Origin of the sequence: Bradyrhizobium sp. cir1 (genome assembly GCF_014198245.1) — a bacterium.
In the GTDB taxonomy this organism is placed as follows: domain Bacteria; phylum Pseudomonadota; class Alphaproteobacteria; order Rhizobiales; family Xanthobacteraceae; genus Bradyrhizobium.
Map to the genome: position 1 here is coordinate 1 of NZ_JACIHE010000021.1, position 112,646 is coordinate 112,646.

107 protein-coding genes, 2 tRNA genes and 1 pseudogene (1 of these 110 running past the window's edge) are annotated in these 112,646 nt (G+C 64.9%); 40 read left to right on the forward strand and 70 right to left on the reverse strand.

The features are described from left to right. Positions 1–228: 228 nt before the first annotated feature. The 3 genes from GGD63_RS31110 to clpX all read right to left on the reverse strand — a co-directional run bounded on the left by GGD63_RS31110 (position 229) and on the right by clpX (position 4,711). Entirely contained in the window at positions 229–633 is a 405-nt protein-coding gene (locus tag GGD63_RS31110) for a GFA family protein (protein WP_183247722.1), read from the reverse strand. A 59-nt stretch (positions 634–692) separates the two neighbouring features. Then, entirely contained in the window at positions 693–3,116 is a 2,424-nt protein-coding gene (gene lon, locus GGD63_RS31115) for an endopeptidase La (protein ID WP_183247723.1), read from the reverse strand. Positions 3,117–3,439: 323 nt separating this feature from the next. Continuing rightward, positions 3,440–4,711, reverse strand: a complete 1,272-nt coding sequence (gene clpX, locus GGD63_RS31120) for an ATP-dependent Clp protease ATP-binding subunit ClpX (RefSeq protein WP_018642420.1) — start codon at positions 4,709–4,711, stop codon at positions 3,440–3,442. Between the two features lie 181 nt (positions 4,712–4,892). On the opposite strand from clpX, the gene GGD63_RS31125 reads away from it, so the two are divergent. Continuing rightward, positions 4,893–5,096 carry a hypothetical protein gene (locus tag GGD63_RS31125; RefSeq protein WP_183247725.1) on the forward strand — a complete coding sequence of 68 codons (204 nt, stop codon included), beginning with the start codon at positions 4,893–4,895 and terminating at the stop codon, positions 5,094–5,096. Between the two features lie 62 nt (positions 5,097–5,158). On the opposite strand, the gene GGD63_RS31130 is transcribed toward GGD63_RS31125, so the two are convergent. The 3 genes from GGD63_RS31130 to GGD63_RS31140 form a co-directional block, all read right to left on the reverse strand. After that, positions 5,159–5,794, reverse strand: a complete 636-nt coding sequence (locus tag GGD63_RS31130) for an ATP-dependent Clp protease proteolytic subunit (RefSeq protein ID WP_027559514.1) — start codon at positions 5,792–5,794, stop codon at positions 5,159–5,161. Positions 5,795–6,161: 367 nt separating this feature from the next. Continuing rightward, on the reverse strand, positions 6,162–7,523 hold the full coding sequence (gene tig, locus GGD63_RS31135) for a trigger factor (RefSeq protein ID WP_183247727.1): 1,362 nt from the start codon (positions 7,521–7,523) through the stop codon (positions 6,162–6,164). 172 nt (positions 7,524–7,695) lie between these two features. Further along, positions 7,696–7,780: transfer RNA gene (locus GGD63_RS31140), tRNA-Leu, on the reverse strand. Between the two features lie 154 nt (positions 7,781–7,934). Here GGD63_RS31140 and GGD63_RS31145 point away from each other — a divergent pair. Next, a complete protein-coding gene (locus GGD63_RS31145) occupies positions 7,935–9,239 on the forward strand; it encodes a multicopper oxidase family protein (protein ID WP_183247730.1) in 1,305 nt (434 codons plus the stop codon). 4 nt (positions 9,240–9,243) lie between these two features. Here GGD63_RS31145 and GGD63_RS31150 read toward each other — a convergent pair. Next, positions 9,244–9,681, reverse strand: a pseudogene (locus tag GGD63_RS31150) (GNAT family N-acetyltransferase). After that, positions 9,681–11,180: an NAD(P)H-hydrate dehydratase gene (locus GGD63_RS31155; protein WP_183247732.1), complete on the reverse strand. Its 1,500-nt coding sequence runs from the start codon at positions 11,178–11,180 to the stop codon at positions 9,681–9,683. The pseudogene GGD63_RS31150 and the gene GGD63_RS31155 overlap by 1 nt, the downstream one beginning before the upstream one ends. Before the next feature lie 382 nt (positions 11,181–11,562). Between GGD63_RS31155 and GGD63_RS31160 the strand changes: the two genes are divergently transcribed. Next, positions 11,563–11,901 carry a P-II family nitrogen regulator gene (locus GGD63_RS31160; RefSeq protein WP_007603495.1) on the forward strand — a complete coding sequence of 113 codons (339 nt, stop codon included), beginning with the start codon at positions 11,563–11,565 and terminating at the stop codon, positions 11,899–11,901. A 152-nt stretch (positions 11,902–12,053) separates the two neighbouring features. After that, complete coding sequence (gene glnA / locus GGD63_RS31165) at positions 12,054–13,463, forward strand: type I glutamate--ammonia ligase (RefSeq protein ID WP_183247734.1); 1,410 nt, start codon at positions 12,054–12,056, stop codon at positions 13,461–13,463. Between the two features lie 382 nt (positions 13,464–13,845). Here glnA and GGD63_RS31170 read toward each other — a convergent pair whose 3' ends face one another. The 3 genes from GGD63_RS31170 to GGD63_RS31180 form a co-directional block, all read right to left on the reverse strand. Then, entirely contained in the window at positions 13,846–14,607 is a 762-nt protein-coding gene (locus GGD63_RS31170) for a slipin family protein (protein ID WP_018642427.1), read from the reverse strand. After that, positions 14,604–16,001, reverse strand: coding sequence for a nodulation protein NfeD (locus GGD63_RS31175; protein ID WP_183247736.1), 1,398 nt, complete (start codon positions 15,999–16,001; stop codon positions 14,604–14,606). The genes GGD63_RS31170 and GGD63_RS31175 overlap by 4 nt, the downstream gene beginning before the upstream one ends. Before the next feature lie 182 nt (positions 16,002–16,183). Next, a complete protein-coding gene (locus GGD63_RS31180; RefSeq protein ID WP_183247738.1) occupies positions 16,184–16,438 on the reverse strand; it encodes a tautomerase family protein in 255 nt (84 codons plus the stop codon). Positions 16,439–16,589: 151 nt separating this feature from the next. On the opposite strand from GGD63_RS31180, the gene GGD63_RS31185 reads away from it, so the two are divergent. Continuing rightward, positions 16,590–17,567 (forward strand): GlxA family transcriptional regulator, encoded by a 978-nt coding sequence (locus GGD63_RS31185; RefSeq protein ID WP_183247739.1) that lies wholly within the window; start codon positions 16,590–16,592, stop codon positions 17,565–17,567. Positions 17,568–17,591: 24 nt separating this feature from the next. Here GGD63_RS31185 and GGD63_RS31190 read toward each other — a convergent pair whose 3' ends face one another. After that, positions 17,592–18,554 carry an AraC family transcriptional regulator gene (locus GGD63_RS31190; protein ID WP_183247741.1) on the reverse strand — a complete coding sequence of 321 codons (963 nt, stop codon included), beginning with the start codon at positions 18,552–18,554 and terminating at the stop codon, positions 17,592–17,594. A gap of 309 nt (positions 18,555–18,863) precedes the next feature. Between GGD63_RS31190 and GGD63_RS31195 the strand changes: the two genes are divergently transcribed. Further along, complete coding sequence (locus GGD63_RS31195; protein WP_183247743.1) at positions 18,864–20,381, forward strand: outer membrane protein; 1,518 nt, start codon at positions 18,864–18,866, stop codon at positions 20,379–20,381. A gap of 48 nt (positions 20,382–20,429) precedes the next feature. Here GGD63_RS31195 and GGD63_RS31200 read toward each other — a convergent pair whose 3' ends face one another. Then, the gene (locus GGD63_RS31200; protein WP_183247745.1) at positions 20,430–21,203 is read right to left on the reverse strand and encodes a gamma-glutamyl-gamma-aminobutyrate hydrolase family protein; all 774 of its coding nucleotides are present in this window, start codon (positions 21,201–21,203) and stop codon (positions 20,430–20,432) included. A gap of 270 nt (positions 21,204–21,473) precedes the next feature. On the opposite strand from GGD63_RS31200, the gene GGD63_RS31205 reads away from it, so the two are divergent. Then, entirely contained in the window at positions 21,474–22,613 is a 1,140-nt protein-coding gene (locus tag GGD63_RS31205) for an AI-2E family transporter (RefSeq protein WP_183247747.1), read from the forward strand. Positions 22,614–22,620: 7 nt separating this feature from the next. Here the strand turns inward: GGD63_RS31205 and GGD63_RS31210 are convergent, their stop codons facing one another. The 6 genes from GGD63_RS31210 to GGD63_RS31235 all read right to left on the reverse strand — a co-directional run bounded on the left by GGD63_RS31210 (position 22,621) and on the right by GGD63_RS31235 (position 26,300). Continuing rightward, on the reverse strand, positions 22,621–22,917 hold the full coding sequence (locus tag GGD63_RS31210) for an antibiotic biosynthesis monooxygenase (protein WP_025036647.1): 297 nt from the start codon (positions 22,915–22,917) through the stop codon (positions 22,621–22,623). A gap of 101 nt (positions 22,918–23,018) precedes the next feature. Then, complete coding sequence (locus GGD63_RS31215; RefSeq protein ID WP_183247749.1) at positions 23,019–23,255, reverse strand: hypothetical protein; 237 nt, start codon at positions 23,253–23,255, stop codon at positions 23,019–23,021. A 60-nt stretch (positions 23,256–23,315) separates the two neighbouring features. After that, on the reverse strand, positions 23,316–24,536 hold the full coding sequence (locus tag GGD63_RS31220; RefSeq protein WP_183247751.1) for a diguanylate cyclase: 1,221 nt from the start codon (positions 24,534–24,536) through the stop codon (positions 23,316–23,318). Between the two features lie 231 nt (positions 24,537–24,767). Continuing rightward, the gene (gene rpsI, locus GGD63_RS31225; RefSeq protein ID WP_018642439.1) at positions 24,768–25,247 is read right to left on the reverse strand and encodes a 30S ribosomal protein S9; all 480 of its coding nucleotides are present in this window, start codon (positions 25,245–25,247) and stop codon (positions 24,768–24,770) included. Between the two features lies 1 nt (position 25,248). After that, positions 25,249–25,713, reverse strand: a complete 465-nt coding sequence (gene rplM, locus GGD63_RS31230) for a 50S ribosomal protein L13 (protein ID WP_011087726.1) — start codon at positions 25,711–25,713, stop codon at positions 25,249–25,251. 158 nt (positions 25,714–25,871) lie between these two features. Beyond that, on the reverse strand, positions 25,872–26,300 hold the full coding sequence (locus GGD63_RS31235; RefSeq protein WP_025036650.1) for a PaaI family thioesterase: 429 nt from the start codon (positions 26,298–26,300) through the stop codon (positions 25,872–25,874). Between the two features lie 86 nt (positions 26,301–26,386). On the opposite strand from GGD63_RS31235, the gene GGD63_RS31240 reads away from it, so the two are divergent. The 4 genes from GGD63_RS31240 to GGD63_RS31255 all read left to right on the forward strand — a co-directional run bounded on the left by GGD63_RS31240 (position 26,387) and on the right by GGD63_RS31255 (position 29,865). Then, a complete protein-coding gene (locus GGD63_RS31240) occupies positions 26,387–27,211 on the forward strand; it encodes an enoyl-CoA hydratase (protein ID WP_183247753.1) in 825 nt (274 codons plus the stop codon). 100 nt (positions 27,212–27,311) lie between these two features. Further along, a complete protein-coding gene (locus tag GGD63_RS31245) occupies positions 27,312–27,896 on the forward strand; it encodes a CoA-binding protein (protein ID WP_183247755.1) in 585 nt (194 codons plus the stop codon). Between the two features lie 143 nt (positions 27,897–28,039). After that, the gene (locus tag GGD63_RS31250; protein WP_183247757.1) at positions 28,040–29,320 is read left to right on the forward strand and encodes an O-acetylhomoserine aminocarboxypropyltransferase; all 1,281 of its coding nucleotides are present in this window, start codon (positions 28,040–28,042) and stop codon (positions 29,318–29,320) included. 200 nt (positions 29,321–29,520) lie between these two features. Beyond that, positions 29,521–29,865 carry a hypothetical protein gene (locus GGD63_RS31255; RefSeq protein ID WP_183247759.1) on the forward strand — a complete coding sequence of 115 codons (345 nt, stop codon included), beginning with the start codon at positions 29,521–29,523 and terminating at the stop codon, positions 29,863–29,865. Between the two features lie 5 nt (positions 29,866–29,870). On the opposite strand, the gene GGD63_RS31260 is transcribed toward GGD63_RS31255, so the two are convergent. Further along, the gene (locus GGD63_RS31260) at positions 29,871–30,953 is read right to left on the reverse strand and encodes a COX15/CtaA family protein (RefSeq protein WP_183247761.1); all 1,083 of its coding nucleotides are present in this window, start codon (positions 30,951–30,953) and stop codon (positions 29,871–29,873) included. Between the two features lie 109 nt (positions 30,954–31,062). On the opposite strand from GGD63_RS31260, the gene GGD63_RS31265 reads away from it, so the two are divergent. Next, positions 31,063–31,284, forward strand: coding sequence for a DUF2842 domain-containing protein (locus tag GGD63_RS31265; RefSeq protein ID WP_183247763.1), 222 nt, complete (start codon positions 31,063–31,065; stop codon positions 31,282–31,284). On the opposite strand, the gene GGD63_RS31270 is transcribed toward GGD63_RS31265, so the two are convergent. Next, complete coding sequence (locus tag GGD63_RS31270) at positions 31,268–32,317, reverse strand: polysaccharide deacetylase family protein (RefSeq protein ID WP_183247765.1); 1,050 nt, start codon at positions 32,315–32,317, stop codon at positions 31,268–31,270. The genes GGD63_RS31265 and GGD63_RS31270 overlap by 17 nt on opposite strands. A 142-nt stretch (positions 32,318–32,459) precedes the next feature. Between GGD63_RS31270 and GGD63_RS31275 the strand changes: the two genes are divergently transcribed. Beyond that, positions 32,460–33,641 (forward strand): GNAT family N-acetyltransferase, encoded by a 1,182-nt coding sequence (locus GGD63_RS31275; protein ID WP_183247767.1) that lies wholly within the window; start codon positions 32,460–32,462, stop codon positions 33,639–33,641. A 155-nt stretch (positions 33,642–33,796) separates the two neighbouring features. Here GGD63_RS31275 and GGD63_RS31280 read toward each other — a convergent pair whose 3' ends face one another. Then, the gene (locus GGD63_RS31280) at positions 33,797–36,085 is read right to left on the reverse strand and encodes an exopolysaccharide transport family protein (protein WP_183247769.1); all 2,289 of its coding nucleotides are present in this window, start codon (positions 36,083–36,085) and stop codon (positions 33,797–33,799) included. A 202-nt stretch (positions 36,086–36,287) separates the two neighbouring features. Between GGD63_RS31280 and GGD63_RS31285 the strand changes: the two genes are divergently transcribed. From GGD63_RS31285 to GGD63_RS31295, 3 genes are all read left to right on the forward strand, one after another. Further along, positions 36,288–37,421: a glycosyltransferase family 4 protein gene (locus tag GGD63_RS31285; protein WP_183247771.1), complete on the forward strand. Its 1,134-nt coding sequence runs from the start codon at positions 36,288–36,290 to the stop codon at positions 37,419–37,421. A 120-nt stretch (positions 37,422–37,541) separates the two neighbouring features. Then, positions 37,542–39,092, forward strand: a complete 1,551-nt coding sequence (locus GGD63_RS31290; RefSeq protein ID WP_183247773.1) for an undecaprenyl-phosphate glucose phosphotransferase — start codon at positions 37,542–37,544, stop codon at positions 39,090–39,092. A gap of 169 nt (positions 39,093–39,261) precedes the next feature. Further along, entirely contained in the window at positions 39,262–40,518 is a 1,257-nt protein-coding gene (locus GGD63_RS31295) for an O-antigen ligase (protein WP_183247775.1), read from the forward strand. Here the strand turns inward: GGD63_RS31295 and GGD63_RS31300 are convergent. Next, the gene (locus GGD63_RS31300) at positions 40,487–40,963 is read right to left on the reverse strand and encodes a MarR family transcriptional regulator (protein WP_183247887.1); all 477 of its coding nucleotides are present in this window, start codon (positions 40,961–40,963) and stop codon (positions 40,487–40,489) included. The two genes, GGD63_RS31295 and GGD63_RS31300, sit on opposite strands and share 32 nt — an antisense overlap. Before the next feature lie 147 nt (positions 40,964–41,110). Here GGD63_RS31300 and GGD63_RS31305 point away from each other — a divergent pair, with 147 nt between their 5' ends. Beyond that, on the forward strand, positions 41,111–42,307 hold the full coding sequence (locus GGD63_RS31305) for an FAD-dependent monooxygenase (protein WP_183247777.1): 1,197 nt from the start codon (positions 41,111–41,113) through the stop codon (positions 42,305–42,307). A 160-nt stretch (positions 42,308–42,467) separates the two neighbouring features. On the opposite strand, the gene GGD63_RS31310 is transcribed toward GGD63_RS31305, so the two are convergent. The 3 genes from GGD63_RS31310 to GGD63_RS31320 are packed head-to-tail and all read right to left on the reverse strand — an operon-like array spanning position 42,468 to position 45,264. Beyond that, complete coding sequence (locus tag GGD63_RS31310) at positions 42,468–43,646, reverse strand: trans-acting enoyl reductase family protein (RefSeq protein WP_183247779.1); 1,179 nt, start codon at positions 43,644–43,646, stop codon at positions 42,468–42,470. A gap of 9 nt (positions 43,647–43,655) precedes the next feature. Next, positions 43,656–44,438: a DUF169 domain-containing protein gene (locus tag GGD63_RS31315; RefSeq protein ID WP_183247781.1), complete on the reverse strand. Its 783-nt coding sequence runs from the start codon at positions 44,436–44,438 to the stop codon at positions 43,656–43,658. Positions 44,439–44,496: 58 nt separating this feature from the next. Further along, complete coding sequence (locus GGD63_RS31320) at positions 44,497–45,264, reverse strand: YdcF family protein (protein ID WP_183247888.1); 768 nt, start codon at positions 45,262–45,264, stop codon at positions 44,497–44,499. Between the two features lie 169 nt (positions 45,265–45,433). Here GGD63_RS31320 and GGD63_RS31325 point away from each other — a divergent pair, with 169 nt between their 5' ends. The 3 genes from GGD63_RS31325 to GGD63_RS31335 all read left to right on the forward strand — a co-directional run bounded on the left by GGD63_RS31325 (position 45,434) and on the right by GGD63_RS31335 (position 47,339). Then, complete coding sequence (locus GGD63_RS31325; RefSeq protein WP_183247783.1) at positions 45,434–46,375, forward strand: acetamidase/formamidase family protein; 942 nt, start codon at positions 45,434–45,436, stop codon at positions 46,373–46,375. A 200-nt stretch (positions 46,376–46,575) separates the two neighbouring features. Then, a complete protein-coding gene (locus tag GGD63_RS31330) occupies positions 46,576–46,773 on the forward strand; it encodes a hypothetical protein (RefSeq protein ID WP_007603456.1) in 198 nt (65 codons plus the stop codon). Positions 46,774–46,847: 74 nt separating this feature from the next. Continuing rightward, positions 46,848–47,339 (forward strand): GcrA family cell cycle regulator, encoded by a 492-nt coding sequence (locus GGD63_RS31335; protein ID WP_183247786.1) that lies wholly within the window; start codon positions 46,848–46,850, stop codon positions 47,337–47,339. A gap of 269 nt (positions 47,340–47,608) precedes the next feature. Here GGD63_RS31335 and GGD63_RS31340 read toward each other — a convergent pair whose 3' ends face one another. After that, on the reverse strand, positions 47,609–49,165 hold the full coding sequence (locus GGD63_RS31340; protein ID WP_183247788.1) for a porin: 1,557 nt from the start codon (positions 49,163–49,165) through the stop codon (positions 47,609–47,611). 408 nt (positions 49,166–49,573) lie between these two features. Here GGD63_RS31340 and GGD63_RS31345 point away from each other — a divergent pair, with 408 nt between their 5' ends. Beyond that, positions 49,574–50,080 (forward strand): MarR family winged helix-turn-helix transcriptional regulator, encoded by a 507-nt coding sequence (locus tag GGD63_RS31345; RefSeq protein WP_026311904.1) that lies wholly within the window; start codon positions 49,574–49,576, stop codon positions 50,078–50,080. 12 nt (positions 50,081–50,092) lie between these two features. On the opposite strand, the gene GGD63_RS31350 is transcribed toward GGD63_RS31345, so the two are convergent. Then, positions 50,093–51,205, reverse strand: a complete 1,113-nt coding sequence (locus GGD63_RS31350; protein ID WP_183247789.1) for a S9 family peptidase — start codon at positions 51,203–51,205, stop codon at positions 50,093–50,095. A gap of 273 nt (positions 51,206–51,478) precedes the next feature. Then, entirely contained in the window at positions 51,479–52,450 is a 972-nt protein-coding gene (locus GGD63_RS31355) for an SDR family oxidoreductase (RefSeq protein WP_183247791.1), read from the reverse strand. A 624-nt stretch (positions 52,451–53,074) separates the two neighbouring features. Here GGD63_RS31355 and GGD63_RS31360 point away from each other — a divergent pair. Further along, positions 53,075–53,314: a hypothetical protein gene (locus tag GGD63_RS31360; protein WP_027547402.1), complete on the forward strand. Its 240-nt coding sequence runs from the start codon at positions 53,075–53,077 to the stop codon at positions 53,312–53,314. A 156-nt stretch (positions 53,315–53,470) separates the two neighbouring features. Here GGD63_RS31360 and GGD63_RS31365 read toward each other — a convergent pair whose 3' ends face one another. Next, a complete protein-coding gene (locus GGD63_RS31365; protein WP_183247793.1) occupies positions 53,471–54,445 on the reverse strand; it encodes an alpha/beta fold hydrolase in 975 nt (324 codons plus the stop codon). Between GGD63_RS31365 and GGD63_RS31370 the strand changes: the two genes are divergently transcribed. Next, positions 54,444–55,190 (forward strand): TetR/AcrR family transcriptional regulator, encoded by a 747-nt coding sequence (locus tag GGD63_RS31370; RefSeq protein WP_246785733.1) that lies wholly within the window; start codon positions 54,444–54,446, stop codon positions 55,188–55,190. The genes GGD63_RS31365 and GGD63_RS31370 overlap by 2 nt on opposite strands. A gap of 39 nt (positions 55,191–55,229) precedes the next feature. Here the strand turns inward: GGD63_RS31370 and GGD63_RS31375 are convergent, their stop codons facing one another. Next, positions 55,230–55,919, reverse strand: coding sequence for a GntR family transcriptional regulator (locus GGD63_RS31375; protein ID WP_183247795.1), 690 nt, complete (start codon positions 55,917–55,919; stop codon positions 55,230–55,232). Positions 55,920–56,107: 188 nt separating this feature from the next. Here GGD63_RS31375 and GGD63_RS31380 point away from each other — a divergent pair, with 188 nt between their 5' ends. The 4 genes from GGD63_RS31380 to GGD63_RS31395 all read left to right on the forward strand — a co-directional run bounded on the left by GGD63_RS31380 (position 56,108) and on the right by GGD63_RS31395 (position 59,592). Further along, entirely contained in the window at positions 56,108–57,496 is a 1,389-nt protein-coding gene (locus GGD63_RS31380; protein WP_183247798.1) for an MFS transporter, read from the forward strand. Then, on the forward strand, positions 57,493–58,602 hold the full coding sequence (locus tag GGD63_RS31385) for an NAD(P)/FAD-dependent oxidoreductase (RefSeq protein WP_183247799.1): 1,110 nt from the start codon (positions 57,493–57,495) through the stop codon (positions 58,600–58,602). The genes GGD63_RS31380 and GGD63_RS31385 overlap by 4 nt, the downstream gene beginning before the upstream one ends. Beyond that, a complete protein-coding gene (locus tag GGD63_RS31390) occupies positions 58,599–59,126 on the forward strand; it encodes a hypothetical protein (RefSeq protein WP_183247801.1) in 528 nt (175 codons plus the stop codon). The genes GGD63_RS31385 and GGD63_RS31390 overlap by 4 nt, the downstream gene beginning before the upstream one ends. A 388-nt stretch (positions 59,127–59,514) precedes the next feature. After that, positions 59,515–59,592: transfer RNA gene (locus tag GGD63_RS31395), tRNA-Pro, on the forward strand. A 64-nt stretch (positions 59,593–59,656) separates the two neighbouring features. On the opposite strand, the gene GGD63_RS31400 is transcribed toward GGD63_RS31395, so the two are convergent. The 6 genes from GGD63_RS31400 to GGD63_RS31425 all read right to left on the reverse strand — a co-directional run bounded on the left by GGD63_RS31400 (position 59,657) and on the right by GGD63_RS31425 (position 64,192). Beyond that, positions 59,657–60,235 carry a MerR family transcriptional regulator gene (locus tag GGD63_RS31400; RefSeq protein WP_183247803.1) on the reverse strand — a complete coding sequence of 193 codons (579 nt, stop codon included), beginning with the start codon at positions 60,233–60,235 and terminating at the stop codon, positions 59,657–59,659. A 24-nt stretch (positions 60,236–60,259) separates the two neighbouring features. Continuing rightward, positions 60,260–60,601: an integration host factor subunit alpha gene (locus GGD63_RS31405; RefSeq protein WP_026311906.1), complete on the reverse strand. Its 342-nt coding sequence runs from the start codon at positions 60,599–60,601 to the stop codon at positions 60,260–60,262. A 134-nt stretch (positions 60,602–60,735) separates the two neighbouring features. Then, positions 60,736–61,716 (reverse strand): beta-ketoacyl-ACP synthase III, encoded by a 981-nt coding sequence (locus tag GGD63_RS31410; RefSeq protein ID WP_183247806.1) that lies wholly within the window; start codon positions 61,714–61,716, stop codon positions 60,736–60,738. Next, positions 61,713–62,774, reverse strand: a complete 1,062-nt coding sequence (gene plsX, locus GGD63_RS31415) for a phosphate acyltransferase PlsX (protein WP_183247808.1) — start codon at positions 62,772–62,774, stop codon at positions 61,713–61,715. Before plsX ends, GGD63_RS31410 begins: the two co-directional genes overlap by 4 nt. A gap of 300 nt (positions 62,775–63,074) precedes the next feature. After that, positions 63,075–63,644 (reverse strand): DUF177 domain-containing protein, encoded by a 570-nt coding sequence (locus tag GGD63_RS31420; protein ID WP_183247809.1) that lies wholly within the window; start codon positions 63,642–63,644, stop codon positions 63,075–63,077. Further along, the gene (locus GGD63_RS31425) at positions 63,641–64,192 is read right to left on the reverse strand and encodes a ubiquinol-cytochrome C chaperone family protein (RefSeq protein WP_183247811.1); all 552 of its coding nucleotides are present in this window, start codon (positions 64,190–64,192) and stop codon (positions 63,641–63,643) included. The genes GGD63_RS31420 and GGD63_RS31425 overlap by 4 nt, the downstream gene beginning before the upstream one ends. Positions 64,193–64,290: 98 nt before the next feature. Here GGD63_RS31425 and GGD63_RS31430 point away from each other — a divergent pair, with 98 nt between their 5' ends. Both GGD63_RS31430 and GGD63_RS31435 read left to right on the forward strand, forming a co-directional pair. Beyond that, positions 64,291–64,776 (forward strand): outer membrane protein assembly factor BamE, encoded by a 486-nt coding sequence (locus tag GGD63_RS31430; RefSeq protein WP_183247812.1) that lies wholly within the window; start codon positions 64,291–64,293, stop codon positions 64,774–64,776. 96 nt (positions 64,777–64,872) lie between these two features. Continuing rightward, positions 64,873–65,886, forward strand: coding sequence for a tripartite tricarboxylate transporter substrate binding protein (locus GGD63_RS31435; RefSeq protein ID WP_312013449.1), 1,014 nt, complete (start codon positions 64,873–64,875; stop codon positions 65,884–65,886). A 192-nt stretch (positions 65,887–66,078) separates the two neighbouring features. Here GGD63_RS31435 and GGD63_RS31440 read toward each other — a convergent pair whose 3' ends face one another. The 12 genes from GGD63_RS31440 to GGD63_RS31495 all read right to left on the reverse strand — a co-directional run bounded on the left by GGD63_RS31440 (position 66,079) and on the right by GGD63_RS31495 (position 76,971). Then, a complete protein-coding gene (locus GGD63_RS31440) occupies positions 66,079–68,193 on the reverse strand; it encodes a sodium-translocating pyrophosphatase (protein ID WP_183247814.1) in 2,115 nt (704 codons plus the stop codon). A gap of 333 nt (positions 68,194–68,526) precedes the next feature. Then, positions 68,527–69,525 (reverse strand): thiamine-phosphate kinase, encoded by a 999-nt coding sequence (thiL, locus tag GGD63_RS31445; protein ID WP_183247816.1) that lies wholly within the window; start codon positions 69,523–69,525, stop codon positions 68,527–68,529. A gap of 176 nt (positions 69,526–69,701) precedes the next feature. After that, on the reverse strand, positions 69,702–70,199 hold the full coding sequence (nusB, locus tag GGD63_RS31450) for a transcription antitermination factor NusB (RefSeq protein ID WP_080136999.1): 498 nt from the start codon (positions 70,197–70,199) through the stop codon (positions 69,702–69,704). Positions 70,200–70,203: 4 nt separating this feature from the next. Continuing rightward, positions 70,204–70,695, reverse strand: a complete 492-nt coding sequence (gene ribH, locus GGD63_RS31455; RefSeq protein WP_183247817.1) for a 6,7-dimethyl-8-ribityllumazine synthase — start codon at positions 70,693–70,695, stop codon at positions 70,204–70,206. 182 nt (positions 70,696–70,877) lie between these two features. After that, on the reverse strand, positions 70,878–71,486 hold the full coding sequence (locus GGD63_RS31460; RefSeq protein ID WP_183247820.1) for a riboflavin synthase: 609 nt from the start codon (positions 71,484–71,486) through the stop codon (positions 70,878–70,880). A 1-nt stretch (position 71,487) separates the two neighbouring features. Beyond that, entirely contained in the window at positions 71,488–72,636 is a 1,149-nt protein-coding gene (ribD, locus tag GGD63_RS31465; RefSeq protein WP_183247822.1) for a bifunctional diaminohydroxyphosphoribosylaminopyrimidine deaminase/5-amino-6-(5-phosphoribosylamino)uracil reductase RibD, read from the reverse strand. Continuing rightward, positions 72,633–73,115, reverse strand: coding sequence for a transcriptional regulator NrdR (gene nrdR / locus GGD63_RS31470; RefSeq protein WP_011087793.1), 483 nt, complete (start codon positions 73,113–73,115; stop codon positions 72,633–72,635). Before nrdR ends, ribD begins: the two co-directional genes overlap by 4 nt. A 15-nt stretch (positions 73,116–73,130) precedes the next feature. After that, positions 73,131–74,429 carry a serine hydroxymethyltransferase gene (gene glyA, locus GGD63_RS31475; protein ID WP_183247824.1) on the reverse strand — a complete coding sequence of 433 codons (1,299 nt, stop codon included), beginning with the start codon at positions 74,427–74,429 and terminating at the stop codon, positions 73,131–73,133. A gap of 269 nt (positions 74,430–74,698) precedes the next feature. Further along, positions 74,699–74,920, reverse strand: a complete 222-nt coding sequence (locus GGD63_RS31480; protein WP_183247825.1) for a hypothetical protein — start codon at positions 74,918–74,920, stop codon at positions 74,699–74,701. 37 nt (positions 74,921–74,957) lie between these two features. Continuing rightward, positions 74,958–75,194 (reverse strand): hypothetical protein, encoded by a 237-nt coding sequence (locus GGD63_RS31485; RefSeq protein WP_183247827.1) that lies wholly within the window; start codon positions 75,192–75,194, stop codon positions 74,958–74,960. A 198-nt stretch (positions 75,195–75,392) separates the two neighbouring features. Further along, positions 75,393–75,911, reverse strand: a complete 519-nt coding sequence (gene ldtR, locus GGD63_RS31490; protein ID WP_018320040.1) for a transcriptional regulator LdtR — start codon at positions 75,909–75,911, stop codon at positions 75,393–75,395. Between the two features lie 556 nt (positions 75,912–76,467). Further along, complete coding sequence (locus tag GGD63_RS31495) at positions 76,468–76,971, reverse strand: DUF6163 family protein (RefSeq protein ID WP_183247829.1); 504 nt, start codon at positions 76,969–76,971, stop codon at positions 76,468–76,470. A gap of 123 nt (positions 76,972–77,094) precedes the next feature. On the opposite strand from GGD63_RS31495, the gene hemB reads away from it, so the two are divergent. The 3 genes from hemB to GGD63_RS31510 all read left to right on the forward strand — a co-directional run bounded on the left by hemB (position 77,095) and on the right by GGD63_RS31510 (position 79,905). Next, on the forward strand, positions 77,095–78,156 hold the full coding sequence (gene hemB / locus GGD63_RS31500) for a porphobilinogen synthase (RefSeq protein ID WP_183247894.1): 1,062 nt from the start codon (positions 77,095–77,097) through the stop codon (positions 78,154–78,156). Positions 78,157–78,455: 299 nt separating this feature from the next. After that, positions 78,456–78,998 carry an RDD family protein gene (locus tag GGD63_RS31505; protein ID WP_026312241.1) on the forward strand — a complete coding sequence of 181 codons (543 nt, stop codon included), beginning with the start codon at positions 78,456–78,458 and terminating at the stop codon, positions 78,996–78,998. Between the two features lie 130 nt (positions 78,999–79,128). Continuing rightward, positions 79,129–79,905 carry an arginyltransferase gene (locus tag GGD63_RS31510; protein WP_183247830.1) on the forward strand — a complete coding sequence of 259 codons (777 nt, stop codon included), beginning with the start codon at positions 79,129–79,131 and terminating at the stop codon, positions 79,903–79,905. Between the two features lie 116 nt (positions 79,906–80,021). On the opposite strand, the gene GGD63_RS31515 is transcribed toward GGD63_RS31510, so the two are convergent. Further along, positions 80,022–81,374: an Nramp family divalent metal transporter gene (locus tag GGD63_RS31515; protein WP_183247831.1), complete on the reverse strand. Its 1,353-nt coding sequence runs from the start codon at positions 81,372–81,374 to the stop codon at positions 80,022–80,024. Between the two features lie 169 nt (positions 81,375–81,543). Here GGD63_RS31515 and GGD63_RS31520 point away from each other — a divergent pair, with 169 nt between their 5' ends. Then, positions 81,544–82,788, forward strand: a complete 1,245-nt coding sequence (locus GGD63_RS31520; RefSeq protein WP_183247832.1) for an MFS transporter — start codon at positions 81,544–81,546, stop codon at positions 82,786–82,788. A 114-nt stretch (positions 82,789–82,902) separates the two neighbouring features. Here the strand turns inward: GGD63_RS31520 and GGD63_RS31525 are convergent, their stop codons facing one another. Beyond that, entirely contained in the window at positions 82,903–84,162 is a 1,260-nt protein-coding gene (locus GGD63_RS31525) for an adenylate/guanylate cyclase domain-containing protein (RefSeq protein WP_183247833.1), read from the reverse strand. 178 nt (positions 84,163–84,340) lie between these two features. Here GGD63_RS31525 and GGD63_RS31530 point away from each other — a divergent pair, with 178 nt between their 5' ends. Both GGD63_RS31530 and GGD63_RS31535 read left to right on the forward strand, forming a co-directional pair. Next, positions 84,341–85,498, forward strand: coding sequence for an MFS transporter (locus GGD63_RS31530; RefSeq protein ID WP_183247834.1), 1,158 nt, complete (start codon positions 84,341–84,343; stop codon positions 85,496–85,498). Positions 85,499–85,529: 31 nt separating this feature from the next. After that, positions 85,530–85,721 (forward strand): hypothetical protein, encoded by a 192-nt coding sequence (locus GGD63_RS31535; RefSeq protein ID WP_183247835.1) that lies wholly within the window; start codon positions 85,530–85,532, stop codon positions 85,719–85,721. Between the two features lie 8 nt (positions 85,722–85,729). Here the strand turns inward: GGD63_RS31535 and GGD63_RS31540 are convergent, their stop codons facing one another. Together GGD63_RS31540 and dmeF are read right to left on the reverse strand one after the other, a co-directional pair. After that, positions 85,730–86,554, reverse strand: coding sequence for an N-acyl homoserine lactonase family protein (locus tag GGD63_RS31540; RefSeq protein WP_183247836.1), 825 nt, complete (start codon positions 86,552–86,554; stop codon positions 85,730–85,732). An 88-nt stretch (positions 86,555–86,642) separates the two neighbouring features. Then, positions 86,643–87,617 (reverse strand): CDF family Co(II)/Ni(II) efflux transporter DmeF, encoded by a 975-nt coding sequence (gene dmeF / locus GGD63_RS31545; RefSeq protein ID WP_183247838.1) that lies wholly within the window; start codon positions 87,615–87,617, stop codon positions 86,643–86,645. A 202-nt stretch (positions 87,618–87,819) separates the two neighbouring features. On the opposite strand from dmeF, the gene GGD63_RS31550 reads away from it, so the two are divergent. Continuing rightward, a complete protein-coding gene (locus GGD63_RS31550; protein WP_183247840.1) occupies positions 87,820–88,638 on the forward strand; it encodes a chromate resistance protein ChrB domain-containing protein in 819 nt (272 codons plus the stop codon). Further along, positions 88,638–90,023, forward strand: coding sequence for a chromate efflux transporter (gene chrA, locus GGD63_RS31555; protein WP_183247842.1), 1,386 nt, complete (start codon positions 88,638–88,640; stop codon positions 90,021–90,023). The genes GGD63_RS31550 and chrA overlap by 1 nt, the downstream gene beginning before the upstream one ends. 120 nt (positions 90,024–90,143) lie before the next feature. On the opposite strand, the gene GGD63_RS31560 is transcribed toward chrA, so the two are convergent. From GGD63_RS31560 to GGD63_RS31585, 6 genes are all read right to left on the reverse strand, one after another. Continuing rightward, positions 90,144–91,124, reverse strand: coding sequence for an ABC transporter substrate-binding protein (locus GGD63_RS31560; RefSeq protein ID WP_183247844.1), 981 nt, complete (start codon positions 91,122–91,124; stop codon positions 90,144–90,146). Positions 91,125–91,401: 277 nt separating this feature from the next. After that, complete coding sequence (locus GGD63_RS31565; protein ID WP_183247846.1) at positions 91,402–92,265, reverse strand: GNAT family N-acetyltransferase; 864 nt, start codon at positions 92,263–92,265, stop codon at positions 91,402–91,404. Positions 92,266–93,430: 1,165 nt separating this feature from the next. Next, on the reverse strand, positions 93,431–94,975 hold the full coding sequence (locus GGD63_RS31570; protein WP_183247848.1) for a GMC family oxidoreductase: 1,545 nt from the start codon (positions 94,973–94,975) through the stop codon (positions 93,431–93,433). Between the two features lie 4 nt (positions 94,976–94,979). Then, entirely contained in the window at positions 94,980–96,530 is a 1,551-nt protein-coding gene (locus GGD63_RS31575; protein WP_183247850.1) for an ABC transporter substrate-binding protein, read from the reverse strand. 281 nt (positions 96,531–96,811) lie between these two features. Beyond that, on the reverse strand, positions 96,812–99,070 hold the full coding sequence (gene parC / locus GGD63_RS31580; RefSeq protein ID WP_183247852.1) for a DNA topoisomerase IV subunit A: 2,259 nt from the start codon (positions 99,068–99,070) through the stop codon (positions 96,812–96,814). A 196-nt stretch (positions 99,071–99,266) separates the two neighbouring features. Beyond that, on the reverse strand, positions 99,267–100,277 hold the full coding sequence (locus GGD63_RS31585; RefSeq protein WP_183247855.1) for a formylglycine-generating enzyme family protein: 1,011 nt from the start codon (positions 100,275–100,277) through the stop codon (positions 99,267–99,269). A gap of 498 nt (positions 100,278–100,775) precedes the next feature. Here GGD63_RS31585 and GGD63_RS31590 point away from each other — a divergent pair, with 498 nt between their 5' ends. Then, entirely contained in the window at positions 100,776–101,783 is a 1,008-nt protein-coding gene (locus tag GGD63_RS31590; protein ID WP_183247856.1) for a helix-turn-helix domain-containing protein, read from the forward strand. A 73-nt stretch (positions 101,784–101,856) separates the two neighbouring features. On the opposite strand, the gene GGD63_RS31595 is transcribed toward GGD63_RS31590, so the two are convergent. From GGD63_RS31595 to rpoZ, 10 genes are all read right to left on the reverse strand, one after another. Further along, complete coding sequence (locus GGD63_RS31595; protein ID WP_183247859.1) at positions 101,857–102,126, reverse strand: hypothetical protein; 270 nt, start codon at positions 102,124–102,126, stop codon at positions 101,857–101,859. A 101-nt stretch (positions 102,127–102,227) separates the two neighbouring features. After that, positions 102,228–102,980 carry a DNA repair protein RecO gene (gene recO, locus GGD63_RS31600; RefSeq protein WP_183247860.1) on the reverse strand — a complete coding sequence of 251 codons (753 nt, stop codon included), beginning with the start codon at positions 102,978–102,980 and terminating at the stop codon, positions 102,228–102,230. Between the two features lie 147 nt (positions 102,981–103,127). Beyond that, positions 103,128–103,508 carry a hypothetical protein gene (locus GGD63_RS31605; protein WP_183247862.1) on the reverse strand — a complete coding sequence of 127 codons (381 nt, stop codon included), beginning with the start codon at positions 103,506–103,508 and terminating at the stop codon, positions 103,128–103,130. A 21-nt stretch (positions 103,509–103,529) separates the two neighbouring features. Further along, positions 103,530–104,456 carry a GTPase Era gene (gene era, locus GGD63_RS31610; RefSeq protein ID WP_183247865.1) on the reverse strand — a complete coding sequence of 309 codons (927 nt, stop codon included), beginning with the start codon at positions 104,454–104,456 and terminating at the stop codon, positions 103,530–103,532. After that, positions 104,446–105,327 (reverse strand): ribonuclease III, encoded by an 882-nt coding sequence (rnc, locus tag GGD63_RS31615; protein WP_183247867.1) that lies wholly within the window; start codon positions 105,325–105,327, stop codon positions 104,446–104,448. The genes era and rnc overlap by 11 nt, the downstream gene beginning before the upstream one ends. Beyond that, positions 105,324–106,088 carry a signal peptidase I gene (gene lepB, locus GGD63_RS31620; protein ID WP_183247869.1) on the reverse strand — a complete coding sequence of 255 codons (765 nt, stop codon included), beginning with the start codon at positions 106,086–106,088 and terminating at the stop codon, positions 105,324–105,326. Before lepB ends, rnc begins: the two co-directional genes overlap by 4 nt. A 249-nt stretch (positions 106,089–106,337) precedes the next feature. Further along, a complete protein-coding gene (gene acpS / locus GGD63_RS31625) occupies positions 106,338–106,757 on the reverse strand; it encodes a holo-ACP synthase (RefSeq protein ID WP_183247871.1) in 420 nt (139 codons plus the stop codon). Further along, positions 106,754–107,506: a pyridoxine 5'-phosphate synthase gene (locus GGD63_RS31630; RefSeq protein WP_183247873.1), complete on the reverse strand. Its 753-nt coding sequence runs from the start codon at positions 107,504–107,506 to the stop codon at positions 106,754–106,756. Before GGD63_RS31630 ends, acpS begins: the two co-directional genes overlap by 4 nt. Positions 107,507–107,551: 45 nt before the next feature. Next, positions 107,552–109,837, reverse strand: a complete 2,286-nt coding sequence (locus tag GGD63_RS31635) for a bifunctional (p)ppGpp synthetase/guanosine-3',5'-bis(diphosphate) 3'-pyrophosphohydrolase (RefSeq protein ID WP_183247875.1) — start codon at positions 109,835–109,837, stop codon at positions 107,552–107,554. A 207-nt stretch (positions 109,838–110,044) separates the two neighbouring features. Next, positions 110,045–110,437 (reverse strand): DNA-directed RNA polymerase subunit omega, encoded by a 393-nt coding sequence (rpoZ, locus tag GGD63_RS31640; protein WP_008133017.1) that lies wholly within the window; start codon positions 110,435–110,437, stop codon positions 110,045–110,047. 330 nt (positions 110,438–110,767) lie between these two features. On the opposite strand from rpoZ, the gene GGD63_RS31645 reads away from it, so the two are divergent. Together GGD63_RS31645 and GGD63_RS31650 are read left to right on the forward strand one after the other, a co-directional pair. Continuing rightward, a complete protein-coding gene (locus GGD63_RS31645; RefSeq protein WP_018644573.1) occupies positions 110,768–111,415 on the forward strand; it encodes an NYN domain-containing protein in 648 nt (215 codons plus the stop codon). After that, the gene (locus tag GGD63_RS31650) at positions 111,396–112,070 is read left to right on the forward strand and encodes a uracil-DNA glycosylase (RefSeq protein WP_183247877.1); all 675 of its coding nucleotides are present in this window, start codon (positions 111,396–111,398) and stop codon (positions 112,068–112,070) included. The genes GGD63_RS31645 and GGD63_RS31650 overlap by 20 nt, the downstream gene beginning before the upstream one ends. 9 nt (positions 112,071–112,079) lie before the next feature. Here the strand turns inward: GGD63_RS31650 and GGD63_RS31655 are convergent, their stop codons facing one another. Next, positions 112,080–112,646, reverse strand: the 3' portion of a protein-coding gene (locus tag GGD63_RS31655; protein WP_183247879.1) for a peroxiredoxin. The gene runs 15 nt beyond the window's last position; the window shows 567 of its 582 coding nt (coding positions 16–582); its start codon lies beyond the right edge, outside the window; its stop codon occupies positions 112,080–112,082.

Genomic DNA, 112,646 nt, shown 5'->3' on the forward strand with positions numbered 1-112,646 from the left:
CGCTTTCCACGGCATCCACACCTCCCGCAGAACAAAAGCGGAAAGTGTAACCCATGTGTTCGGTACGTTCTGTCACCTATGTCTCGGGCCGCTCACTCGCTTCGCGAGCTACGGCTAGGCAAGCCAGCACAGCAGGTCATGAGCGCGAAGCGAGCGAAGGCTGCCGCGCCGAAGCCCATCGGGCGAAGGCGGGCCTCAGATGCGAGCTACGGAGAGGCAAGCCCCACCTCAATCCCCCGGCCTCCCCGGCAGCAGCGGCACCGCGTCGATCCACACCGCCGCCGACTGGCACCAGATCTGCCTGGAGGGCCGCAACTTGTCGCGCTGGCGGATGCTGCCCCAGCGGATGCCCCAATCGTCGGCCTGGTCGCCCTCGCCGCTGGTGAACAGCGGGGAACCGCAGTCGGCACAGAAATGCTGGAAGCGCATCCGGCCGTTGTCGCCACGCTTGCCGTAGACCTTGGGCGTGCCGCCGGTCAGCCTGACGTCGGCGCTGGTGCAGATCGCCGTCACCCGGAACGGCGAGCCGGTCAGCGTCTGGCAGTCGGTGCAGTGGCACACCGAGAGCGCCTCAGGGTCGATCTCGGCCTCAAAGGTGATCTTGCCGCAATGGCATTGCCCGTCGACCTGCATGACCAACCTCAAACAAGAACGGCGCCCGAAGGCGCCGTTTTATCATCTTTCGCTCGATCTCAGTGAGCGGTCAGGCCGCCGGCGGCTTCATCGCCGTCCGGCTTCACCGTCACTTTGGTGTCCTCTTCCCAGACGATCGGCACCGGCTTCTTCACCAGCGCCTTGGCGACGACGTCGTCGAGGCGCGAGACCGGGATGATCTCCATGCCGCCCTTGATCGCATCGGAAATCTCCGTGAGATCCTTGGCGTTGTCCTCGGGGATCAGCACCGTCTTGATGCCGCCGCGGGCCGCAGCCAGCAGCTTCTCCTTGAGGCCGCCGATCGGCAGCACACGGCCGCGCAGCGTGATCTCGCCGGTCATCGCGACATCGTGGCGGACCGGGATGCCGGTCATGACCGAGATGATCGCGGTGGCCATCGCGACGCCCGCCGACGGACCATCCTTGGGCGTCGCGCCTTCCGGCACGTGCACGTGGATGTCGCGCCGGTCGAACATCGGCGGCTCGATGCCGTAATTGATCGCCCGCGAGCGGACGTAGGACGCCGCCGCCGAGATCGATTCCTTCATCACGTCACGCAGATTGCCCGTGACCGTCATCTTGCCCTTGCCGGGCATCATGACGCCTTCGATCGTCAGCAGCTCGCCGCCGACATCGGTCCAGGCAAGGCCGGTGACGATGCCGACCTGCGGCTCGCTCTCGATCTCGCCGAAGCGGTACTTCGGCACGCCGAGCAGCTCTTCCAGAGTCTTCTCGGTGACCTTGACCGCCTTCTTCTTGGAGATCATCAGCTCCTTCACCGCCTTGCGGGCGAGTGTGGAGAGCTCACGCTCCAAATTACGCACGCCCGCTTCGCGGGTGTAGCGGCGGATCAACAGCAGCAGCGCGTCGTCGTCGATCGAGAACTCCTTGGAGTCCAGGCCGTGCTTGGACACCGCGTTCGGGATCAGGTGCTTGCGCGCGATCTCGACCTTCTCGTTCTCGGTGTAGCCCGCGATCCGGATGATCTCCATGCGGTCCATCAGCGGCCCGGGAATATTGAGCGTATTCGCGGTGGTGATGAACATCACGTTGGACAGATCGTAGTCGACCTCGAGATAGTGGTCGTTGAACGTCCCGTTCTGCTCGGGGTCGAGGACCTCGAGCAACGCCGAGGACGGATCGCCGCGGAAATCGGCGCCCATCTTGTCGATCTCGTCGAGCAGGAACAGCGGATTGGACGACTTCGCCTTTCGCATCGACTGGATGATCTTGCCGGGCATCGAGCCGATATAGGTGCGGCGGTGACCGCGGATCTCGGCCTCGTCGCGCACGCCGCCGAGCGAGACGCGCACGAATTCGCGCCCCGTCGCCTTCGCGATCGACTTGCCGAGCGAGGTCTTGCCGACGCCGGGAGGCCCGACGAGGCACAGGATCGGTCCGGTCAGCTTGTTGGCACGCGACTGCACCGCGAGATACTCGACGATGCGCTCCTTGACCTTCTCGAGTCCGTAGTGATCGGAGTCCAGGATGGCCTGCGCGGCCTCCAGGTCCTTCTTCACCTTGGACTTCTTGTTCCACGGAATCGACAGCAGCCAATCCAGATAGTTGCGCACGACGGTCGCTTCCGCGGACATCGGCGACATCTGGCGCAGCTTCTTCAATTCATGCTGCGCCTTCTCGCGCGCTTCCTTGGAGAGCTTGGTCTTGGCGATCTTCTCTTCGAGATCGGCGAGCTCGTCGCGACCGTCGTCGTCGCCGAGTTCCTTCTGGATCGCCTTCATCTGCTCGTTGAGATAGTACTCGCGCTGGGTCTTCTCCATCTGGCGCTTGACCCGCGAGCGGATGCGCTTCTCGACCTGCAGCACCGAGATCTCGCTCTCCATCAGGCCCAGCACCTTCTCCAGGCGCGTGGTGACGGACAGCGTCTCCAGGATGCCCTGGCGGTCGGCGATCTTGACCGCGAGATGCGAGGCAACGGTGTCGGCGAGCTTGGCGAAATCGGTGATCGCCTGCACGACGCCGACGACCTCGGCCGAGATCTTCTTGTTGAGCTTCACGTAGCTCTCGAAGTCGGACACGACCGAGCGCGCCAGCGCTTCCGCCTCGACCGATTTCGCATCGGTGTCGGCGAGCGCCACGGCGGTGGCTTCATAGTAGTCGGCGCGATCGGTGTACTTCTGCACGCGCGCACGCTCGAGCCCTTCGACCAGCACCTTCACGGTGCCGTCGGGAAGCTTCAAGAGCTGGAGCAGGCTGGCGAGCGTACCGGTCTCGTAAATGGCGTCGGCCGCCGGATCGTCGTCGGACGCGTTCTTCTGCGTCGCGAGCATGATCAGCGCGTCGTTCTTCATCACCTCTTCAAGCGCGCGGATCGACTTCTCGCGGCCGACGAAGAGCGGAACGATCATGTGCGGGAAGACGACGATGTCGCGCAGCGGCAGCACGGGATAAGCGTGCGCTTCGCCGTGGACGATGGTTGGCCGGGGTTTTGGATTAGTCATGGCCTTTTCCTTTTGCTTTGCCCCCTTGCACGCAGCCCGCCATGCTCATGCGCAACCGCCACAAGGTGCCGAGGTGATCCACAAGACCGGTCGGTCCTCTTGAAAAGTTGGACCGGCTCGCCGGATCGGAACTGAGGCGAATCTTGAAGAGAATTCTCGCCCACCGACATTAGGTGGCTATCGACCCGGGGGGTGTCAAGTCATTGAAAAACGCGCGCCATCAGGCGCTTACGCACGCGGATAAGCGACGCAACACCGGCTGCGGAAATACATTTCCGCAGCCCAACTCGATGAGACGATTGGAGCGTTCCAGCGCCGGGAAATCAGGCGCTGGCGTTCTCGACGGCACGATCGGTCCGATCGGCGTAGATGTAGAGCGGACGCGCCGTGCCTTCCACGACTTCGCGGGAAATCACGACTTCTTCCACACCTTCCAGGCCCGGCAGGTCGAACATGGTCTCGAGCAGGATCGCTTCGAGGATCGAACGCAGCCCGCGCGCGCCGGTCTTGCGCTCGATCGCCTTGCGGGCAACCGCGCCAAGCGCCTCGTCGGCGAAGGTCAGCTCGATGTTCTCCATCTCGAACAGCCGCTGGTACTGTTTCACCAGCGCGTTCTTCGGCTCGGTGAGGATCTTCTTCAGCGAGGTCTCGTCGAGGTCCTCGAGCGTCGCCACGACCGGCAGACGGCCGACGAATTCGGGGATGAGGCCGTACTTCAGGAGGTCCTCAGGCTCTACGTGACGGAAGATCTCGCCGGTCCGGCGGTCTTCCGGCGCCATCACCTGGGCCGCGAAACCGATCGACGTCGACCGGCCGCGCGCCGAGATGATCTTCTCGAGGCCGGCGAACGCACCGCCGCAGATGAACAGGATGTTGGTGGTATCCACCTGCAGGAACTCCTGCTGCGGATGCTTGCGGCCGCCCTGCGGCGGGACCGAAGCCACCGTGCCTTCCATGATCTTCAGCAGAGCCTGCTGCACGCCCTCACCCGACACGTCGCGCGTGATCGAGGGATTGTCGGACTTGCGGCTGATCTTGTCGATTTCGTCGATGTAGACGATGCCGCGCTGGGCGCGCTCGACATTGTAGTCGGCGGCCTGGAGCAGCTTCAGGATGATGTTCTCGACGTCCTCGCCGACATAGCCGGCTTCGGTCAGCGTCGTCGCATCGGCCATCGTGAAGGGCACGTCCAGGATGCGGGCGAGCGTCTGCGCGAGCAGCGTCTTGCCCGAGCCGGTCGGACCGATCAGCAGGATGTTCGACTTCGCGAGCTCGACGTCGTTGTGCTTGGTCTGGTGATTGAGGCGCTTGTAGTGGTTATGCACCGCGACCGACAGGACCTTCTTCGCATGGCTCTGGCCGATCACGTAATCGTCCAGCACCTTGCAGATTTCCTTCGGCGTCGGAATACCGTCGCGCGACTTGACCAGCGAGGATTTGTTCTCCTCGCGGATGATGTCCATGCAGAGCTCGACGCACTCGTCGCAGATGAAGACCGTGGGACCCGCGATCAGTTTGCGGACTTCGTGCTGGCTCTTGCCGCAGAACGAGCAATATAGCGTGTTCTTGGAGTCGCTCGTGCCGACCTTACTCATTCATGTCTCCGTCCGCGGTTCGATCCCGTTCCGCTCGATCGCTCCATTCCGACACGATGGTCGGGATGAAGTTCAAATAGAGCAAATTCCGTACCAAAAAAGACCTACGCGTTACTACATCCCGTGCGAATCACGGTCACTCGATTCTCCCGCGATCATAGCCGATCAATCGTAGCCAACCATGCTGTCACCCGACTATCAAGAATTCGCTAATCGGGGGTCGCCGGCTACCCGTGACAATACCGTGATTTCCGGTCTTGGCACGGGCGAAGTGACCGAAATCACCCCGGCGTTGCTGGATTACCACGAAAAACAAGCACGAAAGCGGAACTTTCTGCCTGTCGCAGGGCGCAAAACCGATGTTTTGCAATGCGCACGCATCTAGCGTGAACGCCGCCCTGATGGGACCCCGGCGATCCCGGGGATCGTCGTTACGGTCCAGTAGTGCTACGGGGCCTTCGCCGGCGCCGGTTCCTCGGCGCGCTTGTCGATGACCTTGTCGACCAGGCCGAACTCCTTGGCGTCGTTGGCGGTCAGGAACTTGTCGCGTTCCAACGCATCCTCGATCGACTTGTAGGTCTGGCCGGTGTGCTTCACGTAGATCTCGTTGAGCCGCTTCTTCAGGTTCAGGATTTCCTGGGCGTGCAGCATGATATCGGTGGCCTGGCCCTGGAAGCCGCCGGAGGGCTGGTGCACCATGATGCGCGCGTTCGGCAGCGAGAAGCGCATGTCCTTCTCGCCGGCGGCGAGCAGCAGCGAGCCCATCGAGGCGGCCTGGCCGGTGCAGAGGGTCGAGACCGGCGGGCGGATGAACTGCATGGTGTCGTAGATCGCAAGGCCCGACGTCACCACGCCGCCCGGCGAGTTGATGTACATCGAGATTTCCTTCTTCGGATTTTCCGCCTCGAGGAACAACAGCTGCGCGACGATCAGCGTCGACATGCCGTCCTCGACCGGACCGGTCACGAAGATGATGCGCTCCTTCAACAGGCGCGAGAAAATGTCGTAGGCGCGCTCGCCACGGTTGGTCTGCTCGACCACCATGGGCACGAGGTTCATGTAGGTTTCAACCGGATCGCGCATGAGTCACCTAGGGTTTTAAGAGGCGCACATCGCCAGTCTTGGCTGCCAGTTGGGGCTGGATGCGCCGGAAGGCCGATGGACGTCCCGTGATGCAGGACTTGTAGGATGTAGCGACAGATATAGCCCAATTCGCGCCTGACAAGTGCGGAGCGCATTAAGGCTTAATCCGCCGGGCAGTTGAAGCTGATTCGTACAAAGAGGCCCAGCCGGCCATCTGGCTAGCTGGGCCCCTTCGCTGATCATCCTTAATAGAAAACTGTCCTGGAGCCCCGTTCCGACGGAATCGGAAATGGGCTCCAGCTTCTATTTTTGACGCGATTTCTTCACGCGAACCGGATCCACTTCGCTCGAAAACGCTCTAGAGCCTTCAGGCGGCGGTCTTTTCCGCCTCGTCGTCCTTGTAGAGATCCTCGCGCGAGACCTTCTTCTCGGTCACGTTGGCGAGTTCGAGGATGAAGTCGACGACCTTGTCCTCATAGATCGGTGCACGAAGCTGGGCCAGCGCCTGGGCGTTGCTGCGGTAATAGTCCCAGACCTCCTTCTCGCGGCCGGGCATCTGCCGGGCGCGCTCGATCACGGCGCGGCCGACCTCGTCATCGGTCACGGTGATCTTGTTCTTCTCGCCGATCTCGGAGAGCACGAGGCCGAGCCGCACGCGGCGATCGGCGATCTTGCGGTACTCTTCCTTCGCCTTGTCCTCAGTGGTGTCCTCGTCGGCAAAGGTCTTGCCGGCAGAGTCCATCTCGGCCTTGACCGAGTTCCACATCAGATTGAACTCCTCGTCGACCAGCGACGGCGGCGCCTCGAAGCGATGCGCTTCGTCGAGACGGTCCAGCAGCGCGCGCTTGACGCGCTGGCGCGTCGCGGTCGCGAACTCGGCAACCAGGCGCTCGCGCGCGGCTTCCTTCAGCTTGTCCAGCGATTCCAGGCCGAGCGTCTTGGCGAACTCATCGTCGATCGCAACGTCCTGCGGCGCCTCGATCGTCGTCGCGGTGGTTTCGAACTCGGCCGGCTGGCCGGCGAGCTTCTCGCTCATGTAGTTCTTGGGGAACGTCACCTTCAGCGTGCGCGTCTCGTTCGCGCCAATGCCGATGAGCTGCTCCTCGAAGCCCGGGATGAAGGTGTTGGAGCCGATCACGACCTGGATGCCCTCGCCGGCACCGCCCTCGAAGGCTTCGCCGTTGATGGTGCCCTTGAAGTTGATGGTGACGCGGTCGCCGGAGGCGGCCTTTTCGCCCTCGCCCTTGGCGGCATAACCACGGTTGCTGTCCGCGATGCGCTTGATCGCCTCGTCAACGTCGGCGTCGGAGACCTCGGCGACGGGCTTCTCGACCTGGAAGGTCTTGAAGTCGGCGAGCGCGATCGCCGGCACCACCTCGATCGCGACCGTATAGGTCAGATCGGTCTTGCCATTCAGCAGCTCCTCGACCTCGGCCTGCTCGGTCGGCATCGTGATCTTCGGCTCGGTCGCGAGACGGAAGCCGCGCTCGGAGAACAACTGCGTGTTGGTGTCGCGGATGGTCTGGTCGATGGTCTCGGCCATCACCGAGCGGCCATAGACCTTCTTCAGGTGCGTCACCGGCACCTTGCCGGGACGGAAGCCGTTGATGCGGACCTTGTCCTTGAGATCGACGAGCTTGGCACCGGCCTTGGCGTCGAGATCAGACGCGGGAACGCTGATCTTGAACTCGTGCTTCAAACCTTCCGAGAGGGTCTCTGTGACCTGCATGGCGTCCAATCTTCTTTTCGTTCGGCCCCGGCGCGCATGCGTCGGAACGCTGTCATTAATCGATCCGGCGCGAGGCGGACGCCTCAACGCCGGTGGTTCATCGGACCGGCTTCAGGCGGACAACATCCGCGAGGAGCAGGCCCTCGTAATCCGTGCAAACGCTGAAAGCGCTTGGTGCGGGCGGAGGGACTCGAACCCCCACAACTTTCGTCACTGGAACCTAAATCCAGCGCGTCTACCAGTTCCGCCACGCCCGCGTGAATTTGCATCAAGACCGGCCGCGATGCCGCGGGCGGCCGGGCTTATAACATGTGCCTGACTGTTCGCAGCAAAAAAATGGCCCGATGCAGACAGGCTTCAAGTAGGCACGACGGCTGGACTTATCCAGCGCGGCGTGGTCCGGATCGCGCCATGACAACGCGGATATTTGCCCCTGATCGGCGCGAGGTTCTGGCTGGCCTCGGAGCCTCGGCAGCCGGGCTGATCGCCGGCGGCGCCGGCCCATCCGTGACGGCCCAGCTCGCGCTCCAGGCAAGGCCGGCAACGCTGGCTCTGAGATCGGGCCAGCCGGCTACACCGGTCTGGGAGCTGGCCGCCGTAAGCCATCTCAGGGACGTCCGTCTCAAGCGTTTTGACCGCTGCGAGGTGGTCTTCCGCAACGACCTGCCTGTGCCACTTGCACCAGTCTGGTACGGCCTCAATGCGTCGGCCACGGCTGATCCGCTCCGGGGACGCGCGCCGGCAGCGCCGGATACGACCGAAACATCAATTATTTCAATACCTAACGCAGGGACCCTGCTGGCCGACTTCCGGCTCTTCGAGGACGGCGAGAAGCAACCCGCCCGTCCGCTTGCGATCATCGCGCAGGAGACAAGCCGGGTCGCCGTCGATCGCGACGAGATCCTGCTGATCGAGGAATGGCGCCTGCGGCCGGACGGAACCGCGCTTCCCCCGGGCCAGGACCCGAAGGACACGACGCCGCTCTATACGATCAACGGGCAGCCTTCATTCGAACTCTCAGCCGCGGCCAATGAGCGGCTGCGGCTGCGCTTTATCAATGGCTCGCAACGTACTGTTCTGGCGATCAAATTGGAAAGCCATGAGGTCCGTGTGATGGCCCTGGATGGACAGCCCGCCGAGCCGTTCCCGGCCCGCAACGGCGCCTTGGTGCTGGCCCCGGGCGGACGCGCCGACGCCTTTGTGGATACGGCCACATCGGCCGCATTCCTGCTGCATGACGGCAAGGAGGCGCGCCAGGTGGGCAGCCTCAAGGTATCGGGCCAACTGGAGCTGCGCGCGCCGCTGTTGCCGGCGCAGCCACTGCCGTCGAACGATCTCCCCGAGAAGCTCGATCTGAAAGGCGCCCTGCGGTTCGATGTCGCGCTCGGCACGGCCGATTCCAGCTGGGCACGGCCCGCAAACTTTTCCACGGCCTCCGCCCCCGCCTTCCGCGCCAAGGCCGGCCGCACCGTCGTGCTGGCCCTCAAGAACCCCGCCCCCATCACCACCGTCTTCCATCTGCACGGTCACCCCTTCCGCCTGCTCGACAAGCTCGACGACGGCTGGAAGCCCTACTGGCTCGACACGCTCGCGATCGAGCCCGGCCAGACCCAGCGCATCGCCTTCGCGGCGACCTCCCCCGGACGATGGCTACTCGAGTCGGTTGTAACGGACTGGGCCGCCCCGCGGCTGGTGCGCTGGTATGGGGTGGAGTGAGGGCCTACTGGCGCGTCCAGAGGTAGCGGACGTCGGGCTCCTTCTCCTCATTCCTCGCCCCGTCGGTCTGCTCGACCAGCGCGAACCCGCGCGTCTCATAGAAGCGTCGCGCCAGCGCGTTGCGCTGGAAGGTCCAGAGCTCCAGCCGATCGCAAGCGCGTTTGGCGATGTCGAGGAGTTCGGTGCCGACGCCGCGGCCCTGCGCGACCGGAAGCACATAGAGCTGTTCGACCCAGCCGTCGCGGAAGGCGATGATCCCGCTCAGGACATCATCAGCGAATCATCCCCATACGCGGCACGTCGGAAAGATATGTTCGCGATAGAACCAGCGGTCCTCCTCCGGCGTGTGCAGCCCGATCAGCCACGGCATCGCCTGGTCAAACGCCGTCCGATGGACCTGCGCGGCTGCGCCCATGTTGCTGAGCGCAAGCTGCCTCAGCACTAGTACTCCACTCCCAGCGCATCATAGATGCGCCGGTGCACGGCGGGCAGCGTCTCGGTCAGATCCTCCGCGATCAGGCCCGGCCCCGCTTCACTTGCCGCCTCGCCATGCATCCAGACGCCGATGCTGGCGGCTTCGAAGGCGGGCACGCCCTGCGCGAGGAGACCGGCGATGATGCCGGAGAGCACGTCGCCGGCGCCGGCGGTGGCGAGCCAGGGCGGCGCGTTCGCGGCGATGGTGGCGCGGCCGTCGGGCGCGGCGATGGTGGTATCGGGCCCTTTCAGCAGCACCACCGCGCCGGAGCGCTCGGCGGCGGCGCGCACGCGCTCGAGCTTGGAGCGGCCCGGATGCTTGTTGCTGAGATCGGAGAACAGGCGCGGAAACTCGCCCTCGTGCGGCGTCAGCACCACCGCATTGTCCTGCGAGGACCTGATCGATTCAAACAGGTGCTCGGGGGTTGCGGCAAAGCTCGTCAGCGCGTCCGCGTCCAGCACCAGATGTCGTTGTGCGGCAAGCGCGGTGTGGACCATGTCGCAGGTGCGTTCGCCGATTCCGGCGCCGGGACCGATGATGCAGGTGTTGTAGCGCTTGTCGCCGAGCAGCTCGCCGAACTCGACCGCGGTATCGACGGGGCGCACCATCACCGCGGTGAGCGCGGCAGCATTGATCGCGAGCGCATCACGCGGTGTCGCGAGCGTCACCAGCCCGGCGCCGGCGCGTAACGCCCCGCGCGCGGCGAGCCGCGCTGCGCCGGTCGCAGCTGCGTCGCCCGATACCGCGAGCACGTGCCCTCGCGCATATTTGTGGCCGTCTATGCGCGGCACCGGAAACGCCGCGCCCCAGAAATCCGGATCGTTCTCGAAAATCTGCGGCCCGATCTCGTCCAGCACCTGTGCGTCGATACCGATGTCGGCAACCCGCACCCGGCCGCAATGCATCCGTCCCGGCAGCAGCAGGTGCGCCGGTTTCTTGCGGAAGAAGGTGACGGTCTCGGTGGCATTGACCGCTGTGCCCAGCACGGCGGCGCTGGTGCCGTTGATACCGCTCGGCAGGTCGACCGCCAGCACTGGCGCGCCGTTGGCGTTGATCGCCTCGATCATCTCCCGCGCCTCGCCCTCGACGGATCGGCTGAGGCCCGCGCCGAACAGCGCGTCGATGATCAGTGCGGGCTTTCCGATCGCCTGCGGATTGAACGGCAGCACGGGATGCTTCCAGCCGCGCGCGGCGGAGGCCGCATCGCCCTGGAGCTGATCGCGCTCGCACATCAGGATCACCGAGACCTCGCGCCCTTGCGCGGCGAGCTCGGCGGCTGCGACGAAACCGTCACCGCCATTGTTGCCAGGGCCGGCCACGATCAGGATCGGCCCCGCCTCCACCAGCGCATTGGCGGCCTCGGCGACCGCCTGGCCCGCGCTCAGCATCAGCTTGAAGCCGGGTGTGCCGGCCGCGATCGCGAGCTGGTCGGCGCGCTGCATTTCGGCGTTGGTCAGAACTTCCATGCCACTTCCCTGGTACAAACGCCTCTTCAACAGGCACTTTTTGTGCCGATCCGTCGCCGGGAACACCGATCTGCACACATACTGTACTGATTGCCTATTTCGTAGTCTTAGGTATTTTGGCCCGGTCGGCTCCACCTATCAGAGATGCTCGTTAAAAGGCTGATAACGCTCCAATAATCAGGGTATTTGCAACTTGGCATAGACCCTGCTTTCGAGGAAGCCGCTTCGGTTCGTCGTGCTCACTGACATCTCACAGAGTGTGGCCGGCCGTTGTTGCCGGACTGGTCAGGGATCCCGGCATAGCGAAGACAAGATCGTGCGTGAATAAAAGCGCATCCTGACGAAGACGTTGCTATTTGATCGAAAGGCCGGGAGGCGCGCAGTGAAGAAAATCGAAGCCATCATCAAGCCGTTCAAGCTCGACGAGGTGAAGGAAGCGCTTCAGGAAGTCGGCCTTCAGGGCATCACCGTCACCGAAGCCAAGGGCTTTGGCCGGCAGAAGGGTCACGCCGAGCTTTACCGCGGCGCAGAATACATCGTCGACTTCCTGCCCAAGGTGAAGATCGAGATCGTGATCGGCGACGACCTGGTCGAGCGCGCCATCGACGCGATCCGCCGTGCTGCGCAAACCGGGCGCATCGGCGACGGCAAAATCTTCGTCTCCAACATCGAAGAGGCGATCCGCATCCGGACCGGCGAATCCGGGCTGGACGCTATCTGAGCCGGGTGCTATCCCGCATTTTGCGACACTCTGACAAGAAATAAGGCTGCTTCGGCGGCCTGATTTCGTTTGTGCGGTCGCGCAAAACTCGCCCAAAGCGAGAATAATTTTGCTCATCTGGAAACCGACCCGCAGAGCCAAAAGGGGTATGCATGAAGACCGCCAAAGACGTCCTGAAATCGATCAAGGACAACGACGTCAAATACGTCGACCTGCGCTTCACCGATCCGCGCGGCAAGTGGCAGCACGTGACGTTCGACGTCAGCATGATCGATGAGGACATTTTCGCCGAAGGAACGATGTTCGACGGCTCCTCGATCGCCGGCTGGAAGGCGATCAACGAGTCCGACATGTGCCTGATGCCAGATCCGGTGACCGCGACGATCGATCCGTTCTTCGCCGAGACCACGATGGTCATCACCTGCGACGTGCTCGAGCCGACCACCGGCGAGCCCTACAACCGCGACCCCCGCGGCATCGCCAAGAAGGCGGAAGCCATGGTGAAGTCGATGGGCGTGGGCGACAGCGTGTTCGTCGGCCCCGAGGCCGAGTTCTTCGTGTTCGACGACGTACGCTTCTCCTCCACCCCCTACAACACCGGTTTCCGGCTCGACTCCTCAGAGCTGCCGACCAACACCGACACGGAATATGAGGGCGGCAACCTCGGCCACCGCATCCGCACCAAGGCAGGCTACTTCCCCGTCCCGCCGCAGGACTCCGTGCAGGACATGCGCTCCGAGATGCTCGGTGCCATGGCCAAGATGGGCGTCAAGGTCGAGAAGCATCACCACGAGGTCGCTTCCGCCCAGCACGAGCTGGGCATGAAGTTCGACACGCTGACGCTGATGGCCGACCACCTGCAGATCTACAAATACTGCATCCATCAGGTCGCGCATATCTACGGCAAGACCGCCACCTTCATGCCGAAGCCGGTCTACGGCGACAACGGCTCGGGCATGCACGTGCACCAGTCGATCTGGAAGGAGGGCAAGCCGGTGTTCGCCGGCAACAAGTATGCCGACCTCTCGGAGACCTGCCTCCACTACATCGGCGGCATCATCAGGCACGCCAAGGCGATCAACGCCTTCACCAACCCGTCGACCAACTCCTACAAGCGTCTGGTCCCGGGCTACGAGGCCCCCGTGCTGCTCGCCTACTCCGCCCGCAACCGCTCGGCCTCATGCCGCATCCCCTACACCGCTTCGCCGAAGGCCAAGCGTGTCGAGGTGCGCTTCCCCGATCCGCTTGCCAATCCCTATCTCGGCTTCGCCGCGATGCTGATGGCCGGCCTCGACGGCATCAAGAACAAGATCGATCCGGGTCCGGCGATGGACAAGGACCTCTACGACCTGCCGAAGGAAGAGCTGAAGCAGATCCCGACCGTCTGCGGCTCGCTCCGCGAGGCGCTGGAAAACCTCGACAAGGACCGCGGCTTCCTCAAGAACGGCGGCGTGTTCGACGACGACTTCATCGACGCTTACATCGAGCTGAAGATGACCGAAGTCGAGCGCTTCGAAATGACCCCGCACCCGATCGAGTTCGACATGTACTATTCGGGCTAAACGGCCCGAACTCTGTGCGACAAGCAAAAGGCGCTCCGAAAGGAGCGCCTTTTCGTTTTGGAAGTCGCAGGTCCGTAGGGTCTGTAGGGTCTGTAGAGTGGGTAGCTTGCGGATGCGCGAAGCGCAGTCCGCCGGCGTAACCCACCACGCTTCTGCAAATGCGGAACGAAGTTGGTGGGTTATGCTTGGCGGCTTGCGCTTTTGCGCAATCCGCTACGCCAACCCACCCTGCAAGATGCGAGCCGGCCGATCACCACCGGCTTGTCGCCGCGCACCACGTTGTCGAGGAAGAACGCGGTCTCCTCCAGCGTAACCGTTTAAGTAGGGATCGACATTCGATACGCCCATTGAGGCCGAAGATGGGTCAGCCTGTTGCTTGTCGCTATGGGTTGTCCCGCCGCGGCATAAAGTGGTCGAGCAGACCCGTCGGGAGCGGAAAGACGACGGTCGACGACCGTTCGCCCGCGATGTCGTGCAGGGCCGCGAAATAACGCAGCTGCATCGCCTGAGGCTCCTGCGCGAGAATCCGGCCGGCTTCGACCAGCTTTTCCGCGGCCTGCTGCTCGCCCATCGCATTGATCACCTTGGCCCGCCGCAAGCGCTCCGCCTCCGCCTGTTTGGCAATCGCGCGAACCATGGTTTCGTTGAGATCGACATCCTTGATCTCTATGCCGGTGACCTTGATGCCCCAGACGTCGGTCTGCTTGTCGAGGATCTCCTGAATGTCGGCGTTCAACCTGTCGCGCTCGGCAAGCATCTCGTCGAGCTCGTGCTTGCCGAGGACCGAGCGCAGCGTGGTCTGGGCGAGCTGGCTGGTGGCGGCCATGTAGTCGCCGACCTTGATAATCGCCCGTTCGGGGTCGACGATGCGGAAGTACAGAACGGCGTTGACCTTGACGGACACGTTGTCCCGCGAAATCACGTCCTGCGGCGGCACGACCTGCACCATCACCCGCAGATCGACCTTGACCAGTTGCTGCACGACCGGAATGAGGAGGATGAGGCCCGGGCCCTTCACGCCGGTGAAGCGGCCGAGCGTAAAGACGACGCCACGCTCGTATTCTCGCAGGATTCGAATAGCCTGGGATAGAAACATGACGACAAGCAGCGCAAGCGCCGCATAAGTCAGATATTCCAGCATCATGATGGACCTCCCTCGCCGGTTCGGGCTGGTGCGCGCCGTATCAGCAGCGTCAGGTCGACGACGTTGGCGACTTCGGCCATCTCTCCGGGCTTGAACGTTTCGGCACCGCGCGCCCGCCAGCGCTCACCGTGGGCGAACACATGACCTTCGTTCCCGTCCCAGTCGAGAACCTCCGCGGGCAAGCCTCGCATGGCCTTCGCGCCGACCAGTGCAGGGGCCATGCGGACGCGCCGAAGTGAACCAAGCACGACGAGCGCAAAGCCGGCGAACACCGCCGTAGTGATGCCGATCACCCACCACGACAATTGGTAGCCAGGCGCCTCGCCCCTGAAAAGCATCAAGGCTCCCAGCACGAAAGCGATGATCCCCCCGAGACCGATCACCACGGTCGGGTTGAAGGCCTCGATTGTCAGAAGCACGAGTCCAACCAGCATCAGGGCGAAGCCGGCATAATTGACCGGCAGCAAATTGAGTGCATAGAGGCCGATCAGCAGGCAGATCGCGCCGACGACCCCTGGGGCGACGGCACCGGGAGACATGAATTCGAAGATCAGGCCGTAGATGCCGACCATCAGGAGAATGAATGCCACGTTCGGATCGGTGATGACCGCCAGGAAGCGGGATATCCGTCCGGGGTCGACGGCCTCAACGGCGGCATCCCTTGTCACGAGGCGTTGCGTCTTGCCGCCTGCAACCTCCACCACACGACCGTCGAGCTGCCGCAGCAACTCAGCCTGATCGCGCGCGACGAGATCGATGGCATGGGCTTCCAGCGCGGCGTTGGCAGAGAGTGTGGCAGCCTCCCGGACCGCCTTCTCCGCCCAGTCCACATTGCGGCCGCGCAGCTCCGCAAGGCTGCGGATGAAAGCGACCGCATCATTGGTCGCCTTTGCCGTCATGGCATCTTTCGGCTCGCTCTCCCGGTCACCGTCCTTCTTGTCCTTGCCGCCCTTGTCCGGCGTACCGCCCGGCAGACCCGGCAGCGGCCCGCCAATCTGCACCGGCGTCGCGGCACCGATATTGGTGCCTGGCGCCATCGCCGCGATGTGGGTCGCATAAAGGATATAGGTGCCCGCGCTCGCCGCATGGGCGCCGGAAGGAGCGACGTAACCAACGACAGGAATGGGCGAGGCGAGCACATCCGCGATGATCTCGCGCATGCTGGAATTCAGACCGCCGGGCGTGTTCATCCTCAGAAGCACGACCTCGGCGCGCCGTTCGCTCGCCTTGGCCAAAGCTTCCTTCACGTAGCTGGCCGACGCAGGGCCAATCGCCCCGTCGATCGAAACAATCAGTGCAACACGGCCGCTCTCCTCCGCTGAACTGGGAAGGAGGTAGCAGGTCAAAGCCGCGACGGTGATCGCCGCAACGAGGGCCGCCTTCATGGTCTGCACGGCAAGGGCTCCCTTGCAGAGCATATGGTGTTGCTCTCGAGAACCTCAATGCTGCGCGTGGAGACCAACGTTGCGATTGTGCAACGCAATGGGAAATGGCCATGCAGGATGGCGCTGTGATCGGTTGAGCAGAGGCAGTGGCGGACCATGCCTGCGGCTGATCCGCCTTGCGCCAGGCACCGCTACCGTGCCACCCTCACGCCATCGGCTCCGATCGCACCGAAGGTGCTCGCGATCATCTCGCTCGTCGGCTGCATGCCGCCGAGCGACCAGTGCGATGGCTCCTGCTCCTCGATCCTGACCCAGACGTTGCGGCGGAAATCCGCACTGCCCTGCCCTTCGACCTCGACCATCAGGTCGGTGATCCGTTCGAGCAGCGTCTTCTTCTGCGCAGCATCGAGGATGCCGCGGACGGTCGAAATGGTGATGTAAGGCATGTCTCTCTCCAATCATGTCGTGTGGCGACGCGGCGAATTTGGACCCGGCATCTCCGGCAAGGCAGTGGCGGATAAGCCAGAGTTCGGGCAATTTCCGCCACTCGCCCGCGCGACAATCGGCTAGGATCGCCGCATCCTGCCTGGAGGTCCCATGAAGCTCGCAATTCTGGCACTGGAAGGTTGCATGCACTCGGCGATCGCCGGAATCGCCGACGTCCTGTCGCTCGCCAATCACGTGATGCAGCAGAGCGGCACAGCGCCCCGCTTCAGCTGGCAGACGCTGTCGCTCGACGGCCGGGACGTGCGCGCGGGCGGCGGCCGGATGGTCGCGGTCGACGGCGGCATCGGCAAACGCGCCCGCTTCGACGCGATCCTCGTCCCCGGCAATCTCGTCGATCACGTCACCGCCGAGCGTCTAAAGCCACAATATGCCCGTGCCGGCGCCTGGCTGCGGCAGCAGCACGCGAACGGCCGGCTGATCGGCGCCTTTTGCAGCGGCGTGTTCCTGCTGGCAGGCAGCGGCCTGCTCGACAACCGCCGCGCCACCATCACGTGGTGGCTGCAAGGCGAGCTGCGGCAGCGTCATCCCACGATCGACCTCGCGGCCGACGCCGTCATCACGGTTGCGGACCGCGTCGTCTGCGCGGCCGGACCGATGTCGTGGGTCGACCTGCTGCTCAGGCTGATCGAGATCGTCGACGGCAAGGAGGTCGCAAAACTATGCGCGGACTACGTCGTCATCGACACCGCGCAGCGCACCCAGTCGATCTTCATGCCGGTCGGCTATCTGCTCTCGCAGGACCCGCTGCTGACCAAAGCCGATCTCCTGGTTCGCCGCACCGGCAAGCACCCGATGACGGTCAAGCGCCTCGCGGGCGCGCTCGGCCTCAGCGAGCGCACGCTGAACCGAAAGTTTCAGGAGCTCACGCACGAGCCGCCGCAAGCCTTCATCATGCGCCGCCGCGTCGAGCATGCGCGCACGCTCCTGGAGACAACGACGCAGCCGGTCAAGACCATCGCCCGCGCCGCCGGCTATGAGGACGAAAGCAGTTTTCGCAAGGCGTTCCGCAAGCTGACCTTGATGTCGCCGCAGGCGTATCGCGCGCGGCGGATGGAGCGGACGGCTTGACAGCACCTCACCGCCGTCCGCAGCTCATTTGCGGACGCGGATCTCCGATGGGGACGCGCCGTAGACACGGCGAAACGTTCGATTGAAGTACGAGATGTCGTTGAAGCCGGACTGGTGCGCGATTTCGCTGATCGAGCGGCCTGCGAGGCTCACTTCGGTCAGCATCTTGTAGGCCAAGGCCAACCGCTGATTGAGGACGAACTCGGTAAAGCTCATGCCTTCGAGCTCGAACAGCCTGCGGACATAGGATTTTGAAATGCCCTGCTTGGCAGCCACAGAGTCCAGGCTCAGCCCGGGATTGCCGGACTGCGCGCGAATGTGGGCCTTGATGCTCCGCATTCTGGCGGCTGCAACACCGCGCATGTTCGCCATCTCGGCGGCATCCGGAGTGGCGCCCAGCAACAGGGCGCCGAGATCGAGCATGTGGTTCACGACGGCCCGCCGCATTGCCGCGTTCGCGAGCGTCTGTCTCTCGTTGACGATGCCGAGATAATCCAGAAAGAGCGAAAGCGCCGGGTTCTGCCTGTCGAGCGGTTTGCCGATGGCGTCGTCGAAATTGCTGACCAGGGGCCCAATCAGCGCGCGGCTGATCCGCCAGGTGACCACGCGCCTCGTCGTGTAATTGGTCGCGGTCCCCGGCAAACCATTCGTGGTCAGGATCGCGTCGCCGGGACCCAGATGCGTCTCGTGACCATTTTGATTGTGTGTCGCCGCGCCATCGCGGTTGAGCACGATCACCGGATCGTCGTTGTCGATCATCGCTTCGGTGTGGCGACAGAAAATCGGAGAAACGGTCGCGGCCGCCACGGACATTCCGGGCAGCGCACGCAACTTCATATCGATCTGAAGCGCCGTGTCGGGCAACGGCTCGATCTCCAGCTTGAGGATTTCGCGGCCGTAGATCTGGTGAAAGGCTTCCGTCCTGTCGCGCTCGGCAAATGCGGAGCTGGACAGCTCCAATGCGATCAATTCGTCGCCAGTATCCAACGCACCGCTCCATCAGAGTGAGATTGCCCGGCGTTCATTTTGTCGCAGGAAATCTCGCGGCGTTCAAAGGTCTTTCATTGCCAGGTCCAGTCCGGAGCGCGCGTCGCATCAAGCGCGGCCTGATGCGACGTCGGCGCCGGACCGACGCGCCCGCCGATGTGGCAACGCGATCACACTGTAGGGCAATCGTCAGATTTGTGGTGATCAGTCCAAGTCGGTGTAGCGCGTGCCCCAAGCCGAAGCAGCCGCGCTCCCGGTATAGCTCCCTGACGTCGCTCGACATTGCGCGCGCCGGTTGCAGAGGGCTCAATGGCAATCACGGGAAAAATCGTTTCGGCCGCTACACTCGGCCTGGCATTGACGCAGGCGGCGTCCGCCGCAGACCTTCCCGTCAAGGCACCTGCGCTTCCGGCTGCCGCTGTCGACTGGAGCGGCGTCTATGTCGGCGTGCATGCCGGCTACGGCGGCGGCATGAAGGATTGGACCAACCAGCAACTCAACTTTCCCGCGCAGGGCTTTTTGGGCGGCGCGCAAATCGGCATCAACAAGCAGATCGCGAGCCTCGTGTTCGGCGTCGAGTTGGAAGGAGCCTGGGCCGACATCAGCGGCTCGCAAACGCTTACGACCGGCAGCATGGGACCGTTCTTCCTGGGCACGCTCACGGCTTCCGGGAATTCCAGGATCGAGGGGATGGCCAGCGTCACCGGGCGGGCCGGCCTCGCCGCTGACCGCTGGTTTGTCTTTGCCAAGGGAGGGCTGACCGGGGCCTGGGAGAAGCATTCGTACAACCTGGCGCTCAACGATGCCTTCGGCGGAACGATTGTCGAGCATCTGGAGGCTCGCGAATTTCGCTGGGCCCCCACGATCGGCTTTGGCGCCGAATACGCCCTTGATGGCCGTTGGTCGGTCAAGGCGGAGTATGACTACGTGGCCTTCGGCACGCGGACTGCGCCCCTCACCGGTCCGGCCACGTTCAACGGCGTAACCCTGCCCTCCTTCAGGGTCAATGAGCCGATCACGCAGGATGCGATCCATCTGCTCAAGATCGGAGCGAACTACCGGCTCGGCACAGTGGCCGTCGATCCGACCTATCCACGCGTCAAACCGGCGCCGGGCACCGACTGGACCGGCGCTTTTCTGGGTGTGCAGGGAGGTTATGGATTCGGCGACATGCAACGTTCGACGCTGGTTGATCCGGCCAATCCCGGAAGCGGCGCTTACGACATGAAGGGCTGGCTTGGCGGCGTCAACGGAGGCGTCAACGCACAGTCCGGTGTGTTCGTCTTCGGCATCGAAGGCGAGTGGATGTGGACGGGCATGCGGGGCGGCCAGACTCTTACTGGTCCCGATCCGTTCTTCGGCGGCACCGCAGTCACCAAGCTTGACAGCTCGATTGACTGGCTCGCCATCGCGAGCGCCAGGGCAGGTTTTGTCGCCGGCGACCGGCTGATGATCTATGGCAAGGGCGGCATCGCGATTGCCAGCGAGAGACACTCGGCCAGTACCGTCGAGCCCCTTCCTGCTGTCGGCGGCCTCTTCACATCATCCATCAGCGGAAGGGCCACACATTCCGGCATCGCCGTTGGCGTCGGCGCCGAGTATGCGCTGGGCGGCAACTGGTCGATCAAGGGCGAGTACGATTACATCAAGATGATCGCGCAGCAGCATACCGACACCGGCATTATGACGCTCAATGCAGGCCCTGGAACGGACCAGGGCACTATCGCCCCGGGAGTCGACAAGGTCGGACAGACCCTGAACCTGTTCAAGCTCGGCGTGAACTATCACTTCAATCCGATGCCCGGAGCCGTCACCGCACGCTACTGATCGCCATCGCGTATCAGAGACTGCAGCGGTCCCGAATACGAGCGTGAGCTACGCCGCCGCCTTCTGCCGCGTCACCAGCGCCTCGCCGAAAGCCTCGAACAGCCTGCGGTTGATGGGATTATGCTGCGGGTCGTATTCGGCATGCCATTGCACGCCGAGCGCAAAAGTCGGGGCTTCCGCGATGCGGATCGCCTCGATGGTGCCGTCCTCGGCGATGCCCTCGATCAGCACCCGCTTGCCGGGATCGAGGATGCCCTGGCCGTGCAGCGAATTGACCCTGATCTTCTCGCAGCCGAGAATTTTTGCGAAGGCGCCTCCCGGCGTCAGGTCGACGTCGTGACGATCGGCAAAGACGACGGTCGGATCGGGGTGGATCTCGCCGTTCTCGAGTCGCGGCATGCGGTGGTTCATGCGGCCGGGGATCTCGCGGATCTCCGGATGCAGCGAGCCGCCGAAGGCCACGTTCATCTCCTGGAGACCGCGGCAGATGCCGAACAGCGGCACGCCGCGCGCGACGCACGCGACTGACAGCGCCAGCGCCACCTCGTCGCGATGGATGTCGTAGGGCTCGTGCTTCTCGCAAGGATCGACGTTGAAACGGGTCGGATGCACGTTGGCCCGGGCACCAGTGAGGATGATGCCGTCGACGGTATCGAGCAGCGCCCCGATGTCGGTGATGTCAGGGGAGCCCGCGAACATCAACGGCAAGCCGCCGGACACCTCGGCCACGGCGCGTAAGTTGCGCTCGCCGACCATCTGGACCTGAAATCGATTCTCGACGCGATGGGAATTCCCGATCACGCCGACGACCGGCTTTCTCATCTGTCGTTCCGACCTCCCGCGCTAAGAAGATTCTTCAAACATGCCCCTGGGATGGAACAAATTCAACAGAAGGGATCGCGGGACGGCAATGCTATTTTCGCGCAAATGGCGGGCCAGCGCGCGGAATGGCCCCTTTTGCGCCCGCCGCGTTAGGCCTTTTCAGGCCGGACGCGTCAAATCGGCACCAACCCGGGCACTTGGGCCCCGGCTTGATCCCCGCTGGAATTTCGCGAAAGAGTGGCCGCCTGCAGCGTTCCGAAAGGACCCGATTTGACCATTTCCAGAGATGAACGGCCCCAGACCCGCACCGACCTGGCCCGGGATCAGGCCTGGGCCATCTCGGTCGGCGGCATTGGCGTCGTGCTGTTCACGGCAATGCTCGCCTTCACCTGGCATTTTGCGGCCACCCTGCTCCTGATCTTCACCGGCATGCTGCTCGGCGTCGGCCTCAACGCGCTGACCAATGCGCTCGGACGGCGCGTTCACCTGCCACACACAGTGCGGCTCGCGATCGTCTGCCTCGTCCTTGCGGTGCTGCTCGCAGGCGTTGCCTATCTCGGCGGCGCCACCATCGCCGAGCAGGCCTCGCTGCTCAGCAAGACCATCAAGTCGCAGATCACCAACGTCCGCTCGTTCCTGGAGAACCACGGCATCGACACCAGCGTGTTCGATCTCGGCAATGCCGCGGCCTCGACCGACGCGGCGCCGGCGCCCGCCCCCAGCCCGGGCGCGCACGGCGGCCTGCCGGGCGCAGGCGCGCTCGCCTCCAGCGGCGGGGCGATCGTGAGCCAGACCTTCAAGCTGCTGTTCGGCGCGATCAGCGCCGTCGGCAACATCTTCATCGTGCTGTTTCTGGGGCTCGCCTTCGCCGCCCAGCCCGCCGTCTATCACGACGGCCTGCTGTTCCTCGCGCCTGCGAAGCATCGCACCCGCGTCACGCTCATCATCGACCGCATCAGCGAGACGCTGGAGCGTTGGCTGGTCGCACAGATCGTCGTGATGATTGCGGTGGGCGTCGTGACCTGGATCGGGCTCGCCATCATCGGCATTCCCGGCTCGTTCATCCTGGGGATTCAGGCCGGCCTGCTCGCCTTCATCCCGACCGTCGGCGCCATCATCGCCGGCGTCGTCGTGGTGCTGGCGAGCCTCGCCTCGGGCTGGATCCCGGCGCTGTCGGCCCTTCTGCTCTTCATGGGCGTCCACGCCATGGAGAGTTACGTGCTGACACCGCTCCTGCAGCGGCAGGCGCTCAACATCCCGCCGGCCACGCTGTTCGCGTTCCAGATCCTGCTCGGCGTCGTGTTCGGAATCTGGGGCCTCGCGCTGGCGCTCCCGCTGGTCGCCATCACCAAGGTCATGATCGACCATTTCAAGACGTATGAAGCGCCACCCCTCGCTGAGGCGGCCTGACAACAGCTCAGGTCGTCAGCACGGTCTCGGTGTGCTCGACCTCCGGGGGCGCAGCAAAATACTGGCCGACGAGGCCACGCCATTCGGTGAAATTCTCGGAGCCGCGGAAATCGACGGTGTGGTTCTCCAGCGTCGCCCACTTCACCATCAGCCGGTAGCGCTGCGGCTTCTCGATCGACTTGTGCAGCTCGAAGCCGTGAAAGCCCTTGGAGCGGCCGAAAGCGGCCTTGGCCTTGGCGACAGCGGCCTCGAAGTCCTTCTCGCTGCCCGGCTTGACGTCGATTTGCGCGATCTCGGTGATCATCGGTTTCCACCCTTTTTGTTCGATGGGCGTGTCTACCGCACCCCGCCGAAAAGAAAAAGGCGCCGAAACGGCGCCCTGGTGGAGCAAAAATGCGGGCGCCCTCAGGCGAACAGCAGAACCGTGCCCGCCACGATCAGCGCACAACCGACGAACAGCGCGAGCGGCCAATAGCTGCGGCCCTGCGCGTAGCGTCCCTGCGCACGGCGCTCGGTGATCAGCGCCGTCTCGAATTCGTCCGCGGTCGAGAACAGGCAGGCGAAGCCGCCGCGTGCCGAGGCTGCGTGAGCTTCGAGCGACATCAGGGCGGCCTGCGGGTTCTGTCGGCGGATCGATTCCATGACCACGATGGTAGGGATCGAATGGTAAACAGCGAATTACCGCAGGGCCGCCCCTCGAGTTCACGCCGTGACCGGACTCGCCTGCGGCGCACCGGCCCGCGCCGCGCTCTGGCGGCGCCAGTTCTCCAGCGACAGCGGCAGTTCCTCCGCCGCCTCGACACGGTTACGGCCGCCACGCTTGGCCTGATAGAGCGCGGTGTCGGCGGAGGCCAAGAGCACCTCGAGCTCGGTGCCGGCCGGACCGCCGGCGACGCCGATGCTGACGGTGGTGTCGACCGGACCTTCGTCGACGACGACGCCGGAGGTCTCGAACGCCTCGCGCACGCGCTCGGCCACCAGCACGCCCTCCTCCAGCGCACACGGCAGGAGCGCTGCGAACTCCTCGCCGCCGATGCGGCCCGAGAGGTCGGAGATGCGCAGATTACTGACGACGACGGTCGAGAACAGTCTCAGCATCTCGTCGCCGGCGGGATGGCCGAAGCGGTCGTTGATCGACTTGAAGTGGTCGATGTCGAAGATCATCACGGTCACGGGCCGCCCGGCCTTGGCCTCGCGATCGATCACGCGGCCGCAGGCTTCCGAGAAGCCGCGGCGGTTGAGCATGCCGGTGAGCGGATCGGTCGACGCCGCGGTCCGGTGCGCGGTGACGGTGCGCTCGGACACCAGCATGAAGATCACGAAGACAGTGCCAACGGCGTAGAGCACCAGCTCGACAGCGAACACGGTGACCCAGATGCTCGAGGAGAAGCCGGCATCGTGCGGCCGCAGGAAGCTGCCGATCAGGATCGGCAGCATCAAGACGCAGCCGTGCATCACCGGCACGACGAAGGCCGGCCAGCGCCGCTGCACGCTCTTGCGCCGCTCGACCCAGAGCTCGCTCGCCGTCACCGCCGCGTACACCGAGACGATGCCGGCGCCGATGATCATGCGCAGCATGGACGCAGTGGGATCGAGCAGCGTCACGGCGGCGACCCAGGCGAGCGCGCCGAGCACGAGGCCGGGCCAGTTCGGCTTGCGGCCGTGGAAGACGCGCGCCGCATTCCACACCATGCCGCAGGCAACGAAGCCGACGGCATTTAACGCCAGATAGAGATGCGGCCCCAGCCTCTCGCCGGCGGCCGTCCACAGTGCGACGGAGGCGGCACCGAGCAGATAGGCGGTGCCCCACCATTTCAGCGCAGGACTGTTCTCCTGCCTGCCAAAGAACACCATCATGGCGCCGAGCAGTGCGGCAACCATGGTGGCAACCAAATAGAGCGTGATGCTATCGAGCGACATCATGTCGGCCCCCTTGAAAACATAGCAGTTACGCGATCGGCACATCCGATTTGCGCGCCCTTCCGAAGGCGACGCTAGGTTCCCGCGGGTTCCATTCAGGTTTTCACGCGTCGGCAAGTTTTCCGGAAACTCGTCGTCAATTTGCATACAAACGAACAATAAAAAGGGCGCTGAAAATCAGCGCCCTTTTGCATCTCATTGAAGCCGCTTTCGCGGCGAATGCGACCGAAGCGATTAACGCTTCGAGAACTGGAAGGACCGGCGGGCCTTGGCCTTGCCGTACTTCTTGCGCTCGACCACGCGCGAGTCGCGGGTGAGGAAGCCGCCCTTCTTGAGCACGCTGCGCAGCTCCGGCTCGAAATAAGTGAGCGCCTTGGAGATGCCGTGACGGACAGCGCCGGCCTGGCCGGACAGACCGCCGCCGGCGACGGTGCAGATCACGTCGTACTGGCCCGAACGCTGGGCCACCGAGAACGGCTGCTCGATCATCATGCGCAGCACGGGACGGGCGAAATAGACCTCGACCTCGCGCGAGTTGACGGTGACCTTGCCGGCGCCCGGCTTGATCCACACGCGGGCGACCGCGTCCTTGCGCTTGCCGGTGGCATAGGCGCGGTTGAACTTGTCGACCTTCTTCTCGTGCTTGGGCGCCTCGGGCGCCGCCGCCGTCTTGAGCTGCGAGAGCTGGTCGAGCGACTGGATGGATTCGGCCATGTTATGCGGCCCTCGTGTTCTTGCGGTTCAACTTGGCGATGTCGATCTTCTCGGGCTGCTGCGCCTCGTGCGGATGATCGGCGCCGCCGTAGACACGGAGGTTGCCCATCTGCACGCGACCGAGCGGACCACGCGGGATCATGCGCTCGACGGCCTTCTCGAGCACGCGCTCGGGATGCTTGCCCTCGAGGATCTGGCGCGCGGTGCGCTCCTTGACGTGGCCGACATAGCCGGTGTGCTTGTAGTAGGTCTTCTGCTCGCGCTTGCGACCGGTGAGGACCGCATGCTGCGCGTTGATGATGATGACGTTGTCGCCGCAATCAACGTGCGGGGTGTAGGTCGGGAGGTGCTTGCCGCGCAGGCGCATGGCGACGATGGTGGCGAGACGGCCGACGACCAGACCCTTGGCGTCGATCAGCACCCACTTCTTCGTCACCTCAGCCGGCTTTGCCGAAAAGGTTTTCATGTCAGAGTTTCCGTGGACGGGGAGCATCGGCGCGAACACCGCGCCGGACTGCGCGGGTTTCTAGAGAAGAGACGCGCAACGGTCAATGCCCTAAGGCGGAAATTAGGGACACAAAATCAATGGCTTAGAAATATGGTGCTATATTACCTGCAAAAAGCTCAAACATTTGGAATGGAATAGGTCGAGGTGACATGGGCGATCGGGTCGGGTGAGGTGCCGGACAAGAGGTTCACCTCTCCGACCGCCAGGCGCTTGCCGAGCTTGAGCAGCCGCGCCTCGGCCAGCACATCCTGCCCGGGCTGGCCCTTGCGCAGGAAGTTGATGTTGAGATTGGTGGTGACGGCGAGCCCAATCGGCCCGATCGCGGACAGCAGCACCACGTACATCGCGAAATCGGCAAGCGCCATCAGCGTCGGGCCTGACACGGTTCCGCCCGGCCGCAGCATCCTTTCGCTATAGCGCTGGCGCAAAAGGCTGGTCTGGCCGTCCGCGCTCTCGATCGTGATGTCGTCGCCGCTGAAGGCCTGGGGAAACTCGTCGCGGAGAAACTGCTCGAGCTCCGCCACGCTCATTTTCGCTAACGCCATGCCGTTCCCCACCCTCGCTTCGCTTGCCCTGGTATATTAAGTTAATGGTGTCATCCAATTGCAATCATTCCACGGAAGTCGCGTCAATGTCCGTCCAGGCCGCCCGTGTCCCCTCCCCGCAACCGCCGATCCTGCTGCGGGAGATTGTCGGCAGCGTCGCGGTGCTCACGCTGAACCGCCCTGCCGCACGCAACAGCCTGTCGGAGGCGATGATTGGCCAGCTGCATGCGAGCTTCAACGCGATCGCAGAGGACAAGCGCATCCGCGCTGCCGTCATCGCCGCCAACGGCCCGGCCTTTTCCGCCGGCCACGACTTGAAGGAATTGACCGCGCGCCGCACCGACCCGGACCGTGGCCGCGCCTATTTCGCCGGGATCATGAACGCCTGTAGCGCGATGATGCAGGCGATCGTGCATCTGCCGAAGCCCGTGGTCGCGGCCGTCCAGGGCATCGCGACGGCCGCCGGATGCCAGCTCGTCGCGAGCTGCGACCTCGCAATCGCCTCGGAAGGCGCAAGCTTTGCGACGCCCGGCGTCGACATCGGCCTGTTCTGCTCGACGCCCATGGTGGCGCTGTCGCGCAACGTGCCGCGCAAGCAGGCGATGGAGATGCTGCTGACGGGCGAGCCTGTCACAGCCGACCGCGCCCGCGAGATCGGCCTCATCAATCGCGTCGTGCCTGCCGGCACCGAACTCGGCGCAGCGATCGAGCTCGCACAACAGGTCGCGCTGAAATCCGCCTACACAGTCAAGCTCGGCAAGGAGGCCTTCTATCGCCAGGCCGAGATGAGCCTTGCGGATGCCTATCGCTATGCCGCAGAGGTGATGACCGAAAACATGATGGCGCGCGACGCCGAGGAAGGCATCGGCGCGTTCATCGAGAAGCGCACGCCGACATGGCGGGATGAATGACCCCGTCATTGCGAGCGCAGCGAAGCAATCCAGAATCTTTCCGCGGTGACAGTCTGGATTGCTTCGCTGCGCTCGCAATGACGACAAGAAAAGATAAGTGATGAACCACGACGCCTATCCCGACAATTACATCCGCGGCATCCTCAACAGCGTGAAGTCGATCGCGATGGTCGGCGCCTCGCCGGTCAATGTACGGCCGAGCTATTTCGCGTTCAAATATCTGGCACAGCGCGGCTATGACATGATCCCGGTCAATCCCGGCCATGTCGGCAAGGAGCTGCTCGGAAAGCCCTTCGTCGCCTCGCTGTCGGACATCGGCCGTCCGATCGACATGATCGACATCTTTCGCAACTCCAGCCACATCATGCCTGTCGTCGAAGAGGCGCTCAGGCTCGATCCGCTGCCGAAGGTGATCTGGATGCAGCTTGGCGCGCGCGACGATGCCGCGGCGGCGAAAGCGGAATCGGTCGGGATCAAGGTGGTCATGAACCGCTGCCCGAAGATCGAATATGGCCGCCTGTCGTCCGAAATATCCTGGATGGGCGTGAATTCGCGCACGCTCAGTTCCAAGCGCGCGCCGGTACCGACACAGGGCATGCGGCTATCCCTCAATCGGATGAGCGTCGGCGGCGGCGATACCGCAGCGTCGGATCGCGCAGCAAAAAACAAGACCGAGCAAAGCTGACGCAATTGCGAAGGGTTCGCGAACGCGACAATGCGTAGCAGGATCATTCCCAAATCATTCTTGTGAAGCATCGCCTTGACGGCGGGCGCCCTGCCCATCAGCATGCCGCGCGATTTCAGACCAAGAGAACAGGACGCCTTACTATGAGCGATCGCCTTCCGGGATTTTCAACCCTCGCCGTGCATGCCGGTGCACAGCCCGACCCCACCACCGGCGCGCGCGCGACTCCGATTTATCAAACGACGTCTTTCGTCTTCAATGACGCCGACCACGCCGCCTCGCTGTTCGGCCTGCAGGCGTTCGGCAACATCTACACCCGCATCGGCAATCCGACCAATGCCGTGCTGGAAGAGCGCGTCGCCGCGCTCGAAGGCGGCACCGCTGCGCTCGCGGTGGCCTCGGGCCACGCCGCGCAGGTCGTGGTGCTGCAGCAATTGCTACAGCCCGGCGACGAATTCATCGCTGCGCGAAAGCTCTATGGCGGCTCGATCAACCAGTTCACGCATGCGTTCAAGAGTTTTGGCTGGAACGTGGTGTGGGCCGATCCCGATGACATCTCGAGCTTCGAGCGCGCGGTGACGCCGCGCACGAAGGCGATCTTCATCGAGTCCATCGCCAACCCTGCCGGCAGCATCACCGACATCGAGGCGATCTCGACGGTGGCGCGCAAGGCGGGCGTGCCGCTGATCGTCGACAACACACTGGCCTCGCCCTACCTGATCCGCCCAATCGATCACGGCGCCGACATCGTCGTGCACTCGCTGACGAAATTTTTGGGCGGGCACGGCAATTCGCTCGGCGGCATCATCGTCGATGCCGGCACCTTCGACTGGTCCACGGAGGGCAAATACCCGATGCTGTCGGAGCCACGGCCGGAATATCACGGCATCCGCCTCCAGGAGACCTTTGGCAATTTCGCCTTCGCGATCGCCTGCCGCGTGCTGGGCTTGCGCGATCTCGGCCCGGCGCTGTCGCCGTTCAACGCCTTCATGATCCTCACCGGCATCGAGACGCTACCGCTGCGCATGCAGAAGCACTGCGACAACGCCAAGGCTGTCGCCGAATTCCTCGCCGGCCATCCGGCGGTGGCTTCAGTGAGCTATGCGGGCCTGCCGAGCGACAAGTACAACCAGCTCGCGCGCAAATACGCGCCGAAGGGCGCCGGCGCGGTGTTCACCTTCAGCCTGAAGGGCGGCTATGACGCCGGCGTCAGCCTGGTGTCGAAGCTGCAGCTGTTCTCGCACCTCGCCAATGTCGGCGATACCCGCTCGCTGGTGATCCACCCGGCCTCGACCACGCACAGCCAGCTCGACGACGCCGCCAAGGTGAAGTCCGGCGCCGGCCCCGACGTGGTGCGACTCTCGGTCGGCATCGAAGACAAGGAAGATCTGATCGCGGATCTGGAGCAGGCGCTGGGGGCTTAACCGCCACCGTCGTTCCGGGGCGGTGCGAAGCACCGACCTCGGAACCTCGACGTCATTTGCTCATCTCTGGATTCCGGGTTCGGTCCTGGCGGACCGCCCCGGAATGGCGGCGGCCGTTTTGGCCGCCGTCAGTTAACAGTCATTAACCATATCTGCCGCATACATCGTCCTTGGATCGCCCCTTTGATTCGGAGCCGACGATGCTACGCTGGATGGTGCCTGCCCTTGCGGCGATGCTGACGGTTTCAGGCGCGCTGGCCGCTGATCTGCCGGCGACGGCGAAGCGGCGCGCTGCCGTGCCGCCGCAGGACCCGCCACAAGTCTATGTCGAGACCGATCCGGATGCGCTGATCTCGCCGGCCTATGGCATCGGCAGCTATGTCCGCAACCTGCCGGGCACGCCGCTCCTGCCCGGCTCCAGCACCTTGCCGGGCTATTACGGCCGGCCCTGGAGCTACGATTATCAGGGCCCGTATTACGGCGGGAAGCACGTCGATTACTTCTGGCGCCTGCCCTACGCGTGCGGCGTCTATGGCTATTGCTGACCTGATCAGCCGGCCTGACTGACCGGAACCGCGCGCGGCTGCGCTTGCGCGGATTGTCGCGAGGCCAGTCGTTCCACCTGCATCACCGCCAGCGTCAGTACCAAGATCGCGACCGCCTGGTGCGCGAGCGCGAGTCCGATCGGCACCTGGTTGAGCAGCGTGAGAATGCCCAGTACCGCCTGCAGGCTGACCGCAGCGAACAGCCAAAGCGCGCCGCCGACCGCGGCACCCGCGCGTGAACGCACCGCGTCGAACGCATGCAGCGCCGCCAGCACGAACAGCGCATAGGCGGTCATGCGGTGCTCGAACTGCACGGTCAGCACATTGTCGAACATGTTGCGCCACCATGGCGTCTCGAACCACAGCCGCTCGGGCGACGGAATGAACGCGCCGTCGATCTCAGGCCAGGTGTTGTAAGCCCGCCCGGCGCGCAGGCCCGCGACCAGCGCACCGAAATAGATCTGCACGAAGGTCATGACGAGCAGCAGCGCGCTGGTGAGCCGCAGCCGCGCGGGCGCGGCGATCTGCGGCCGCTCCTTGAGCCGCCGCACCGTCCAGACGATGCCGGCGAAGATCATCAGCGCCAGCACCAGATGCGTCGCCAGCCGATATTGCGACACCTCGACCCGCTCCGACAGGCCCGAGGCCACCATCCACCAGCCGACCGCGCCCTGGAGACCGCCGAGCGCGAACAGCAGCCACAACCTGCGCTTCAACTCACTCGACAGGCCGCCGCGCCAGAGGAAGAACAGGAACGGCAGCAGATAGGCAACGCCGATGAAGCGGCCGAGCAGCCGGTGGCTCCACTCCCACCAGAAGATCTCCTTGAACTCGGACAGGCTCATGCCTGAATTGAGCTCGCGATATTGCGGGATCTTCTTGTAGGCCTCGAACGCCTCGGTCCATTGCGTCTCCGACAGCGGCGGAATGCTGCCCGTGACCGGCTTCCATTCGACGATCGACAGGCCGGATTCCGTCAGCCGCGTCGCCCCGCCGACCAGCACCATCAGCGCGATCAGCGCGGCCACGGAGACCAGCCACCAGCGCACGGCGCGGTGCGGCTCGGACGGGGTGGAAATCATCGTCATTTCAAGGACAAAACCAAGCCTGTGCCTAAGAGACTTGAACCGGACTGCGTGCCCCTTATAGTCCCCCGCTCCCGCAGCGCAAGTTACGCGAAAGCCGCAACAATCCGCCATGACGATCCGCACCCGCAAGTTCCTCGGCGCCATCCTGCTCCTGGTGCTGGCCACCGTCTGGTCCCTGCTCGGCATGGCGGCGGCGCAGATGCCGTGGATCGCCGAGTCCGGCTGGCGGCAGGCGATCTACTACGTCGTCGTCGGCATGGGCTGGGTGCTGCCGGCGATGCCGATCGTCAGCTGGATGCAGCGGCCTGATCGCGTCAAGTCTGGCCCGTAGCGCTGCCTGTCGGTCTCACCGGCGCAAAGGCGACACCTGACACCAGCACGCGCAGCATCCGCAGCGAGCGCACGCGCCCGTCCCATGAAATCCGCGGCAGCGCGCGCAGATTGGTGCGCCCCTCCGCCTCCACGATGCCCGGGATCGTCGACACCGCGCTGGCAAAGCCGGCCTCCTCCGCCATCACAACGTGGCTGCGCCGGAACGAGGTGCGGTCGCCAAAGGGAAAGGCGAGATGCCGGATCTCGCGGCGAAAGGCGGCTTCCGCGACCGCCTTGCCCATCGTCATCTCGCGCAGCGCGGCGGCGTCCTTCATGTTGGCGAGCACGGGATAGTTCACGGTCGCGCTGCCGATCGTGACCAGCGGATCGTCAGCCAGCCTCGCCAGATCCTCCCAGTCCATCGACGCTTCGCGCGAGAGCGCGGCGAGGTCGATCCGGTAGCGCGTGCAGAGATCGGCGATCGCAGCCGACCGCTCCGCCGGCGACAGCGAGCGCAACCAGCTCTCGAGATACGAGAACAGCGCCTGCTTCTCGGCGTTGCCTGTGACGGTGAAACGCTGCTCCTTGTCGCCCATCATCAGGCTGATGCGGCTCTGGCGCGCGATCACCTGCTCGAGCCCGAGCCACCAGGCTTCACCGACGCCATCGGGAAACGCGGTGGGCACATAGATCGTGAAAGGCACGGCGTGGCGCGCCAGCACCGGATAGGCGAAGGTGATGAGATCCTTGGGCGCGCCGTCGAAGGTGAGCGCCACGAAGCGCCGCCTCTCCGGCAGCGTCACGGCGCGCCGGCAGACCCCGTCCATGCCGAGAAAATCATACTTCCACCGCTTCAGCGCGCGAATGGCGCGATCGAGGAATTGCGGCGTGATCTCGTGCTCCCGCAGCGGCTGAAACCCGCCACGCCGCTGTGGCCGCACATGCGCAAAGCGCAGGATGGCGCCGGCCCCACGACTGCGTAGCAGCGCCCGGCCGGTGAGCCAGGTCAGCTCAAGGCGCAGCCGTTGCAGCCATCTGTCGTCGGATGCCAATATCCCACCTTCGCGCTCGCCGGCGGCCCGTCCGCTTGCTCAGGTCCTTGCCCATTGTCATTACCCTTTGTTGACCTTTCTTTGCAAAGGTCGGCCACAGGCCGAACTACGCATTTTTTCGTTTTCTCGACAGGTTTCGCGAATGACCATGGCTGCGGCGATGCAAAGCCGGACGGCAGAAGCGCCAGCGCGGTCGAAAGCGAACCGTATCGCGCATGTCGATATCCTCAGTGATCTCGGCGAGGCCGAGGCGGTCTGGCGTGCCTTCGAGGAGCCCGGTCACCTCTTCACGCCCTATCAGCGCTTTGACCTGCTCGGCCCCTGGCAGCGACTGGTCGGCGCTCAAGAAGGCGCCCGCCCCTTCATCGTCATTGCCCGCGACGCCGATCGCCAGCCGCTTCTGCTGCTGCCGCTCTCGCTGCGCCAGGGCCACGGCGTGCGCACGGCCTGCTTCATGGGCGGCAAGCACACGAGCTTCAACATGGGCCTGTGGAATGCCGAATTCGCGGCAGAGGCCAGCGCCGCCGATCTCGACGCGCTGCTTGCGCCGCTCGGCGCGCATGTCGACGTGCTCGCGCTGACACAGCAGCCGCTGCGCTGGAACGACCAGCAGAACCCGTTTGCAGCCCTGCCACGACAGAGCGCGATCAACGGCTGTCCGCTGCTGACGATGGAGCCGGGCGGCCCGCCCGCATCGCGGATCAGCAATTCTTTCCGCCGCCGTCTCAAGAGCAAGGAGAAGAAGCTCCAGTCGCTTGCCGGCTACCGCTATCACCTCGCCACGACGGACGCGGACGTCACCCGCCTGCTCGACTGGTTCTTTCGCATCAAACCGGCGCGGATGGCCGAGCAGAAGCTGCCGAACGTCTTCGCCGAGCCGGGCGTCGAGCAGTTCGTCCGCAGCGCGTGCCTCGCGCCGCGCGGCGAAGGACGCGTCATCGACATCCACGCGCTCGAATGCAACGACGAGGTGATCGCGATCTTCGCCGGCGTCGCCGACGGCCAGCGCTTCTCGATGATGTTCAACACCTACACGATGTCGGAGCACGCCCGCTACAGCCCGGGCCTGATCCTGATGCGCTACATCATCGACCGCTACGGCGAACGCGGCTACCGCGCGCTCGACCTCGGCATCGGTTCGGACGAGTACAAGCGGATGTTCTGCAAGGACGACGAGGACATCTTCGACAGTTTTATTCCGCTGACCTCGCGCGGAAAACTCGCGGCGATGGCGATGTCATCGCTGAGCCACGGCAAGCGGCTGGTGAAGCAGAACCAGGTGCTGTTCGATCTGGCCAGACGCTTGCGGCAGGCGTTCGGGTAGTTCTCGTCCCTTCTCCCCTTGCGGGAGAAGGTGGCGCGAAGCGCCGGATGAGGGGTTCTCTCCATTCGCTCGACTATTCGTGAGGATAGAGACCCCTCACCCGGCTTCGCTTTCGCGAAGCCACCCTCTCCCACAAGGGGAGAGGGTCAGAGCGATCACGCCGCCACCACGCGCAGCGTCTCTGCCGCATCCGACGGCTGCACGGGCTTGCTCAGCATCGTTACCTCGCTGAAGCCGACGGCCTTCAGCTGCTCGCACATCTGCGTGCGCGCATCCGACGTCATCGAGGCATCGGGCACCACGACGGCGCGGGCGCTGGCCGTCAGCAGCTCCGCCGGAAGGTCGGAAGCACCGCCGGCATCGAGCAGCACATGGTCGTAGGCGCGCAGCAGCGCGTCGATCGCAAGGCTCACGCGCGGCGATTGCAGCAGGCTGCGGTCGAAGCCGGGACGGCCGGCCATGACCAGATGCAGCCGCGAGAGCTTGTCGCGGGTGATGACCTCTGCGAACGAAGCCTCGCCCTGCATCAGCTCGGCAAGGCCCGCCGCGGAGGCGTCGACCGACACGGCGGCAATAGTCGGCGAGGATGCGGCGAGATCGACCACGACGACGCGCGCCGCGCGCGCCAGATGGCGGGCTAGCGTCAAGGCCGACAGCGTGACGGCTTCACCCGGCGCGGTGCCGAGCACCGTGACCTTCTTCGCCGCCGGGCCGGCGGCACGTAGACTGTCGGCGAGCTGCTCGATCTCGGCGAACTCGGCAACACCGGCACCGGCGGTCATCTCCGGCTGAAGCGGCGCCGGCTCTTCAATGACCGGCTCGACGAAGGGCTCGACCACCGGTTCGACCAATGGTTCCTGGCGGACCGCCGCCTGCGGTTGCACCGGCGCCGGCGCAAACACAGCCGCCGCGCGCGGCGCGGTCTGACGCAGCAGCTCGCCGGTGACGACGACGCCCGACGAGAGCAGCAGCGTCGCGATCGTCGCGATCAGCACGATCGGCAGCTTCTTCGGATAGGCCGGCGTGTTGGAGACGATGGCGCGCGAGATGATGCGGCCTTCGGTCGGCGCCGTGTCGATGGTCTCGCGGGTGTTGGCCTCGCGATATTTGGCGAGATATGTCTCGAGCAGATCGCGCTGCGCTTTGGCCTCGCGCTCGAGCGCGCGAAGCTGGACGTCCTGGCCGTTGGTCGAGGTCGCCTGCTTCTTAAGTTGCTCGAGGCTCGCGGTCAGGCCGTCGACCCGGCCACTGGCAATGCGCGCATCGTTTTCGAGCGAGCGGGAGATCTTGGCCGCCTCGTCCCGGATCTGGTTGTCGAGGTCGCCGAGCTGCGCCTTCAGCTCCTTGATGCGCGGGTGATTGCCGAGCAGCGTGGACGACTGTTCGGCGAGCTGCGCCCGCAATGTGACCCGCTGCTCCGACAATCGCCGCATCAGCTCGGAGTTCACCACTTCGGATGCCTCGATCGGCTTGCCGCTCTGGAGCATCTCCTTGATCAGCCGCGCCTTGGATTCCGCATCCGCCTTCATCGAGCGCGCGTTGTTGAGCTGGGTGTTGACCTCGCCCATCTGCTGGTTCGACAGGGTGGTGTTGTTGGTGCCGACGAACAGGCTCGACTTGGAGCGGAAATCCTCGACCCTGGCCTCGGCGTCGGAAACCTTCTTGCGCAGATTCTCGATCTCGCCCGCAAGCCATTGGCTCGCATTGCGCGCCTGGTCCTGCCGCGCATTCTGCTGGAGCACGAGATAGCCGTCGGCGATCGAGTTGGCGACGCGTACGGCGAGATCCGGATCGGCGGACTGGAATTCGACCACGATGACGCGCGACTTGTCGACGGCGTAGGCCTGGAGCCGCTCGTAATAGGCATCGAGCACGCGCTCTTCCGGCGTCATCGAGAACGGATCGCGGCCGATGCCGACGAGGGCCGCGAGCGACTTCAGCGGCGAAATGCCTTGCAGCACCGGATCGAATTCGGGTCGCTCGGCCAGCTTGTTCTTCTTGATGATCTCGCGCGCGAGATCGCGCGACAGCACGAGCTGCACCTGGCTGGTGACGGCCTCGGCGTCGAGCGCCTGCCGCTCCTCGGCGCGGTCGCTGTTCGGGCGCAGGAACACGTTCTCGCGGCCGTCGATCAGGATGCGGGATTCCGACTTGTAGCGCGGCGTGACCAGATTGACGGCGGCGATGGATGCGACGAGCGCCAGCACCGTGGGCACGATGATCCAGCCGCGCTTGCGCGCCAACGCCGCGCCGAGCGCGTGCAGATCGATGTCACCGGATTCGACTGCTGCCTGCTTCGCGATGACCGGCGCCGGCTTTGCTTCAACCTTGGCGGCTTCGACCTTGGCAGATTCGGCTTTGTGCGCGGCTTCGGCCTTGGATTTCGAAACAGCCCGCTCGACCACCGCCCTGTCCTTGCCGGCACGCCAGAACGCTAAACGCATCGAACACTCCCGCAGGGGCAACGCCACCAAGCTACCTCAACCAGGGCGATTACACTCCATTAAGGTTGCCGCTGGGTTAATCGCGACGTCCCGCGCCTCGCGCCCACGCACCCGTCACCGTTTGTTAACCACGAAGGCTCTTAATCCATCTCGATATTTCCTGGAATTGTTCGGTATTCGCCGTCGAGCGCTGGTTTTGATCATGCCCCCCTCACCCGACCAGCCGCTTCGCATCCTGCACGCCGTGCGCGCTCCGGTCGGCGGCATCTTCCGCCACATCCTCGACGTCGCCAACGGCCAGGTCGACCGCGGCCATTATGTCGGGATCCTCGCCGACAGCCTCACCGGCGGCGAACGTGCCGACAAGGCGCTGGCCGAGCTCGCGCCGCGGCTGAAGCTCGGCGTGCACCGCATGGCGATCCGCCGCGAGCCGTCGCCCGATGATGTCATGGTGTGGCTGCGGATGCGGCGCCTGATCGCGAAGCTCAAGCCTGACGTCATGCACGGCCACGGCGCCAAGGCCGGCGCCTTCATTCGCATGCGGCGGCGCACCGACGACACCATCCGCATCTACACCCCGCATGGCGGCTCGCTGCACTATCCTCTCAACACCTTCAAGGGCGAGTTCTACGCCCGGCTCGAACGCTCGCTGATGGGCGCGACCGACCTGTTCCTGTTCGAGAGCGCGTTTGCCCGCGACACCTATCAGCGCATCGTCGGCACGCCCAAGGGCGTGGTGCATTGCGTCTTCAACGGCGTGACGCCGGAAGAATTCGAACCTGTCGTCACCGCCGAGGATGCGACCGACCTCTGCTATGTCGGCGAGTTCAGGCACATCAAGGGCGCGGACCTGCTGGTCGATGCCGTGGCGCGCCTGCGCGAAGGCGGCAAGAACGTCACGCTCACCCTCGGCGGCGACGGCGAGGAGACGGCGGCGCTGAAGGCGCAGGTCGAGCAGCTCGGCCTCGCGAGCGCCATCCGCTTCATCGGCCACGTCAAGGCGCGCTACGGCTTCTCCAAGGGGCGGCTGCTGGTCGTCCCCTCGCGCGGCGATTCCATGCCCTATGTGGTGATCGAGGCGGGCGCGGCCGGCATTCCGATGATCGCCTCGAAGATCGGCGGCATCCCCGAAATCTTCGGCACCGGCAGCCCCGCCTTGTTCGCGCCGAGCAATCCCGAGGCCATGGCCGAGGCGATCGCTGCCGCGCTGGACGATCCGCAAGCGACCGCGCAACGCGCGACGTCCTTACGCGAGCGGATCTCCGCGCATTTCTCCCAGCAGGCCATGGTCGACGGCGTGCTCGCGGGCTATCGCGACGCATTTGCCAATCATTAACCATCCTTAAGCCCGCTTTAGAAAATCTTCCGATTTGTTCGATAATCGAGGTGCCAGGGGATGCTTGCCCGGGGCCGCAACGTCGCGACCCGCGGGGTCTTGGAATGGACGTGGACGCCCGTGGAACCGCTCAACGCACGCTCGATGTTCGATGCCGCGACCAGCGCCGCGGCAAGGCCCGCTGACCAGCCCTTTGTGGAGCGCCGCCGCCGGCTCTCGCCCGCCGCGCTCGAGGTCGTCAACCAGAAGGTCGCCCGCGCCTATTCGCCGATCGTGATCGCCGGCTTCGTCCGCCTCATTGATTTCGCGCTGCTGAGCCTCGTCGGCCTCGCAGTCTATGTCGGCTACGTCATGCCGCTCGCCGGCGGCTTCAGCTGGATCTATCCTGCGGAGATCGTCGCCGTCGCGATCGCCGCCGTGGTCTGTTTCCAGGCCGCCGACATCTACCAGGTGCAGCTGTTCCGCGGTCAGCTCCGGCAGATGACGCGGATGATCTCGTCCTGGTCGTTCGTCTTCCTGCTGTTCATCGGTGTCTCCTTCTTTGCCAAGTTCGGCAGCGAAATGTCGCGGCTGTGGCTCGCCGCCTTCTACTTCCTCGGACTCGCCGCGCTGATCGCCGAGCGTCTGGTGCTGCGCTCGCTGGTGCGCGCCTGGGCGCGGCAGGGCCGGCTCGACCGCCGCACCATCATCGTCGGCTCCGACCGCAACGGCGAGGAGCTGATCGAGGCCCTGAATGCGCAGGAGGATTCCGACATCCACGTGCTCGGCGTGTTCGACGACCGCAACGACAGCCGCGCGCTCGACACCTGCGCCGGCGCGCGCAAGCTCGGCAAGGTCGACGACATCGTCGAGTTTGCCCGCCGCACCCGCGTCGATCTCGTGCTGTTCGCGCTGCCGATCTCCGCGGAGACGCGCATCCTGGAGATGCTGAAGAAGCTCTGGGTGCTGCCGGTCGACATTCGCCTCTCCGCGCACACCAACAAGCTGCGCTTCCGTCCCCGCTCCTATTCCTATCTCGGCGAGGTGCCGACGCTCGACGTGTTCGAGGCGCCGATCACCGACTGGGATCTGGTGATGAAATGGCTGTTCGATCGCATCGTCGGCAGCCTCGCCCTGCTTGTGGCGCTGCCGGTGATGGGACTGGTGGCATTGGCCGTGAAGCTCGACAGCCCGGGTCCGGTGCTGTTCCGCCAGAAGCGCTTCGGCTTCAACAATGAGCGCATCGACGTCTACAAGTTTCGCTCGATGTACCACCACCAGGCCGACCCGACGGCCTCGAAGGTGGTGACCAAGAACGATCCGCGCGTCACCCGCGTCGGCCGCTTCATCCGCAAGACCAGCCTCGACGAGCTGCCGCAGCTCTTCAACGTGGTGTTCTCCGGCAACCTCTCGCTGGTCGGCCCGCGCCCGCATGCGGTGCAGGGCAAGCTCCAGAGCCGCCTGTTCGACGAAGCCGTCGACGGCTATTTCGCCCGCCATCGCGTCAAGCCCGGCATCAGCGGCTGGGCCCAGATCAACGGCTGGCGCGGCGAGATCGACAATGAAGAGAAGATCCAGAAGCGCGTCGAGTTCGACCTCTACTACATCGAGAACTGGTCGGTGCTGTTCGACCTCGTCATTCTCCTGAAGACGCCGGTCTCGCTGCTGACCAAGAACGAGAACGCATATTGAGTTGATTGTGTCATGCCCCGCCTTGTGCGCACTTGCGCACTGGGGCGGGGCATCCAGTACTCCGCAGCGCCAGCCATTTTCCACGATAGGCGCCGCAGAGTACTGGATCGCCCGGTCAAGCCGGGCGATGACAGCCGTGTTTGTGGCGTACGAGTAGCGTGAGCGTGTGATGGCGTATGCGGCGACAGCCGGTGGAGTGAAGTTGGCCGCACCGGCTGCGCCCGGCGTGCTGGCACTCCAGCGCGCGCTGGTGTGGCTGGTCGGCGCCTCCGGCGCGATCGTCTTCATCGAGCCCAGCCCCTATGAGATCGCGACGCTGCTCGCGACCGTCGCCTTCTTTGCCACCGGCCTGCGCCTGCGGCTCGTGCTGATGCCGCTGGTGCTGATGCTGGTCCTGCTCAATGTCGGCTACACCATCAGCGCGATCCCGCTGTTCGAGCAGCCCGAGGTGGTGAGCTGGATCGCGACCTCCTGGTACATGGCGGTGACGGTGGTGTTCTTCGCGATTGTCACCTCCGAGGATACGGCTGCCCGGCTCGACATGCTCCGCCGAGGGCTCGTGGTCGGTGCGATGGTCGCTTCGCTGCTGGCGGTCGCCGGCTACTTCCACCTGATTCCAGGCGGCGACGACCTCCTCACGCTCTACGGCCGCGCGCGCGGCACGTTCAAGGACCCGAACGTGCTCGGCGCCTTCCTGATCCTGCCGGCGCTGTTCGCGCTCCAGAGCGTGGTCTCGGACAAGCTGGCCAAGGCCTTCCGCAACGTCATCGCCTTCGGCATCATGTCGCTGGCGATCCTGCTCGCGTTCTCGCGCGCCGCCTGGGGCGGCCTCGTTCTGACCTCCGCCTTCATGCTGGCGCTGACGGTGCTGACCAGCCGCACCAACGCGCAGCGCTCGCGCATCATCGTCATGGCGATCGTCGCCGCGGTGCTGGGCATCGCGCTGATTGCGGTGCTGCTGTCGTTCGATTCCACCGCCGAGATGTTCAAGCAGCGCGCGAGCTTCGACCAGAGCTATGACGAGGGCCGCTTCGGCCGGTTCGGCCGGCACATCCTGGGTGCGGAGATGGCGCTCGAGCTGCCGTTCGGCATCGGCCCGCTGCAATTCCACCGCTACTTCCCCGAGGACACCCACAACTCCTACCTCAACGCCTTCATGTCCGGCGGCTGGCTCTCCGGCGTCTGCTATCCCGCGCTGGTCTTCACCACGGTCATCATGGGCTTCAGGCACATCTTCGTGCGCGTGCCCTGGCAGCGCGCTTATCTTGCGATCTTCTCCGCCTTCGTCGGCACCGTCGGCGAAAGCTTCGTGATCGACACCGACCACTGGCGCCACTTCTGGATGATGCTGGGCGCGATGTGGGGCATGATCGCCGCCGCGCAGATCTACAAGGTCAAGATTTCGGACGAAGCTTCTTCAGCTTGAGCTCGGGACGCTTCTCCGGCGGCGTGTCGAGCAGGCCCTTCAGCGCCTCCGTCGCCGCAAGCACGCCCTTGTAGCCCTCGTTGGCGAAGCGCAGCAGCAGCCGCAGCTCCTCGTCCGAATAGGCGCCGAACACCTTCTCCATCGCCTGCTGCATCGGCACGTAGAGCTGGCCGATCTTCATGGCCGTCTCCGGCACGACGGAAATGAAGACCTTGCGGCGGTCCTTCTCGTCCCGCTCGCGGCGCACGAGGCCAGCCTTCTCGAGCCGGTCGATCACGCCGGTGATTGCGCCCGTCGTCAGGCCCGTGACCTCGGCGAGCCGGCCCGCGGTGACGCGGCCCTCGAGATAGAGGATGTCCATGCATTCGAGGTCGGAGTTGGCGATTCCGGCAACGTTCGCAACGGTCTGGCCATAGAGCACGCCCTGCGCGGAGGACCTGCGCATCGCTGCCTCGAGCTCCTGCAACAGCGCAGTGCGCGCCTTCGTCCTTGACAAGGTCGGCCTCTTATCTTACTCGATATATATCTTAGCCACTAAGAGATTTAGCGACCGTAATTTCTCCTAGCACCACGGAAACGTCGGGAGCAAGCCATGTCCAGCCGTCCCCGCAAGGCCCTCATCATCGGCGCCGGCATCGCCGGGCCCGTCGCCGCGATCCTGCTGCGCCGCGCCGGCATCGCGTCCGCCATCTACGAGGCCTGGCCCTATTCGAAGGGCATCGGCGGCGGCCTGCAGATCGCACCCAACGGCATGCATGTGATGGACGAGATCGGCCTTTCGAACGAGCTGATCAGCCGCGGTTCGGTCGCGGAAGCGTTCGACTTCTATTCGCAGGGCGGCGAGAGGCTCGGCTCGATCAACCGCGACATGGCGCGGCGCTTCGGCCAGCCGGCCGTCAACATTTCCCGCGCCGCGCTGAACGAGATCCTGATCGACAAGGCCTGGTGCGCCTGCGTCTCGCTCTATTTCGAGAAGCGCCTGATCAAGGTCGAGGATCGCGGCGACCAGCCGGTCATCGCCTACTTCTCCGACGGCACCACCGCCGAAGGCGACTTCCTGATCGGCGCCGACGGCGTGCACTCGGTCGTACGCCGCCAGGTCGTGCCCGACGGACCGCAGCCGTTCGACACCGGCCTGATCGGCTTCGGCGGCTTCGTGCCGCACGCCGTGCTCGACGGTAGATCAATCGGCCGGCATGTCGAGACCACGTTCGGCCAGAGCGGATTCTTCGGCTACGGCTATTGCAGCCCGGACCCGAACGACGGCGTGATGTGGTGGAGCACCCAGCCCGCGCGCGGCTTGGACGCGGCGATGTTCCGCGCGCTCGACCACGCGACCCTGAAGCAGCATCTGCGCGGCTTCCACCGCGGCTGGCACGATCCGATCCCTGATATCATCGAAGCGGCCGAGAACATCGTGGTCACCGACACGCTCGACGTCGCGACCCTGCCGACCTGGTCGCGCAAGCGCTCGCTGCTGATCGGCGATGCCGCGCATGCGACCAGTCCCCACGCGGGCCAGGGGGCCTCGCTGGCGCTTGAGGACGCGATGCGGCTCGCGCGCTTGATGCAGGAGGGTCAGGATCTCGGCGCCACCTTCCAGGCCTTCGAGGCCGAGCGCCGCCCGCGCACCGAGAAGATCGTCGCGATGGCCCGCCGCAACGGCAACAGCAAGCGCGAGTTCAGCGCCACCGGCGCATGGGTGCGCAATCAGATGCTGAAATGGCTATTGCCGCTGGGCTCGAAGAGCATGGAGTTCATGTACGCGTACGACGCGCGAGCGGTGTAGATTTCTTCTCTCCCTCTCCCCGTTCTTACGGGGAGAGGGTTGGGGTGAGGGGCTCTCTCCGCGAAAACGGTGAGTGCGGGACTCGCGGTGAGCCCCCTCACCCGCCGCGCGTTCCGCGCGTCGGCCTCTCCCCGCAAGCGGGGCGAGGCGAAGGAAGCGCCTAGCCCTCCACCCTGAACGTCAGCCCAGCGTTCTCGACCAGCCGCTTGATCAGCTTGTGCTGCATCGCTGCGCCCGGCGTCCAGAAGCCGCCCGGAACATCGCTCGCGTCACGCAGCAGGCAGATCGCGCATTCGGAGATCATCTTCGAGGTCGAGCCGTAGCCGGGATCGCGGTCACCGGTGACGCCGGCGCGGACCATGCGGCCGTCGGGCGCGATGGCGACATAGAGCAGGTTGAAGAGACCGTTCTCGCGCTCCTCCTTCGACGGCCCCTCGCCCGGCTTTGGCGCGTTCGGGCCGGTCTTCTCGGCGTTGGCCGCCATCACGCGCTTGGCGTTGGCCTCACCCTTCTCGCCGGGGCCGGTCAGGACCATCTCGTCGTAGACGAAGTCCTGGCCGTAGGGAAAGCCCATCAGCATGTTGGAGCGATGGACGTTGCGCGTGTTGATCAGCGCCATCATGAACGGCGCGGCCCAGGATTGCAGGTCCTCTTCGTAAGCGGCCCTGTTGCCCTTCGGCTGCTTCGGACCGGTGAAGCCGGGCGTGAGCGCGAAGTGATCGTTGAGGATGGCGACGAGGCTGAGATCCTTGGCGACGGCGTCGAAGGTCGCTTTCGCACTCGCCGCGGTGCCGCCTGACAGCGTGCCGCGCATGTCGCGCACGCGGCCCTTCACGCGGGCAACCGGCGCGCCGAACACGCGCTTTGCTTCCTCCTGCACGAAGAACGTCCCGAGCTCGAACGGCACGGAATCATAACCGCAGGAGAACACGATGCGCGCGCCGCTTGCCTTGGCCGCCGCACCGTACTTGTCGATCATCTGCCGCATCCAGACCGGCTCGCCGCAGAGATCGAAATAATCCGCACCCGCAGCAACGCAGGCCGCGAGCAGGTCCTCGCCATAGAATTGATACGGACCGACCGTCGTGATCACCGACTTGGTCTGCGCCACCATCGCCTTCAGCGAGGCAGCGTCCGACGCGTCCGCCACGATCAGCGGCGTGTCGGCGGGCGCGCCGATGGCGTCACGCACCGATTTCAGCTTGTCGAGGCTGCGGCCCGCCATCGCCCATTTGAGCGCCTTGTCGTCCTTGTAATGCGCCGCCAGATATTCGGCGACGAGCTGGCCGGTGAAACCGGTCGCGCCGTAAACGACGATGTCGAATTTCGCAGAGCTCATGATTGGCCTTTACTTCTTCGCGTAGCTCACGCCCATGCCGGCACGGACGTCGCTTTGAATACCATAGGGCGGGATCGGATAGCGCAGGCCGTTCTTCGCCAGCGCCTTCATGCCCTCGATTGCCTTGGCGAGATGCGCTGGCTTCAGCGCCATCAGCATCTCCTCGTCCGGCACGCCGCCATAGCGCCGTTCGGCATAGCATGGCAAGGACAGGCTGGGCTCCCCGGTCTTGAGCGCCCGGCCCCAGGAATCCGCGCAGGCGGTCTCGCCGACCACGCCCCACTCGAATTTCCTGTAGCCGGTATATTGCAGCCCGTTGATCAGGATGATCATTTGCCCCGGTGTCGCGTAGACGAGGCAGATGTCGGGCGGATCGAGCCGTCCGCTTGCGAGCGGGCTGACCGCGAGCGCCTGATAGTGCCCGAACGGAACCACGTCGAGCGCCTCCTGGCGCTTGCGTGCGTCCTCCGCGGTGCCGTGCCAGACCCCGACATAGTTTTCGCCGGCGAGCCATTTGTCGTCCTGCGGCGCAAGCCCGATCACCGCGCGGCACTGCGCGCCGACAAGGTCGTCGGCGGTGATGCCGACGGTCCAGCCGAGCCGCGAGGCCATGCTGACGATCTGGTCGGTGGTATGGATCGCATTCGGCCGCCGTATTTTCGGGATCGCTTCCATGTCGGCGGCGTGCGCGAACAGCTTCATGCCGATCACATTGGTCTTCAGCCGCAACAGGCTGTTGAGGTCGGCGACGAGCCCGGCAAGGTCGATGGTCTCTGCACTCTGCTGCTGCATCGCATCCTCCCGACCGGCGGTGGCGCCGGTGCTGTGTTCTTGTTTTGCGACCCTCGTTCTAGTCCCTGGCCGGCCCCGGTAGCAACTCGCCGGTCCGGCCCATGATCCGGTACGCCAGAAGACCGATCCATTCGCGCATGGCGACGTCGGTCCTGCCGAGACCTTCCTTGCCGATATGCGTGAACGCGAAGAGATCGTCGCGCCCGCCCATTCGCCAGTCGACCGGATAGGCCTCGACGCCAAATCCGGCCTTGTGGAAGATCCCCATCGCGCGCGGCATGTGGAAGGCCGACGTTACCAGCAGCCAGCGCTCGCCCGGCTTCGGCGACACCAATTGCCTGGTGAAGACCGCATTCTCCCAGGTGTTGCGCGAGTCCCGTTCGATGATCAGGCGTTCCTTCGGGATACCGAGGCTTTCCAGGATCGGCGCGGAATAGTCGGCTTCCCTCGCATCGGTGGAGACCAGGTTCGCCGAGCCCCCGGTGAAGACGATGCGCGCATTCGGATAACGGCGCGCGAGCTCGGCCGGTGCCAGCATGCGATCGGCTGCGGCCGAGACCACCGGCGTGCGATGCGCCGCCGACAGATCGGTGTCGACGGAGCCGCCGAGCACGATGATGCCGTCGGGCGCGCCCCGCGACGGGTCCCACTTCGGAAAGCGCGACTCCAGCGGATAAAGCAGGACATTGCCGAGCGGCGAGAACGCAGCCAGCGCCAGCAGGACCAGCGTGGTCACCGCAAGCTTGCGACCGAGCGCGGCAAAGCGCGTCAGCATCAGCACCAGCGACAGGATGCCGAGCTCGACCAGGAGATTGATCGGCAGCAGCGCCGTGCCGAGGGTCTTGGACAGGACGAAATACAGGGGAGCCTCACTCGAATGACCGTGCCACGCGCGGGCTTGACCGACCCGTCCATGATCGGAAATCTTCATGAAAGAGGATCGCTCGCCGGGTCAAGCCCGGGCATGACAAGCAGAACCGATCGGACGGCCGCAAATGACCCATCACCACCTGCATTCCAGCCCCGAGACCTGTCATTGGGGCTTCTTCGAAGCCGCGCTCAAGCCGGTGCTGACGATCAAAAGCGGCGACGAGGTGACGGTCGACACCATCAGCGGCGGCCCCGACATGCTGCCCGACCGCAACAAGTTTCACATCCCCCCGGAGCTGCTCGAGGTTCATGCCAGGAGTGAGCGCATGCTACCCGGCCACATCCTCACCGGACCGATCGCGGTCGAGGGCGCGGAGCCCGGCGACGTGCTCGCGGTCGAGATTCTCGACGTCCAGCTCCGGCAGGACTGGGGCTACAACCTCATCAGGCCGCTGGCCGGCACCCTGCCCGACGATTTTCACGAGACGCGAGTCCTCAATATCCCGCTGGACCGGACGCGGATGGTCGGCCGCCTGCCCTGGGGCCTCGATCTGCCGCTGAAACCGTTCTTCGGCGTGATGGGCGTTTCGCCGCCACCTAGCTGGGGCCGCATCTCCTCGCTGGTCCCGCGCGCCATGGGCGGCAATCTCGACAACAAGGAGCTCGGTCCCGGCGCGACGCTCTATCTGCCGGTGTTCGTTCCGGGCGCGCTGTTCTCCTGCGGCGACGGCCATGGCGTGCAGGGCGACGGCGAGGTCTGCGTCACCGCGATCGAGACCGCGCTGCAGGGCCGCTTCCGCCTGACGCTGCGCAAGGATCTCAAGCTCGACTATCCCCGCGCCGAGACGGCGACGCACTACATGACCATGGCGATGGACCCCGACCTCGACCAGTGCGTGGTGCGCGCGCTGCGCGACATGATCGCCCTGCTCGGAGAGAGGCGAAACCTGTCGCGCGAGGACGCCTACACCTTGTGCAGCCTGGCGGCCGATCTGCGGGTGACCCAGACCGTCAACGGCTCCAAGGGCATCCATTGCATGATCGAAAAGACCATCGTGCACGGCTGAGCCGGCCCGCATCTGCTGACCTGTCAACGCAACGCCGCCGCGCAGGCTTCCGCGCGGCGCGCCGGCGCGTGCCCGATTTCTCAAGTGATTCCAATGCGCTGAGCCGCGGCCTGTGACCACATTTGACTTCCACCCCCGAACCTAAATAGAGTCTTAATCGTTACTTTTATGTACCCGAGTAAGAGGCTAGCGTTCGGGCCATGGCCACCGAAAAAGCCGAGACTGACCGCATCCCCGTAACCTTGGCGCTCTCGACCATCACCTATCTGGAGAAACTGGTGAGACAGGGCACCCACGGCACCAGCGTTCCCGGCGTCGCACGAACCTTGATCGAGGAAGGCATCCGTCTCGCCATCAAGGACGGGCTTCTGTCGATTCGCGACAACGGCAGGACGTGAGCGCGCGCCGGACGTGAGGCGGACGGATCTCGACAAGGCGGATGGCCGGCATCTGCAACCTGGGACCGTTACCAATGCCTGTTCTCTCACCGACTTCTTCACCGACTTGGACCGACGAACGAATTGAACTTCTGAAGCAGCACTTCGAGGCCGGCCTCTCCTGCCGCGAGATCGCCGCCGACATCGGCGTCAGCCGCAACGCGGTCATCGGCAAGCTGTCCCGGCTCAATCTGACGCGCAGCCGCGCGGTCGAGGACCGCCGGCTCGAGCGAAGCCTCGCGCCGCCGGCGCGCGCGACACGTGCCGTACCGCGGCTGCAATACGAGATGCTCGCGACAATCTATGGCGAGACCGACGCGCCGGTCGTCGCAGGTCCCATCGACGACGCCAATCGCTGCTCGCTGCTGGAATTGTCCGAGAACCGCTGCCGCTGGCCGATCTCGAGCCCGGGCGAAGACGATTTCTGTTTCTGCGGCAATAGCGCGCCCGACGGCCAGCCCTATTGCACCGGTCACAGCCGCCTCGCCTACCGGCCGAACTCGCGCGCCCGCGTGATGCGCGGTTGAGCCCTGTTCTCCAAAAAAGAAAAACCTCCGGCGGGGCATCACCGGAGGTTCCTGGAGGCTTAGCGTGAAGCTAAGAGCCGCAACTTTCGTATTTGGCTGAGAGCTATATAGCTGATTAACTCAGGTAAGTAAATAAGTTTGAAGCGATCGAATCGCATAGCTCGTCTTCGTCCCCGGCAAAGGATATACGGACTTTCCGAATGCCCCTCCTGCGAAAAAAAGCCCCGGCGGTTTCCCGCCGGGGCTTCATCAAGTCCGATAGAACGGCCTTACCAGTTGCGCTGGGCGCGCAGCAGCAGGCTGTAGGTGTCCTGGTCCTTCAGCTCGTAGGTGGCCGCCGGCTTGGCGACGCCCGTCAGTGCACCGGTCGTGATCACGCCCGAATACTTCTGGTCGAGGTGGCTGTAGGTGAAGTCAGCCGAGAAGGTCAGGTTCTTCACCGGCGTCCAGCGGGTGATGACACCCACCTGGCCGATGTTGAAGTCCGGGTTGCAGGTGCCGGTCAGGGTGGCGAACGCGGCGCTGCCGCAGATCAGGCTCTTCGCCGTGCCGCTGTAGTTGACCGCGGCCCACGCGCCATAGAGCGCCGTGTTCCAGTACGGGCTCCAGTTGTGGGTGTAGGCACCACGGAAGCCGTAGGTCTTGGTCAGCTCGAGGCCGCCGCCGGGGGCGAACACCGCGTCAGACACGCCGGCGAAGCCGATGCTCTGATAGGCGCCGCTGGAGCTGCCGAACATCGAGTAGCTGGTCGCGGCCAGCTCCTGGAAGTTGTAGCGGCTCGCGCCCTCGGTGTAGACGCCCGAGATGTTGATCACGTCGCCGGCGCCGGTCGGAATGTTCTTGATCGACAGAGCGAGCTGGACGGCCCAGCCCCACTTGTCTTCCGGATGACCAGTGACTTCGGTCGCGCCGTAGTAGCCGACATGGTTGTCGTGCGCGGCGACCGACGCCTGGAACAGACCCCACGCCTGGTCGACGCGGACGTTGCCGATGATGTCGGGCGCCCGCGTGCCGCCGAAATTGTTCGAGCCGTAGGCGCCGCCGAGCACGCCCGTGGTCGACATGCCCGCCGTGTTCCAGAGGTTGGTCTGGGAGACCTGCGTCTGGTCCTGCGCCGAGATGGTCGCCGTCACGCCCTGACCGAAATCGGCGGTGTAGGTGACCTGCGGAACGCCGTTGGTGGTGCCGCTGCCGCCGACCAGCTGGTCGAAGTTGTTGCCGGGATAGTTGATCCAGGGCGCGTCGAACTGCGACACCGACTTACCCAGGGTGAAGCCGGCGAACTGGATGAACGCGTAGTAGACGCCGAGCGAGCCGCCCGAGAGATTGCCGTCGGTGCCGTTGACGTTGCCGCCGCCCGAGCCCGTAAGGCCGGTACCCGCGGCATTGAGGCCGATCGTGCCGCTGTACTGGGTGCCGCCAGTGGCCGAACCGGTGCCGCCATAGTTGCCGGTCGTCCAGGTGAAAACCGCATCGAAATAGGTGCGGACCACGCCGTACTCGGTCGCGGTGCGCGTGTCGATGTTGAGATCTTCACGAGCGCGCATCGAGTAGTAGTTGGTCAGGCGGTTGTTGGCTGCGAACACGCCGTTGTACTGGGCGCTGTAGTGGCCGCCGGCATTGAGCGCCACTTCGGCACGCAGATAGCCGCCGAGCTTGATGCAGGTGTCGCTGCCCGGGATGTAGTAGAAACCCGCGCCGTACAGCGTGCAGATCTTCACGTATTCGACCGCCTTGGCCTTGACCGGAAGATCGGCCGCCTGAGCTCCGCCGACGGCGATCAGACCCGCCGCAGTGCCGAGCAAAAGGCTCTTCACCATTTTCATTTAAAACCTCCAAGTTGCTCATTTTACGGAGACTGGACCGTGAGGCCCCCCAGATCCCCGTCTCTTCAAATCCGCTCGGCCGCTTCGCGCTTTCGGACACACCCGCTTTCGACGCGAGGGACGTGAGCGAACCACCTGCAACGGGACGATCGAGTACCCCCCACCGTCACCGACCAATATGCCTGCGCCGTTCCGCTAATCAAAATAGTTTATTTGGTCAGCTTTCTGGTTTCGCTAAACCTGTGCCCCGCGCGCAACACCCGGGCCGGGCCAATAGGCTGAGCGGCTCATCTTTGTAGTTTTAGTGACAAAATTACCCTGCTCTGCACTTGCGTCAGGGCAGGCTTGCGTGGACTATGCCCACCGCACGAACACCGGCCTGAAGAATCATTTCACGGGAGTGATGCTGTGTCCGCGACGAGGAAAGAAGGAGCGCGTCTGCGCTCCATCGGCAATCTGGATATCATCAGGCGCTTCACCTGGGAGATATCCTCGATCAACATGTATCTGGAGGAGCTGCGTCAGTTCTGGGCGAGGACGCTCGGCATCAGCGGCCCGCAATGGTTGATCCTGATGGCGATCTCCGACCTCGACAAGGACGACGGCGTGCCGGTCAACGTGGTCTCCAAGCTGCTCCACGTCGATCCTTCGTTCGTCACCACCCAATCCAAGCTGCTTGAAAAGAAGGGCCTGCTGCGCCGGCGGCCCTCGCCGACCGACGCCAGGGTCGTGCGGCTGTCCCTGGTCGACAAGACCCAGAAGCACATTGCGAGCCTCAACGAGCAGTACAAGACGATTCGTGAATTCGTCTTCCAGGAGTTCGACGAGAACGAGCTGACGGAATTCACCACCAAGCTCGCCACGCTGAAGACTCGCCTCGAAAAGGCCTGCGTCAGGATCTCGCTCGATTTCTGAGCGAGCCCGCGCTCAGGCGTCGCGCCCGGCGCCGAGGCGGGTTTCCAGCCAGTCGAAGATGTATTCGTTGGCAAGGCTCGGATTGTCCGCATGGGCTTGCGCTGCGCCGGTCTCCGCCGCGGTGAACACCTTCAGCGCGATGTCGGAGCTGCCGAGCCGGGATTTCTGGACGATCTGACGCGCCCGGTCGGCCTTGAGCCAGCCATCCTCGCCGAGCGTGATCAGCACCGGACAATCGGCACTGGAGGCCATCAGCGGCGCATGCGGCACCGGGACGATGCTGAGGTCGCTCATCGCAAAGCGGCTGGCGAAGAAGGATCGTTCGTGCAGATCCCACAGGCCGCCGTCGCAGACCGCCGCAGCCAGCCGCGGCTCCTGCAACACCGCGCGCGCCACGAACGAAGAGCCCCACCCGTCCGCCACGATGGCGACGCGGTCGAAATCGACGTCGCCGCGCGTTTCCAGATAATCCATGACGCTCGCAATCGCGCTCTCGAGGTCCCGGCGCTGCAGAAGCGCATCGGTGTAGTCGTCGCGCTGGTCGCCGAGCAGGTCCAGCGCCAGCATCGACAATCCGCGCTCGCGCGCATGCGGCGCGAGCTTGAACAGGAATTCCTCCTTGCGGTGTCCGGGCTCGCCGATGCAGATCACGGTCGGCGCCCGGCCTCGTGCCGACGGCGCGGGCAGGAAGTAGCCCTGCAACGCGTGATCCTCGACCCAGGGTATAGTCACGACCTCGCCGGCCGGCGCACGCGCCGTGAGATAGCGGCGGGCACATTCCTGCATCGCCAGCACCGCAACCCAGCGGCGCTCGTCGGCCGGATCGAGCGGCATCGCCGCTGCACCGTAGTAATTGAGCGCCCGCAGCCAGTTGCGCTGCGCGGTCGCCATGTGGCCTTCGGCGAATGCAGCTTCGGCACGGTGGCGATTGGTCCGCGCGAGCTTCTTCCACTCGCGATGCCAGGATTGCTCGTCGCCCCGCTTGAGCTGCCGCGCGATCATCAGGCATTCCGCGATCGTGGCGCCGCCCTCCTGGGCCGCGGTGAGGAGCCGCGTGAATTCAGCGGAGATGTCCTCTCTCTCCGGGCAAAGGGTCCAGTCGTCGGAGAGGCATGCGGGCATCATCGGGAGCTACGCTCTGTCATCGCGTTACCCCTGATTGACTAGACTATTTTGGGTCACCAACCAAGCTGCCGCGCGCGCCATTACAGGTGTTTGAGATCACCATCGCTTGAACAATGCTTGAACGATCGGCCGCGCCGCATGCGTGACATTCCAATTCGTCATAAGGCTGTGAACAATGGCAGGAGGTGGCACGTCAAATTGACTGCGCACCTCTTGCCATGACGATCATCATACCCATATGCGCGCGTCGCCGGTCGCAACCGCGAAGCAGACTCAACCGAGTCGCCAGCCGACCTCCTGCGTGAAGCTTTCGTAGAAGGCGCGGTCGTAGGCCTGCTCCGGCGTCGCGCGCACGCGTTCGTCGAGGCGCTTGGCGTCCTCGCCCACGAGGATGCGCCAGCGCTCCGCCTTGACCCCGTCGAGGATGATCTTCGCGGCCTGCGCTGCCGTCGTCGGCGCGTCCTCCAGGAAGCTGCGGGCCCGCTCGGCAAACGCCGCCTGGATGTCCTCGTCCGACATCTTGTCGGCATCGGGCACGCCGGCGGCGACCAGGCGCTTGCGGGTCAGCGCGACCTCGTCGGCATTGAGCCGCTCCGAGCCGTCCGCGCTCTGCACCTTGCGCGAATTGGAGACGATCGAGGTGCCGATATGGCCGGGCATCACCACCGAGCATTTGACGTGCGGGGCGTGCAGGCGCAGGTCGTTGATCAGCGCTTCGGTAAATCCCTTCACCGCGAACTTGGCCGAGCTGTAGGCGGTGTGCGCCTGGTTCATGCCGATCGAGGCCCAGAAGCCGTTGACGCTGGCGGTGTTGACGATGTGGGCCTCGTCGGCCGCGACCAGCATCGGCAGGAAGGTGCGCACGCCGAGATAGACCCCGCCCCAGCAGATGTTGAAGGTGCGCTCCCATTGCTCGCGCGTGTTGGTGAACAGGCTGCCGCCGCCACCGATGCCGGCATTGTTGAACAGCAGATGGACTCTGTCGGTCTTCTGCTGCTCGGCGAGCTCGTCGCGAAAGCGCTTGAGATGATCCTCGATCGCGACATCGGCGACATGCGTCGTGACGCGCAGGCCCTGCGGCAGCTTCTCGACCTCGCACAGCCGCCTGGTCTCGGCCATCGCGGCCTCGGAGACGTCGCACATCGCGACATTGCAGCCCTCGGCAACGAGCTGCCGCGCGAGTTCGCGCCCCATTCCCGTGCCGCCGCCGGTGATGACCGCGATCTTTCCAGCAAAATCCTTCATGGGACTTTCGGCCCCTCCCTTGTCGGTATGTTTCTTCATCGCTGCGCGCTGACGCGCGCGCAAAATGTAGCAGCGCCGCATCCGCAGGTAAAAGCGGATCGGCACTGCAATGATCGACTTGTAATTTCGGCGCGCGGACTATTCTGCCGCGCGAGCTGCGGCGCGCTCAACGGCGAGCGCCAGCAGCGGAGCAAGCTCTGCGCGCCCACCGGCTGCGGCAGCGCTACCGCATACGACATTTTTGCGCGATCTGAACGCACGCCTCGTCCTTCGAGACGGCCGCTCCGCGGCCCCTCAGGATGAGGCTAGGCCGCATCGGTGCTCGCTCAAATGACGGCCGCGCCCTCAGTCCTCATCCTGAGGGCCCGCCCACGGCGGGCGTCTCGAAGGATGGCAACCGAGAAATCGCTTCCTTGTGGGACTGCCCTCCGGGCTGCGGTGCCCACCCCGGTTCCCCGTATTTGTCCGGCTTCGGGTTAATGGCAATTTTTTTACAATCCGAATCACCAAATGGGGATGGACGCTGGGTCGAGTCGTCCAGGCCAGCGTGTTGTTTGGGTCACAGGCTCTGGCACTCCGCTTGCATCCTCTTCGTGGTCTGAAACTTTCGATGAGGTGACAGGAATGTTCGTGACCGTCGTTGCCGTGCTCTGCCGGCTAGGTGCATCTGCCTCGGGCGCTTGCGTCGAGGAAATTGTGACCGACAGCAACATGACGCCCGAAATGTCGATGATGCAGTGTGCGATCGGTGCACAGGCACCGCTGGCGAAATGGATGGGCGAGCATCCGATCTATCACGCCAACTGGCGCCTCGAGCGCTACAAATGCGTGCCGGGTCACTACGAGATCAAGGGCCACGCCTGAAGGCCCCGCAAAATTACTGGTACCGGGTCGACGGATACCAGGACGACTGATCCAGGAGGAAACGCCCCGGGGGCCGCCTTGTCCCCTCCATGCGGGCACCGCCAGCGCCGGACCGTTCGCGGCAGCGCGCTCTGTGACGATGATCACGTCACACCCTTAAGCCACCTCACGCAGGATGATCGCACGTGCCCGCCGTCCCTCCGGTGTCGGCATCAGCGCATAATTGTGCGGCTGGTCACGCAACAGATGCAGCTCGACCGACACGCCCACCGCCCTCGCCCGCTCCGCGAGATCGACGCTGTCGGGGTAGAGCAGATCGCGCGTCCCTGCGAAGATCGTCATCGGCGCCAGCGCGCGAAACGCACCGTTGAGCGGACTGACGAAGGGATGGCCGACATCGAGCTCGCCGGCATAAAGCCGTCCCGCCTCGATGATCCCCGGAATGTCCTGGATCGGATCGCGTGCCGCGAGCGCAACCTGCTCCGGACGGCTGACCGACGCATCGGCCGCTGGCGAGATCAGCACCAGCCGGCTCGGCTGCCGATGGCCGCGATCGCGCAGCCACTGGCAGGCCGCGAGCGCGAGCCCCGCGCCGGCCGAATTGCCGACCACCGTGACCTTTGCGGACCCTGCGTCTTCCAGCAGCATGCGCAGCAGCTCGGCCGTCGCCGGCACGACATCCTTCGCGGTCGCGCGCGGCGCCAGCGGATAGATCGGCACGACGCAAACGACACGCGCCTTGCGCGTCATCTCGCCGACGAAGCGCCAATGCGCCGGCACGATCTCGTTGATGAAGCCGCCGCCATGCAGGAACATGACGTAGTTGCAGCCCTCATGGCCCGATGACGGCGCGGTGTAGTAGACCGGCCATCCGCCCATCTTCGTCAGCGTGGCCTCGACGCCGCGGCCAAGTCCCGTCGGCTCGAACGTTACAGGCTCCAATGCGAGCTTCTGCACGTGCGCCTGCACGACTTCGGCTGACGCCAGTTGCTTCTTGAACGGAAGAAGACGCAGCAGCAGGTTGAAGGCGCGGCTTTGCAGGCTTGGCGCGGGATCGCGCCGGGCCGGTGGACTGAACACGCAACCGCCCGGGCACCACTGCAAGGCCGACACGATTCTTGCAACGCTCATGGCCACATCCCCCTCTGGCTCTTTCGACACGGCGACAAAGAGGCTTGCCGACCCGCCGCCACTTGCCGCTATAATGCGAGCATTCACTCGCTTTTCCTACTCGCATTCAGATCACAAGGCCGTGGCCCGCAAATCGCCCACAAAACCCCGGAAAAACGCCTCGCAGGAGCGATCCCGCGCCACCGTCGACGCGCTGGTCGAGGCAACTGCTCGCATTCTGGTCAAGGAAGGCTTTGAGAAAGCCAGCACCAACCGCATCGCCGAAGTGGCCGGCGTCAGCGTCGGCTCGCTCTATCAATACTTCCCGAGCAAGGAAGCGCTCGTCGCCGCCGTGATCGAGCGTCACAACGAGGAGATCATGGCCATCGTCCGCACGGCGCTCCTTGAAGTCGCCGACCTGCCGATCGACAAGGCCGTGCGAAAACTCGTCACCGTCGCGATCGAAGCCCACCGCATCAACCCGAAACTCCACCGCGTCCTCGCCGAGCAGATCCCCCGCACCGGCCAGCTCAGGGATGTCGAGGCCTTCAACCGCGAAGTCCACACCTTAGTGCGCACCTATCTCGAAAGCCGCCGCAAGGAGATGCGCAAGATGGACGTTGATGTCGCAACCTTCATCTGCGTCAGCGCGATCGAATCCGTCGCGCACAACACGGTGCTGAACCACGCCGAGATGCTGACGGAGAAGACGGTGCGGACGCTGGTGGACGAGACGACGCGGATGGTGGTGGGGTATTTGAGGTAGGCGCAATGGCCGAAGGATTGCTGGCCGGCGGCCACACCATCATTGCCTCAGCATCGCAATCGGATAATCGAGTGCGATATCCAGCGAATTGCTCACCCCTCTCGTCAGCACATCCTGAATGCGTTGCCGGCCGAGATCGGCGTGCGAACGCCCCAGGGCATCCGCCTTGTCGGCGTCCCGGTCCCTGATGGCAGCGACCATGGCGATGTGCTCCGTCAGGATTGTATCCATGTGCTTCTGATACGCAGCCTTCGACGCGAAATGCTCAACGTTGTAGGCCAGATAGGCGATACGCAGCGCGAGCGTGAGGAGGTGGAGGTAGTTGCGCTCGATCAGCTTGTTGCCGCAGGCAGCAGCGATCAGCGCATGAAACCGCCAATTGCTCTCATTCATCTCCTCCGCGCGACCCGCCACCTCATGCTGTTCGAACGCAACCCGCTCGGCATCGATCTCGGCAAGCTGGGCATCGGTTCGGCGTAGCGCCGCCCATCTGGTGACGAGCCGTTGGGTGATATCGAGTGCCTCGAACATCTCGCGAAGGTCATCCCAGTTGAGACTTGCAACGCTGGCGCCGCGGTTCGGCAGCAGCACCACCAGCGATTCCGAGGCGAGCCTGACGAGCGCTTCGTGCACAGGGGTTCGCGACAGCCCCAGCCTTGCAGCGAGGGCCGCCTCATCAAGCGGCGAGCCCGGTCGCAGGGTGAGCGAAACGATCTCGCGCCGGAGCACTGTATAGGCGAACTCGACGCCCTTCCCTTTGCCCGGCGGCGGAGGTGGTCTGCTGGCCATCATGAAATATCTTGCCTTGCTTTATTCGTCGTGCATAAACTGTGCATGCACGGCCGATCCTATCACGGGCGCCGTGCGATGCGAGGGCGACTGCCGGGCCGTTTTCGCGCAAGCAAAGGATCTCGTCCATGAGCATCACTGCCCAAGGGCTCGTTGCCCGAATCGACCGGCTACCTCCCTCCGGCTTCCATATCCAAGTTCTTATCATTGCTGGTCTTTCGCTGTTCTTCGACACGCTGGACACAGCCGTCACCGGCTTTGCCTTCGCAGCTTTTCGGACCGAATGGAACCTCGGCCCGCTCGCTCTCGGCGTCAGCTCGGCGATCGGGCTGAGCGGCTACCTCCTCGGCTCCGTCCTCGTCGGCTTCGTCGCCGACCGGTTCGGGCGCAAGGCCGTCATGACCTGGAGCCTGGGCCTCTACTCGCTGTTCTCGGCGTCCCGCGCGCTCGCGCCCGGCATCGAGGTGTTCTGCCTGCTGAATTTCTTCACGTGGATCTTCGTCGGCATGGAGAGCTGCGTGGTGCCGCCTTATCTGGCGGAGCTGTGGCCCTCGCGGCTGCGCGGCCGCTTCAACGGCTGGATGATGGCCTTCTTCGCGATCGGCATCGCCCTGTCCCCGGTTTGGGCGCTCCTGCTGATCCCGACAGTCGGCTGGCGCTGGACCCTCGCGCTCACCTTCCCGTTCGCACTGCTGATCGGCCTGATGCGGTCCTTCCTCCCCGAGAGCCCGCGATGGCTGGTGAGCCAGGGCCGCGCCGAGGAAGCCGAACGGATCGTCGCATCAATCGAAGCGCAGGTGGCCCGCTCGAACGGCGGCACTCTTCCACCTGTCGTTCCGATCCCGGCGCCCGTCACCCGTCCGGTCAGCCGGCGCGAGATCGTCGCGCCCGCCATCCTGCCGGTGACGATCATGCTCTGGATGGTGTGGTTCACCGAGTACGGCGTTCTCTACACCTTCCAATCCGTGCTTCCGACGTTGCTCGCCATGGACGGTTTCTCCATCGTGCGATCGACCGAGTTCACGGTCGTGATCTTTTCCGGCTTCATTCCCGGCTATATCGGCGCGGGCTACTTCCTCGATCTCGTCGGCCGAAAATACTGGCTGATGATCTGCTTTGCAGGGGTCGGGATCTCCAGCACGCTGTTCGGCCTCGCGAATACGCCCGTGACGATCATGGCCTGTGCATGGTTCACCGCCTTCTTCCTCGGCAACGGTTCGACCTGCATCTACACCTACACGCCCGAACTTTATCCGACCGAGATTCGGACGACCGCGATGGGAATGGCTTCGGCCTGGGGCCGCGTCGGCGGCATCCTCCTGCTGCTGGCGTTCGGCATCTTCGCGGTGCTGCACGGACGGCTCGCGCTGTTCCTGGTGAGCGACGGCCTGCTGATCGCCAGCATCATCGTGGTGGCGCTGGTCGGCCCCAACACGAAAGGCAAGACGCTCGAGGCGGCGTCGTCGGCACGCGACGTTGCAGCGCGGGCAAACGCCGTTGAGGCACCGGCCGAATGACGCGGACAGCTCTGATTGCCGGGGCCGGCTACGCCGGCCTCGCAGCGGCGGCCGTGCTCGCGCGTGCGGGATGGCGCGTCTCCGTGTACGAGGCCGATCCCGAGCCAAGAAGCGTCGGCGCCGGACTCTATGTGCACGGTTTCGTCCATGACGCCCTTCGCAAGACCGGCGCCTACGACGATTTCATGCGTGGGGCATTCAAACCTGCCGCGCATTGCGTCTACATCGACGGCGCGCGGCAATCGAATGCGTCCACGGAAGGAAACATCGTCACCACGACCCGCGCGCTGCTTCATGTCGCACTGATCGATGCGGCAAGGCGCGCCGGCGTCGGCATCGTCGGCGGATCGCGGGCTGTGGCAGCTGATCCGAGCGGCATGCTGGTTCTCGCGGACGGCGCGCGGCTTCAAGCCGATCTGGTCATCGCCGCCGACGGCGTGCGATCGACCATCGCGAAAGCGCTGGACATTCCGATCACGCGCGTCGCGCACCAGGACGGCATCACGCGGATCCTCCTCGATCGCGACGGCCTGCGCGACGACAAATGGAACAGCATCCACGACTACTATGATTACCGGGGGCGTCCCCTGCGGGTGCTCTACACGCCGTGCGGCCCGGATGCCTTCTATTTCTGCCTGATGGCCCCCATCACCGATGCCGAAGCGACGTCCGTTCCGATTGCCGGTGTGCTCTGGACCGCGCGATTTCCGGATCTCGCACCGACCTTGCGGCGGGTCGGCAATGCAGGCCGGCACGACCGCTACGCAACGACGACGCTCTCGACCTGGTCGAAGGGACGCGCGGCGATCGTCGGCGATGCCGCCCACGCGATGCCCTCGAGCCTCGGGCAAGGCGCCGGCGTCAGCATCGTCAACGCCGTCGCGCTCGCGGAGGCCGTTGCCCACGCCGGCGACATCGATGCCGCGCTCGGCAACTGGGAAGCTGCCATGCGCCCGATGGTCGAGGGATGGCAACGCCGGGTCGAAGATGTCGCAAGCCAACGCAGCCTCAGCCGTGCCGTTCGCCCGAGCGAGCAGCGGCTCGTCGAGCTCTCGTCCGAGGATTCGGATCGCAAACACGCAAGACAAGAAGGGACCACCGCATGACGCTCGTTCCAAGCACATCCTGGTACACGGAGATCATCGCAGCTGTCGACCAGCAGCAGGCCGGCATCAGGGATCATCTCGGTCGCCCCTGGGCGCAGCATTTCGAGCGCGTGGCGCTCCGCCTCATCTTCCGCAAGCCCGACGCGACCCGCGCCCATATCGAAGCTGCCCTCCTGCACGACGCGATGATGGAGCGTGGCGGCGGACGCGAGATGCTCGATGCTCTCGGGGTCAGCCGGGAAGCCCGCGAGATCATCGAGATCCAGACTCCGCCTCCGAACGCGGATTACTACCGCAGCTTCCAGGATGTCGGCCCCGCCGAATGCGCGATCTATCTCGACTACATCCGCAAACTCTGCGCCTCCGGCAATCAGGCCGCGATCCAGATGAAGCTCGCCGACATCACCGATACCATCGAAGCCTGCCGTACTGGGCGAACGCCCCTGCTGATCGATCAGTTCGTCAATCGCTACGAGCCGAGCCGGAAGCTGCTCGAGCAGGCGTTGGGATCGGAGCTGGGCTGAGGGAGAGCACCGCCGGTGGCCGGGTGCGATGGTTGCCGCAAGGAGACGCGTAAGACCTTTATGACCGGCAGCCTTCATGTGCGTCAGCGCGGTCGAGGCGGTGGCGTACTGACCCACGCTGCATGATGACATCATGCGCCCGTTTTGCCCGATGGGTCAAGCCGATTTCGGAAAAACATCACTCAGCATCGGAAAAGCATTATCCAGCAACGGCATCGCTACTGTGCATGGGGTTGTTTTCGGCATTTTGATCTGCTGGCCACCACGGCAGCCACCCGCCACGCTTTTCGCTGCCTTCGTGGGCAGTTCCAGGGCTGTGGGCGGGGACGCCAAAATGCTGCGACCTCGCCTTGCGCATCGCGCCGATCCTAGCTAATGGAACGACGTTCGGAGCGTGGCGCAGCCCGGTTAGCGCACTAGTCTGGGAGACTAGGGGTCGGAGGTTCAAATCCTCTCGCTCCGACCATTTTTCTCAAAGCATCGGTCGGGTGAATGGACGGTCGGGATAGGCCCATATGCGCAGCCCGCCCCTACCCGTCCTTCAGCGCCTGGTCCAGCATCTCCCGGCAGGCGACGAGGTCGGCGAGGGCCCGGCCCAATCGCTCCCGGTCCAGCGCGCTGGGGCCGGCCGGTGCGGCGGGGGCGCCGCCCTTGCGGAAGGTGGTGAGGATCTCCTCGTCGTCGACCTCCGTGAAGCGGAAGTCGATGCCTTCCTCCTCATTGCCCTGGTAATCGTCATCGTCGGCGTCAGTGGTGCCCTTGATGGGGGCCTCGTCGTCGGGCTCGATCAGGCTCGCGCCGATGGCGTCCTCGATGGCCCCGAACGAGACCGCGGCCGCGCCGTCGGCGAGGCCCTGCACCGACTTGACGCCGTGCTCCTTCAGGATCCGCTGCACCCCGCGGATGGTGTAGCCCTCCCCGTAGAGCAGCCGGCGGATACCCTTGAGCAGGTCGACGTCGTCGGGGCGGTAATAGCGACGGCCGCCGCTGCGCTTCATCGGCTTGATCTGGGAGAAGCGGGTCTCCCAGAACCGCAGCACGTGCTGCGGAATGTCGAGTTCCTGCGCTACTTCGCTGATGGTGCGGAACGCATCCGGCGCCTTGTCCAAATGCCTGATCCCCTTGGAGCGCGCTTACGCCTCCGGTTGAACCTTGCTGCCGTCGCCGTTGGTGCGGTGCTGCGCGTTGATCCGCTGCTTCAGGATGGCCGACGGCTTGAACACCATGACGCGGCGCGGCGAGATCGGCACCTCGGTGCCGGTCTTCGGATTGCGGCCGATACGCTGGCCCTTCTTGCGCACCATGAAGGAACCGAACGAGGACAGCTTCACCGTCTCGCCCTTCTCCAGGCAGTCGGTGATCTCCTTCAGCACGAGTTCCACGAACGCAGACGACTCCGTCCGCGACAGCCCCACCTTCTGGTAGACGGCTTCGCAGAGATCGACACGCGTTACGGTTTTACTTTGATCGGTCATCGCCCTGCCCCACATCACGGCGAACAATTGTTGTCTGAAATTATGAGGTTACGATACGGCGGTCAACAGCGCTCATCAATGCAGACGCATCGATAATCCGCGCTGATTCCGGCAAAATTTTATCGACTGTGGCGCTACCAGCGCACCAGCGCGGAACCCCAGGTGAAACCGCCGCCCATCGCTTCCAGGAGGACCAGGTCGCCCTTCTTGATGCGGCCGTCCTTGCGCGCCACCGCCAGCGCCAGCGGGATCGAAGCGGCAGAGGTGTTGCCGTGACGGTCCACCGTCAGCACCACTTTCTCCGGCGCGATATGCAGCTTGTGGGCGGACGCGTCGATGATTCGCTTGTTGGCCTGGTGCGGCACGAACCAGTCGATAGCATCGGCATTGAGCCCGGTCGCCTCGAAGGCATCGACGATCACATCGGTGATCATGCCGACCGCGTGCTTGAAGACTTCGCGGCCTTCCATGCGCAGATGGCCGACGGTCTGGGTCGAGGACGGTCCGCCGTCGACGAACAGTTTGGCCTTGTGGCGGCCGTCGGAGCGCAGATGCGTGGTGACGACGCCGCGGTCGGTCGCGGCATTGCCCGGCTGCTCCTGCGCCTCCAGCACCAATGCGCCGGCGCCGTCGCCGAACAGCACGCAGGTGCCGCGGTCATTCCAGTCGAGGATGCGCGAGAAGGTCTCGGCGCCGATCACCAGCGCGCGCTTGTAGGCGCCGGTGCGCAGGAAATTGTCGGCAGTGGCGAGCGCGAACACGAAGCCCGAGCACACCGCCTGAAGGTCGAAGGCCGCGCCATGGTTGATACCGAGGGCGTGCTGCACGGCGACCGCCGTTGCAGGGAACGTGTTGTCCGGCGTCGAGGTCGCCAGCACGATCAGCTCGATCGACTGTGCGTCCACACCGGCGTCGCTGAGCGCCGCCTGCGCCGCCTTGATGGCGAGGTGCGAGGTGAACTCGCCCTCGGCCGCGATGTGACGTTCGCGAATGCCGGTGCGCTGGACGATCCACTCGTCGGAGGTGTCGATACGCGCCGCCAATTGGGCGTTGGTCACCACCTGCTCCGGCAGGTAGGAGCCGCAGCCGAGCACGACCGAACGAATCTGAGTCACGAAACATCCTCCGGCGCAGGCTGCACGGAACTGAGTGCACCACCCTCGCGGTTGAGCATCTGATTGATCTTGTTCAGGAGATCGAATTTGACCATGTCATAGCCAACATCGATCGCGTAGGCAAAGCCTTCGGCATTGATTCCGCCATGGCTCTTGACCACGACACCCTTCAGCCCCAGGAACACGCCGCCATTGGACTTGTTGGGGTCCATCTTGTCGCGCAGGGCCTGGAAGGCATTGCGGGCGAAGAGATAGCCGAGCTTGGACAACCAGCTCCGCTGCAGCTCGTTCCTGAGCAGTTCCGCCATCTGCCGTGCGGTTCCCTCGGCGGTCTTGAGCGCGATATTCCCGCTGAACCCCTCGGTCACGATCACGTCGGCCAGCCCCTTGCCGATGCCGTCGCCCTCGACGAAGCCGATATAATCGAGCTCCGGCAGGTTCCGCGCGCGCAGGATCTCGCTGGCCTCGCGGATCTCCTCATGCCCCTTGATCTCCTCGGCCCCGATGTTGAGGAGGCCGACCGTGGGCCGTTTCTTGTTGAACAGCACGCTCGCCATCGCTGCGCCCATGACGGCCAGCGACACCAGATGGTGCGCATCGCCGCCCAGGGTGGCGCCGAGGTCGAGCACGACGGACTGTCCGCGCTTGGTCGGCCATATCGCGGAGATGGCCGGGCGGTCGATGCCGGGCAGCGTGCGCAGATGGAAGCGCGACATCGCCATCAGCGCGCCGGTATTGCCGGCGGAGACCGCGACATCGGCCTCGCCCTTCTTCACCGCGTCGATGGCCAGCCACATCGAGGAGGTCTTGCGGCCGCGCCGCAGCGCCTGGCTCGGCTTGTCGTGCATGCTGACCGCGACGTCGGTATGGATGATCTTCGAGGCGGCCTTGAGCTGGGGATGCCGCTCGAGCTCGGGCTCGATCTTGGCCCGGTCCCCGACCAGCAGGAACTCGGTGTCGCGATGCCTGCCAAGCGAGATGGCGGCGCCCGGAATGACCACGGCGGCGCCGTCGTCGCCCCCCATGGCGTCAAGCGCGATGCGAACCTTGCTGGGCATGAAAGTCCTGGAAACCTGGTCTGGTGCGGTCTTGAACAAGCGGGGCCGCAAATGGGTTCGCCATGCTTGGACATGGCGACCGGCCAAGCGCCACGCCGCACCCGGACCGGGGCGCGACAATAGCGTTTTGTTATCCCGAAACAACCTCTTGCCCCCAGCCTTTTGCTTTCCGGGCGATCCGGTGGCGGGCCGGCGAATTGGCTGGAAACATATAGAAATCAAACAGATAAATCAAACTTTCAAACCACTGCCACAGACGCCTCCAGCGCCGTAACAAGCGGTCTTACGGGGAATCGGCAGCTACTGGTCCTTTTTGTTGTCCTGAAGCGCCTTCAGGGCGGCGAACGGGTGATCCTCCGGATCGGGGGCGGTGACCTCCGCCTCGAACACGGCGCCCTCCTTGCGCGGATAGGGATCGATCGCCAGGAACAGGGCATCGGTGGCGAGCCGGCCGAGGTCGATGACGCCATTCATAATGGCCTCTGGCGGATCGACGACCTCCGGCGGTCCCTCGTTGTCCTGCCCCTCCTCGATCAGGTCGGCCAGCCGGCGCGCCTCGGCCTCGGGGGCGAACGTCAGGTCCACCTCCTCGTCGATCTCGCTCTCGATCGGATCGAGCGTGACCACGCAGGTCTGGCCGACCCGGGCGCGGATCTGCCCCGTGACCTGGATCCGGCCGCCGCTCTTCGGCACGACGTCGAAGCTGGCGTGAGCGGACAGAATCTCCCGGAGGCCTGCGAGCTCCGCCATGGCCTGCCGCTCGGCAGCCGATGCCTCGAGCTCGCGATGCAGGCCGGTGTCGGGGATCTGCGCCACGATGACGGGCGCGCGCCAGGGATCGGGCGAGGATGTGCTGCTGGGTCGACTCATGGCGTGACACCCTCCCTGAACGCCGGGGGAAAATTGAAGGACGCACCAAGCAGTGCGGCCTCGCCGGTCCGGCCGAGATCGGCCTCGGTGGCCCTGGCATAGGCCGCGAGCTGCCGAGCCTGGTCCGGACCTGCGCCATTCAAGATATTCTTGCAGATCGCCGCCGCCAGCGCCTCGTCGCCGCCGTCCATGGCCTGGTCATAAGCCTGGACGCGGCCGTAGAAGGCCTCGCCGAAGGCCCGCATCCGCTTCGGCACGGTCTGGTCGCCCACGCCCATCTCACGCAGATTGTCGTCCATGTCCTCGCAGAAGCGATCGAACAGCGCCTGCGACAGCTCCGTGGCGCGCTGGACCGTGCGCAGGCGGCGCAGCAACAGCCACAGATGCAGCAGCAACAGGTCGAAACGCCCGTTAACCGTATCCGGCACGCCCAAGTCGCGGTAAAATATGGGTTCTCGCGCCTGCGTCACGATCATGCCATAGATGGCTTCAATGGTGCCCGGCGGGGCTAGCCGGGGTTTCCTGAAGTGATTGAACGGCCAAAGCATTGTGGTTTCCGCAAGCGGGCGCGCGCGTGTTGCATTCAGAGCCTCTGCCCGGTACTTCAGCGCCTCACGCGACGCAAGGGGACGGAATCAGTTCCGCTATGACGATAACGAACCAGACTGGCCTGCGCGCGGACAAGCGGCGCGGCCTTCATGCACGCTGGCGCGGGTTGCGCCTGGCGGCTGCTGCGGCCTTGGTCGGCGTGGCGCTTGCGGGCTGCACCGGCGAGCAATTCCAGAAGGGCTACATCCTGCCGCCCGGTGCGCTGGAGCAGATTCCGATCGGCGCGAGCCAGGACCAGGTGCTGATCGTGATGGGTACGCCCTCTACCGTCGCGACGCTCGATGGTGAGGTTTTCTACTACATCTCGCAGCGCTCGGAGCGCATGGTCGCCTTCATGAACCAGAAGGTGGTCGATCAGCGCGTCATCGCGATCTATTTCGACAAGAACCGGCGCGTGCGCCGGCTGGCGAATTACGGCCTTCAGGACGGCAAGATCTTCGACTTCATCAGCCGCACCACGCCGACCTCGGGCCAGGAGATGAGCTACCTCGCGCCGATCTTCAAGCTGCTCAGTTTTAACTGAGCCTTCAGCCTGCGGCGTCGTGCCGCTGGTCGCGACTTGCCGTTGCGCAACGGGTTCCCTACGCTCCCAGCAAAACAAGAAGCTGGGAGTGGATTCGTGTCCGAGAAACTTCAGAAAACTTTGTTGTCCCGCCGTCGCGTGCTTGCCGGCGCTGCCGGCCTGTCAGCCGCAGCGATCCTGCCGCGATCGAGCCTGGCGGACTGGAAGCCCACCGAGAACGTCCGCCTCGTCGTACCGGCTGCGGCCGGCGGCTCGACCGATGTCATGGGCCGGCTGCTGGCCGCCCATCTGCAAACTGCCTGGGGCCAGTCGGCCGTCGTGGAGAACCGCTCCGGCGGCGGCGGCACGATCGGCACCGCCGAGGTGGTCCGCGCCAAGCCCGATGGTCACACCATCCTGGTCGGCAACCCCGGTCCGAACGCGATCGCCTACAGCATCTTCAAGAACCTGACCTACAAGCCGGACCAGCTCCAGCCGGTCTCCAACATGATCCGGATCCCGAATATCGTGTCGGCCCATCCGAAGACCGGCATCAAGTCGGTCGCCGAGCTGATCGCGTACCTGAAGGCCAATCCGGACAAGCTCAGCTACGCCTCCTCCGGCGTCGGCCAGAGCCCTCACCTCACCGGCGCCTGGTTTCTCCAGCTGACCGGGCTGAAGATGACGCACATCCCGTTCCGCGGCGCAGGGCCCGCGCTCCAGGCCGCGCTCGCCGGCGACATCCAGATCCTGTTCGACAATCTCTATCCGAGCCTGCCGCAGGTGCAGAACGGCACGCTCAACGGTCTCTGCGTCACCACGACCGAGCGCAGCGACCTCGCGCCGAACCTGCCGACCATGCGCGAGAGCGCGCCGGAGCTGGCTAATTTCGACATATCGTCATGGTTCGCGGTGTTCCTGCCGAAGGGGGTGCCTGCCCCCGTCCTCGAGGCGCTCAATCTCCAGGTGAAGGCGATGCTGGAGCGCGACGACATCAAGAAGCAGATCGCCGCCATGGGCGCCCGCGCCGATTACGGCACCCCGCAGCAGTTCGCCGCCTTCGTGGACGCCGAGACGAAAAAGTTCGCCGGCATCATCCAGAAGGAAGGGCTGCAGATGGATGTGCAGTAGGCGTTCAACTGAACACTACTGCCTCCTTCGTCATTGCGAGCGCAGCGAAGCAATCCAGACTGCCTCCACGGAAAGACACTGGATTGCTTCGTCGCAAGAGCTCCTCGCAATGACGAGTGAGAACATACAACCCATCAAACAAAAACCCCGCGGCTCGCGCCGCGGGGTTTTGTCTTGTCTCGTCGTCGCCGCTCAGTGCGCCAGGATCGCCAGCAGCAGCAGGGCCACGATGTTGGTGATCTTGATCATCGGGTTCACCGCGGGGCCCGCCGTGTCCTTGTAGGGATCGCCGACAGTGTCACCGGTGACGGCGGACTTGTGGGCATCACTGCCCTTGCCGCCGAAATGGCCGTCCTCGATGTACTTCTTGGCGTTGTCCCAGGCGCCGCCACCCGACGTCATGGAGATCGCGACGAACAGGCCCGTCACGATGACGCCGAGCAGCATCGCGCCGACGGCAGAGAATGCCGCCGACTTGCCGGCCGCGCCGCCGCCCGCGATCGCGTAGATCAGAAAGTACACGACGATCGGCGACAGCACCGGCAGCAGCGAGGGGATGATCATCTCCTTGATCGCCGCCTTTGTGAGCAGGTCCACCGCCTTGCCGTAATCAGGCTTGTCGGTGCCCTGCATGATGCCCGGCTTCTCGCGGAACTGGCGCCGGACCTCCTCGACGATCGCGCCGGCCGCACGGCCCACCGCGGTCATGCCCATCGCGCCGAACAGATACGGCAGCAGGCCGCCGAACAGCAGGCCGACGACGACGTAAGGGTTGTTGAGCGAGAAGTCCGGAGCGACGCCGACGAAGTACGGGGTCTTGTTCGCGACGAAGAACTTAAGGTCTTCGTTGTAGGCGGCGAACAGCACGAGGGCGCCGAGACCGGCAGAGCCGATCGCGTAGCCCTTGGTCACCGCCTTGGTGGTGTTGCCGACCGCGTCCAGCGCGTCGGTCGACTTGCGCACCTCCTTCGGCAGGCCCGCCATTTCGGCAATGCCGCCGGCGTTGTCCGTTACCGGACCGAAAGCGTCGAGCGCGACGACCATGCCGGCCAGCGCCAGCATGGTGGCGGTCGCGATCGCGATGCCGAACAGGCCGGCCAGGCTGTAGGTGATCAGGATGCCGGCGATGATCACGATCGCGGGCAGCGCGGTCGCCTCCATCGAGACGGCAAGGCCCTGGATCACATTGGTGCCGTGACCGGTCACCGAGGCCTGGGCGATCGACTTCACCGGACGATAGTCGGTTCCGGTGTAGTATTCGGTGATCCAGATGATCAGCGCGGTGACGACGAGACCGACCACGCCGCACTCGAACAGCGCCATGCCGGTGTAGTTGACGCCGTCGAGCTTGCCGAAGCCGATCAGGGCGTAGATCACGCCGGCGATGCCGATCAGTGACAGGATGCCGGTTGCGATCAGGCCCTTGTAGAGCGCCCCCATGATCGACTGGCTCGGCCCGAGCTTGACGAAGAAGGTGCCGATGATCGAGGTGATGATGCAGATGCCGCCGATCGCGAGCGGCAGCGTCATCATGTTGGCGAGGATCGGCGTCTTGGCGAAGAAGATCGCCGCCAGCACCATGGTGGCGACCGCGGTCACCGCATAGGTCTCGAACAGGTCCGCGGCCATGCCGGCGCAGTCACCGACATTGTCGCCGACATTATCGGCGATGGTCGCGGGGTTGCGCGGATCGTCCTCGGGGATGCCGGCCTCGACCTTGCCGACGAGGTCACCGCCGACGTCCGCACCCTTGGTGAAGATGCCGCCGCCAAGACGGGCGAAGATCGAGATCAGCGAGGCGCCGAAGCCGAGCGCCACCATGGCGTCGACCACGGTGCGGCTATCGGGCGCGAGCTTCAGCGAGTGGACCAGGAAGCCGAAATAGAGGGTCACGCCGAGCAGCGCGAGACCCGCCACCAGAAGCCCGGTGATGGCGCCCGCCTTGAAGGCGAGCTCGAGGCCGCCAGCCAGCGACGTCGTCGCAGCCTGGGCGGTGCGCACATTGGCACGGACCGAGACGTTCATGCCGATGAAGCCTGCGGCGCCGGACAGGACGGCGCCGATGGCAAAACCGATCGCAACATAGAGGCCGAGGAAATAGGCAAGCAGCACGAAGATGACGATGCCGACGATACCGATCGTGGTGTATTGGCGCCGGAGATAGGCCTGTGCGCCTTCGCGCACCGCAGCTGCGATCTCCTGCATGCGCGGCGACCCCGCATCCGCGCCCAACACCGAAGACGTCGCCCAAATCGCGTAGACGACGGAAAGCACTCCGCAGAGCACTATCAACCATAATGCTGTCATGTGATTTTTGCCTCAGATCCTTGATGTACCCCCGGCGCCTTTTGTTGTCCGTCGTGCGGTGCGGCGCCTTGATTTTGAACAAAGCCGCCCCTTTCCCGAAGGGGCGGCTCCAGTCGGTCACAAGCTTGCCAAAATCAAATTGAGGGTGCAACGCCGGATGAGGCCGAAAAGACCGATCTCGGCAGGTATTTAGGCCGGTCCCGAGAACTAAGATGCCGGTTTGGAGCGATTCCTAAAGCATGATTCGGAAAAGTGCGAAGCGGTTTTCCGGAAAGATCATGCGCAAACAACAACCTAAAGCGCGATGACGATTCATCGAAATCTCATCGCGCTTTAGAAGTGGCTGTAGGACAGCCGCTTCAAGGTCAGCTCTCGCCCCTGCCCGTCCAGGAAGCGTGGGCGCTCCCGGCCCGCGACGATCGTGCCGATCGCGGCGACGGAAACGCCCGCCGCCCGACCGGCTGCGATCAGCGCATCGCTTTGCGCCGGCGGAACAGTGCACAGGACCTCGTAATCGTCGCCTCCGGCCAGCAGCGTCTCAACGCAAACAACGTTGCGGGCGACGAGGCTTGCTGCAGTCGCCGAAAGCGGCACGCTCACCACATCGATCGTGGCCGAGACGCCAGACGCCGCACAGAGTTTGGTCAGATCGCCAGCAAGGCCATCGGAGACGTCCATCGCGGCCGACGCATGGTCGCGCACGGCCCGGGCCAGCACATTGCGCGGCTGCGGCACGCGATAACGTGAGACCAGGGCATCCCTTGCAGCAGCATCCGACGCCAGCGCCGCAGCCGCGGCGCCACCAGTGAGCACGTCGAGACCGAGCGCGGCATCGCCGATCGTGCCCGTCACCAGGATGCGGTCGCCGGCCCTAGCGCCGGTGCGGCCGACCATCCGTCCCTTCGGCACGCGGCCGAAGGCGGTGATCGAGATCATCTGCGGTCCCGGGGTCGAGACCGTGTCGCCGCCAAGCAGCGGACAGGCGAACGTTTTCGCATCCTCGCCGAGCGCGTCCGCAAACGGCCGGAGCCAGGAGTCTTCCTTGCTGCGCAACGCCAGCGTCAGCACGAAGCCGGCCGGCACGGCGCCCTTGGCGGCGAGATCGGACAGATTCACCCGCAGCGCCTTGCGTGCGATGGTGTCCGGAGGATCCGTGGCAAGATAATGCACGCCCTCGACCACGGCATCGGTGGTCACGACGATATCGTCGCCGGATGAGGACAGGATCGCGGCGTCGTCGACCAGCCCGAGCGCACCGGGATCGGTCGCCAGCGGCTTGAAATAGCGCGCGATGAGAGCGTCTTCGGCGGAGGGATTGTACGGGTCTGCCATCAGAGTCAGCCCCACCATCCACTGTCATCGCCCGGCTCGACCGGGCGATCCAGTATTCCAGCGACGTTCGTGACATATCGATGGGCCGCGGCGTACTGGATGCCCCGCCTTCGCGGGGCATGACACCGGAGTATGGGGCAGCAGCATCGCATCAATTCACCGCCCTGCGTCCCGTCCTACCCTCGCCCGAACTCGTCGCCACGAAACTGGCGGCCGATCTGGTCGAGCACGGCGTTGACCATGCCGGTCTCCTCGCGATCGACGAAGGCATTGGCGACGTCGACATATTCGGAGACGACGACGCGGCCCGGCACGTCCTTGCGGTGCTGGAGCTCATAGGCGCCTGCCCGCAGCACCGCGCGCAGGATCGCCTCGATCCGCTTCAACGGCCAGCCCTTCGACAGCGCCTCGTCGATCAGAGGATCGAGCTTCTTCTGGTCGCGCACGACGCCGGAGACGACGTCGCGGAAGAAGGCGGCTTCCGCCGGCAGATAGGTGTCGCCCTCGACCTCGTTGCCGAGCCAGTGGCTCTCGAACTCGGCGAAGATGTCGTTGATGCCGGCGCCGGCAATGTCCATCTGGTACAGCGCCTGGACGGCCGCGAGCCGCGCCGCACCGCGCCGGTTCGCCTTCTTCTCGTTAAGCCCCGCCGGCTTCTTGGTGTTGTCGGCCATGGCTTCAGGCCCGCGCCAGGCGGCGTTTGATACGCAGCATCGCAAGCGCCGCGCGCGCGGCGTCGCCGCCCTTGTTGAGCTCGCTGGCGCGCGCCCTCGCCCAGGCCTGCGCCTCGGTGTTGACGGTGAGGATACCATTGCCGAGCGGCAGCTTTCGCGCCACGGCGAGATCCATCAGCGCGCGCGAGGATTCCTGCGAGACGATCTCGAAATGGATGGTGTCGCCGCGGATCACGCAGCCAAGCGCGATCACCGCGTCATAGGGTTTGCCGTTCGCCGCTGCGGCATCGACCGCGATGGCCACCGCCGCCGGGATTTCCAGCGCACCGGGAACCGTGATGACGTCATGCGTCAGACCGGCCGCCTTCAGTTCAGTCACCGCGCCGTCGAGAAGCGCGTCCTGGAGATCGTCATAGAACCGCGCCTCGACAATCAGCGCCCGTGCGCCGGAAATGTCGGTCTGGTCCTTCAGGGGTGCGCGCCGCGCGTCTGCCATCGTTCAATCCGTTTCGAAAGGGGTCGGCGCTATGTAGTCGCCGCAGGTCCGTAAGCCAAGTTAGAAACTGTCATTCCGGGGCGATGCGCAGCATCGAACCCGGAATCTCGAGATTCCCCGGTGCGCAATTGCGCACCTGTGGTCTGGTCCTGCGGACCATCCCGGAATGACGGCATCGCCGGTCACTTCATTTCCGTCAGCCGCGCCGCGTAGCGGGCCATCAGATCGACCTCGATATTGACCTCGGCGCCCGCCTTCCAGCCGCCGATCGTCGTGACCGTCAGCGTGTGCGGGATGATCAGCACCGAAAAGGTCACGTCTGCAACCGTATTGATCGTCAGCGAGACGCCGTCGAGCGTGATCGAGCCCTTGGTGGCGATGAACCGCGCCAGCTCCCGCGTCGTCGAGAGCACGAACCGCGCCATGTCGGGCAAATCTTCGCGGCTGACAATGGTTGCAATGCCATCGGCATGGCCGGCAACAATATGCCCGCCGAGCTCGTCGCCGATCTTCAGCGCGCGCTCGAGGTTGAGCTTCGTCCCCACCTTCCAGTGCTTTGCCGTCGTCAGCGCCAGCGTCTCGGCCGCGGTATCGACATCGAACCAGGTTTTGCCGCCTGCGACGCCGGAAGCAACCACCGTCAGGCAAACGCCGTTGCAGGCGATCGAGGCGCCGTCGGCGATGGTGGTCTGGTCGTAGCTGCAGGCGATGCGCAGCCGATGCAGCTGGCCCTGCGCCGTCGGCGTGAAGCTGACGATCTCGCCGATATCGGTGACAATGCCGGTGAACATGTTAGGCGCGCTCGTAGATGGTGAGAGTATCGTGGTCGAATGTCTCGCTAGCATGAACCTTGTAGGCCTGCGACTGCGTGATTTTCGACAGGGGCAATGCATCGAGCGCATCGACGCCGCCCTCGCCGACCGCTTCCGCCCCGCGGAACAGCCAGATCTCGTCGACGAGATCGGCCGCGACGAACGAAGCGGCAACGCGGCTGCCGCCCTCGACCATCAGCCGCGTGATACCTTTCTCCGCCAGCGCATGCAGCACGGCCGGCAGATCGAGCCCGGATGCACTGCCCGGCGGCATGCGCATGATTTGCGCACCAGCCGCGCCAAGGCGCGTCGCGGCGGCCGCTTCCGCGAGCTCGGAGGCGATCACCCAGAGCGGCGTCTCGCGCGCGGAGCGAACGAGCTGGCTCGAGGTCGGAACACGCAGGCTCCGATCGAGCACCACGCGCACCGGCGAGCGCGCCGCCATGCCCGGCAGACGGCAGGTCAGCATCGGATCGTCCGCCAGCACCGTGCCGATGCCAACGAGGATGGCGTCGCTCTGTGCGCGGAGCAGATGCACGCGATTGCGTGCCGCCTCCCCCGTGATCGCGACTGGCTTGCCGCCGGCTCCGCCGATCTTGCCGTCGGGCGAGACTGCGAGCTTCAGGATTGCATGCGGCCGCTTGTCACGGATGCGGCGAAAATGGCCGGCGTGGTCGAACGCGGCCTCTGCCGCGCAAAGACCGACATCCACATTGATGCCGGCGGCGCGCAAGCGCGCATGGCCCTGGCCCGCCACTTCCGGATTGGGATCCTCGATCGCCGCCACCACGCGCTTGATGCCGGCGGCAATCACCGCATCGGCGCAGGGCGGCGACTTGCCGAAATGCGAGCACGGCTCGAGCGTGACGTAGAGCGTGGCGCCCCGCGCCGCATCGCCCGCGCGCCGCAGCGCTTCGGGCTCGCCATGCGGGCGCCCGCCCGCTTGCGTCCAGCCGCGGCCAACGATGAGGCCATCCTTGACGATCACGGCGCCCACGGCCGGGTTGGGCCAGGTGCGCCCCTGCCCGCGCCTACCCAGCGAAAGCGCAAGCTCCATGAAGCGGCGGTCGGCGTCCTTGGCCTCGCGGGCCTTCTGCGCGAACTGATCCTCCAGGATGCGGAAGATCATTTGCGGATCGCGGCGAGCCGCGCTTCCTCCTCACCGGAGAGCTCGCCGAGCACGTCGGCGAAATCCTTGGCCTCGCGGAAATTGCGGTAGACCGAGGCGAAGCGCACATAGGCGACGTCGTCGAGCGTGCGCAGATGCTCCATCACGGTCTCGCCGATCACCTCGGACGAGATTTCGGCCTCGCCGCCGGTCTCGAGCTCGCGCACGATGGTGGAGACCATCTTTTCGACCCGCTCCGGCTCGACCTGCCGCTTGCGAAGTGAGATCTGCACCGAGCGCATCAGCTTGTCGCGATCGAACGGCACGCGGCGGCCGTTGCGCTTGATGACGGTGAGCTCGCGCAACTGGACGCGCTCGAAGGTGGTGAAGCGGAAATTGCAGGCGACGCACACGCGCCGCCTGCGGATCACGGAAGAGTCCTCGGTCGGACGCGAGTCCTTTACCTGCGTATCGAGACTGTTGCAGTTCGGGCAGCGCATCCGTTTGCCTTGGCCTTACTGATAGATCGGGAACCGGTCGGTGAGCGCCTTGACCCGTTCCTTGATCGCGGCTTCCACCAGCGGCGCCTTGCCGTCGTCGGACTGCGCGATCGCGTTGAGAACCTCGGCGATCATGCCGCCGACCTGCTGGAATTCGGCAACGCCAAAGCCGCGGGTGGTCGCGGCGGGAGTGCCGAGACGCAGGCCCGAGGTGACGAAGGGTTTTTCGGGGTCGAACGGAATGCCGTTCTTGTTGCAGGTGATGGCCGCACGGACCAGCGCCTTCTCCGAGACGTTGCCCTTCAGGCCCTTCGGCCGGAGATCGACCAGCATCAGATGGTTATCGGTGCCGCCGGAGACAATATCGAAGCCGTGGCTCTTCATCGCCTCGGCCAGCGCCTTGGCGTTCTCAACGACGTTCTTGGCATAGACCTTGAAGTCCGGCCGCAGCGCCTCGCCGAAGGCAACGGCCTTCGCCGCGATCACGTGCATCAACGGGCCGCCCTGCAGACCCGGGAAGATCGCCGAGTTGAGCTTCTTGGCAAGCGTCTCGTCATTGGTGAGGATCAGGCCGCCGCGCGGACCGCGCAGCGATTTGTGCGTCGTGGTCGTGGTGACATGCGCATACGGCACCGGCGAAGCATGCACGCCACCGGCGACCAGACCGGCGAAATGCGCCATGTCGACCAGGAGGTACGCGCCGACGCTGTCGGCGATCTCGCGGAAACGCTTGAAGTCCCAGGCGCGCGAATAGGCCGAGCCGCCGGCCACGATCAGCTTCGGCTTGACCTCTTCAGCCTGCTTCTGGACCGCGTCCATGTCGATGATCTGGTCCTCGCGGCGCACGGTGTAGTGCGCGGCCTTGAACCACTTGCCGCTCATGTTGACGGGCGAGCCGTGGGTGAGATGGCCACCGGCCGCAAGGTCCAGGCCCATGAAGGTGTCGCCGGGCTGGAGCAGCGCCAGAAACACCGCCTGGTTCATCTGGCTGCCGGAGTTCGGCTGCACGTTGGCGAAATTGGCGCCGAACAGCTTCTTGGCGCGATCGATCGCGAGATTCTCGGCGACGTCGACCCACTCACAACCGCCGTAATAGCGCGCGCCCGGATAACCCTCGGCGTACTTGTTGGTCATCACCGAACCCTGCGCTTCCAGCACGGCCCGGCTGACGATGTTCTCGGAGGCGATCAGCTCGACCTCATGGCGCTGCCGGCCGAGCTCGCCCCTGATGGCGGCGGCGATGTCCGGGTCGGCCTGCTCGAGCGAGGCGGTGAAAAACGAATCGGGCGCGGAGGCGGTTTTTGCGAGGGTCATCTTGCGAATATCTCCACCGCCGCAGCCTTTTGGCGGGCTACGGGCGGGTCTGGTGTGGCGATCGGAAGCACGCGCGATCTACCACATCGCCCGCCCCCGGCCAAGCATTTGCGGGTCGGGCCTGATATTTATGCAAGATATGGTGGGGATCGGGGGTTTGAGCGGCGGGGCGGTTCTCTGGAACCGCTCCCGCTCCAATTCTCCCGGAAGAGGCCGTTTTGGACCTTAAAGAGCCAGGGGCCCCTGGGGCGAGAGTGGTCGGCTCCCTCTCACAGCCCGGTATAGCCGGCCTTCACGGGGTCCACGCTGCCGTCGAGCTGGCGCAAATAGGTCAGGCCGCAGACCGTCAACCTGTGCGGGTCCCTCTCGCCCGCCTCCATCAACGTATTGATGTAGGTCGTCACCTTCTCCCGTGCCTCCTCGCTGGCCGCCGCGGTGCGGTTGGCGAGCAGGTCATAGGTCTGCATGATTCGGTCGATGGCAGCTTCCATTGCACCCTCTAGTTCTTCCGAATTGCGGGAATTTTGATCAGGCAACCGCGCGGACCTCGGATTGCGTCTCGAACCACGTGATCGCCTTGTTGGCGAGCCTGATCTTGTTGAATTCGCCGTGCTGGAGCAGCTTGATGATGATCTCGAGCAGGCGTTCGTCGGTGACGAGCGTGTCGGGGATTGCGCCGGAGCGGCGGAGATAGTTCGCGGCGATGGCATAGGCATCGCTCACGAGTTCGACGTTCATAGCCTGCAATCCGCGCCCGCCCGCCATTGCATCCTCCGATCCAGAGGATTAACGGCGACGCCGGGACCTGGTTCCGCCCCGATCGGACATTTTTTCGCACTGCAAAATGGCAAAACGCACCGGTCCGGGGGCAACTCCGGGCCGATGCGTTTGGGGGAAGTCAGGCACGTTCGGGAGGCTTGCCGGTCTTGTTGTCGGGCCGGCTTGGCCTTGATCCCTTGGAACTCAGAGGCGGTACAGGATCTGGTCGGTCCAGAACCGCTCGAGACGGTGCAGCGACTTGTTGAGCGTGGAGAACTCCTCGCCCGAGATGCCGCCGACCTGCTCGACCGTCTTGACGTGCTTCTGGTAGAGCGCGTCGACGATGCGGCGGACTTCCTGGCCCTGCGGGGTCAGGCGGATGCGCACCGAGCGGCGATCAACGCGCGAGCGCTGATGATCGAGGAAGCCGAGCTCGACGAGCTTCTTCAGATTGTAGGAGACGTTGGAGCCGAGATAGTAGCCGCGCGTGCGCAGCTCGCCGGCGGTCAGCTCCTTGTCGCCAATGTTGTAGAGCAGCAGCGCCTGCACCGAGTTGATGTCGGCGCGACCGCGGCGATCGAACTCGTCCTTGATGACGTCGAGGAGCCGGCGATGCAGCCGCTCCACCAGAGTCAGAGCTTCCAGATAGAGCGACTGCACCGAACCCTGCTGGCCGGAGACGCGCTCTGCGGTATCTGCCGCAGTTGCGACGGCTTTCATCATGACACTTCCCCTGTTGTCGTTTTTATCGACACTTATTCGACGAAACTTGTGTCCCGTCCGATAGGTGCAACTTAAGGGGCTCGTTTGAAGATCGGCTTAAATAAGAGAATAAAGAGATCATGAATTTAAGACAGTGAATTGCGGATTAAGCCTGTCCCACAAGGACTTTTCGCAACCGTCTGTTGACCTTCGCAAGGTCCTGTTCACCCTCCGTCCGCCGCAACTGTCGCATTCCAGAACAGCCCCGCCCCGTTTCGAAACGGGCGCGTAACAGCTGTGGCGGAACAGACTGGTCAATGAAAACTTACCGCAAATTTGAGGCAACCAACGGTCAACCAATCGCAACACTCTCGTGTCCCGGACAAGATGCAGCGCGCAGCGATGCATCGCAGAGCCGGGACCCAAGAAAGCCGCAAACGAGATCGCGGAGAGCGGAGAGATGGGCCCCGGCTCTGCAACGCATCACGCCTGACTGGACGATGCTTCGCATCGCCAGGGGCGTGCTGCATTGCGTCCGGGGCACGAAAGTATCTTCGATATCGGCGAAGACGTCGCGCTACGGCGGCCGTTCGCGCGCGGCCATCCAGGCGAGCGCCAGATAGGCGGCGAGCATGAAGACCTCGACGCCGACCACGACCAGGCTGCCGCCGTAGATTCCCGGGAACATCAGCTCGATCACCGCCATCGACACCACGGTGGTCAGCCACACCACCGCGCCCCAGGGCGTGGCCAGCCAGAGGCCGACGGCGGCGACGAGTTCGATCACGGCGAAGTAGACGGTCGCGGCCTGCCAGGCCATCGCCTGGTTCTCGAACGCCTCGTCCTCGCCGCCGACGAAGCCGGTCACCTGCGCCCAGTGATAGAGGCCCTTGAGGATCGAGAGCAGCGCCATCACCCGCAGGAACAGCACGAGCCGCCGCGTCCAGACATTGTCGTCGGACTCAGGCCGCTCCGACGAGATCGCCGCCACCGAGAGTGCGCTCTCTCTGGCATTGTCTCGGGCAGCGTCCCTGGCACCGGCGCCGTCACGGGCCGCATCGCGGGTGGAGATCTCGGACATAGGCCCCTTCTGGCTGCTTCGGCCCACAAAATCAATCGGCTGCCATCCCTTGCGGCAGGTCAAGCCGCGGTGACGGGAACCATGCGAGCTGGTATAAGAATAATTCCAGCCGGAGGAAGAATGATGGCGATCAAATACGGACGTCCGATCGAATTGCGCGAGGTGTCGCGCCGGGATGGCGGAGCAGCCTCCCCTGCCCTCGATCTGACCGTCCGCCCGCGCCGCAACCGCAAGGCCGAATGGGCCCGGCGGATGGTGCGCGAGAACGTCCTCACCACCGACGATCTGATCTGGCCGCTGTTCCTGATCGACGGCAACAACAAGCGTGAGCAGGTCGCCTCGATGCCGGGCGTCGACCGGCTCAGCGTCGACCAGGCGGTGCGCGAGGCCGAGCGCGCGATGAAGCTGACCATCCCCTGTCTCGCGCTGTTTCCCTACACCGATCCCTCCTTGCGCGACGAAGAGGGCTCGGAAGCCACCAATCCGAACAACCTGGTCTGCCAGGCGGTGCGCGCGATCAAGAAGGAGTTTCCGGACATAGGCATCCTCTGCGACGTCGCGCTCGATCCCTTCACCAGCCACGGCCATGACGGCCTGATCTCCGACGGCAAGATCCTCAACGACGAGACGGTTGCGGTGCTGGTGCGCCAGGCCTTGGTGCAGGCCGAAGCCGGCTGCGACATCATCGCCCCCTCTGACATGATGGACGGCCGCGTCGCCGCGATCCGCGAGGGACTGGACCGCGCCGGTCTGCTCGACGTGCAGATCATGGCCTATGCGGCCAAATACGCCTCCGCCTTCTACGGCCCGTTCCGCGACGCGATCGGCTCGGCCAAGACGCTCACCGGCGACAAGCGCACCTACCAGATGGACAGCGCCAACACCGATGAAGCGCTGCGCGAGGTCGAGCTCGACATCGCCGAGGGCGCCGACATGGTGATGGTGAAGCCCGGCATGCCCTATCTCGACGTCGTCCGCCGCGTGAAGGACACCTTTGCGATGCCGACCTTCGCCTACCAGGTCTCCGGCGAATACGCGATGATCGCGGCGGCGGCCAACAATGGCTGGCTCGACGGCGAACGTGCGATGATGGAAAGCCTGCTCGCCTTCAAGCGCGCCGGCGCCGACGGCGTGCTGAGCTATTTTGCGCCGAGGGCGGCGGAGAAGCTGCGCAGCCAAGGGTAGGCGCACACTGCCTCTCCAACGTCGTCCCGGCGCAGGCCGGGATCCATACCGCGTGATCTATCGATAGCGCGCGGTGTGAGTCCCGCCGAGGGATCAACTGGCCAAACTCCTCCCTGTGGTTATGGGTCCCGGCCTGCGTCGGGACGACAGTGATGTTTGTTGCGCCAATGCGGCCCTCGCCACCAACCCTCCGCCCCCGAATCGCCGGAATATTTCGGCTTGCTACCGCCCGCGCGCCCTTGGCACGGGGATGGCCTGTTCCCATGTCCTGCGATGGGGCTTCGCTGGGAGAACGGACCATGTCGTACGACTCGGGTAATTCAGGCGCCTGGCGCAACGACGGCGCCGTGCAACCGCACGCGTATGATCCCTATCTCCACCCGGAACTGTTCCGGGGCGTCGCGACGCGGCGGGTGTTCGCCTTCCTGATCGACATGGTCGTAATCTCGGTGCCGGTGATCCTCGGCTACATCTTCATCGCGCTGTTCGGCGTGGTCACGCTCGGCATCGGCTGGGCGCTGTTCTGGCTGGCCTGGCCGGCCTCCGTGATCTGGGCCATCGTCTATTACGGCGCCTGCATCGGCGGTCCGTCCTCGGCGACGATCGGCATGCGGGTCATGGATCTGGAGCTGCGCACCTGGTACGGCGCGCCCGGCTATTTCGTGCTCGGCGCCACCCATGCCGTGCTGTTCTGGGTGACGGTGTCGTTCCTGTCGCCCTTCGTGGTGCTGGTCGGCCTGTTCAACGGCCGCCGGCGCCTGCTGCACGATTTCGTGCTGGGAACGGTCGTGATCAACAATTCCGTCCGGGCGCCCGTGCCGCAAGGCGCAAGGACCTACTGAGAACCGGGTGATCAAGAACCTATCAACCAGGACCGACTAAGCTGACGCATCTGACCTGCCGAGCAGACCAATTGACCGAGAGCTTCCGTAGCGCGATGCTGATACACACTTCGGAGGCCCACGACGTCCCTTGACCCAGCATTCGCGCGACACCCCCCAGTTTTACCTCACGGCGCCCTCGCCCTGCCCCTATCTGCCGGGCCGGCACGAGCGCAAGGTGTTTACGCACCTCGTGGGTGACCGCGCCGGCGACCTCAACGACCTTCTGACCCATGGCGGCTTCCGCCGCAGCCAGTCGATCGCCTACCGGCCGGCCTGCGACCAGTGCCGCGCCTGCGTCTCGGTCCGGGTCATCGCCAACGAGTTCCGCCCCTCGCGCAACTTCCGCAAGGTGATGGCGCGAAACTCCGACATCATCGGCGAGCAGCGCAGCGCGGTGCCGACCTCCGAGCAATATTCGGTGTTCCGCGCCTATCTCGACGCCCGCCACCGCCATGGCGGCATGGCCGACATGACCGTGCTCGACTACGCCATGATGGTCGAGGACAGCCATGTCGAGACCCGCATCATCGAGTACCGCAAGCGCGGCCCCGACAGCGACATCACCGGCCGCGGCGAGGAGCTGATCGCGGTCGCCCTCACCGATGTCCTCAGCGACGGCCTGTCGATGGTCTATTCGTTCTTCGAGCCGAGTCAGGTCAGCCGCTCGATGGGCACCTTCATGATCCTCGACCACATCGCCCGCGCGCGACGTCAGGGCCTGCCTTACGTCTATCTCGGCTACTGGATCGAAGGCTCCAAGAAGATGGACTACAAGGCCCGCTTCCTGCCGCAGCAGCGCCTCGCCCCGTCAGGATGGCTGCGCATCGACGCGCAGGGCGATACGGCGTCCGAGCCGCAGGATTAGCTTTCTGTCATGCCCCGGCTTGACCGGGGCATCCAGTACGCCGCGGCTTCTCGGCTTAATCATAACCGTCTCTGGAATACTGGATCGCCCGGCTAAACCGGGCGATGACAGCAACATCACCCGAACAGCGTATCCGCCAGCAGCTTCAGATTCAAAATCACGATCACCCCCGCGACGATCCACGCGATCGCCGCGACGGACACCGGGATCGCAAACTGGCCCATCTTGCGGCGGTCGGAGACGAAGCGGACCAGCGGGATGACCGCAAAAGGCAGCTGCATCGACAGCACGACCTGGCTGAACACCAGCAGATCGGCCGTGCCGCGCTCGCCATAGATCGCGGTGACGATGATCACCGGAACGATCGCGATGCCGCGCGTCAAGAGGCGGCGCGCCCAGCTCGGCAGGCGCAGATCGAGAAAGCCCTCCATCACGATCTGGCCGGCGAGCGTCGCAGTGACGGTCGAGTTGAGGCCCGAGGCGAGCAGCGCCACCGCAAACAGCGTCGAGGCAATGCCGAGGCCGAGCAGCGGCGACAGCAACTCGAAGGCCTGGCCGATCTCGGCGACGTCGGAATGGCCGCTTCTGTGGAAGGTCGCGGCCGCCACGACGAGGATCGCGGCGTTGATGAACAGCGCCAGCATCAGGGCGATGGTGGAGTCCGTCGTCGCCCATTTGATCGCCTCGCGGCGGCCCTCGTCGTTACGCTCATAGGCGCGCGTCTGCACGATCGAGGAGTGCAGATAGAGATTATGCGGCATCACCGTGGCGCCGATGATGCCGATCGCGATGTAGAGCATCTCCGGATTGGTGAAGATCTCGGTCTTCGGCACAAAACCGTGCAGGACCTCCGCGACCGGCGGAGCCGCCGCTACGATCTGGACCGCGAAGCAGACTGCGATCACCGCCAGCAGCGCGATGACAAAGGCCTCCAGGAAACGGAAGCCGCGGTTCATCAGGAGCAGCAACAGGAACGCATCCAGCGCTGCGAGCAACGCGCCGCCGATCAGGGGAATGCCGAACAGGAGTTTCAGCGCGATCGCGGTGCCGATCACCTCGGCGAGATCGCAGGCGATGATCGCGGCCTCGCAGGCGAGCCAGAGCAGGAAGTTCACCGCCGGCGAATAGGTGGCGCGGCAGGCCTGCGCGAGATCGCGGTCGGTGACGATGCCGAGCCGCGCCGCCAGCGACTGCAGCAGGATCGCCATCAGGTTCGAGAGCAGGATGACGGACAGCAGCGTGTAGCCGAACTTCGAGCCGCCGGCGAGGTCGGTCGCCCAGTTGCCGGGGTCCATGTAGCCGACCGAGACGAGATAGCCCGGACCGACAAAGGCGAGCAGCCGCCGCCACCAGCGGCCCGCGGCCGGAATGGCGACCGTGGCGTTCACTTCGGCGAGGCTCTTAGTGGTTGGCGCATCAGTGCGCCAGCCGGCGGCATCGGGGGTCAAATCAGGCGATCGGGCATCCATGCGGTCAGAATACCGAAGTCGGGGCTTATTGCAACTCATTTGCAACTGCATCTAGCCACATCAGGTCCCAGTGCGGCCGCGTCTTGCCCCGCCCTGTCGGAAACCGGGTGGGTTTGGCCGCGCCCGGAAGCGGATAGTGGCGCCAATCCGACGTTGCAGGAAATGAGCCATGTCAAATTCACCGCGCCTCCCCGAGACCTTCAGCCGCCTCGCCTGGTCCAATCTGGCGGCGCAGTCCGCCGAGCAGATCGCGCTGGCTGCCGCCCCGATCGTCGCCGTGCTGACGCTCGGGGTCGCCGAAGGCCAGACCGGCGTGCTGCAGACCGCGCTGACCCTGCCCTTCGTGCTGTTCGCCATTCCGGCCGGCCTGCTCGCCGACCGCATCTCCCGCCGGGCGCTGATGGCGGGCGCAGAGGCGCTGCGGGCCGCGGCGCTCGCGGCCATCGTGCTACTGCTCGCGCTCGGCGCGCTCAACCTGCCGCTGCTGGCGCTGCTCGGCTTCACTGCGGTGTGCGGCACCGTCGTCTACAGCGTCGCTGCGCCGGCCCTGGTGCCCTCGCTGGTCAGCGCTGATCTCCTGCCCGCAGCGAATGCGCGGATCGAGCTTGCACGCACCATTGCCTTTGCAAGTGGGCCGGCGCTCGGCGGCGCCCTGGTCGGCTGGTGGGGAGCGAGCCTGGCGTTCGGCTTTGCGGCGGCGCTCTCGGCCGTCGCCGTCGTGCTGCTCTCCGGCATCTACGAGCCCGCGCGGGCCCCCTCGCCGCGCCGTCATCCGTTCCAGGAGATCCGCGAGGGCGCGGCCTTCGTGTTCCAGCATCCGCTGCTGCGGCCGGTGTTCATCACCCAGTTCATCTTCAACACCGGCTGGTTTCTGCAGATCGCGGTATTCGTGCCCTATGCAGTGCGTCACCTCGGCCTGACCGCCGCCGGTGTCGGCACGGTGCTGACGATGTACGGCGTCGGCATGGTGATCGGCGCGCTCCTCGCCACGCGCGTGATGCAGCGCATCGCCTTCGGCACGGTCGTCGGCCTCGGTCCGGTCACGGGCTTCGTCGCCTCGGTGGTGATGGCGCTGACGGTGCTGGTCCCCTCGCCCTGGCTTGCGGCCTTGAGCTTCTTCCTGCTCGGCGTCGGGCCGATCCTGTGGGTGATCTCGACCACGACGCTGCGCCAGTCGGTGACGCCGCCGCGCCTGCTCGGCCGCGTCTCCGCCATCAACATCATGAGCTACGGCGCCCGTCCGCTCGGCTCCGCGCTGGGTGCGATCGTCGGCGGCCTCTGGAGCGCGGAAGCCTGCCTTTATCTCGCCGCAGCCGTGTTCGGCGCGCAGGCGCTGGTGATCCTGCTGTCGCCGGCAGCGGCACTCGACCGGCAGCCGGACATGGTGGGGGATGAGGTGGCGGTGCGGTGTTAGCCACACCGTCATTGCGAGCGAAGCGAAGCAATCCAGTATCTCTCCGCGGGGACAGTCTGGATTGCTTCGTCGCAAGGGCTCCTCGCAATGACGGAGTATGCGGAAGCAGCCCGCCTAACCCGCCAGATACCGCTCATAGCTCCCCGTCACCGGCTCGCTGGCGTCGACCTCGGGATCGAGCGTGTAGAGGTCCTGCGCGCGGCCGATGCCGCGTAGCGCGTAGCGGCCGGTGGAGACGAGATAGCGGCGGCCGGCCGCATCCAGGCCCTTGTAGAACTCCGCTGATGCCAAGAGCTCGCGATCGACCGAGCGGCTCATCGAGGCAATGCGGCTGACCTCGTTCACCGTCGGGCCCACCACCGTGAAATCGAGCCGATCCTCGCTGCCGATATTGCCGTAAAAGACCTCGCCAACATGCAGGCCGATATAGGCCGACGTGATGGGACGGCCGTCGGCCGCCCGGCGCGCGTTCAGCGCCGCGACGTTCTGGCGGGACAGATGCTCGGCGCGCAATGCGGCGCGGCGCGCCGCTGCCATGTCCTCGCCGGTGAACATCGCGAGCACGCCGTCGCCGATCAGCTTCAGGACGTCGCCGCCGGCGTCGTGGATCGCGTCGATCACCGCCTGCGCATAGTCGTTGAGGAACGGGATGATCTCGTCCGGGCCGATGCTCTCGCTGATCCCGGTCGAGCCGCGCAAATCCGAATACCAGAGCACGGCGTTGATGCGCTCGGTGACGCCGCGCGAGATGCGTCCGCGCAGCACCTGCTCGGAGGCATCGCGGCCGAGATAGACCCGGCCGAGCGTGCGCGCGATATCGACCTGCTGCGCCGACTTGATCGCAAGTCCCAGCACCGGCACCAGATCGCGCAGCGCCTCGAGCCCGTCCTCGCCAAAGCCTTCGGGGCGGCGTGTGGTCCAGCAGGAATACAGGCAATCCATCAGGCCGAGCGCGCCGTTCTCGCCGAAGCGATGCACGAAGGCGAGATAGTGCTTGTGGCCCTTCTCGGCGAGCTCGCCGATCTGCGAGAAATCCAGCGACGGCGCGTCGGCGAGATCGATCACCATCTCGTCGTGGCCGTGCTCGAGCATGTGGAAGAACACCGAGCGGCGCCAGCTCTTGGCGGCATCGCCCTCGGCGGTCGAGCCGTATTCGAACACGTCGCTCTCGTTGCTGGCCCGGTCGCTCCAGCGGAAGCCGCGGCCTTCATAGATCGGATGCAGCGTGTCGATGACGACCAGCCCCCGCGACAGCTCCAGGCCCTCGGCGCGGCAGCGCTCGCAGAACCCGCGGAGCAGCTCGTTTTCGGGCAGGCCCGTCAGCCCCTGGCCGGTCAGCCAGTTCATCAGCGCAAGGCGCGAGGTCAATTGCATGCGCCATTATGGCGTGCATTCGTGACGAACGAAAGGCGCAAGCCTCTCTCGGCCCGTGCGCAAGGTTCCCCATCCCGCGCAGGTCGAATATGCCGCAGCCGCGGTTGACGCGCTCGCAGCACGGACGGCAAATGCTTGCGATGATGACTTTGCCGGCCAGAATCGAAAGCACGCGCAGATGAGCCAGCGCCAGCTTCCGATCATCCTGGCGCTCGGCACCACGCAGACCCTGGCCTGGGCTTCCAGCTATTATCTGCCGGCCCTGCTCGCCGACCCCATGGCGCACGACCTCGGCGTCTCCTCCAACTGGATCTTCGGCGCATTCTCCGCCTCGCTGGTGATCTCGGCGATGCTCGGCCCGCGCATCGGGCGGCAGATCGATCTCGTCGGCGGGCGGCAGGTGCTGTCGGCCTCCAACCTGACCATCGCCGCCGGCCTCGTACTCCTTGGGTTGTCGCAATCCGTTCTGGTGATGGCGATCGCCTGGCTCGTGCTCGGCATCGGCATGGCGATGGGACTCTATGATGCCGCCTTCGCCGCGCTGGGGCGCATCTACGGCACCGAGGCGCGCCGGCCCATCACCGGGATCACGCTGATGGCGGGCTTTGCCTCCACGGTCGGCTGGCCGCTCACCGCCTGGGGCCTCGCCCATATCGGCTGGCGCGAGACCTGTTTTGCCTGGGCCGCCGCCAACATCGTGATCGGCCTGCCGCTCAACTTCTTCATGCTGCCCGCGATCAAGGGCGCCAAACAGGCGGCGGCGACGGCCGAGAAGCCGCATTTGCCGCTCGACCGCACCATGCTCCTGCTCGCCTTCGTCTTCGCCGCGGTCTGGACCGTCACCGGCGCGATGGCGGTGCATTTCCCGCGCATCGTCGAGGCCACGGGCGCGACACATGTCGAGGCGATCGCGGCCGGCGCGCTGATCGGCCCGGCGCAAGTGGCGGCGCGCATCCTCGAAGCCGGAGTTCTCAGCCGCTTTCATCCCTTGTGGTCGACGCGGCTCGCCTCTCTCACCCACCCGATCGGCGCTGCCGTCGTCGCCATCTTCGGCGGTGCGGCCGCCAGCGCCTTTGCGCTGTTCCACGGCTCGGGCAACGGCATCCTGACGATCGCCCGCGGCACGCTGCCGCTGTCGATCTTCGGCCCGAAGGATTTCGGCTATCGCCTCGGCATCATCGGCGCGCCGGCGCGGATGGCGCAGGCGGTGGCCCCGCTGGTGTTCGGCCTGCTCATCGACGTCATGGGCGCCAAGGTGCTGATCGTCTCATCCGCGCTCAGCCTCTCGGCGCTGGCGGCGCTGTTCCTGATCCGCGCCGAGCGGCGGCCGGATTGACCGCATCGCCGCTTTCGCGCACAAGCGGGCCATGACCGACGACAACAGTCCGCCCCGCACCTTCAAGGGCCTTTTGCGCTGGGCGACCACACCGCCGCAGGCCTGGGGCGTCTATCTCCTCGCCGTCCTGCTGGTGTGGCTGCTCTCGTTCTATGCCGGCACGCTGAAACCGAAGAAGTCGCCGGAGGCGAACCCGCCCGCGGCGACGGTGCCGAAGAGCTGATCCGAGCTTCAGTCGTAAAACTCCGGCGCCATCTTCTGGCTGTCGCGCTGGGCCTTGTCGTGGTTGATCCAGAGCTGCGCCTTCTCCCTGGTGAGGATTTCGGCGATTTTCTGCATCGAGGCCGCGGTCTGGTCCTTGTTGACGTTCATGCTGGGCACGCGGCGGTTGTCCCAATTATCCCTGAAGTGCACCGCGTCGCCGGAGAGGACCACCGCGCCGGTCTTGGGCAGCTTCACCAGCAGCGACTGGTGCCCCGGCGTGTGGCCGGGCGTCGACAGGATGGTCAGGCTGCCGTCGCCGAACACATCCTTGTCGCCTGCGAGTTGCTCGACCGGATGCGAGGGCTTGAAGCGCGGCTCGTTGTTGGCGCCGGGCCAGTCATATTCTGCCTTCTGCACGTAGAGCGTGGCCTGCGGGAACAGCTCGACATTGCCGGAATGGTCCGGATGCGTATGCGAGACGGCCATGGCCTTGATGTCGTCGGGCTTGACACTGAGCTGTTCGAGCTGGACGGCAAGTGTCTTCGGCCGGCGCCAGGTCACGGCCTTGGGATCGGCCGGTGCCAGGCCATTGGGCATGGCGGCGACGGCATCGGCGATGCCGGTGTCCCACAGGAACCAGCCCTTGGCGTGCTTGACGAGATAGCAGCTGTCGACGAAATCCATCGGCTTGCCCTCGTTGATGCCGGGCGTCCAGCGCGAGATGTCGCCGGCGGTGCCCTCGCCGCAGTTGAGGACGTAGAGCCTTTCGACGCCGGTCCTCTCCGACTGGGCCATCGCTGCATGACCGAACAAGGCGAGTGCGGCGGCGGCGAGCTTGAGCCTGGACATCATCCCTGGTCCTCCTTGGCAAGTGCTTGGGAAGCTGCGACCGAGGGATCAACCCCGGCCGCGCCGCAGAATTCCGCTCGCGCCGATCACATCAGTGCGGGCAGGTCTCGACTTCGACCGTGACGTGGCTGAGGCCCTTCAGCCCGGCGAGCCGCTTCTTGTAGACCGCCGGCTGCTTCGGCTTGTCCGACACCACCGACACCAGCACGGCGCAATGGCCGGGGCCGACCTGCCACAGATGCAGATCGGTGACGCGGTCCTCGCCGACCTCCATGCGCGCCCGGATCACCCGCTCCAGCTTCTCGTCGGCGCGGACGTCGAGCAGCACCGCGCCTGACGACTTGATCAGGCCGAACGCCCAGCTTGCGATCACGGCGCTGCCGATCAGTCCGACCGCCGGGTCGGCCCAGACCCAGCCCGAAGACATCGCAACCACAAGGGCGCCGATCGCCAGCACCGAGGTTGCTGCGTCCGCCATGACGTGAACGTAGGCCGCACGAAGGTTGTTGTCGTGATGATGATGGTGGTGATCATGGTCGTGGTCATGATCATCGTGATCATGATGCGCATGGCTGTCGCCATGATCATGGCCGTGATGGTGATGGTCGTGGCTGTCGCGCAGCAGCCACGCGCTGGCGAGATTGACGCACAGCCCCAGCGCGGCCACCGCGATCGCCTCGCCATAGACGATCGGCACCGGCGTGATCAGCCGCAGCACGCTCTCATAGGCGATCTCGACCGCGATCAGTCCCAGGATGATCGCGCTGGAGAAGGCGGCGAGATCGCCGAACTTGCCGGTGCCGAAGGTGAAGTGCGCATTGCCCAGGTGCCGGCGCGCGAAGCGGTAGGCGAAGGCGGCAATGCCGAGCGCCGCCGCATGCGTTCCCATGTGCCAGCCGTCGGCCAGAAGCGCCATCGAGCCGAACAGCGAGCCGGCGACGATCTCGCCGACCATCATGACCAGCGTCAGCACAACGACGAGCCAGGTGCGCCGCTCGTTCTCGTCGTGCTTCTCACCCAGGAAGGCGTGGTCATGGGTCCACTGCTCGATGGAATGGGAGTGCATCGGCCAAATCTCCGGAAAACAGAATCCGAAGGCCAATATAGGCCCCGGCGGAACATCTTTCTAACGGCAAATGCCGATGAAACCGGCGATTGACAGGCCCCCCCGGTTTCGCTGTAATTGGCGCCATGGGGATTTGAGCGATCTCCCCACGAGGCGACATGCCCAAGTATCGCGTCCCGTTCGGTTTATGCGAGGACGCATCATGTCTACATTCACGACCATATCACCTGACAAATTGGCCCGGCTGATCGGAACTGCGAACGCGCCGGTCCTGATCGACGTGCGGACGGAGGAGGATTTTGCCGCCGACCGGCGGCTGATCCCCGGCTCCATCAAGCGCAGCCACGAGACCGTTGCGGAATGGGGCTGCGAATTTGCCGGCCGCTCGGTCATCGTCTCCTGCCTGCGCGGCGGCAAGCTCGCGCAGGGCACGGCCGCCTGGCTGAGGCAACTCGGCGTACAGGCAGAGACGCTCGATGGCGGCTTCGAGGGCTGGAAAGCGGCAAACCTGCCGTTGCTCGACACCAGCAAGCTGCCGCCGCGCGACGCCAAGGGGCGCACCGTCTGGGTCACGCGGGCGCGGCCGAAGGTCGACCGCATCGCCTGCCCCTGGCTGATCCGCCGCTTCGTCGATCCCGATGCGGTGTTCCTGTATGTGGCGCCGTCCGAGGTCGTCGCGGTCGGCGAGCACTTCAACGCCGCCCCCTTCGACATCGAGAACGTGTTCTGGAGCCACCGCGGCGAGCTCTGCACCTTCGACGTCATGATCGAGGAGTTCGGCATTGCGACGCCGGCCCTGCTCCGCCTCGCGACGCTGGTCCGCGGCGCCGACACCGCGCGGCCGGATCTGGCGCCGGAGGCAGCGGGCCTGCTTGCGGCCTCGCTCGGGCTATCGCGGATGTATGACGACGATCTCGAGCAGCTCGAGGCCGGCGTGACACTCTACGATGCCTTCTACCGCTGGTGCCGCGACGCCACCACCGAGACGCACAACTGGCCGACCAACAAGGTGAAGGCGTAATGGACACCCGCGCCAATGCAACGGGAGCTGATGCCGGTCACGGCATCAGCTTCAACGAGGCTTTCCGCGTCTGGCTCCGCGTCGCCTGCCTGAGTTTTGGCGGGCCCGCGGGCCAGATCGCGGTGATGCACCGCATCCTGGTCGAGGAGAAGAAGTGGATCTCCGAGGGCCGCTTCCTGCATGCGCTCAACTATTGCATGCTGCTGCCGGGACCGGAGGCGCAGCAGCTTGCGACCTATGTCGGCTGGCTGATGCATCGCACCGCCGGCGGGCTGATGGCGGGCGGGTTGTTCGTCCTGCCCGGCATCATCGCCATCATGGCCTTGAGCTACATCTACGCGGCTTTCGGCAATGTCAGCTTCGTCGAGGCGCTGTTCTTCGGCCTCAAGGCCGCCGTGCTCGCCATCGTGGTCGAGGCCGTGGTGCGCGTCGGCAAGCGCGCGCTGAAGAACCGCATCATGATCGCGCTCGCCGCAATCGCCTTCGTCGCGATCTTCTTCTTCGCCGTCCCCTTCCCGATCATCATCATCGCCGCCGGCGTGATCGGATATATCGGCGCAAGGCAAGGCCGGCCGGAATTCGCCCCGGCCGGTCACGGTCATGGCGGCAGCGGCGCGGCGATCGACAGCATGCTCGGTGAGGCCGTGCCGGATCACGTCCGCCCCGACACGGCGCGCGCGATCCGCGTCGGTGCGCTGTGGCTCGCCCTCTGGCTGGTGCCGGTGATCGCGCTGCTCGCCGCGTTCGGACAGGCCAACGTCTTCAGCCAGATCGCGCTATTCTTCTCGAAGATGGCGCTCGTCACCTTCGGCGGCGCATACGCCGTGCTGGCCTATGTCGCCCAGCAGGCGGTCGAGCATTATCATTGGCTGAAGCCGCACGAGATGCTCGACGGCCTCGGCATGGCCGAGACCACGCCGGGCCCACTGATCATGGTGCTGCAGTTCGTGGGCTTCATGGCGGCCTATCGCGACCCGGGCGGCCTGTCGCCGATGGTCGCTGCAACCTTCGGCGGATTGCTCGCGACCTGGGTCACCTTCACGCCCTGCTTCCTCTGGATCTTCGTCGGCGCCCCCTATATCGAGCGCCTGCGCGGCAACACGGGACTTGCCGGCGCGCTGAGCGCGATCACCGCCGCGGTCGTCGGCGTGATCCTCAACCTCTCGATCTGGTTCGCGCTGCACACGCTGTTCCGCGAGACCGTGCCGGTGCATGCGTTTCCGCTGAATTTCGATATGCCGGTGCTGACAAGCGTCGATGTGCCGGCGCTGGTGCTGGCGATCGCGGCGGCAACGGCGATCTTCCGGCTGAAGCTGGGCATGCTGACGGTGCTGGCGGGAAGCTGCGCGGCGGGGGTGGCGCTAAGGCTGGCGGGGGTGATTTGAGGCACGTACTCGTCGGTTCGTTGGTCCGGTTTGCTGTTGGAAGGCGACATCGAAGCCGACGGGGCTGCATGGCGGCTTTGGGCCAATTTCGGACTCATGCAGTGCAGAAAAATAGCGTGACTATTCGATCACCTCGTCGGCGCTGGTGAGTAACGAAGGCGGCACTGTGAGGCCGAGCGCTTTGGCAGTTTTGATGTTGATGACCAACTCGAATTTGGTCGGCTGCTCCACCGGCAGATCGGCAGGCTTGGCGCCCTTGAGGACCTTTCCCGCGTAAACACCGACCATGCGAAAGGCAGATGCAAGGTTCGATCCGTAGCTGATCAGGCCGCCGACAGCGACGTTCTCGCGCCACGCATAGATCGCCGGAACGGCATGGCGCGCTGCCAGCGCCGCGAGCCGCTCGCGCTGGCTGCTCAGGAACGGATCCGCAGCGACGACGAGCGCGTCAGCATGCAGTTGGATCAGGGAGGCGAAGGCTGCGTCGATCTCGCTTTCGCTGCCGGCTTTCAGCACATGCAGCTGCAACCCCTTCGCTCGTGCCGCTTGCTGTACCTCTCGAATGACATGCTCGGCCGTCGAGGTGTTCGGGTTCACCAGCAGGGCGAACACCCCAGCCCGCGGAACCAGCTCGGACAGCAGCTCAAGGCGCTTGGCAATCAGCTCGTTGGCCACGGTGATGACACCCGTGAGGTTGCCGCCCGGCCGGGCGAGGCTGGCGATCAGTTCGTCTGCGACCGGGTCGGCGCCACCCCTGAAGACGATCGGGATCGTCGAGGTCGCGCTTTTCGCGGCTAATGCCGAAGGCGGGCTGCTCGCCATGATCAAATCGACGTTGCGGCCGACGAGATCGGCGGCCAATGCAGGCAGCCGGTCGTAATGACCCTCCGCGTAGCGGTATTCAATCGCCACATTCCGTCCCTCGACGTAGCCGGCTTCGCCCAGGCCCTGGCGGAACGCGCGCAAAAACGGTGAAGCCGAGTCGGGCGCCCCGGTGGCAAGGACGCCGATCACCGGCATCGCCTTCTGCTGCGCGCGTGCAGCGAACGGCCGTGCGGCCACCGCGCCGCCGAGAAGTGCGACGAATGTCCGCCGCCTCATGGGGCTTCCCCTCCTGCACAGACTCCAAGCGAGCTTAGGCTATCACATTCGGGCGTGATGCCGGTTGTTGTGCATCATAGCAAAATTTGTGGGCCAATGTCTCAGATGGGTCAAAGGCTGCCCTCGGTAGCCAGCATCACCTTAGTCTGTTCACCTCTCGGAAGCGGCCATTGCGGCGCTCCCGGTAGAGGTCAGCCACGGGCCAGCACCAGACATCTTGGCATTGCAGTGAATTCGCGTCGCCTGTCGCAAAGGGTCCAATTCGCGGCCTTGCAAGTCAGTACAAGACTGACGGGAAGTAGCTTCCCTGCGGCTCGCGGTACTCGCCGATCGTCATCAGCGTCATCGGCCTGATCGCACGGTAGCCTTGCGTCAGACACCAGCGAAACAACGCCGCGCGTCGGGCCGGCAAGAGGAAAGAGATTGGCTGTTTCACGATTCGGGGCGCCCCGAGGAGCAGCGCCTGCATATCCTCCTCTGTTTCGGCGACCCCGTGATTGGCCAGCCAGATCGTCGGCGTCGCCATGTAGGCCCGCACACGTGTGTCCCGCAGCGCCACGATTGGTGCCCCCGTCGCGAGCGCGTCGCGCAACTCGTTCGTGCGCGTGTAGCCGTGGACGCTCTCGTGCAAGCGCTCGCAGCCTGCCATGTCCGACGCCGTTAAAGGTCGTATCTCCCAGTGCGACGGCGGCGCGGTCTGCGGCGCGCCCGAGAGCACCACAAGAATTTCCCGCGCGTCGAAGCCAAGGGCCGCATAGAGTGAGAGCGACTGGACGTTGAAAGTATCCTGAAGAAGACGGACGCCCCGCGCGCCGCGCGCCCGCTCAAGGACCGCTTCCATCAGTTGCCGCCCGGTCCCGTGCCCCTGCGCGGCCGGATCGACGACGATCGGACCAACCGCCCGGATCGGGTCTCGCTCGCTGAGAAAATTGAATCCGACGATGCGGCCGTGGGCCTCGGCCACCACTGCGAAGACCGAGGGGTGTCGAATGAAGCCGCCGACGCGCTGCGTGGCGACGTCCACTGACGGAAAGATCAGCGGAAAACCATAGCGCTCATTGACGGCTCGAAATCCCTCGTAGCAGATGCGACCGCACGCGTTTGCATCTTTATCCGTTGCAGGTCGGATGGCGATGTCCATTGGAGCCACCTTTCGAATATGCCCATCTTGGCCGATCGAGCGTGGCCATACTCTACGATGTTTTGCCGTCGGTGGCACGCTGGCCTCCCAACGCTGGATGGATGGCGGTCCCATGTCGCCTTCGGGTCATAAGCCGTCGATGATGACCAAGCGGGGCGACTTCCGCATTGCCCTTGGAAGCTGCCATTCACGAGCACCCGTCCTCAAAGAAAAGCTCGTAGCAGCGCGCCCGTCGGGCAAAACAGCCCGATCAGTTTGACCAAGCCGCCTGTCAAGCCCCACCTCACAAAATATTCCACTTTACCGAAATTCGGATTTGTCGTAAACACGAAACACCCTGGCCCGAGACAAGGGGCGGATCGCGATCGTCACGAACCGCGGGCCGGGCAGCGATGGACGCGACGGCGTCGGGCACGATCGGCATTGCAGGGCGGCTTCGGCCGTGAGCAATGGCCGTCGCGCGAACGACACGACGCCGACAGCGTCTTCGCATGGCTTCGGGGGCGAGCACACGCCATCCCTCGGATTCCCAGCGAAGACGTGCGCGGACGGAGAAGTCGTGTGGTCCTGACGCCCGGGGTCTGTGCGTCAAGGCTTGCGGTGATGTGGCGGCCGACCGGCACGCGCATCAGCCATCCGCAAGGCGACGGGGGCAATAGTGCATCGCTCCCCGGGGAGAGCACGAAGGACACCGTTAAAACCATTCGCGCAGGGAAGGCCGGGCGACCGGCGACACCTGTGGTCCACCCCGTGTGCATTTTTTGTGGCGCACGGACTTGCGGGTGCCAGCAGGCGCCCGGCCTTCCCTGCGCCCTTGTCTCTGCGAGGGCACGTCGAGAGGTCAAACTCGGGCGAGATGCGCCGCGAGAAGGCGATGGCGTGTCTGCTGTTTGACATGGGAATTGGACGCGACGGCTTCGGGCCTTGCTCCGTCATTGCGAGGAGCCCTTGCGACGAAGCAATCCAGAATCCCTCCGCGGAAAGATCCTGGATTGCTTCGCTGCGCTCGCAATGACGGTGTTGATATAGCTTGCGCCACACTATTGGTGTCATCGCCCGGCTTGACCGGGCGATCCAGTACTCCGAGACGGTCGTGATTGAGACGAGAAGCCGCGGAGTACTGGATGCCCCGGACAAGCCGGGGCATGACACCGTCGTTGTCGTGCTACCGCATCATCATCCGCGCAATCGCCTCGCCGATCACCACCGTCGTGAAATGGGTGTTGGCGCGGCAGTCGGACGGCATGATCGAGGCGTCGGCGACGCGCAGGCCGGAGATGCCTTTCACCGTGCCATCGGGGTTGACCACGCCGTCGGGGTCGCCAACGCCGCTCATGCGGCAGCTGCCGGCGGCGTGCTGGATGTCGCCGGTCTCTCGCCGCAGCAGCGCATCGAGCTCGTGATCGGGCAGGTGAGCGGCCTGCGGCAGCGTCAGGTCGGTGTCGGTCAGCCTGATCCAGTCGGCGATGCCGGACAGCGCCGGCTGCGAGGTGATCACGGCAAGGCGTTTCACCGCATCCATCATCCGCAGCATGTCGCGGAGATCGGCCAGCATGTTCTCCTCGACGACAGGATCGATCGCGGGATCGGTCGAGGCCAGCTTGAGCGTGCCACGCGAATAGGCGTTGAACAGCCCAGCCCCGATCGCTCCGGGCACGCCGATGCCGCGGTGGTTGAAGGCGATCAGGATCATGTCGCGCTTGCCGCCATTGGCGAGGCCCGAAGAATAGGTCACGCAGCAATTGGTGTGGCGGGTGTCGGGATCGGTGGGACGAAGCTCCTCCCGCAGCTGGATCGTCGCGCGAAACAGCGGGTGGTCGAAGAAGTGGCGGCCGACCGGCAGATCGCGCTCGACCGCGATCCCCATCGCCTTCAACTCTTCCGCAGGTCCAATGCCCGAGCGCAGCAGGATCGCCGGGCTGTGGATCGCGCCGGCGCACAGCACGATCTGGCGCGCGCTGATGTCGTAGGTGCCCTGCCCCTCGATGTGGACGCGGAGGCCGGTCGCCCTTCCGTCGCTGATCAACACGCGGTCGACCAGTGCGTGGCCGCGGATATCCAGATTGGCGCGGCCGCGCGCTGGCTCGAGATAGCCCTCGTTGGTGGTGATGCGGCGCAAGTTGCGGCTGTTGATGGGATAGCAGGCAACGCCCTCGCCGTCAGGACCGTTGAGATCGGCGCACCAGGGATAGCCGCTGGCCAGCGCGGCATCGTGCAAGCCGCGATCGATCGGGCCCCATGTCTCTGATGGAGCGCGGTAGACCGGCAGCGGTCCGCCGCGTCCGTGGCCCGCGGCGTCGCCGAACTCCAGATCGTCCTCGATCACGGAGAATAGCGGCATCACCTCTTTCGCCGACCAGCCGGCGCAGCCGTTGGCCGCCCATTCGTCGAAGGCATCGGCGACACCGCGAATGGCGATCTGGCCGTTCATCATCGATGAGCCGCCGAGACCCTTGCCGCGCCAGTAGAAGCGCGGCTCCTGCCCCGCCACGCGGCGCGTCAGGAGATCAGGCCACTGCCATTTCTCCTGATACTCACGCTTGTGGATGATCGGGATCGGGTTCGGCGTCCTCACTTCCCAGGGTGCCTCGTCGGCGCGCCAGTCGAGACCGGCCTCTAACAGCAGCACGCGACGCGCGGGATCTTCGGAGAGCCTTGCGGCAACAGCCGCGCCGGCGGAGCCGCCGCCGACAACAATGACATCGTACATCGCGTTACTTCTCAACGTTCCAGAACACCGGGATGGCAGACGGGATCAGATTGCGCCACTCGGCGCGATAGGCGGCCGGCTGGGCGAACTGGCCCCACGGAATCGCCGGCGCCTGATCGTACATGACGGCCTGGATCTCGGAAGCGATCTTCTTGCGATCCTCCTCGGCGGGCGCCTTGGCAAAGGCTTCCATCAGCGGCGTGATGCGCGCATCGCATTGCCAGCCGGTGAAATCGGCGCAATTGAAGGCGACCATGACGTTGGTCAGCGGCGAGCCCAGATCGTAGCCGCCGGCATGAACGCCATAGACGCTCCAGCCCTCCTTCTTGGCGCGCCGCGCCAGCACGCTCGCCCAGTCCATCACCTGCAGATCGACGTTGAAGCCGGCCTGCTTCAGCCGCTCCGCCAGCACCTGCGCCGAGACGCGCGGGGCTTCGAGATCGTTGGCCTCCATGACGACGACGGGCTCGCCGGCATATTTGGTCGCCTTCAGCGCAGCCTTCGCTGCTTCGATCGACGGCTTTGCCGCAGCCTCAGTGCCGGCCTTGCTCTCATAGGTGGTGCCGCAGGTGAAGTAAGTCGCGCAAGGAGCGGCGTATTTGGCGTCCAGACCGAGCGCATCCAGCACCTCGCGCTGGTCGACCAGCTTCCACAGCACGCGCCGGATGGCGGGATCGTCGAACGGTTTCGATGCGGCGTTGAGGCGGTAGGCGCCCGCGAACATGTTGCCGCCGGCGAAGTTGACGAGCTTGACGCGGGAGTTCTTCTCCAGTTGCGGCAACAGATCGAACGGCGCGTATTGCATGAAGTCGACTTCGCCGGCTTGCAGCGCGGACGCCGCGGTCGCGCCATCAGGAATGACGCGGATCTCGAGCGTGTCGACATTGACGCGCTTGCCGCCGGCCAGGAAGTCGGCGGGCTCTGGACGCGGCACATAGTCGGCGAACTTCTTCAGGATCATGCGGTCGCCGGTGCGATGATCGGCCTTGCTGTAGACGAACGGACCGGAGCCGATGATCTCGGTGATGCGCTGGTCGCCTGGCGTTTTCGCAATGCGCTCGGGCATCATGAAGGCGACGGGGCTGACGGGATTGCCGAGTGCGTCGATGACGAGGCCGGACGGCTCCTTCAGCGTCAGCACGAAGGTCTTCGCATCGGTCGGCTCGAGCGACGTCGTGATCGCGAAGATGCGGCGGCCGAGCGCGCTGCGGGTGCCCCAGCGGCGCAGCGAGGCCACGCAATCCGCTGCCGTCACCGGCTGGCCGTCGTGCCACTTCAGGCCGTCGCGCAGCGTGAAGCTGTAGGTCAATCCGTCCGCGGAGACCTTCCAGTCCTGCACCATTTGCGGCTTGATGTCGCCCTTGGAGTCCTTCGCAAACAGCGTGTCGAACACCATGTAGCCGAACGTGCGCGAGATGTAGGCCGTGGAGAAATGCGGATCGAGCGTGACGATCTCCGCCTCGAGCACCGCGACGAGATTGCCCGCCGCATGCACGGGAGCCGCCACCAGCGCGAGGCCGAACAGCGCCGGAATGAAAGCCTTCAGTTTAAACATTGCGGGTTATTTGCCTTTTGACCAGCCGTTTGCAGTCACCAGGAAAAAGCAATGTTCGTGCCCATGCGCCTCGATCACGTATGCGCTCGGGACTATCTGCTACGCGTTTGCGCGCCACACCCTCACTGTCATCGCCCGGCTTGACCGGGCGATCCAGTACTCCAGAGACAGCTGAGGAATGCGGAGAAGCCGCGGCGTACTGGATGCCCCGCCCCCGTGCGCAATTGCGCACTAGGCGGGGCATGACACCGGTGGTGTGGCGACAGTCGCGGCCCGCGCCCCTACCCGATCACCCGGCCGAACTTGTTCGACTTCGGGAAACCCTTCGGCGGCAGGCGGCCGGCGTCGGCGCGGGTGCCCTGCCACTCCGCGAGCTCCTTCATGGTCGCGCTGAACTCGCGACCGGCGGAGTCCTTCCAGGTCAGGCCGGCCTTGGCGTCGAACACGGCGACGTCCGAGAGGCCGCCGTCCTTGTACTTCTGCAGGCGCACGCCGCGGCCGCGGGCCATCTCCGGCACCTGGTCGAGCGGGAAGACCAGCATCTTGCGGTTCTCGCCGATGACGGCGACGGTGTCGCCGAGCACCTCGGTGACCGTGCGCGCCTCGTTCGGCATCTCGACGTTGAGGACCTGCTTGCCCTTCTTGGTGGTGCCGACGCAATCGTCCTCGTTGACGACGAAGCCCTGGCCCTCGTGGCTCGCGACCAGGAACTTGCGTCCGCCCTTGTTGACGAACAGCGCGACGGGCGCCGCCTCCTGCTCGAGGTCGATGAACAGGCGGATCGGCTCGCCGTGACCGCGGCCGCCCGGCAGCTTCGCGACGTCGAGCGAGTAGAACTTGCCGTTGGTGGCGAACAGCAGCAGCTTCGAGGTCGTCTCGGCGAAGAAGGCGAAGCCGAGCTTGTCGTCCTGCTTGAAGGCGAGCCCCGAGAGATCCTCGACGTGACCCTTCATGGTGCGGATCCAGCCCTTGTCGGACACGACGACGGTCACCGGCTCGCGCTCGACGAAAGCCTCCTCGATCGCGGCGAGGTCGTGCTCGGGCGCATCCGCAAAAGTGGTGCGGCGCTTGCCGAGCGGCGTCTTCGGTCCGAACATGTCGCGGACCTTGCCGACCTGCTCGCCGACCTTCTTCCACTGCTCGGCTTCGGAGGCGAGCACCGCGTTGATGCCCTTGAGCTCGGCGCGGAGGTTCTTGTCCTCGGTGCGGATCTCCATTTCCTCGAGCTTGCGCAAGGAGCGCAGGCGCATGTTGAGGATGGCTTCGGCCTGCACCTCGGTGAGCTTGAACGCCTTCATCAGCTCGGGCTTCGGCTCATCCTCGGTGCGGATGATCTTGATCACCTTGTCGATGTTCAGATAGGCGATCAGGAAGCCGCCGAGGACTTCCAGCCGGTGCTCGATCTGCGCCTTGCGGAAGTTGCTGCGGCGGATCAGCACGTCGCGCAGATGGTCCAGCCATTCGCGCAAGCACTCCGCGAGCCCCACGACCTTGGGGATGCGGCCCTTGATCAGCACGTTCAGGTTCAGCGGAATCTTGTTTTCGAGCTCGGTCAGCCGGAACAGCGATTCCATCATCAGCGCCGGATCGACGTTCTTCGACTTCGGCTCGATCACGATGCGGACGTCTTCGGCCGACTCGTCCCTGACGTCGCCGACCAGCGGCAGCTTCTTCTGGTCCTGCAGCTCGGCGATCTTCTCGATCAGGCGCGACTTCTGCACCAGGAAGGGAATCTCGGTAACGACGACGACCCAGGTGCCGCGCGCGCCCTCTTCCTGCTCCCACCTGGCGCGGACACGGAACGAGCCGCGGCCGGTGGTGTAGGCTTCAGCGATGGCCTGCTTGGAATCGACGCAGATGCCGCCGGTCGGGAAATCGGGGCCCTTGACCCACTTCAGCAGCGCCTTGGATTTCGCGTCAGGCTTCTCGATCAGATGCAGCGCGGCATCGCAAAGCTCGGCGGCATTGTGCGGCGGGATCGAGGTCGCCATGCCGACCGCGATGCCTTGCGCGCCGTTGGCGAGCAGGTTCGGGAAGCCTCCGGGCAGCACGACCGGCTCTTTCGACTGGCCGTCGTAATTGGCGCGGAATTCGACGCCGTCCTCGTCGATGCCCTCGAGCAGAAGCCGCGCGACGTCGGTCATGCGCGCTTCGGTGTAGCGGTAGGCGGCCGGATTATCGCCGTCGATATTGCCGAAATTGCCCTGGCCGTCGACCAGCGGGTAGCGCGAGGAGAAATCCTGCGCGAGGCGGACCATGGCGTCGTAGATCGCCTGGTCGCCGTGCGGATGGAACGAGCCCATCACGTCGCCGACGATCTTGGCGGACTTCTTGAACGCCGTGCCGGGATCGAGCCGGAGCAGGCGCATGCCGTAGAGGATGCGCCGGTGCACCGGCTTCAGGCCGTCGCGCGCGTCCGGCAGCGCGCGGTGCATGATGGTGGACAGCGCATAGGCGAGATAGCGCTCTTCCAGCGCGTCCCGCAGCGGCACCTCATGGATTTCGGCCGGCTCTTCCGGCGGAACTATTCGTTTGCCCATTAGGCCTTTACTTTCAAAGACTTCCGGCTGGGTCTCGGACACCTTTCCAAAAACCCGGCCAATTCTCCCCCGCTGGGGCGCGATTCGGGCGGATATATAGCAGGCTGGGCAGCGACATGCGCCCCCTGCCCTGCGTCAGGGCCGCAGGCAGAGTTATCCACAGGGCTTGTTGCCGTTTGGGCCTGTCCTGCGACAGTTACCTGGCGCGCGCAAGTTGCGCGTCCCGAACGCCAAGCGGCGATCGCAGCACGCACCTGAATCCGACATGGCTGGTCGAGGTGTCGATCGGCTCGGCGTGCCGCGCGGCGGGGCGATACCGGCGGCAATAATTCGGCGCGCAGAGATGTGAGCCGCCCTTCAGCACCTTTCGCGGAATCCTGATATCCGGCAGGCGCGGGTCGTAACTTGCATCCTCCCGGCCACCGCGGGGATTGTTGGGAATGCAGCAGGGTTTTGCCGCTTCCGCCTGATGCCGCGACGACCACCAGTCCGAGGTCCACTCCCAGACATTGCCGATCATGTCGTAGAGTCCGTAGCCGTTCGGCGGAAAGGCCATGACCGGCGAGGTACGCTCGAACCCATCCTCGCCGAGGTTCTGGACAGGAAAGTTTCCCTGCCAGATGTTGGCCATGTGCCTGCCGCCCGGCATCAGCGCATCACCCCAGGCGAACTCCTCACCGTCGAGGCCGCCGCGCGCAGCGAACTCCCACTCCGCTTCCGTCGGCAGGTCCTTGCCCGCCCAGCGCGCATAGGCGGCCGCGTCATTGTAGGAGACGTGGACGACCGGGTGGTCGTCGAGCCCCTTGATATTGCTGCCGGGGCCGTAGGGATGGCGCCAATTGGCGCCGCGCATGAAGGACCACCACTGGCTCCAGTCGGCAAGATCCGTGATCCGCGGCAGCGGCGAGAACACCAGCGAGCCTGCGTAGAGCATCTCCTTCATCGCACCGGGATAGTCCTTGGCGTCCGGAACGATCTGCGCCTCCGTGACATGGCCGGTGGCGTTGACGAACTCCTTGAACTGCCAATTGGTCACCGGCGTGCGGTCGATCCAGAAACCGTCGACTGAGACACGATGGCTCGGCGCTTCCTCGGGATAGTGGTGATCGGATCCCATCCGGAAGGTGCCGCCGGGAACGAAGACCATCTCGCCGGTCTTCACATCATCCGGCAACCACTCGCAGTGATCGAGGTCGGCCCGCAGCATGGTGGAAACTCCGATACGCGTAGTCCACAGGTGCTATGATGCCGACTTCGGCAGTCGCCGATGACGGCAGATTGGCCGGCGCATTGGACGCATCGTCTGGTCCCCCTCTTCCTGGCGCTGAAGGCCGGAGATGCAGATCGCGAGTTGCGTCAACATCTCTCCCATTCTTTCGCGCACCCGTTCCGAGCATGCAGCAGCACGCTGCCCCTTCCGCGCCGCGATCCGCAACGCGCTTTCGATTCATATCGCTTAGGTTGCAAACGGTATCCGAAGATATGGCGACTGTGATGTGCAGATTGTGCCAGCACGTCGCAGGGATCGAGCGATGCTACGTCTCATATCGCTCAATTCGCGGCCCCAATGCCGGATTCATCGCGTCGAATTCGACGATCATTCGCCTTGAAACGCGAACTCAATTCACAGCCCCCTTCGCGTTGTAGTGGTATTTCATTCGTCGTCTGCCGCACAAATGTCGCGCTTCAATACAAGTGTACGACCATGGTGCAGTCTCTTCTGGTTGATTCGCGGAGGCTCGACGGTTTCGAGGGTCTACACCAGGCCGTGCACGGCTCTCACGTCGACGTCATGCAGCTCGGACGCGGGCGGCTACGCGGGACACTGTCCCATGTCGGCATCGGTGACTTCTCGCTCAGCATCGGCGCCTTCAACATCGGAATGCGCACGCAGCGCGTTTCCAGCGACGACAAGCCGATCATCGGGATGCTGCTGGCGGCCGAGCGGCGCGTTGCCCATTGGTCCTTCGATATGCAGTTGAACGACGTGCTCGTGATCCCGCCGCTGCTCGAGCATGACGGTGTCTTTCACGGCGCCTCGGCCTATGCGGCAATGCGCTTCGACCTTGATGAGGTGGCGTCGCTGTTCGGCGGAGAGGCGCGCCTGAGCGATCCCGACACATGGCGCAAGCGCGGTCATTTCCGGGCGGATCCCGCAACCGGCGCAGTGGCCTCCCGTGGCCTGGTCCGGATCATGTCCCATCTGGGTGCCTACAAGGACAGCCTGACGCCGTCGACAGCCGATTTCTGGAAACGATCGATCGTCGAATGCATGGCTGCCAACGTGATGTCGTCGCTGCCGCCCGACGATTCCGGCAGACTTCCCTCGGCAAGGCGGCTCATCCGCAGGGTCGAGGAGTATCTCGACCAGGCCGGCACACGTCCGGTGCATGTTTCGGAAATATGCGCCGCGTTCACGGTGTCGCGGCGGACTCTGCATCGCGCCTTTCAAGAGGTGTTCGGGCTCGGCCCCGTCACCTTCCTGCGCCACAAGCGCCTGTGCACCATCCACTCCATCTTGCGGGAGAGCAGGCCGGGTTCGACCACCGTGGCGGCGGTCGCGATGCAGCAGGGCTTCTACGAACTCGGGCGCTTCTCGCAGTATTATTCGATGATGTTCGGGGAGCGTCCTTCGCAAACTCTGGGAGTCACATCATTCCCTCTCTCGGACGATGGGCACGCCCAAGCAGGCTCCATCCTCTCCGAGAGATGAAACGACGAGCGGATCTCGCGCAACGTTGTCCCGTGCAGCCCGGTTCGGGATCGATTCGTTCCTTGTGGGCAGCCTACTGCCCGGCCCAGCCGGCGGTCACGGTCTGGGTCTTTGCCTGTGCCGGCATGTTGGTCAGGCAGCGGCGGGCCGTCTCGATCTCGGCCTCCGTCGCGCCGTGGGCGCGCGCCCATGTCTCGGCGGCCGCCGCGGAATATTTCGCCACATAGTACCGCACGACCGTGCAGGAGGCGCGGCGAAACAGGCCGGGTTGCGGCTCGCCAGCCATCGCGTCCGGCGCAAAGGCAAGCAGCGCCGCCGACAGCGCAAATCCTCTGATCAACATTTTAGGCTGTCCCCGTTGTGGAACCCTCGCCGCCAACTTCATCAGGCCGATTTCGTTCCGGGGAACTCCATGCCCTGAGGCAGGGCAGAGGCGCGGCTCCCTCATGGGTTCGAAATCGCCGCCCTCGCCTGCTGCCGCATCAGCGCATTGATGAAGCCGGCCCGCGCGTCGGAATGGCCCTGGCCGCGCGGCTCCAGCACGTGGCGCAGCAGGAACAGGCCGGTCAGCCGGAACCCATCCTGGAGATCCTGCTCGGTGAGTTCGCTCGCGGTTTCGCCGTGCCGCAGGAACGGCGGCAGCCTCAACAGCCGGTCCCGCCACGGCTCGCCCGCGCCGCGTGACACCGCCCCGCCGGATTTGGGTGAGACGTAGATCAGGTCCGTGGTCTCGCCGGTCACCGCGCAATTCTGCAGCGCGAGCCCGAAGCCGAGCTCGGCGAGCATCGCCAGCTCGAAGTGAATGAGGTGCACCGCCGCGCTGCCGATGTCGTCGAAATCATCGAGCGAATGTTCGAGCAGCGCGAAGATCTCTTCGTGCGGATCGCGCTCGGGAAGCAGCCGCGCGATCGAGGCCAGATGCGTGACGCCGTAGACCCCGTGGGACGATCCCAGCAGCGTGGCCGCGCGCAGCTTCAACCCTTCGATCGCATAGGTGCCGAGATGCTCGTCGAGCCGCGCCCGCCACACCGCGCTGACGCTGTTGCCGGGCTGCAGCAGCGGCCGCAGCCGCGAGCTGGCGCCACCGCGCACGAGGCCGAGATGCCGGCCGTGCCCGCGCGTCAAGAGCTCGACAATGGCGCTGCTTTCGCCATGCCGCCGCACGCCCAGCACGATGCCTTCGTCGGTCCATTCCATGGGAGGAAGTCTAGCGCAATTCGAGCTATCGTAGGGTGGGCAAAGCGAAGCGTGCCCACCAATTTTCTACGACCGAACATTGGTGATCACGGTGGGCACGGCGCGCAAGGGCGCGCCTTTGCCCACCCTACGGCATCGCGCAAGACGTTACGCGTTGAACCAGCCCTGGGCATCGCCGGTGAAGGAGAAATACAGACCCATCGTCGTCAGCACGCAGGACACGATTTCGATGGCGCTGTCGAGCTCCATGCCCTTTTCGCCGATGATCTGGCCGAGCGAAATCACCGACAGCACGAGCGCTGCGGCCAGCACCCAGCGCGGCCAGTTCTTGCGCCAACGCGCGGCCAGCCAGACGAAATAGACCAGCAGCAGGATCATGCCGCCGGCGAGCAGGGTCGCCGTCATGATCATCTGCTCGGTCATCTCGGCATTGGGCGTGCGGTCCTGCACGGCAACCGAGACGGCATCCAGCATCAATGATGCATAGAGCAGCGCTTCGAAGCGCTGGACGTTGGCGGGTACGCTCATCGAATGCCGATCTTTTCCTGGTTATTCTTTGGGGAAGTCCAGGCCCATCTCGCGGTAGCGGTCGGGATCGTCGCCCCAGTTCTCGCGCACCTTGACGAACAGGAACAGATGCACCGGCACGTCCAGGATCTGCATCAGCTCCTTGCGCGAGTCGGCGCCGATCGACTTGATGGTGGCGCCGCCCTTGCCGAGCACGATCTTGCGCTGGCTTTCGCGCTCGACGTAGATCGTCTGCTCGATCCGCACCGAATGATCCTTGCGCTCCTCCCATTTGTCGGTCTCGACCGTGGACTGGTAGGGCAATTCCTGGTGCAGCTTCTGATAGATCTTCTCGCGGGTGATCTCGGCCGCCAGCTGCCGCATCGGCGCGTCCGACATCTGGTCCTCGGGATAGAGGAACGGGCCCGGCGGCACCATCTGGGCGAGCGTCGTGCGGATGTCGTCAACGCCGTCCCCCGTGATCGCCGAGATCATGAAGGTCCTCGCGAACTTCATGCGCTCGTTGGCGGCCTGCGCCAGCGCCAGCAGCTTCTCGCGCTGGACCAGGTCGACCTTGTTGATGACGAGGATCTTCTCGTGGTTGACGCTGGCTGCCTTGGCGAGGATCGCTTCGGCCTCCTCGTCGATCCCCGTCTTGGCATCCAGCAGCACGCAGACGAGGTCGGCATCATGCGCTCCGCTCCAGGCGGTCGAGACCATGGCGCGGTCGAGCCGGCGCTTTGGCGAGAAGATGCCGGGTGTGTCGACCAGGACAATTTGCGCGTTGTTCTCGATGACGATGCCGCGGATCAGCGCACGCGTGGTCTGCACCTTGCGCGAGACGATCGTGACCTTGGCCCCGACCAGCGCGTTGACCAGCGTGGACTTGCCGACATTGGGCGCGCCGATCAGCGCGACGAAGCCGCAGCGCGTTGCGGCAGGCGCCTCGCCGCTTGCTTCAGCCGTCATTGCCGCCGCCAACGCCTTCACGTTCGATCATCACCGAGGCCGCCACCTTCTCTGCCGCGCGCTTGCTGCCGCCGACGCCTTCGGCCGGCGCGAGGCCCGGCAGGTCGACGGCGACGCGGAATTGTGGATCGTGATGCGGGCCGGTGCGCTCGACCTCGCGGTAAACCGGCGTCGGCAGCCCCTTGCCCTGCGCCCATTCCTGCAGCACGGTCTTGGGATCGCGCAACGGACGCCGCGGCTTGTGCATGCGCTCGGTCCAGTTGCGCCTGACGAACTCGGCCGCCGCGGCATGGCCGCCGTCCAGGAAGATGGCGCCGATCACGGCTTCGCAGATGTCACCGAGGATCGATTTGCGTAAGCGGGCATCGGCGCTGGAGCCGACTGAACCCAGCTTGATGTCGTCGAGCAGGCCGAGCAACTTGGCCACGTCCGCGCAGCTTTCCTTGCGTACGAGCTCGGCAAGCCGCTTGGACAGCTCGCCTTCATCGGCATTGGGGAAGGCGTGATAGAGCATGTCGGAGACGACGAGCCCGAGCACGTGGTCGCCGAGAAATTCCAGCCGCTGATAGCTGTCGCCGCGCTTGCGACCGGATTTCAGCGCCGAGACATGCGTGATCGCCTGCATCAAGAGGTTCGGGTCAGTGAAGCCGTGGCCGATGCGCGCCTCGAGCGCGGCGTTCGCGTCCGCCGCCTTGGCCTTGCTGCTCCGCGCCCGCTTCTTCTTCGCAGGCGTCTTGGTTTCAGGAGACTTGGTTTCAGGAGTCTTGGTTTCAGAAGACTTGGTCGCAAGCGTCTTGGCGGCAGCTTCGCCGTCAGGGACGGCTTGCGCGTCGATCGGTTGGGTCGTGATGTCCTTGGCGTCGTCTTTCATCGGACGATTTTGAAGAAGCGATTCCAGCGCACCGCCCACGGCCAGCGCCAGAACATCCAGGCATGCTCGCCTTCGGCGATCGAGAAAAAGATCATCTGGGCGCGGCCGATCAAATTCTCCTGCGGCACGTAGCCGACCTGGCCGAGGAAGCGGCTGTCGGTCGAGTTGTCGCGGTTGTCGCCCATCATGAAGAAGTGCCCGGCCGGCACGGTGTAGACGTTGGTGTTGTCCATGTAGCCGTTGTCGGCGCAGTCCAGCGTCTCATAGGTCACGCCGTTCGGCAGCGTCTCCTTCCAGCGCTTCACCCGGGAGATGCCGCCGCCCTCGGAGCCGCACGGATCCTCGCCGACATATTCGCTCATGCGCTGCCGCTCGACCGGGGTGTCGTTGATGTAGAGCAGCCCGTCCCGCATCTGGACGCGGTCGCCGGGAAGGCCGATCACGCGCTTGATGTAGTCGGTGGAGTCGTCCTTGGGCAGGCGGAACACAACGATGTCGCCGCGGTTCGGGTCCGAGCCCCAGACCCGCCCCGAGAACAGCGGCGGCGAGAACGGGATCGAGTAGTGGCTATAGCCGTAGGAATATTTCGAGACGAACAGATAGTCGCCGACCAGCAGCGTCGCCTTCATCGACCCCGAGGGAATGTTGAACGGCTGGAACAGGAAGGTGCGGATCACGAGCGCGATCAGGAGAGCATGGATCACGACCCGGATCGTTTCGCCGACGCCGCTCTCAGTTTTCGTTCCCGAAGTCACGCTCATTGCTCTCTCAATTCCGGCCGGCGATCACAGAGCGCCCTCCTCCCGCGAACGGCCCATCGCATCGCGGCGCAAGGAGATTGTCCTGATTCTGATAATGAGGGCCAATTCCGGCGTAAAGCCGAATTCGCCCAGCCTGATTTGCGTCGGCGGACTTTTAGACGGTTGTCGGGGGCCACGCAATCAAGGATCGCATCAAAACTGAATAAGATATTGATTTCTAATACGAATTATAAAATGACCACTGAACGGTCAGGGCTTGGCCGGCGGGACGGCGGAAATGATGACGAAGGCCTGCGCGAGCGGCCAGTCGTCGGTGATCGACAGATCGATCCGCGGCTCGAACCCCTCCGGCGTCAGGGCCTGGAGCCGGGCCAGGGCGCCGCCGGTGAGCTGCATGGTCGGCCGCCCCCCCGGCAGGTTGACCACCCCCATGTCGCGCCACCAGACGCCGCGCCTGATGCCAGTGCCGAGCGCCTTGGAGCAGGCCTCCTTGGCGGCGAAGCGCTTGGCATAGGTCGCCACCACCATCTTCTCGTTCTTGGCCCGCCGCTCCGCCTTGGCCCGCTCGGCCTCGGTGAAGATGCGATCGAGGAAGCGTTCGCCGTGGCGCTCGATGACCTTGGCGACGCGGGTGATATCGATCAGGTCGGAGCCGATGCCGATGATCATGCCCGGCTCCGGCCGCGGTCCATCGCCGCGCGCATGGTGCGCACCGTCTCGGCAAGGCCCACGAACAGCGCTTCGCCGATCATGTAGTAGCCGATGTTCAGCTCCATGATCTCCGGCAGCGCTGCGATCGTCTCCGCCGTCGCATAGTCGAGCCCGTGGCCGGCATGAACCTCCAGCCCCGCCTCCTTCGCCAGCTTCACCCCTGCCACGATCCGCTGCCATTCGGCCGCGGCCTTGTCGGCGAGGCCGTCGACGACGGCATCGCACCAGGCGCCGGTATGGATCTCGATCACGGGCGCGCGCAGCCGCGCCGCCATCTCGATCTGCGCAGGATCCGCCGCGATGAACAGCGAGACGCGGATGCCGGCATCGCTCAGCCGTGCGATGTAGGGCGCGAGCGCGTTGTGCTGCCCGACCACATCCAACCCGCCTTCGGTCGTCACCTCCTGGCGCCGCTCCGGCACCAGGCACACCGCATGCGGCTTGGTGGCGAGCGAGATGCGCATCATGTCGTCGGTCGCCGCCATCTCGAAATTCAGCGGCCTGGAGATTTCCGCCTTCAGCCGCGCCATGTCCTCGTCGCGGATGTGCCGGCGATCCTCGCGCAAGTGAGCCGTGATGCCGTCGGCACCGGCCTCGATGGCCAGCAGCGCGGCGCGCACCGGATCGGGATGGCGGCCTCCGCGCGCGTTACGCACGGTTGCAACGTGATCGATATTGACGCCGAGGCGGAGCGGAGAAGCGGGCATTTCAGGACTCACGAAATCGGAGAGACGGACGCATGCGAGATGCGTCTATCCATTAACACGTTCAACGCGGGCGACGACCGCCTTCGCGCGCAACTGGGCGAGGATCGCGCTCAGGTGCTTGAGATCGTAGACTTCGAGGTCGATCGTCGTCTCGGTGAAATCGGGTGAGCGGCGCTGCATGCTGATGTTGTCGATGTTGCCGTCGTGCTCGGCGATCACGGTCGCGATCTGCGCCAGCGCGCCGGGCTCGTTGACGTTCTCGACCTTGATGCGGGCCGGGAAGCGTTGCGGCGCGGTATCCTCGATGTCCCAACGCACGTCCAGCCAGCGCTCCGGCTCCTCCTCGAAATCCTTCAGGGCCGGCGCCTGGATCGGATAGATCGTGATGCCCTCGCCCGGGGTAACGATGCCGACGATGCGGTCGCCGGGCACCGCGCCGCCGTTCGGCGCGAACTTCACCGGCAGGTCGGAATTGATGCCGCGGATCGGGATCGCGACCGGGCTGCGCGGCGGCTCGGACGACTTTTCCTTGAGCTTGGCGGCCAGGCCCTTCTTGATGCCGTAGCGGGCGACGCGCTCCTCCTTGTAGTCGGGATACATTGCGCGCGCGACGTGGGACGCCTTGATCTCGCCGCGCCCAACCGCCGCCATGACGTCCTCGATCGAGGTGCGCGCCAGCCGCGGCAGCGCGCCCTTGAGCTTGTCGTCGGCGTATTCGATCTTGGCGCGCTCGAACAGGCGCTCGACGATGCGCCGGCCGAGACCGGCATATTGATCGCGCACCGCAGTCCGGGTGGCGCGGCGGATCGCGGCGCGCGCCTTGCCGGTGACCGCGAGCGTTTCCCAGGCCGAGGGCGGTGCCGATTGCGCTTCCGAGGTCAGCACCTCGACCTCGTCGCCGTTCTGGAGCTCCGAGGACAGCGGCGCGAACTGACCGTTGATCTTGCAGCCCACCGCGCTGTTGCCGACATCGGTGTGCACAGCGTAGGCGAAGTCGATCACGTTGGCATGGCGCGGCAGCGCGATCAGCTTGCCCTTCGGGGTGAAGCAGAACACCTGGTCGTGGAACAGCTCGAGCTTGGTGTGCTCGAGGAATTCCTCGGGATTGGCGCTCTCCGACAGGATGCCGACGGTGTGGCGCAGCCAGGCAAACGCGTTGGATTCCCGCTTGAGGTATTCGGTCGGCGAGCCCGCGTCTTCCTTGTAGAACACGTGCGCGGCGATGCCGCGCTCGGCGATCTGATCCATCTCCTCGGTGCGGATCTGGAGCTCGGCGCGCTGGTTGCCCGGACCGATCACGGTGGTATGGATCGAGCGGTAGTCGTTCTGCTTCGGCGTCGAGATGTAGTCCTTGAAACGGCCCGGCACGACCGGCCAGGTAGTATGAACGATGCCGAGCGCGCGGTAGCATGCCTCGACATCGTTCACGACGACGCGAAAGCCGAAGATGTCCGACAATTGCTCGAAGCCGACCGACTTGCGCTCCATCTTGGTCCAGATCGAGAATGGCTTCTTGCGGCGGCCGTAGACTCGCGCCCCCAGGCCCCGGTGGCGCAGATTGTTGGAGAGCTGGTCCTCGATCTCGCCGATCAGGTTACGGTTGCGCTCGGCGAGTGCATCGAGCCGCTGCATCACCACCGAATAGGCCTCGGGGTCGAGGGTGCGGAAGGACAGATCCTCCAGCTCTTCGCGCATTTGCTGCATGCCCATGCGCCCCGCCAGCGGCGCATAGATGTCGAGCGTCTCCTCGGCGATGCGCCGACGCGACTCCGTCGGCACGAATTCCAGCGTGCGCATGTTGTGCAGGCGGTCGGCGAGCTTGACCAGCAATACGCGGACATCGTCGGCAATCGCCAGCAACAATTTGCGCAGGTTCTCGGCCTGCTTGGCCTCGCGCGACACCAGTTCCAGCCGCTTCAGCTTGGTCAGGCCCTCGACCAGCGCGCCGATCTCGGGCCCGAAGATCTGGTCGATCTCGGCCCGCGTCGCTTCGGTGTCCTCGATCGTGTCGTGCAGCAGCGCGGCCACGATGGTGGCATCGTCGAGCTTGAGGTCGGTGAGAATCGCCGCCACTTCGAGCGGGTGCGAAAAATACGGATCGCCCGAGGCACGCGTCTGCGAGCCGTGCGCCTTCATGGCGTAGACATAGGCGCGGTTCAGCAGATCTTCGTTGGTGTTGGGATTGTAGGACCTGACGCGCTCGACGAGGTCATATTGACGCATCATGCGCGCGCGCGGCTTTGCCGGGCGCACCACCGGCGCAGTCGGGGCCATGGCAACCGATTCGGTTGCGGCCTGCATCTGCGTTGATCTCCGGCGCCGATATACCATGCCGTCCTGCCTTCAAACGGGCCATGAGCTGCCCGTTGTATACACCTTAGCGCCGATCGCGCGCGCGTCCGATCAATTCGGTGACAGGTGCGCGGCGCCAACCGACAACGCTATGGTAACCACGAAAACGCCAACAAAAGCAAAGGCCCGAACAACGGTTCGGGCCTTTGATATGATCACAAGAAGTCGACGATTGCGACGGGACGATTACTCGTCCTCCTCGGGCTGCTCTTCCGGCGGCGCGAGGCCTTCGAGGCCCTTCAGGAGCTCCTCTTCGGTCATGCGCTCAACGGCAACTTCGGTATCGTCCGCATCGACGCTGGCACCAGCGGAACCGATCAGCGGCACCGTGTCCGGCTCGGGCTCGTCGACCTCGACGAACTTCTGGAGCGAGTGCACCAGCTCCTCGCGCAGGTCCTCCGGCGAGATGGTCGTGTCGGCAATTTCACGCAAAGACACAACAGGGTTCTTGTCGTTATCGCGGTCAACCGTTAGTTGTGAACCTGACGAAATCATGCGGGCGCGGTGGGCGGCCAGCAGGACCAGGTCAAACCGGTTGTCGACCTTGTCGATACAATCTTCTACGGTGACGCGAGCCATGGACTGTCGCTCCGTTGTGGGTGAGACGAAATATGTGGATGATTGGGGCTAGTTATAGGGGCCAAGGCGATTTCGCAAGGCCAATTTGTGATTTGGCCTCGCCAAATGGCTCTGGTACCCCCACATTAGGGCTGGGATGGGTGATTTCCCGGGCTGCCATCGTGGGCGGCACCGGGTGTATGAGAGTCCGCCATAACTATACCTTGATTGCCCCGACTTCTCCGGATTTGCGGATTCGACGGGTTTAGGCGCCACCTTGGGACTGCGCGACTGGCTGCCGCCGCGCCAACAATAAACGATCAATCACGACACACTACGCGAGCAAACTGAATGTCACCTTCACCTACCAACAAGATCGCGCTCTTCATCGACGGGGCCAATCTCTACGCGACGGCGAAAACCCTGGGCTTCGACATCGACTACAAGCGCCTGCTGAAGGAGTTTCAGAGCCGCGGGACGCTGCTGCGGGCCTTCTACTACACCGCCATCATCGAGGATCAGGAATACTCCTCGATCCGCCCGCTGATCGACTGGCTGGACTACAACGGCTACACCGTCGTCACCAAGGCAACCAAGGAATTCATCGACGCCTCCGGCCGCCGCAAGGTCAAGGGCAACATGGACATCGAGCTTGCCGTGGACGCCATGGAGCTCGCCGAGCACATCGACCAGATGGTGCTGTTCTCCGGTGACGGCGACTTCCGCTCCCTGGTCGAGGCCGTCCAGCGCCGCGGCGTACGGGTCACCGTAGTCTCCACCATCGCCAGCCAGCCGCCGATGATCGCCGACGAACTGCGCCGCCAGGCCGACGTCTTCACTGACCTCGTCGAGCTGCAATCCAAGCTCGGCCGCGATCCGTCCGAACGCCCCGCCCCGCGCGACCGCGGCGAGCGTGGCGAGGGACGCCACCACGCCCCGCAGTTCCTCCAGCGCGCGACCACCATGGCGCCGAGGGGTGATGACGACTTCGAGGAGTGAGGCGGCACGGTCAAGCCGCCAGCCCCCCACCCTCGTCCCTGATCGTGACTGTCCGCTCTGCCCGCGCCTGGTCGCCTTTCGCCAGGCGAACCGCGCGCGCGAGCCGTCGTGGCACAATGCCCCGGTTCCGCCCTTCGGCGACGTCACGGCACGCCTCCTGATCGTCGGCCTGGCGCCGGGCATGCAGGGCGCCAACCGAACCGGCCGTCCCTTCACCGGCGACTATGCCGGCGACCTGCTCTACGCCACGCTGCTCGAATACGGCTTTGCCAAGGGGGTCTATCAGGCGCGTCCCGACGACGGGCTGAAGCTGGTCGACTGCCGCATCGCCAATGCCGTGCATTGCGTGCCGCCGCAAAACAAGCCGCTGCCGGTCGAGATCAACACCTGCCGCCAGTTCCTCGTCGCGAATCTCGAGACGATGCCGAAGCTGCGCGCCATCGTCGCGCTCGGGCGCATTGCGCACGACAGCGTGCTCAAGCCGCTGAAGCTGAAGGCCTCGCAGGCCCCCTTCGGCCATGGCGCGGTGCATCAGGCCGGCGCGTTCAAGCTGTACGACAGCTATCATTGCTCGCGCTACAACACGAACACCGGCGTGCTGACGGCCGACATGTTCCGGTCGGTGTTCGCGAGGATCAAGGCCGACCTCGACTAGGCCTCGCGATCAGGCCTTGGCAGGATTGGCCTTCAGCCAGTCGAGGACATCGCCGGCGTTCCGGTCGGGCGGAAACACCGGATAGAACACGTGCGTGATCTTGGCATCGTCGATGACCAAGGCGAGGCGCTTGATCAGCGTCAGGCCCGCAACCTCCATGGTCGGCAAGTTCAGCGCGCGCGTCAGCGCCAGCTTCTCGTCCGAGAGCACCGGAAACGGCAGATGCAGGCGCGAGGCCATCTCGGTCTGGTAGGCGTTGCTTTGGGTGGAGAGACCGAACACCTGGGCAGCGCCGGCAGCCTTCAGCTCGGCAAACAGATCGCGGAACGCGCAAGTCTGCGGCGTGCAGCCGCGCGCCCCCGGGATCATGTCCCAATCATCCACCAGCGCGATCTTGCCGGGCTCGCCGGTCCGCGGATAGGCGAACACCACGGTCCGGCCGCGCAGTGCCGACAGTGTCACCGACGTGTCGTCGGTCGCGAGCAGGCCGATCGGCGGCAGTGTCGAGCCTTTGAGATGCGCGGCACCGCCGTCGTCCTCAGGCGCGGGAATCTGACTCCAATCGACCTCGAGCAG

Bases quoted from the DNA above. Each gene is read 5' to 3' on its own strand.
- GGD63_RS31515 (WP_183247831.1), bottom strand. From the start codon at position 81,374: ATGGATGCCCGATCGCCTGATTTGACCCCCGATGCCGCCGGCTGGCGC.
- glyA (WP_183247824.1), bottom strand. From the start codon at position 74,429: ATGACCCTCGCAAAAACCGCCTCCGCGCCCGATTCGTTTTTCACCGCC.
- GGD63_RS31360 (WP_027547402.1), top strand. From the start codon at position 53,075: ATGTTCGTGACCGTCGTTGCCGTGCTCTGCCGGCTAGGTGCATCTGCC.
- GGD63_RS31585 (WP_183247855.1), bottom strand. From the start codon at position 100,277: ATGCTGCGGGCCGACCTCGATCACTGCGAGTGGTTGCCGGATGATGTG.
- GGD63_RS31380 (WP_183247798.1), top strand. From the start codon at position 56,108: ATGAGCATCACTGCCCAAGGGCTCGTTGCCCGAATCGACCGGCTACCT.
- chrA (WP_183247842.1), top strand. From the start codon at position 88,638: ATGGACACCCGCGCCAATGCAACGGGAGCTGATGCCGGTCACGGCATC.
- GGD63_RS31590 (WP_183247856.1), top strand. From the start codon at position 100,776: ATGGTGCAGTCTCTTCTGGTTGATTCGCGGAGGCTCGACGGTTTCGAG.
- GGD63_RS31570 (WP_183247848.1), bottom strand. From the start codon at position 94,975: ATGTACGATGTCATTGTTGTCGGCGGCGGCTCCGCCGGCGCGGCTGTT.
- GGD63_RS31255 (WP_183247759.1), top strand. From the start codon at position 29,521: ATGCTACGCTGGATGGTGCCTGCCCTTGCGGCGATGCTGACGGTTTCA.
- ribD (WP_183247822.1), bottom strand. From the start codon at position 72,636: ATGATCTTCCGCATCCTGGAGGATCAGTTCGCGCAGAAGGCCCGCGAG.
- tig (WP_183247727.1), bottom strand. From the start codon at position 7,523: ATGCAGGTCACAGAGACCCTCTCGGAAGGTTTGAAGCACGAGTTCAAG.
- rpsI (WP_018642439.1), bottom strand. From the start codon at position 25,247: ATGGCCGAATCCATCCAGTCGCTCGACCAGCTCTCGCAGCTCAAGACG.
- GGD63_RS31390 (WP_183247801.1), top strand. From the start codon at position 58,599: ATGACGCTCGTTCCAAGCACATCCTGGTACACGGAGATCATCGCAGCT.
- GGD63_RS31565 (WP_183247846.1), bottom strand. From the start codon at position 92,265: ATGGACATCGCCATCCGACCTGCAACGGATAAAGATGCAAACGCGTGC.
- GGD63_RS31125 (WP_183247725.1), top strand. From the start codon at position 4,893: ATGCTGTCACCCGACTATCAAGAATTCGCTAATCGGGGGTCGCCGGCT.
- nusB (WP_080136999.1), bottom strand. From the start codon at position 70,199: ATGGCCGACAACACCAAGAAGCCGGCGGGGCTTAACGAGAAGAAGGCG.
- rplM (WP_011087726.1), bottom strand. From the start codon at position 25,713: ATGAAAACCTTTTCGGCAAAGCCGGCTGAGGTGACGAAGAAGTGGGTG.
- GGD63_RS31480 (WP_183247825.1), bottom strand. From the start codon at position 74,920: ATGGAAGCTGCCATCGACCGAATCATGCAGACCTATGACCTGCTCGCC.
- GGD63_RS31325 (WP_183247783.1), top strand. From the start codon at position 45,434: ATGACCCATCACCACCTGCATTCCAGCCCCGAGACCTGTCATTGGGGC.
- lepB (WP_183247869.1), bottom strand. From the start codon at position 106,088: ATGAGCGTGACTTCGGGAACGAAAACTGAGAGCGGCGTCGGCGAAACG.
- GGD63_RS31635 (WP_183247875.1), bottom strand. From the start codon at position 109,837: ATGGTATATCGGCGCCGGAGATCAACGCAGATGCAGGCCGCAACCGAA.
- GGD63_RS31340 (WP_183247788.1), bottom strand. From the start codon at position 49,165: ATGAAAATGGTGAAGAGCCTTTTGCTCGGCACTGCGGCGGGTCTGATC.
- GGD63_RS31305 (WP_183247777.1), top strand. From the start codon at position 41,111: ATGTCCAGCCGTCCCCGCAAGGCCCTCATCATCGGCGCCGGCATCGCC.
- GGD63_RS31355 (WP_183247791.1), bottom strand. From the start codon at position 52,450: ATGAAGGATTTTGCTGGAAAGATCGCGGTCATCACCGGCGGCGGCACG.
- GGD63_RS31235 (WP_025036650.1), bottom strand. From the start codon at position 26,300: ATGGCGTTAGCGAAAATGAGCGTGGCGGAGCTCGAGCAGTTTCTCCGC.
- hemB (WP_183247894.1), top strand. From the start codon at position 77,095: ATGGCGATCAAATACGGACGTCCGATCGAATTGCGCGAGGTGTCGCGC.
- GGD63_RS31200 (WP_183247745.1), bottom strand. From the start codon at position 21,203: ATGAGAAAGCCGGTCGTCGGCGTGATCGGGAATTCCCATCGCGTCGAG.
- GGD63_RS31310 (WP_183247779.1), bottom strand. From the start codon at position 43,646: ATGAGCTCTGCGAAATTCGACATCGTCGTTTACGGCGCGACCGGTTTC.
- GGD63_RS31240 (WP_183247753.1), top strand. From the start codon at position 26,387: ATGTCCGTCCAGGCCGCCCGTGTCCCCTCCCCGCAACCGCCGATCCTG.
- GGD63_RS31245 (WP_183247755.1), top strand. From the start codon at position 27,312: ATGAACCACGACGCCTATCCCGACAATTACATCCGCGGCATCCTCAAC.
- plsX (WP_183247808.1), bottom strand. From the start codon at position 62,774: ATGCCCAGCAAGGTTCGCATCGCGCTTGACGCCATGGGGGGCGACGAC.
- rpoZ (WP_008133017.1), bottom strand. From the start codon at position 110,437: ATGGCTCGCGTCACCGTAGAAGATTGTATCGACAAGGTCGACAACCGG.
- GGD63_RS31495 (WP_183247829.1), bottom strand. From the start codon at position 76,971: ATGTCCGAGATCTCCACCCGCGATGCGGCCCGTGACGGCGCCGGTGCC.
- GGD63_RS31575 (WP_183247850.1), bottom strand. From the start codon at position 96,530: ATGTTTAAACTGAAGGCTTTCATTCCGGCGCTGTTCGGCCTCGCGCTG.
- GGD63_RS31330 (WP_007603456.1), top strand. From the start codon at position 46,576: ATGGCCACCGAAAAAGCCGAGACTGACCGCATCCCCGTAACCTTGGCG.
- GGD63_RS31560 (WP_183247844.1), bottom strand. From the start codon at position 91,124: ATGAGGCGGCGGACATTCGTCGCACTTCTCGGCGGCGCGGTGGCCGCA.
- nrdR (WP_011087793.1), bottom strand. From the start codon at position 73,115: ATGCGCTGCCCGAACTGCAACAGTCTCGATACGCAGGTAAAGGACTCG.
- GGD63_RS31440 (WP_183247814.1), bottom strand. From the start codon at position 68,193: ATGACAGCATTATGGTTGATAGTGCTCTGCGGAGTGCTTTCCGTCGTC.
- GGD63_RS31370 (WP_246785733.1), top strand. From the start codon at position 54,444: ATGGCCACATCCCCCTCTGGCTCTTTCGACACGGCGACAAAGAGGCTT.
- GGD63_RS31530 (WP_183247834.1), top strand. From the start codon at position 84,341: ATGAGCCAGCGCCAGCTTCCGATCATCCTGGCGCTCGGCACCACGCAG.
- parC (WP_183247852.1), bottom strand. From the start codon at position 99,070: ATGGGCAAACGAATAGTTCCGCCGGAAGAGCCGGCCGAAATCCATGAG.
- GGD63_RS31215 (WP_183247749.1), bottom strand. From the start codon at position 23,255: ATGGAATCGATCCGCCGACAGAACCCGCAGGCCGCCCTGATGTCGCTC.
- GGD63_RS31630 (WP_183247873.1), bottom strand. From the start codon at position 107,506: ATGCCCGCTTCTCCGCTCCGCCTCGGCGTCAATATCGATCACGTTGCA.
- clpX (WP_018642420.1), bottom strand. From the start codon at position 4,711: ATGAGTAAGGTCGGCACGAGCGACTCCAAGAACACGCTATATTGCTCG.
- GGD63_RS31145 (WP_183247730.1), top strand. From the start codon at position 7,935: ATGACAACGCGGATATTTGCCCCTGATCGGCGCGAGGTTCTGGCTGGC.
- GGD63_RS31195 (WP_183247743.1), top strand. From the start codon at position 18,864: ATGGCAATCACGGGAAAAATCGTTTCGGCCGCTACACTCGGCCTGGCA.
- GGD63_RS31350 (WP_183247789.1), bottom strand. From the start codon at position 51,205: ATGATGCCCGCATGCCTCTCCGACGACTGGACCCTTTGCCCGGAGAGA.
- era (WP_183247865.1), bottom strand. From the start codon at position 104,456: ATGACGGCTGAAGCAAGCGGCGAGGCGCCTGCCGCAACGCGCTGCGGC.
- glnA (WP_183247734.1), top strand. From the start codon at position 12,054: ATGAAGACCGCCAAAGACGTCCTGAAATCGATCAAGGACAACGACGTC.
- recO (WP_183247860.1), bottom strand. From the start codon at position 102,980: ATGGAATGGACCGACGAAGGCATCGTGCTGGGCGTGCGGCGGCATGGC.
- GGD63_RS31280 (WP_183247769.1), bottom strand. From the start codon at position 36,085: ATGCGTTTAGCGTTCTGGCGTGCCGGCAAGGACAGGGCGGTGGTCGAG.
- GGD63_RS31315 (WP_183247781.1), bottom strand. From the start codon at position 44,438: ATGCAGCAGCAGAGTGCAGAGACCATCGACCTTGCCGGGCTCGTCGCC.
- GGD63_RS31295 (WP_183247775.1), top strand. From the start codon at position 39,262: ATGGCGTATGCGGCGACAGCCGGTGGAGTGAAGTTGGCCGCACCGGCT.
- GGD63_RS31185 (WP_183247739.1), top strand. From the start codon at position 16,590: ATGAAGCTCGCAATTCTGGCACTGGAAGGTTGCATGCACTCGGCGATC.
- GGD63_RS31535 (WP_183247835.1), top strand. From the start codon at position 85,530: ATGACCGACGACAACAGTCCGCCCCGCACCTTCAAGGGCCTTTTGCGC.
- GGD63_RS31285 (WP_183247771.1), top strand. From the start codon at position 36,288: ATGCCCCCCTCACCCGACCAGCCGCTTCGCATCCTGCACGCCGTGCGC.
- GGD63_RS31365 (WP_183247793.1), bottom strand. From the start codon at position 54,445: ATGAGCGTTGCAAGAATCGTGTCGGCCTTGCAGTGGTGCCCGGGCGGT.
- ribH (WP_183247817.1), bottom strand. From the start codon at position 70,695: ATGGCAGACGCGCGGCGCGCACCCCTGAAGGACCAGACCGACATTTCC.
- GGD63_RS31505 (WP_026312241.1), top strand. From the start codon at position 78,456: ATGTCGTACGACTCGGGTAATTCAGGCGCCTGGCGCAACGACGGCGCC.
- GGD63_RS31550 (WP_183247840.1), top strand. From the start codon at position 87,820: ATGTCTACATTCACGACCATATCACCTGACAAATTGGCCCGGCTGATC.
- acpS (WP_183247871.1), bottom strand. From the start codon at position 106,757: ATGATCATCGGCATCGGCTCCGACCTGATCGATATCACCCGCGTCGCC.
- GGD63_RS31645 (WP_018644573.1), top strand. From the start codon at position 110,768: ATGTCACCTTCACCTACCAACAAGATCGCGCTCTTCATCGACGGGGCC.
- thiL (WP_183247816.1), bottom strand. From the start codon at position 69,525: ATGGCAGACCCGTACAATCCCTCCGCCGAAGACGCTCTCATCGCGCGC.
- GGD63_RS31335 (WP_183247786.1), top strand. From the start codon at position 46,848: ATGCCTGTTCTCTCACCGACTTCTTCACCGACTTGGACCGACGAACGA.
- GGD63_RS31110 (WP_183247722.1), bottom strand. From the start codon at position 633: ATGCAGGTCGACGGGCAATGCCATTGCGGCAAGATCACCTTTGAGGCC.
- GGD63_RS31485 (WP_183247827.1), bottom strand. From the start codon at position 75,194: ATGGCGGGCGGGCGCGGATTGCAGGCTATGAACGTCGAACTCGTGAGC.
- GGD63_RS31405 (WP_026311906.1), bottom strand. From the start codon at position 60,601: ATGACCGATCAAAGTAAAACCGTAACGCGTGTCGATCTCTGCGAAGCC.
- rnc (WP_183247867.1), bottom strand. From the start codon at position 105,327: ATGAAAGACGACGCCAAGGACATCACGACCCAACCGATCGACGCGCAA.
- GGD63_RS31250 (WP_183247757.1), top strand. From the start codon at position 28,040: ATGAGCGATCGCCTTCCGGGATTTTCAACCCTCGCCGTGCATGCCGGT.
- GGD63_RS31420 (WP_183247809.1), bottom strand. From the start codon at position 63,644: ATGAGTCGACCCAGCAGCACATCCTCGCCCGATCCCTGGCGCGCGCCC.
- GGD63_RS31170 (WP_018642427.1), bottom strand. From the start codon at position 14,607: ATGATGCTGGAATATCTGACTTATGCGGCGCTTGCGCTGCTTGTCGTC.
- GGD63_RS31180 (WP_183247738.1), bottom strand. From the start codon at position 16,438: ATGCCTTACATCACCATTTCGACCGTCCGCGGCATCCTCGATGCTGCG.
- GGD63_RS31520 (WP_183247832.1), top strand. From the start codon at position 81,544: ATGTCAAATTCACCGCGCCTCCCCGAGACCTTCAGCCGCCTCGCCTGG.
- GGD63_RS31265 (WP_183247763.1), top strand. From the start codon at position 31,063: ATGACGATCCGCACCCGCAAGTTCCTCGGCGCCATCCTGCTCCTGGTG.
- GGD63_RS31220 (WP_183247751.1), bottom strand. From the start codon at position 24,536: ATGATGTCGCTCGATAGCATCACGCTCTATTTGGTTGCCACCATGGTT.
- GGD63_RS31155 (WP_183247732.1), bottom strand. From the start codon at position 11,180: ATGGAAGTTCTGACCAACGCCGAAATGCAGCGCGCCGACCAGCTCGCG.
- lon (WP_183247723.1), bottom strand. From the start codon at position 3,116: ATGACTAATCCAAAACCCCGGCCAACCATCGTCCACGGCGAAGCGCAC.
- GGD63_RS31460 (WP_183247820.1), bottom strand. From the start codon at position 71,486: ATGTTCACCGGCATTGTCACCGATATCGGCGAGATCGTCAGCTTCACG.
- dmeF (WP_183247838.1), bottom strand. From the start codon at position 87,617: ATGCACTCCCATTCCATCGAGCAGTGGACCCATGACCACGCCTTCCTG.
- GGD63_RS31300 (WP_183247887.1), bottom strand. From the start codon at position 40,963: ATGCGCAGGTCCTCCGCGCAGGGCGTGCTCTATGGCCAGACCGTTGCG.
- GGD63_RS31260 (WP_183247761.1), bottom strand. From the start codon at position 30,953: ATGACGATGATTTCCACCCCGTCCGAGCCGCACCGCGCCGTGCGCTGG.
- GGD63_RS31595 (WP_183247859.1), bottom strand. From the start codon at position 102,126: ATGTTGATCAGAGGATTTGCGCTGTCGGCGGCGCTGCTTGCCTTTGCG.
- ldtR (WP_018320040.1), bottom strand. From the start codon at position 75,911: ATGATGAAAGCCGTCGCAACTGCGGCAGATACCGCAGAGCGCGTCTCC.
- GGD63_RS31525 (WP_183247833.1), bottom strand. From the start codon at position 84,162: ATGCAATTGACCTCGCGCCTTGCGCTGATGAACTGGCTGACCGGCCAG.
- GGD63_RS31540 (WP_183247836.1), bottom strand. From the start codon at position 86,554: ATGATGTCCAGGCTCAAGCTCGCCGCCGCCGCACTCGCCTTGTTCGGT.
- GGD63_RS31275 (WP_183247767.1), top strand. From the start codon at position 32,460: ATGACCATGGCTGCGGCGATGCAAAGCCGGACGGCAGAAGCGCCAGCG.
- GGD63_RS31425 (WP_183247811.1), bottom strand. From the start codon at position 64,192: ATGCTTTGGCCGTTCAATCACTTCAGGAAACCCCGGCTAGCCCCGCCG.
- GGD63_RS31385 (WP_183247799.1), top strand. From the start codon at position 57,493: ATGACGCGGACAGCTCTGATTGCCGGGGCCGGCTACGCCGGCCTCGCA.
- GGD63_RS31130 (WP_027559514.1), bottom strand. From the start codon at position 5,794: ATGCGCGATCCGGTTGAAACCTACATGAACCTCGTGCCCATGGTGGTC.
- GGD63_RS31210 (WP_025036647.1), bottom strand. From the start codon at position 22,917: ATGATCACCGAGATCGCGCAAATCGACGTCAAGCCGGGCAGCGAGAAG.
- GGD63_RS31605 (WP_183247862.1), bottom strand. From the start codon at position 103,508: ATGAGCGTACCCGCCAACGTCCAGCGCTTCGAAGCGCTGCTCTATGCA.
- GGD63_RS31430 (WP_183247812.1), top strand. From the start codon at position 64,291: ATGACGATAACGAACCAGACTGGCCTGCGCGCGGACAAGCGGCGCGGC.
- GGD63_RS31650 (WP_183247877.1), top strand. From the start codon at position 111,396: ATGACGACTTCGAGGAGTGAGGCGGCACGGTCAAGCCGCCAGCCCCCC.